Consider the following 115,343-nt stretch of genomic DNA (forward strand, 5'->3'; position numbering starts at 1 on the left):
TGTTTGCTTTTGCGGCCTACCCTTGGACCGAACCCGCCACCCCGCCGCCGCCCTTCGCCTATCATCACTATTCCATCGGCCGCCACCGGCCCGCTCGGAGCGCGCGCTTGTTCGTACACGTCGATAATCGCAAGCGGAACCAATGGCAATGGGCCACCGTGCTTATCGTCAGCGTGTGCGTGCTTTGCTTCGTCTTGCTTGCATTGATGCCGAATCAGCAGCGATTGGTCGCGTTGCAGGAATGGGGCACCGTCCCGGCGAATATCTTCGATGCGCATGAGCCGATCTGGCCGCAGCTGACGGATCCATCGCTGTTGCGACTGTTTACCGCCTTGTTCATCCACGTTACCTGGCTGCATCTGCTCAGCAACCTGTTGTTCCTGATGATCTTCGGCTTGCCGGGCGAGCGGGCGCTGGGTTCGCTGCGCTTCCTGTTGCTGTTCGTGGCCGGCGGCATCGTCGCGAACCTGATCGGCGCCGTGTCGCTGGCAGGGGTGCGCCTGCCCATCATTGGCTGCAGCGGTGCGGTGTCGGCGGTGGTGGGCACCTACTTTGCGTTGTTTCCGCGCGCACGCCTGGGCCTGGTGCTGCCGCTGGGCCTTTACCTTGAATTCGTGCGGGTGCCGGCATTCCTGCTGATCGGCATCTGGGTGCTGTTGCAATTGCTCTTCAGCTACGCCGGCCCAAGTTACGGCGCCTACGTGTGGTGGGCGCACATCGGCGGTTTCGTGTTCGGCCTGGTGTTCGCCCTGGTTTCACGCGATGCGATCGCGAGGCGCCTGCGGCACTGAGCGTCAGCGATGGCGGGCGCTGCGTGACAGTCCATGATGGCGTGCGAACCGCTGCAGGAAACCCCGGGCAATGGGGGTGGCGGCCACTTCGCGGTAGCTGCTGTGCGGATCGGATCCTTCGCGCTGCATGTCGGCACGTTTGCGCAGGATGTAGGCGCGCATCACATCGGCGCTGAATTCGGGATGGAACTGTGCGCTGAGCGCATACGGCCCGTAGCGCAGCAACTGGTGCGGGTCGCGCGCCGAACGAGCCAGCACCAGTGCTCCCGGAGGAGCCTCCAGCACGCTCTGCTCGTGCGTGGTATGGGCGCGGAAGCTCGCCGGCAAAGATGCAGCGAGCGCATCGCTGGCGGCAGTCTCCAGCTTCTCGATGGCATGCGTGCCGATTTCGCGGCCGCCGGGCAGGTAGTCCACCCGGCCGCCCAGCGCATGCGCCATCAGTTGATGGCCGTAGCACACGCCGAACAGCGGCAATTCCGCGTCCATGGCATTGCGGATCCATCCGGCCGTGCGTTCGCTCCATGCGGCGCGCTGGGTGACCATCGCCGCCGAGCCGGTAATCAACGCACCGGCAACCGTGCCGGGCGGCGGCAAGCTATCGCCAGCTTCCACGTCGACGACATGCAATCGTTGCTCCGGCAACTGCGCTCCCAGCCGGAACCAGTGCGGGAAATCGCCGTGACGGGCGCGGATGGCATCCGGTGCGCGACCGGTGCGAATGATGAGGATGGGCTTCATTCGGAATGATCGGGGATTTTGTCGTCGGGCATTTCGATGGGCGGCAACACGGCCAGCACTTCCTGCACCGTGGTAAGTCCGCGCGCCACCTGTTCGGCGGCGGACAGGCGCAGTGGACGCATGCCTTCGGACAAGGCGGTACTGCCGAAGGTGCCCAATTCCAACTGTGCCGAGATCAGCCCGCGCAGGCGCGGCGAGATCGGCATCATTTCATAGATGCCGGTGCGGCCCATGAAGCCGGTATTGCGGCATTCGAGGCAGCCGACCGGCGCATACACTTTTTCCGGCAGGGGCAGCTGCCAGCCGTGGGTGAGTGCGTTCCACTCGTGCGCGTCCTGGTTGGCTTCCCGCTTGCAGTAGGGGCACAGGGTGCGCACCAGTCGCTGCGCCACCACGCCGGTGAGCGTGGACTGGATCAGGTAGTGCGGCACGCCGAGGTCGAGCAGGCGGGTCACCGCGCTGGGTGCGTCGTTGGTGTGCAGGGTGGAAAGCACCAGATGGCCGGTGAGCGACGCCTGCACCGCCATCTGCGCGGTTTCCAGGTCGCGGATCTCGCCGACCATGATGATGTCGGGGTCCTGTCGCAGCAGGGTGCGGACGCCCGCGGCGAAATCCAGGTCGATCGAGGGCTGCACCTGCATCTGGTTGAATTCGGGGGAGACCATTTCGATGGGGTCCTCCACCGTGCACACGTTCATCGCCGGCGTGGCCAGGTGCTTGAGCGTGGAGTACAGCGTGGTGGTCTTGCCCGAGCCGGTGGGGCCGGTCACCAGCACGATGCCGTGCGGCCGTTCCACCATGTGCCGCCATTGCGTCGCCTCGCGCTCGGAGAAGCCGAGCTGGGCGAAGTCCTTCACCACCAGGTCGGGATCGAAGATGCGCATCACCATCTTCTCGCCGAACGCGGTGGGCATGCTGGAGACGCGCAACTCCACTTCGCGGCCGGTGGACGAGCGGGTCTTGATGCGGCCATCCTGCGGACGGCGCTTCTCGGCCACATCCATGCGCGCAAGGATCTTGATGCGTGCGGTCACCGCGGTCATCACCGGCGGCGGCAACTCGAACACCTTGTGCATCACGCCATCGATGCGGAAGCGCATCTGCCCGGCATCACGCCGCGGCTCCAGGTGGATGTCCGAGGCGCGCTGTTCGAAGGCGTACTGCAGCAACCAGTCGACGATGTGCACCACGTGGCGGTCGTCGGCGCCCACCTCGCCACTCTTGCCCAGTTCGACGAGTTGCTCGAAGTTGAGGATGGCCGAAGTGTCGTGACCGCCGCTGGCCTTCGCATCCTGCGCCAGCTGGATCGAGCGCTGGACGCCGTAGAACTCCTGCAGGTAGCGGTTGATGTCCAGCGGGCTGCACACCACGCGGTGCACGTCCCGGCGCAGCATGTGCGCAAGGTCCTTGGCCCAGGCGTCGTCGAACGGTTCGGCGGTGGCGAAGGTCACTTCGCCCGGTGCCATCGCCACCGGCAAAATGCGATGCCGCTGCGCGTAGCCGTGGCTCACCACCTGCGTGACGGCGGCCACGTTGACCTTCATCGGGTCGATCTTGAGGTAGGGCAGCCCGGCGTGCCCGGCCAGCCATTCGACGAGATTCTCCAGGCTCAGCGGGCGACCGGGGTCACGCTGGTTCGGCAGCTTGGCATTGGCGATCACCACCAGCGGATGCAGCTCGACCGCGCTGCGGCCGGAGCGCGAGCCCAGGCGCACCTGCTTGGCGTCCTCGGCGTTCACGTAACCATCCACCACCAGCGCGGCGAGCAGCTCGTCCAGTTCCAGTCGGCCGCGACGGCCGAGCAGGGTTGCGATTTGCGGTGATGCAGCCATCCGGATGACTCCCCCGTGGCGTCGCGCACGGCGGAAAACCAGTGCGCAAGCGTGCTGCGGCTATACTAACCCGCTTTACCAAAGCCCACGGAAAGCCATGTCCGCGCGCACCTTCCAGGATGTGATCCAGACCCTCAACCGCTACTGGGCGGCGCAGGGATGCGTCTTGCTGCAGCCGCTCGACACCGAGGTCGGCGCCGGCACTTTTCATCCCGCCACCTTCCTGCGCTCGCTCGGTCCCGAGCCCTGGTCGGCGGCCTACGTGCAGCCATCGCGCCGTCCCACCGACGGCCGCTACGGCGAGAATCCCAACCGGCTGCAGCATTACTACCAGTACCAGGTGGTGATGAAGCCGAACCCGGAGAACATCCTCGAGCTGTACATCGGCTCGCTGAAGGAACTCGGCCTCGATCCGCTGGTGCACGACCTGCGCTTCGTCGAGGACAACTGGGAATCGCCCACGCTGGGCGCATGGGGCCTGGGCTGGGAAGTCTGGCTCAATGGCATGGAAGTCACCCAGTTCACCTACTTCCAGCAGGCCGGCGGCCTGGAATGCCGGCCGGTGACGGGCGAGATCACCTACGGTCTCGAGCGCCTGGCGATGTACCTGCAGAACGTGGACAACGTGTACGACCTGGTTTGGACCGAAGGCCCGCACGGCAAGGTCACCTACGGCGACGTGTTCCACCAGAACGAAGTCGAGCAGAGCACCTACAACTTCGAGCATGCGAACGTGCCGGAACTGTTCCGCTGGTTCGACGTGTGCGAGGCCACCGCCAACCAGCTGATCGCCGCCAACCTGCCGTTGCCGGCCTACGAGCAGGTGATGAAGGCCAGCCATACCTTCAACCTGCTCGACGCACGCCGCGCGATCAGCGTCACCGAACGCCAGCGTTATATCCTGCGCGTGCGCACCCTGGCGCGCAGCGTGGCCGAGACCTATGTGGCGCAGCGCGAGAAGCTCGGTTTTCCGGGCCTGAAGAAGCACACCAAGGAGCAGGCCGCATGAGCGCCGCCAAGTCGCTGCTGATCGAACTGGGCACCGAGGAATTGCCGCCGAAGGCGCTGGACGAACTGTCCGTCGCGTTCGCACGAGGCATCTGCGACGGGCTGGCCAGGCGCGGCATCGAGGCCGCGCTGGACAAGGCGAAGGCGTATTGCTCGCCGCGGCGCCTGGCCGTGCATGTCCCGCATGTGAGCGCGGTGCAGCCGGAGCAGGCGGTCGAGCGCCGCGGTCCGGCGGTCAATGCCGCTTTGGATGCGCAGGGCCAGCCCTCCAAGGCGCTCACCGGCTTCGCGCAGTCCTGTGGCGTCACCGTGGAGCAATTGGAAAAGCTCGAAACCGACAAGGGCGCGTGGTTCGTGTTCCGAGCGGTCAAGCCGGGCCAGTCGCTTGCGTCGTTGCTGCCGGAAATCGTGGACGAAGCGCTCAAGGGCCTGCCGATCCCGCGCCCCATGCGCTGGGCTGACCACGACTACGCCTTCGTGCGCCCCGCGCATTGGCTGGTGATGCTGCACGGCGCGGACATCATCGACGGCGCGGTGCTCGGCCTGGCCGGCGGGCGCCAGTCGCGCGGCCACCGCTTCATGCACCCGCATCCGGTGCACGTGGCCGACGCCGATGGCTGGCTCGATGCGATGCGCAGCGCCAAGGTGCTGGCCGATCCCGCCGAACGCCGCCAGCGCGTACGCGACGAGGTGGCGCGTGCGGCGAAGGAAACCGGTGGCGTGCCACGACTCGACGAAGCCTTGCTCGACGAGATCGCCAACCTCACCGAGTGGCCGGTGGCGATCGCCTGCGACTTCGAACGCAGCTTCCTCGCCGTGCCGCAGGAAGCCCTGGTCACCACCATGGAGACCAACCAGAAGTTCGTGCCGGTGTTCGACGCGGACGACAAGCTCACCGGGCATTTCATCGGCATCGCCAACATCGAGTCGAAGCAGCCCGCGGAAATACGCAAGGGCTACGAGCGCGTGATCCGCCCGCGCTTCGCCGATGCGAAGTTCTTCTGGGACGAGGACCTGAAGACGCCGCTGGCGAGCTACCAGGAGCAACTCAAGAGCGTCACCTACCAGCAGGCGCTGGGCAGCCTGTGGGACAAGAGCGTGCGCGTGGCCGAACTGGCGCGCGTGATCGCCGGTCGCGTCGGCGTCGATGCCGGTGCCGCCACGCGAGCGGCAAGCCTGGCCAAGTGCGACTTGCTTACCCGCATGGTCGGCGAGTTCCCCGAACTGCAGGGCGTGATGGGCCGCTACTACGCCAGCCACGACGGCGAGCCGGTCGACGTGGCGATGGCGTTGGACAGTTATTACCAGCCGCGCTTCGCGCGTGATGGCATCGCCGCCGACAAGGTGGGCCAGGTGCTGGCCGTGGCTGAGCGCCTCGACACGCTGGCCGGCATCTTCGCCGTGGGCATGAAGCCCAGTGGCAACAAGGATCCATTCGCCTTGCGCCGCGCTGCGCTGGGCCTGGCGCGCACCCTGATCGAAGGCAGGCTGGAGATCGACCTGCGCGCCGCATTCGTCGAGGCGCTGGAGTTGTTGCCCGAAGCCGCCTTCGCGGCCGGCACGAAGCCCGGCAAGGACGGCAAGCCGCCCGTCATCGACGTCGGCCAGCGCCGTGCCGTGCTGGCCAGGGAATTGGTTGACTTCGTACTGGACCGCTTGCGTGGCTACTACGCGGAACAGGGCTGCCTGTCCGAAGCCTACGAGGCCGTGCTCGCGGTACAGCCGGAAACGCTGCCCGATTTCGGTCGCCGCCTGCATGCCGTGGTCGAGTTCAGCCGCTTGCCGGAAGCAGCCAGCCTCGCCGCCGCGAACAAGCGCGTGGCGAACATCCTGCGCAAGCAGGCCGAGGAAGGCGGCGCGCCGGCACCAGCCCACGAGGTCGACCCCGCGCATTTCGAGAACGACGCCGAACGTTCGCTGGCCGATGCACTGGCCGCCGCGGGCAGGGAAACCGCCGAGCCGCTGCAGCGTGGCGACTACACCAGCGTGCTGAAGCGGCTCGCGCAGCTGCAGGCGCCGGTGGACGCCTTCTTCGAGCAGGTGCTGGTGAACGCCGAAAACCCGGCGGTACGCCGCAACCGCCTCGCCCTGCTGGGGCGGCTCAAGGCCGCGTTCGGCGCGGTGGCCGACATCGCGTTGCTGCGCGAGTGACTCTTGCGGCCATTCCTGGCCGTTGGAATCAATCGGATCAACCGGCGGTCACCCATTGCTGCCGTACCCCTCGAACAAAAACGCGGCGCCCTTCGGGGGCGCCGCGTTTTGTTTGAATCGCGAGTCGGAGGGCTCAGGCGATTTGTGGTGCCTTGGCCTGGCGGATGCGCTCGGACAGCTGGCGGTTGAACTTCAGCATGGCGGTGGCGTTCACGCTGGAGCCGTCGCTGCCCAGGATCTCGTAGAGATTGCTGAGCATGTCGGTGTTGTCGGCCAGCGTCATCGGGCTGTTTGCCAGTTCCAGCTCCGATTGCAGGATCTGCATGGCGGTATTCAACCGGCGCGGATCCACCGCAGCGACTTCGGCGCCAGCCTGGATGCTGCTATGGCCGCCGATACGGCCGCGGGCACGGTGCGTAACGGTTTCCGAGCTGTACTGGGCATCGTCGTTGCCGGCGGTGCTCGGGTCGATCTGCAGGGCGCCCTCGCCCGCGACCAGCCACACCAGCGAGATGCCCAGCGTGCGGGCCATGGTCACGCAGCGGGCGCGGGAAGGGTCGGTGTTGCCGTCGCGCCAACTGCGCACGACGCCTTCGGAGAAGCCGCACATACGTGCGATCTCGGTGGCGCTACCCACGCGCTGGATCAGCAACTTGATGCGGTCGGCGAAAGTCGACTGGAGCGGGTCGTGAGGGAGTTTCTGCGTGCTCATGGCGATTGACCGTCTACGGGGCTGGGCTGGGGAGTTGTCGCAAGATCATGTGCATCTGCGCCGAAACGGCCGGATCCTGTGGGCAACGCCAGTATCGGATCAGGCTGCTTTCGCGCTGCTTTCCCGAGACTGACAGGGCCCTTGGCGACGCCATGTCGAGACCGTGGTTCTGCAACGAAACCTTACGCACGGCAGGCTAACGCCATCAAAAAGTTCCGGTTGACACGAACCTGCGCTCGTTTTGCCTGCGTTCACGTAAATTTGCGGGTGGATCCGCTTGACTTTCCCGTAACCCGGGTTTTCGGCTATTCTGGAAACTTCCCCCGCGACGAAACCAGGGCGCAAGTGCCGCCGGTTTCCGTGCACGACCCCAATCCAGAATTACGAGGCTTACCCAATGCGCAAGATGGTTTTGTCGATGATGTCGATGGCCGTGCTGGCCTTGGCCGGTTGCGGCTCGTCGGCCCCGTCGCCGACGGAAGATGGCACGGCCGGCGCCAGTTCGGCGGCATCCGCCAACACCGCCAGCTCGGTGAGCGGCACCATCACGGTTCGCGGTGCGATCCAGCCGTCGCCGAATGCGCAGCTGGTGATCAACCTGATGGACGTTTCGCCCTCCGCGGCCGGTTCGGCGCCGGTGGCCAGCAAGACGGTGGCTTCGGGTGCCACCTTCCCGTATTCGTTCCAGCTGGACTTCAAGCCCGGTGACATCAAGTCGGGCGACATGTACGTGGTGAAGGCGACCCTCACCGACGGTGCGCGTCATTACTCCATGCCCATCCAGGCGCCGGTGCTCACCCAGGGCAACAAGAACACGGCCTCGATCGAGCTGCTGGCAGAGCAGACGCCCGCCGAGAAGGACCTGGCCGACTTCAACACGCTGATCAAGCAGATCGGCGGCATGAAGGTGAGCAGCGGCACCAAGCTTGAAGACAACGCTTCGCGCGGCTGGCAGGTGTTCCGCCAGGACGGCGAAGTGAAAGTGATCCGCGAGCTGGTGGATTACGGCGACAAGGGCTTCACCAGCACCGATTTTGCCTACAAGAACGGCGCGCCGTGGGTGGCCGCGCAGCAGAAGAAGGCGAACAAGGATGCCGCGGCCAGCTCGATCACGCGCGCCAGCTGGACCGAGAATGGCATGCTGGTGCTGCACGAGCAGCAGGTCGGCGACAAGACCGGCGACCTGGACTCCGACAGCGCCAACAGCCTGCGCCAGCAGGCCTTGGCGATCTACAACCTCGCCGGTGGCAACAAGAAGAAGTAACCGGCCTGCGAAGCCCGGGTACGAAAAAGCCGAACCGCGAGGTTCGGCTTTTTCGTTTTGGCTGACCCGTGCGTCCGTCCCTGGATGCGGAAGCCAGGCGGCCATCCATGGCCTGCCTGCCGCTGGCGTCAGAAGTTGTACTTCAGGCCCAGGTTGAGGCTGTTGTACTTCTGGCTGTTGTCGCTGAAGTGGCCGCTGTAGCCCACCCAGCCGCTGAGCTGCTGGCTGAACTGCGCGGACAGGCCGAGGTCGGCGGAGCCCCAGTTCTTGTCGGGCGTGAAGCCGGGCAGCGCGAAGTTGCCGTTCATGCTGTTGAGGCCGGCGGTGATGTCGCGTGCATCCGCCTTGCTGTCGTTGTTCCAGCCGATGTCGGCGTAAGGCGTCAGCACGATGCCGCCGGCCTGCCAATTGCCCTGCACACGCCAGCCCAGCGTGCCGATCAGCGCATTGCGCTGCTGGCGACCGAACCACATGGCGGTGCTGTCGTTGCCGTCCTCGCTGTAGCCGTCGACCTTGATCGATTCCCACTCGATGTTCGCGTAGGGGCCGGTACGCAGGCTGCCGACATCGAACCACCAGCCGCCGGTCAGGCCGCCGCCGAGGTGCGAGCCGTCCGCCTTGCCGGTTTCGCCGCGCGAAGCGGCGCCGATCTGGATGCGACGATCGATGTCGCTGAAATTGGACTGGCCGAAGTTCAGGTAGCCGCCGACATAGCCACCGCCCTGATGGTAGGTGAGGTAGCCCAGGCCGCTGATGTCCTGCAACTGGTAGCCGCCGCCACCGGCGAAGTCGGCATTGCTCTGGCCCACGCCCAGCGCGATGCCGGCCGAGAGGTTGTCGTTGATGCGCGCATCGGCGCCCAGCGTGAGGTTGACGTCGTTGCTGGTGGTCTTCGGCGAGTTGCTTTGCGCGTCGTAGCTCTGGTGCGCGTAGTTGACGTTGACGAAGGCGCGGGTGGCGCCGCCGTTGCTGTCGGCCAGCATCTCGTTGCGGATCGTGCTGGTCTGCTGCGTGGCGCTGGCCAGTGCGGTTTCACCCAGCAGCGAAATCTGGCCGGGAGCGTTGAGTTCGGACAACACCACCTGCGACAGCATCTCGTGCGCCGCGGTGGTGGGGTGCACGCCGTCGGCGAACAGATAGCTCTGGTCGGTGCCGGCCGCGTAGGTGTATGGAGCGCCCGAACCCGCCGGGCCGCACTGCACCGAACTGGAGCCGACGCCGCAGGCCGGCGTGGTGACGTTGCTGAACCCGTAGAGCGACGGGTTGGCGACCACTTCGTTGATCAGCGCGTAGGTGTTGACCGGGATGATGCCCTTGCCCAGCTGGCCCAGGCCGCTGTTGAGCGTGCTGTTGAAGATCACGCTGAGCCCGGTCAGCTGCGCCGCCGCCGTGGCGCCTTGTTCGGTGCCATCGGGCGTCACGCCGATGTTCGGCAGGTTGAATACCACCAGGTTCTTCACGCCGGCGGCCTGCAGCTCGCCGATCAGCTTCACTTCCTGCTGGGCGGCGGCGCCGATCGCGGCCTGCGCCTGGTCGGCGGTCATGAAGCTGGAGACGCCTGCCGCGGCGAGCACCTGCTGGCTCACGGCGGTGGTCACCTGCTGGGTGATGGTCGGCGTCAGCGCCTGGATCTGCGCGGCGGTGTAGCCGGCCTGTTCCAGCTGGGCGATCTGCGCGGCCACGTTCTGCTGGATCAGGGCCTGCGCGGTGGCGGCGGCCCCGGCCGAGGTGGCGGCATAGAAGATGTCGTTCGCGCCACCCCAGATCGTGTACAGGGCATGCGGATCGACGCTGCCGGCCGCGAGGTAGGTGTTCACCTGGCTCGTGATCGTCGGGACGGCCGCTGGCGTACCGGGCGAGTTGGTGAGGATGCCGGCGCCGCCCCAGGCGTAGTCGGTGCCGCCCGCGAGCGATGGCCCCAGCGTGTAGCCGAGGTCGCCGGCGAGGTCCTGCACGGCCACGTGGCCCGGATTGGTGGTGAACTCCATCGGCGGCTGCAGCGATGGATTGCTCGCCAGCGAAATGTTGCCGGCGTCGCTCAAGCTGTCGCCGAACACGACGACCTTGCTGAAATCGGTGGCGCCGGCGGCGGTGCTGAAGAGCAGGGCGGTGGCGATGGCGCCGACCAGGTGACGGGTACGAAGCATGGAAACACTCCCCATGGCCGGGATGGCCTTGTTAGCAGGACGTTACGGTACGGCATCCCATACGGAACCGCATGCTGCAGCGCATCGCTGCGGCAAGCGGTTCCGTATGTCGGGATTTCAGCGCTTGATCGCGCGCGCCAGTGCGTCGGCGAAGGCGCTGTTGGCCGGGGCCGGCGCTGGCTTGGGCACGGCGCCGGGACGCGGACCGCGGCCGTCGCGCTGGCCGGGGCGGGCATCGCCGGCGGCGGGTTTGCCGCGCGCCTGGCCCGGCTCGTCGTCGAGGCGCATCGACAGGCCGATGCGCTGGCGCGGGATATCCACCTCCATCACCTTCACCTTGACGATATCGCCGGCCTTCACCGCGTCGCGCGGGTCCTTCACGAAGGTGTGCGACAGCGCGGAGACGTGCACGAGGCCGTCCTGGTGCACGCCGATGTCCACAAATGCGCCGAACGCAGCGACGTTGGTGACGCGGCCTTCGAGGATCATGCCGGGACGCAGGTCCTTCACGTCCTCCACGCCCTCGGCGAAGCTGGGCGCGACGAACTCGGGGCGCGGGTCGCGGCCGGGCTTTTCCAGTTCCTTGAGGATGTCGCGCACCGTGGGCACGCCGAACTTCTCGTCGGTGAACTGCTCGGGCTTGAGGCCGCGCAGGAAGCCGGTGTCGCCGATGATGTTGCGCACCTCGCGGCCGCACTGGGCGATGATGCGCTCCACCACCGGATAGGCTTCCGGGTGCACCGCGCTGGCATCCAGCGGGTTGTCGCCGTTGGGCACGCGCAGGAAGCCGGCGCATTGCTCGAATGCCTTGTCGCCCAGGCGCGGCACCTTGAGCAGCGCCCTGCGGTTGGCGAAGGCGCCGTTGGCGTCGCGATGCTTCACCACGTTCTCGGCCACGCTGGCGGAGAGGCCGGCCACGCGCGCCAGCAGCGCGGCGGAGGCGGTGTTCACGTCCACACCCACCGCGTTCACGCAGTCCTCGACCCTGGCGTCGAGCGCGCGTGCCAGCTTCACCTGGTTGACGTCGTGCTGGTACTGGCCCACGCCGATCGCCTTGGGCTCGATCTTCACCAGCTCGGCCAGCGGATCCTGCAGGCGGCGCGCGATGGAGACGGCGCCGCGCAGACTCACGTCCAGCTCGGGGAATTCCTTCGCGGCGGTTTCCGAGGCGGAATACACCGATGCGCCGGCCTCGCTCACCACGACCTTCGACAGCTTGTGTTCCGCGTGCGTTCTGGCCAGGCCCTTGATGAGCTCGCCGGCCAGCTTGTCGGTCTCGCGCGAAGCGGTGCCGTTGCCGATGGCGATGAGATCCACGTCGTGCCTCTGGCACAGGCGCGCCAGCGCGGCCAGCGATTCGTTCCACTGGCGGCGCGGTTCGTGCGGATAGATGGTGTCGGTGGCCAGCAGCTTGCCGGTGGGATCGACCACGGCCACCTTGCAGCCGGTGCGGATGCCGGGGTCGAGGCCGAGCACGGTCCTGGCGCCGGCCGGCGCGGCCAGCATCAGGTCCTTGAGGTTGTCGCCGAACACGCGGATGGCCTCGTCCTCGGCGCCTTCGCGCACACGGCCGAACAGGTCCAGCGTGAGGTGCAGGTGCAGCTTCACGCGCCAGGTCAGGCGCACCGTCTCGCGCAGCCAGGCGTCGGCGGCGCGGCCACGATCGTGGATGCCGGCGTGCGCGGCCACGCGGCCTTCGCCCTCGGCGTGGCCCTGCTCGGCATCCAGCGCGGGTTGCAGGTCGAGTTCGATGATGCCTTCGTTGCGCGCGCGCATCAGTGCCAGCAGGCGATGCGAGGGGATCCTGGCGATGGCTTCGACGTGGTCGAAGTAGTCGCGGAACTTCGCGCCTTCGCTCTCCTTGCCTTCCACCACTTTCGCGCGGATCTGGCCCTTGTCCCACAGCCAGTCGCGCAGCTCGCCCACGAGATGCGCATCCTCGGCGATGGACTCCATCAGGATCGCGCGGGCGCCATCGAGCGCGGCGCGCACGTCGGCCACGCCCTTGTCGGCATCCACGAACTGCTCCGCGATGACTTCGGGCGGCAGCGTGGGATCGTTGCGCAGACTGCTCGCCAGCGGCTCCAGCCCTGCCTCGCGTGCGATCTGCGCCTTGGTGCGGCGCTTGGGCTTGTAGGGAAGATAAAGGTCTTCCAGCGTGGCCTTGGTTTCGGCGGCGAGGATGTCGGCCTTCAGTGCATCGCTGAGCTTGCCCTGCTCCTCGACGCTGGCGAGGATCGCGGCGCGGCGTTCCTCCAGCTCGCGCAAGTAGCGCAGGCGCTCCTCCAGCGTGCGCAACTGGGTGTCGTCGAGGCCGCCGGTGACTTCCTTGCGGTAGCGCGCGATGAACGGCACGGTGGCGCCGCCGTCGAGCAGTTCCACCGCCGCGCGCACCTGCTCGGTCTTGGCGGCGATGTCCTGGGCAATGCGTTGTTCGATGCTGGGCATGGGGTGGAGCACGTCCTTCGTGTGGAGCAGGCCGCCGATGATAGCAAGCGGGCTACACGGCCTCGGAAAAGAAAGCGGCACCGGAGCGGACTCCGGTGCCGCCTTTGTGGATCAGCGGATCAGGCGTTGAACGAACCGCCGTTGCCAGCCGGCGCGGTGGATGTGTCCTTGAACTCGCTGGCGCGGCCGTTGAGCACCAAGGCTTTTGCCGCCATGTCATGCCAGCCTTGCTTGCGCGCAGTCCATGCAGTGGCGATGTAGGAGAAGAAGGGGATGAGTCCAATGAAGGGTATCTGGACTGCGTTTAGCAGCCTGACTGCATTGCGGATTGCGCAACGTGCAAAACCGGGTGCGTGTCCCTCCATGTCCGTGACACGGATTCCAAGCGCCAATTTTCCAAGGGTTGCTTGCCACTTCGAGCCTTCGAGCAAGACGTAATAAGTGAATCCAATGGCCATGACGATTATGCCGGGCACAAGCGTGGTGTTCTTCAGTGCTGCCGACGCAGCTTTCATGGCTTCTGGTGCGGGGCCGCTCTGCATCAAGGTCATAAAATGCATGAAAGCGTCAATCACACCTGTCTTCGCGTAGATGATGGTGCTTGGAACAAGCAGGACCAGAAAGTCGATTATCCAGGCAGCAAACCGCTTCCAGAAGCCGGCGTAGTCCTCCAATGCTGCTGCCGTGGTCTGCGGTAGCGATTGCAGTGGAGCGGCAGATGTCGAAAAGGAATTATCTGTTGCCACTGCCGCATCATGTATCGCATCGGGATAAAGCACCGACAGCGGTTGCCAGTCGGCCAACCCTTCGCGCCACGCGAGGTCGCTGCCGCTGACCTGCCCGTTGCGCAGCCACGCGCGCACGTCCTCTTCCTTGTACGGGCCGTGGCGTTCGCCGTTGCGTCCGATCCAGATTTCCATTGCATGCACTCCCCGGTGGTGAATGCGGCGATGATGCCATGCCGTTTGCGGAATGTGGGTTGGAACTGTAGGCGCACCCTGTGCGCGATTGCTCTTGGCTCCGATCAAGCACCAGAGCCATCGCGCACAGGGTGCGCCTACGCGGCGTGGCGTTTCAGATGCACCAGGAGCAGCGAGATCGCGGCGGGAGTGACACCGCTGATGCGCGCGGCCTGGCCGAGGGTCGCGGGCTGCGTGCGCTTGAGCTTGAGCAGCACTTCGGCAGAGAGGCCGCGCACGGTGTCGTAGTCGAAGCCGGCGGGGATCGCGGTCCGCTCGTGGCGGCGCTGGCGCTCGATTTCCTCGCGCTGGCGCTCCAGGTAGCCCGCGTACTTGGCCTGCACTTCGACCTGCGCGGCAACGCCCCCGTCCGTCACGGCCGGACCGAGTCCGGAAACGGTGGTGAGCCTGGCGTAGTCGAGTTCGGGGCGGCGCAGCAGGTCCAGCGCATTCGTTTCGCGGCTCACTGCGATGCCGAGCTGGCGTTCGATCGCCACGCCCAGCGTGTTGCTCGGCGCGGCCCACAGTGCGGCGAGGCGCTGCGTCTCGCGCTCCACCGCCTCGCGCTTGGCGCGCAGCGCGTCGAAGCGCGGCTGCGGTACCACGCCCAGCGCGTGGCCCTGTTCGGTGAGGCGCAGGTCGGCGTTGTCCTCGCGCAGGTACAGCCGGTATTCGGCGCGCGAGGTGAACATGCGGTAGGGCTCGATGGTGCCGTTGCTGGTGAGGTCGTCCACCAGCACGCCTAGGTAGGCCTCGTCGCGGCGCGGATACCACGGCGCCTTGCCTTGCACCGCCAGTGCGGCGTTGAGCCCGGCCAGCAGGCCTTGCGCGGCGGCTTCCTCGTAGCCGGTGGTGCCGTTGATCTGGCCGGCGAAATACAGGCCGGGGATTGCCTTGGTCTCCAGCCACGGATTGAGTCCGCGCGGATCGAAATAGTCGTATTCGATGGCGTAGCCGGGCCGGGTGATGTGCGCGTGCTCGAAGCCCTTGATCGACTGCACCAGCGCCAGCTGCACGTCGAACGGCAGCGAGGTGGAGATGCCGTTGGGGTAGATCTCGAAGGTATCCAGTCCCTCCGGCTCGATGAAGATCTGGTGCGAGCCCTTCTCGGCGAAGCGCACCACCTTGTCCTCGATGGAGGGGCAGTAGCGCGGACCCACGCCCTCGATCTGGCCGGTGTAGAGCGGCGAGCGGTCCAGCGCGCCGCGGATCAACTCGTGCGTTCGTTCGGTGGTGTGGGTGATCCAGCAACTGACCTGGCGCGGATGATCGTCGCGCGAGCCGAGATAGGAGAAGACGGGCGCCGGGTCGTCGCCGCGCTGTTCCTCCAGCCCGCTGAAATCGATGCTGCGGCGGTCGATGCGTGGCGGGGTGCCGGTCTTCAGCCGGTCGGCCGCCAGCGGCAGTTCGCGCAGCCGGCTGGCCAGCGTGCTGGCCGGCGGGTCGCCGGCGCGGCCACCGGCGTACTGTGCGGGGCCGATATGGATCTTGCCGGCGAGGAAAGTGCCCGCCGTGAGCACAATCGACCTTGCACGGAAGGAAACGCCCATTTGCGTCACCACGCCCACGGCGCGGCCATCCTCCACGATCAGGTCGTCCACCGCCTGCTGGAACAGGTCGAGATCGGGCTGGCTTTCCACGATGTGACGAATCGCGGCACGGTACAGCGCGCGGTCGGCCTGGCAGCGGGTGGCGCGCACCGCCGGACCCTTGGAGGCGTTGAGCGTGCGCCATTGGATGCCGGCCAGGTCCGCCGCGTGCGCCATGGCGCCGCCCAGCGCATCGATCTCCTTCACCAGGTGGCCCTTGCCGATGCCGCCGATGGCCGGGTTGCAGCTCATCGCGCCCACGGTTTCGATGCTGTGGCTGAGCAGCAGGGTGCGTGCGCCGGTGCGTGCGGCCGCCAGCGCGGCCTCGGTGCCGGCGTGGCCGCCGCCGATCACGATCACGTCATAGCGGGTGGGATGAAGCATGATGCGCAAGGCTCTGAAAGCAGAGGGGCTTATGGTACCGCGCAGGACGGGTCACGGCTTGGCATGCAACCTGCTTTGATCACGTCGCACTTTCATGGGCACCGGCTGCGCGGTTCGCGCGCCGGGACCGGGCGGACAGGGGCCTGGTCGCGTGCCGTGAAAGGAAGCCAGACGGCGCCCCTCGGGGCGCCGTCGTTTTTTTGCGTGCCGGGAAAAGCGAAACCCCGCATGGAAGCGGGGTTTCATCGTTTAGATCTGGCGCCCGGCGGTCTCAGGAACAGGGGGAATCCAGGATGACCGTATTGCCGGGCGCCAGAAACCTTGCAACTCGTAACCGTCTGGCTGTCTTGTCGTCAGACCGTGGGTCGATGATCACCGCAAGAAGGTGAACCCGTGGTGACTGCAGCGCAACTTTCTGCCGAGGCAGGACAGCTGCTGACGCGTTGCGTCAGTTTCATGCAGCCCCCGGAAGCGCAATGTGATTGCCATCACATTTTGGCACGGCCAATGCATTGCTCCTGGCAACAAAAACCGGGAGAGCAGCCATGGGCATGAACATCGACTTCGAGAAGTTCTTTCCGCATCACGACCTGCTGATCGAGATCGGCCGCATCGAGATGGCAATGGAAACCCTGGACGAGCGCGCCGAAAGCGAGCGCGTGATGTTGAAGCCGCGGCTGGAGTCGCGCATGGTGCGCCTGCGCACCGCGCTGAAGAGCCTGCCGGTGTGAACTGAAACCTGCCTCACGCGGAAGTGCGCACCTTGCGTGCGGTTTCCTCGGCACTTCCACGCGAAAGAAACGGCGGCCCTGGCCGCCGTTTCCGTTTTCAGCCCTTGAGCATGTTGCCCACGATCTCGGCGAGGTTGCGCGAGAGCGTGCCGCGGGCCGCCAGCGAAGCCAGCGCGGCATGGGCTGCCTCGCGGCGCCGAGGCTCCAGCCGCTGCCAGCCGTTGAACGCGGTGGCGAGGCGGGCCGCGATCTGCGGGTTCAGCGCATCCAGTGCCAGCAGGCGTTCGGCGTACAGCCGGTAGCCCGCGCCATCGGCGCGGTGGAAGCCGGAGGGGTTGCCGTTGGCCCAGGTGCCCAGCAGGGCGCGGGCGCGGTTCGGGTTCTTCAGGGTGAAGGCGGGGTCGGCCTCCAGCGCCTGCACCCGCGCCAGCGCGCCAGCGCCGGGCAACTGGGCCTGCAGGGCGAACCACTTGTCCAATGCCAGCGGGTCGTTTGCGTAGCGCTCGCGGTAGTGCGCGAGCGGCTCGGCGCTACGCGCGGCGTCGTGGCGGGCCAGCACGCCGAGTGCGGCAAGGCGGTCGGTCATGCTCGGCGCATCGCGGTATTGCGCGGCGGCATGCTGGCAGGCGGTGGCGGGCGCCAGCAGGGCCAGCAGTTGCAGCACGCGCTGTTTCAGGCTGCGGTGGCCCTGGCTGATGGCGTCGATGCCTGCCGTGGATTGGGCGGCCAGCGCGCGATAGCGCGTCTCCAGCTTGTCGACGCCGATGCGCGCGGCCAGGCGCTGCTGCAATTGCTGGCGCAGCGCGTGGATGCGCGCCGGGTCGACCACCGGCTCGCGTTCCGCCAGCTCGATCTCGCCCGGTGGGACAAGCAGGTCGGCCAGCAGGGCGGCATCGAGCCGCGCATCGTCGAACAGGGCGGCCAGCGCGTCGCACCAGGCATCCACGGCGCCGTTGTCGGCGCCGTCGCGCAACGCGTCGCAGGCGCGCAGGGCGAGCTGCTGGCCGGCCTCCCAGCGGTTGAAACCGTCGGGATCGTGGCCCAGCAGCAGGGCGAGTTCGGCGGGCGTGTAGTCGCATTCGAGCACCGCAGGCGCGGAGAAGCCGCGCAGCAGGGAGGGCACCGGGCGCTCGGCCACGTCGTGGAACACGAAGCGCTGTTCAGCGTGGTCGAGCACCACCACCAGCTCGGTTTCGCCGTTGGCCACCTGACCGTCCAGATGCAAGGGCAGCATGCGGCCGTCGGCATCAAACAGCGCCAGCTTCACCGGGATCGGCAGTAGCTGTTTGAGTGGCTGCTGGTGGCTGGCGGGCGTGTGTTGCGACAGCGTGAGCGCGTACTCGCGCCGCGCGGCGTCGTATTCGCCGCGGGCCTTCAGCCGCGGCGTGCCGGACTGGCCGTACCACGCAAGGTAGGGCGTGAGGTCGGCGTGGTTGGCTTCGCCCAGCGCGGCGAGGAAATCCTCGATGGTGGCGGCGCGGCCGTCGTTGCGGCTGAAGTACAGGTCGGTGCCGCGGCGGAAGCCTTCCGCGCCCAGCTTGCCGGCCAGCATGCGCACCAGCTCGGCGCCCTTCTCGTACACGGTGGCGGTGTAGAAGTTGTTGATCTCGCGGTATTCGGCGGGACGCACCGGATGCGCCAGCGGGCCGGCGTCCTCGGGGAACTGCGCGCGGCGCAGCAGGGCCACGTCCTCGATGCGCTTCAGCGGCGCCGAGTTCATGTCGGCGGAGAAGCATTGCTCGCGATACACGGTGAAGCCTTCCTTGAGGCTCAACTGGAACCAGTCGCGGCAGGTGACGCGGTTGCCGCTCCAGTTGTGGAAATACTCGTGAGCGACCACCGCTTCCACGCGGCGGTATTCGTCGTCCGTGCTGGAGTCGGCATCGGCCAGCAGGCACTTGGTGTTGAAGATGTTGAGGCCCTTGTTCTCCATCGCGCCCATGTTGAAATCGTGCGTGGCGACGACGTGGAAGACATCGAGGTCGTAGTTGCGGCCGTAGGCCTGTTCGTCCCAGCGCATCGAGCGCACCAGGGCGTCCATCGCGTAGTGGCAGCAGTCGATGGCGTCGGCCTCGGCCCAGATCTTCAGCTGCACGTCGCGGCCGTCGGCGGTGCGGTAATCCTGTTCGATCTTTTCCAGCCGGCCGGCGACCAGCGCGAACAGATAGGCAGGCTTCGGGTGCGGGTCGACGAAGCGTGCCCAATGGCGGCCGCCGTCGAGTTCGCCGGCACCATCGGGATTGCCGCCGGCCAGCAGCACCGGGAAGCGCGCGCGGTCGGCGCGCAGGGTCACGACATAGATCGCCTGCACATCGGGGCGGTCAGGGAAGAAGGTGATGTGGCGGAAGCCCTGCGCCTCGCACTGGGTGAGCAGGAAGCCCGTCTCGGCGGGGCCGGAGAGGTACAGGCCTTCCAGCGCGGTGTTCGCGGCGGGATGCACGCGCACGCGCGTTTCCAGCACGCTGCCGTCGCGTGCGCCGCGCACTTCGAGGCCGCCGTCGACCAGGCGCCAGGTGTCGGGCGCCAGCGGCTGGCCATCGAGCGAGATGGAGAGCAGCTCGAGGTCTTCGCCGTCGAGCCGCAACGGTTCGTCCTGCGCGGGATCGCGGCGCAGCAGCAGCCTGGCGCCCACCTCGGTGGTGGCTATGCCCAGCTCGAAATCCAGTTCCACGCGCTCCACGCGCCAGGCAGGTGCGCGGTAATCGGCAAGGCGGATTGGCAGGCTGGCGGCGTCGGGTCGTGCGTTCATGCGGGCAGGGGAATCGGGTGCGGGGGACAGATCAGGCTAACATGGGGAATCTTGTCCCCGCCTTTCAACCGGAGCTTGCAATGACGCGTTTCCGTGCCGTCGAGGCCATGCTGGGCACGCAGCCCGTGGTGCAACTGGAAGATGTCGAAGGCGGCCGTCGCGTGCGTATCGCGCGACTCGGCGCGGCGTTGTTGAACTTCGAGGCGAACGAGGACGGCAACTGGTTCGACTACGCCGATGGCTACCGAGACGACGCGGAAATCGTTGCGCGCTCCGGTTCGCGCTTCGCGATCATGGTGCCTTTCGGCGGCCGCATCGCCGATGCGCGCTACGACTTCGACGGCCAGGCGCAGGACCTGCAGCCTGGCGTGGTGGGCGAGGCGCGCGCCAGTCGCCATGGCTTCGTGCGCGGCACCACGTTCGATCTCGCCGCGCTTGCCGCGGACGGCCAGGGGGCGCGGGCGACGCTGGCCACCGGCGTGATCCGTCCGCAGCCGGGCTATCCGCATTCGATCGACCTGGCGGTGACGTTCGCTCTGGACGCCGCCGGCCTCACGCTGGAGGTCGCGATGCGCAACGTGGGCGACAGCGCGGCGCCATGCTTCTTCGGCTGGCATCCGTATTTCCGGCTGGCCGATGCGCTGGTGGATGGCTGGGAAATGCAGATCCCCGGCGAAGGCCTGATCCGCACCGGCGCCGACCTGATCGCGTTGCCCGGAGCCGCCGCCTATGTGGCGCTGGATGATGCACCGGCAATGGATTTCCGCGAGCTGCGCGTGATCGGCGACCAGATCCTCGACCAGAGCTACAACGAATTGCAGCCCGATGCCGACGGGCGTATCCGCACCCACCTGCGCGACCCGGCCAGCGGCCGCGCGCTGGTGGTCTGGCAGGAGCACGGGCTGATGCACGCCTTCACCTCCGACACGATCAGCCGCGACGTGCGCCGCGCCATCGCGCTGGAGCCGATGGAGTGCATGGCGAACGCGTTCAACCGAGCCGAATGCGCGGATGCGGTCCGTCTGCTGCCGGGCGCGGAGCGTCGCTACCGCTGCGGCGTGGAGCTCGTGCAGGCATGAACGCGCTGCCCGATATCGATGCCATCCGCGACGCCGCCGCGCGCATCGCGCCGCACGCGGTGGTGACCCCGGTGTTGCGCAGCGCGGTGCTGGATGCGCTGGCCGGCGCCGAACTCCACTTCAAGTGCGAGAACCTGCAGCGCGGCGGCGCATTCAAGTTCCGCGGCGCGTGCAACGCGGTATGGTCGCTGGCGGACGAAGAGGCCGCGCGCGGCGTGGTCACGCACTCCTCCGGCAACCACGGCAACGCGCTGGCACTGGCCGCCGTAACGCGTGGCATCCAGGCGCACGTGGTGGTGCCCGAAGGCGCGGTACAGGCCAAGCTGGACGCCATCGCGCGCGCCGGCGGCACATTGCATCGCTGCGCGCCCACGCAAGCTGCGCGCGAGGCGATGTGTGCCGAGGTGCAGGCGCAGACGGGCGCCGCGCTGGTGCATCCCTATGCGGATGCGCGGGTGATGGCGGGACAGGGCACCATCGCGCTGGAACTGCTGCGGCAGGCGCCGCAACTCGATGCGCTGATCACGCCCGTTGGCGGCGGTGGCCTGGCCGCTGGCGTGGCGATTGCCGCGCATGCGCTCAGGCCGGAGCTGGCGCTGTTCGCCGCCGAACCGGCCGGCGCCGACGATGCAGCGCGCTCGCTGGCCGCGGGTGCGCGCATCGGCAGCATGGCGCCGGACACGGTGTGCGACGGCCTGCGTGCGCTGATGGGCGAACCGAATTTCGACGCCCTGCGTACGCATCGCGTGGAAGTCGTCACGGTGAGCGATGTGGAAACCGTCGCCGCGATGCGCCTGCTGTGGGGCGAGCTGAAACAGGTGGTGGAAGTGTCCAGCGCCACCGTGCTGGCGGCGATACTCAAGCAGCCGCGGCATTTCGCCGGCAAGCGCATCGGCATGGTGCTCACCGGCGGCAACGTCGATCTCGACGCGTTGCCGTGGTGACGTTCCGCTTCCCGTAGGAGCGCCCCTGTGCGCGATGGCCTTGTGCTCCGATCGAAGCGTCAGAGCTTTCGCGCACAGGGTGCGCTCCTACAGGCTTACGCGGCGGCGGATTCCTCGGCGGTTGCCGCGACGTCGGGCTGGGTGGCGCCACCCGGCAGGTGATGCGCCAGCGCATGCAAGTCGAGCTGGGCTACCGGGACCGGGCGCAGGGTCACCGGATCGAACGCCACCTCGCCCGGCCGCCAGCCTTCCCGCTGGAACACCGTGCAGAGGAAACGCTTCGTCGAATGCCAGTGCAGGCCGAGCAGGCCGTAATTGTTGTCCGCGTCCACCATCGGATCGCCCACGCCGGTGGGGCGCGGCGGCTCGCCGTACAGCGCGGTGCCGAAGATGACGTCCCAGATCGATAGCACCTGGCCGAAGTTGCAGTTGTGCAGCTTGGGACGCTCGGGATCGACCAGCATGTGGTGCAGCCGGTGGAACTTCGGATCGACCAGCAGCCGTTCGAACACGCGTCCGAATCCGAACCGCGTGTTGGTGTGCGAGAAGTTCTGCACCAGCTCGCCCAGCAGCATCAGCCACGCGAATTCGTCGGGGTCCACGCCCATCGCCAGGCCGACCACGGCGAGGATCATCGACTGGATGAAGCCGTCGATCAGGTTGCCGCGGTCGTTGGTCCAGCAACTCATCTGCCGCGTGCTGTGATGCATGCTGTGCAGCGCCCACCACCACGGCAGCGCGTGCTGGGTGCGGTGCATCCAGTAGTACACGAAGTCGTAGACCACGTAGTACGCGCCGAACAGCAGGTAGGGATGGCCGTTGAACCATGGCACCAGGGTGGTCAGCGCCAGCGGCGAGCCGGTACTGGAGATGTCCGTGCCGCCGCCGCCGAGCAGGTTGCTGAACGGCATCAGGATCAGATAGGTGAACAGCGGGAAGATGCCCACCAGCATCATCACCGTGTAGTTGCGGTCCACCAGGGTGAGCTTGCGGTCGGTCCATTGCTCGGCCGGGAAGAAGGTTTCCAGCGGCCGGAACAGGACGCCGATGATGCTGATCTGCAGCACGGCGATCAGCAACGAGGCGGCGATGTCGCGCGGGTCGCCGGACAGCTTGCCCAGGTGCAGCAGGTCGAGTGCTGGCGCCACCGCATGGCTGCTCAGCCAGTCGACGAGGCGGGACCACAATTCAGGTAGCGAGAACATCGGCAATTTCGCGGGGAATGGCAGCGCGCATGATACCGCCGCGGTTTCGGCATCGCGCTGAATGCCGCCGCGCGAATTTGCGGGGTCGTGCCTCGCATAGGAGCACCTTGTGCGCGATGGCCTTTGCTCTGATCAGTCATCAAAGCCATCGCGCACAGGGTGCGCTCCTACCGGCGTCGCAGGCGCACGCCGCTCACCGCGCAGAGGCCCAGCAGCACGAAGCCGATGCCGACCCATTCCATCGGCCTGGGCTCCTCGCGCAGGATTCCCCACGCCAGCAGCACGCCCACGATGGGCACGCCGAGGCTGCTCACGCTGGCCAGCGTGGTGGGCAGCCGGCGCAGCACGATGGACCACAGCCACCACGCCAGGCTGGACGCCATCATCACGCTGTACGCCAGCCCGGCGATGAAGGCGCCACTCCATGCGATGGGCCGCTGCGGCACCGCCAGCGCCACGATGCCCAGCGCCACGCCGCCGGCCAGCATCTGCCACGCGGTCAGGTTGAGCGCGGACACCGCATGCAGCCGGAACAGCCGCTTGCTCAGCACCGTGCCCGTGGCCCAGGCCGCGCCGCCCGCGACGGCCAGCAGCGTGCTCGCCGCGTTGCCCAGGCCGCGCCACGGTTCGATGATGCAGACGAGGCCCAGCGCGGCCAGCGCCAGGCCCAGCCAGTGCCGTCCCGTGGGCCGTTCGCGCAGGATCAGCCACGCCAGCAGCACGGCCCAGAACGGCATGGTGTAGGCCAGCAACGCCACATGGCCCGCGCCACCGCTCACCAGCGCCCATTGCTCCAGTCCCTGGAACGCGGCGGTCTGGCACAGGCCGATCAGGAGGGTGGGCAGCAGCGGTGGCGGCTTCAGCGGCTGGCGGGCCAGCATCAGCGCGGCGAACAGCACCGTGGCGCCCAGCAGGTAGCGCATTGCCGCGAAATCGAACGGCCCTGCGAACGCCAGCACCTGCTTCATCACCACCCAGCTGTAGGCCCACAGCAGGATCGTGGCGAGCAGCGCCAGCACTGCGCCGCGTTGCGGGGCGGGTTGGTCGGACATGGGCGGAGCCGCGCGGGAAAGGCGCGAGTGTATTGCCTACGGCTGCCGGCCGGCGTTCACTGTGCGCTTCGCGCCGAGCGCGCCCCGCCGGGACCACCGCATGCAACGTTGCCACTGGGCATCTGCCGACGACGCGCCGATGTGCGCCTACCACGACACCGAATGGGGCGTGCCGCTGCACGACGACAACCGGTTGTTCGAGTTCCTCTGCCTGGAGGGCGCGCAGGCCGGGCTGTCCTGGCGCACCGTGCTGCTCAAGCGCGACAACTACCGCAAGGCCTTCCACGGTTTCGACATCGCCCGCGTGGCGGCGATGAAGGATCGCGAGCTGGAAAAGCTGCTGCTCGACCCCGGCATCATCCGCAACCGGCTCAAGGTGGCGTCGGTGCGCGACAACGCCATCGCCGCGCAGAAGGTGATCGCCGAATCCGGCAGCCTCGATGCGTACCTGTGGTCGTTCGTGGACGGCAAGCCGTTGCTCAATCGCTGGAAGGACAGGAGCGAAGTGCCGGCCAGCACGCCGCTCTCCGACCGCATGAGCAAGGCGCTGAAGAAGCGCGGCTTCCGCTTTGTCGGCACCACCATCTGCTACTCGCTGATGCAGGCGACGGGGATGATCAACGACCACCTCGTCGGGTGCTTCCGGCACAAGGCCTGCACCGTCGATCAGCGCTAGGCCGGCATCACCGCTACGGCAGGGTATTGGCCCAGTCGAAGCGTTCGAGCAGGCCGGCGTACTCGCGATCCAGCGGCGCCTGCAGCGTCATCGCCGCGCCGCTCACCGGGTGCCTGAAGTCCAGCTTCCACGCATGCAGCAGCATGCGGTGGCAGGCGAAGTGCTGCTTGTAGAGGCGGTTGTGGTCGCTGCGGCCGTGCTGGCAATCGCCGATCACCGGGTGGTGGATGTGGGCGAGGTGCTTGCGGATCTGGCGGAAGCGGCCGCTTTCCGGTTCGGCCAGCAGCAGGGCATAGCGTTGTTGCGGGTAGCGGCCGAGTGCTATCGGCACTTCGACGGTGGCGAGGCCGCGATAGTGCGTGCGCGCCTCGCGGCGCGGGCCGGTTTCGCGCGCGCCGGGCAGCGCGTAGTCGATCACGCCTTCGGTTGGTTCGGGCCAGCCGCGCACCACGACCAGGTACTGCTTGCGCACGTCGCGGCCCATGAACTGTTCGCCCAGCGCGGCGGCGACTTCGCTGGAGCGCGCCACCAGCAGCACGCCGCTGGTGGCGCGATCGAGCCGGTGTGCGAGGTACACGTTGCCGCCGACCTGTTCGCGCAGCACGTCCACCAGGTACTGCTCGGCGTCGTTCACCATCGCGGAGCGATGCACGGGCAGGCCCGCGGGCTTGTTCACCGCGATGAAGGCGTCGTCCTGGTGGAGGATTTCGATGGGGGTCATGGTGGGGGGGGCAATGGGGTAGGAGCGGCTTCAGCCGCGATGGCCAAATGTCGAATCGCGGCTGAGGCCACTCCTGCGCCGACCCTATCGGTGTTTGCGCGACCAGCCGAAGACGAACGCTGCGAGCCCGGCCGCGCCCATGCCCAGCGGCAGCCAGGCGCCGTGTTGCGGCGCCAGCGCCCACAACAGGGTGGCGCAGAGGATCAGCGTGGCGCCGAACGCGCTGCACGCGATCATCCGCAGCAGCCGGCGCAGGAGATGGCGCTGGTGGCTGAGCGTGTCCACGTCGGCGAGCAGTCGGTGCTCGCCCTGGGCGATGCGTTCCAGCGAGTCGCGCACCAGTTCGGGCAGCTGCGGCGCGAGGTGGAACCACTCGGGCAGCCGCCTGCGCACTTCGCGCAAGGTGCGCAGCGGGCTGTAGCGTTCGCGCAGGATGCGCTTCAGCACCGGATGCGCCACCGCCCAGATGTCGATCCCGGGATCGAGCATGCGGCCCACGCCCTCGATGTTGAGCAGGGTCTTCTGCAGCAGGATCAGCTGCGGCTGCAGGGTCAGCTCGAAGCGGCGTGCGGTCTGGAACAGCTTCACCACCAGCTCGGCCAGCGAGATCTGCGACAGCGGGCGGGTGAAGTAGGGCTCGCACACCGTGCGCACGGCCGCTTCCAGCTCGTCCAGTCGCACGGTGGACGGCATCCAGCCGGCGTCCACGTGCAGCTTGGCGATGCGCGCGTAGTCGCGCTCGAACAGCGCGATGAAGTTCTGCGCCAGCCAGTACTGGTCGGCCTCGGGCAGCGAACCCATGATGCCGAAGTCCAGCGCGATGAAGCGCGGCTCGCTGGGGCGCGCGGGATCCACCCAGATGTTGCCGGGGTGGGCGTCGGCGTGGAAGAAGTTGTCGCGGAACACCTGCTCGTAGAACACCCGCACGCCCTTGGCGGCCAGCGCCTTGCGGTCGATGCCGGCGGCATCGATCGCGGCGATGTCGTCGCTGCTGATGCCGTGCACGCGTTCCAGCGTGAGCACGCGTTGCGCGGTCAGGTCCCAGTGCACCTCGGGCACGTACAGGTCGACGCCGCTGGCGAAGTTGCGCCGCAGCAGGCTGGCGCTGGCGCCTTCGCGCTGCAGGTCCAGCTCGTTCTCCAGCATCTTCTCGACTTCGGCCACCACGTCCAGCGGGCGGATCTTGTCGGCGCTGGGATGCCAGCGGTTTGCCAGCGCACCCAGCGACTGCAGCAGCTTCACGTCGCGCGCGATCTGCGCGTCGATGCCGGGGCGCAGCACCTTCACCACCACGGCGCGGCCGTCGGACAGGGTGGCGGCGTGCACCTGGGCGATGGAGGCGGAAGCCAGCGGCGTTTCGTCGAAATGGGCGTACAGGCGGCTGACCGGTGCCTTCAGCTCGCGCTCGACGATGGCGCGTGCCGCGCTGCCGGGGAAGGGCGGCACCTGGTCCTGCAGCAGCGCCAGCTCGTCGGCGATGTCCTCGGGCACGAGGTCGCGGCGGGTGGACAGCACCTGGCCGGCCTTGACGAAGATCGGCCCCAGCTCGGTGAGCGCGAGGCGCAACCGTGCACCGCGCGGCAGTTCGCGCACGTCCACGGCGGGACGGCCCAGCAGCGGGCGCACCAGCTTCAGCGGACGGAACAGGTGGGCGGCGTCCACCAGCTCGTCGAGCCGGTAGCGCAGCAGCACGGCGGCGACGCGCAGCAGGCGTGGAACGACGGCCAGCGAGGTCACGCGGATGTTCCTTTCAGGCGCGCGGCCAGCCGGGCGAGGCGTGCCTCCAGCCGATCGCTGCGCTCGCGCAGGCTGTCCACGCCGTCGAGGAAGGCCTCCGCCTCGCCGGGCGCCAGTGCGAGGCGCGACTCGTCGCGCAGCCACGCGGCGCCGTCCTCGGTGAGGTGGCTGGCGGTTTCCTTCGCGTGCGCCAGCGCCTTGCGCACGGCGCGCGCCAGCGGCACGCCGAGCACGTCGCCGAAGCTGCGCGCGAAGGCTTCCTCGAAATCGGGGGCAAACTGCGAGGCAAGCTTCTCCAGGCGGCGCGCCAGATCGGCGTCACCGGCGATCTCCACCTTGCCTGGCGCCACGCCATCGTCGCCGCGGCGCAGTGCCATTGCCAGCAGGCTGCCGGGCGTGGCGGCCACGCGCAGCGTGCTGGCCGCGGCCTCGCTTTCGTCCGGCGGGCCGACCTTGAGACGATCGCCTTCCACGGTCACGGCCAAGGCCAGCTCCGGCCCGCGCAGGTGCAGCAGCACGCGGCGGCCGTTGAGGGCTGCCAGCTTCTGCTGCGTATCGGGGTCGAGCGACAGCGCGTGGCTGAGCGCGGTTTCCAGCGCGCGTCCGGCCAGCTTGCGCAGTGGCGTGGGCAGCCAGGCGTTGGGTGTGGGAGAGGTCATCCGTCGATTGTAGCGGCGCGACCGCCGCCTGTAGGCGCACCCTGTGCGCGATGGCTCTGGTGCTTGATCGAAGCGGGAGCCATCGCGCACAGGGTGCGCTCCTATGCGAGCGCGCCGTCAAAGCCGAGTTGCCGCCATGCCTCGTACACCGCGACGGCCACGGTATTGGACAGGTTGAGGCTGCGGCTGTCCGGCTGCATCGGCAGGCGCAGGCGCTGCGCCTCGGGGAGGGCGTCCAGCACCTCGCCCGGCAGTCCGGCGGTTTCGCAGCCGAACAGCAGCGCGTCGCCGTCGGCATAGCGGGCATCGACGTGGCGCACGCGGCCGCGCGTGGTGAAGGCGAACACGCGCGGCTGGCCGATGCTGGCGAGGCAATCGTCGAGGCTGTCGTGCACCGCCACGCGGGCGTACTCGTGGTAATCCAGCCCGGCGCGGCGCAGGCGTGCGTCGTCGAGCTCGAAACCCAGCGGGCGGACCAGGTGCAGCGCGGCGCCGGTGTTGGCACACAGCCGGATGGCGTTGCCGGTGTTCGGCGGAATCTCGGGGCGGAACAGGATGACGTGCAGCATCCGGTGATTATCGCGTGCGCATGGCTGCGCAGGCGAGCTGGCGATGCGATCAGCCGCGCGGCAGCGGGCAGGTCGTGGCCGTCGTGGCGCAGGCGGCGCTCGTGGTCGCCAGCGCGTGGTTGGCGGCCGGGCGTGCGATCAGCATCGAACCCAGCACCGAAGCGCAGACCAGCAGGCAGGCGGCGAACAGGCCGCCGAGCATCAGGGTTTCGTGTTTCATGGCGTTATTCCTTCAATCGCGATGTGGAGAGGTTCAGCCCGGCAGGCGCGGGCAGATCACGCCGTCGGCCGGCAGTGCACATTGCGCGGGGCTGGCCAGCAGGCCGTTGGCGACGTTGCCGCCGGTGGCCAGTCCGACCGATGCGGGGAGCGGCTTCAGCATCGTGCCCAGCACCAGTACGCAAACCAGCAGGCAGGCGACGAACAGGCTGCTCAACATCAGGTTCTCGTATTTCATGGCATGTCTCCGATTGGGGTGGTTGTCCTTGTGCGATGTAGGGAGAGCAATCCGCGTGCCAAGCCGAGAAGTGCTTGCAAGTTATTGAGAAAACTTGATTTTCATGAATGGCTTGGTGCCCGGGTCGCTTGTCCGCGGACAGTCGGACAGGCAAACCGGACAGCCGGCCGCAGGCGTGCCTTTGGTCATCTGGCAAGAATTTGCGACCTCCCGTAGGCTGGTCCGACACCCAACCCGAAAGGAGCACCACGATGGGAAGCAAGCCCCTGGCCGCGCTGATCGCGGGCCTGTTGAGCGCCTCGGCCGGCCTCGCGCCGAACGTCGCGATGGCCGCCGCGCAAACCGCGCCGGCCACGCAGCAGGTTCCGGACATCGCCTACACCCGTTTCACCCTGCCGAACGGCCTCACCGTGATCGTGCACGAGGACCACAAGGCGCCGGTGGTGGCGGTGAGCATCTGGTACCACATCGGTTCGGCCGACGAGCCGAAGGGCAAGACCGGCTTCGCCCATCTGTTCGAGCACCTGATGTTCTCGGGTTCGGAGCACCACAAGGGCACCTACTTCCAGCCGTTCGAACTGGCTGGCGCCACCGACATGAACGGCACCACCTGGTTCGACCGCACCAACTATTTCGAGACCGTGCCGACCACCGCGCTGGACATGGCGTTGTGGATGGAATCCGACCGCATGGGCCACCTGCTCGACGCGATCGGCCAGAAGGAACTCGACACCCAGCGCGGCGTGGTGCAGAACGAGAAGCGCCAGGGCGAGAACCGCCCCTATGGCCGCGTGGACGAGAACATCCTCGCCGAGACCTATCCCGCCAACCATCCCTACCAGCACGACACCATCGGCTCGATGGCCGACTTGAACGCGGCCTCGCTGGACGACGTGAAGGGCTGGTTCCACGCCAACTACGGCGCCGCCAACACCACCCTGGTGCTGGCCGGCGACATCACGCTGGCCGAGGCGCGCGCGAAGGCGCTGAAGTATTTCGGCGACATCCCCGCCGGCCAGCCGGTGGCGCACCAGCAGCCGTGGATCACCCCGCTGGCCAAGTCCACCCGCGGCGTGCAGCACGACCACGTGGCGCAGCCACGCATCTACCGCACCTGGGTGGTGCCGCAGCTCGGCAGCGACGCGGCGATCCAGCTCGACCTCGCCAGCACCGTGCTGGGCGGCGGCAAGACTTCGCGGCTGTACCAGCGGCTGGTCTACCAGGACAAGCTGGTGGACGACGTCTCCGCCGGCATCGCGCCGTTCGCGCTGGCCAGCCAGTTCCAGATCCAGGCCGACGTGAAGCAGGGCGTTGATCCGGCCAGGGTGGAAGCGGCCATCGACGCGGTGCTCAAGGACTTCCTCGCCAACGGCCCCACCGCCGACGAACTCGACCGCGCCAGGATCGGCAACCGCGCGCAGTTCATCCGCGGGCTGGAGAAGGTGGGCGGCTTCGGCGGCAAGGCGGTGATCCTCGCCGAGGGCCAGGTCTATCGCGGCGATCCCGGTGCCTACAGGCATGACCTCGAACGTGCCGATGCGGCCACGCCGGCCAGCGTCAAGGCCGCGTCCGACGAGTGGCTCAGCAAGGGCGACTACCAGCTCACCGTGCTGCCTGCCGGCAAGGGTTTCGACCCGGCCGCCGAGGACGCGGCGGTGAAGCCGCTGGGCGATGCCGCCGGCAAGCCGCAGCCCAGGCTGCCGGCCGCGCATGCCTATAGCGTGACCAGGAGCGACGTGGACCGCGCCAAGGGCGTGCCGCAGGTCGATTCGTTCCCGTCGTTGAGCTTCCCGAAGCTCGAGCGCGGCAAGCTGAGCAACGGCATCGAAGTGGTGCTCGCCCAGCGCCACGCCATTCCGGTGACGCAGGTGCAACTGCTGTTCGACGCCGGCTACGCCGCCGACCAGGGCGGCAAGCTCGGCACGGCAAGCTTCGCCTCGCGCCTGATGAACGAGAGCACCACCAGGATGGATTCGGTCGCCGTGGCCGAAGCGCGCCAGCGCCTCGGCGCGATCACCAGCGTTGGTTGCGGCCTGGACAGCTGCAGCGCCTCGCTCAACGCGCTCAACGACCAGCTCAAGCCCTCGCTGGCGCTGTTCGCCGACATCGTGCGCGATCCCGCGTTCAATGCCGCCGACATCGACCGCGTGCGCGGCCAGTGGCTGGCCGACATCGCGCAGGAGAAGACCCAGCCCACCGGCCTCGCGCTGCGCACCCTGCCGCCGCTGCTGTACGGCGCCAACCACGCCTACGGCATCCCGTTCACCGGCAGCGGCACCGAGGCCAGCATCGAGTCGCTCACCGCGGACGACCTGCGCACGTTCCAGCACGACTGGCTGCGCCCGGACAACGTGAAGATCCTCGTGGCCGGCGACACCACGCTGGACAAGATCATTCCCGAACTGAACGCCGCCTTCGGCGACTGGAAGGCGCCGGCCGGCGCGGTGCCGCACAAGAACATCGCGCAGGTGGCCGCGCAATCCAGGCCGCGCGTGTTCCTGATCAACCGTTCCGATGCGCCGCAGTCGCTGATCATGGCCGGCCTGCTCGCACCGTCCACGCGTGCGCCGGACAACCTCGCCGTGCAGGTGGCGAACGGCGCCTTCGGCGGCACCTTCACCTCGCGCCTCAACATGAACCTGCGCGAGGACAAGCGCTGGGCCTACGGCGCGCAGAGCTTCCTGATGGACGCCCAGGGCCAGCGCCCGATGCTGTTCTACGCGCCGGTGCAGACCGACAAGACCGCGCCGTCGGCCGAGGAGGTGCTGAAGGAGGCGCGTGCCGTGATCGGCGACCGGCCGCTGACCGACGCCGAGATCGCCAAGATCAAGGACAGCCGCATCCGCGCCTTGCCGGGCAGCTACGAGACCACCTCCGCGGTGCTCGGCGCGCTGGACGGCATCGTCGAGTACGGTCGCCCCGACGATTACGTGCAGACGCTGAAGCCGCGGCTGGAAGCCATCACGCAGGCCGACGCCGAGGCCGCGATCAAGGAGATCGTGCAGCCTGCGGCGATGACCTGGGTGATCGTGGGCGACCTCAAGCAGATCGAGGCGCCGGTGCGCGCACTGAACCTCGGCGACGTGCAGGTGCTCGACGCCGACGGCAAGCCGGTATCGAAGTAGCGGTTCCCCGTCGTTCCGGCCTGCGCCGGGACGACGGGCTGGAGACGGTGCGCATTCGGCCACCGGGTGCGGCCTGGCGGGCGGAGCAGGCGCCCATACAGGCGCGATCCAGCCTCGCGCGCTAGCATGAGAGGCCGGGCGGCATGCCGCCCGGCCTTTCTTCATCCCGACATCGGAGTCGACCCATGCGCAAGACCGTGTTGCTGATCGTTCCCACGCTGCTGCTCGGCGCCTGCACCTGGGGCATCAACCCCACGCCGGCCTCGCAGAACGTGCGCACGGCGTGGAACGGCGACGTTTCCGGCTGCCACGACCTCGGCAAGATCACGGTCTCGGTGATGGACCACGTCGGTCCGGTGGACCGCAACGACATCAAGGTGCGCGACGAACTGCAGGTGATGGCGCGCAACGAGGCCGCCACCATGCATGCGGACACCATCAAGCCGCTGGCCGATCCCAGCGATGGTTCGCAGCCCTGGGGGGCCTACCAGTGCGGCACGCGCGTCCCGCAGCCCGGTGCCGCGCCGGGGCAGTCCCAGCCGCCGGCCAACGGTGGCGCGCAGACCTTCCCGGTCAAGGGCAACTGAGTTACGACCAGTTGCACCAGGAAAGCAACGAAGGGCGCCGATGGCGCCCTTCGCATTTGTGGGCATTGGCGTCCTGCCCGCATCGGGGTGCTTGCAGGTCGCCCGTTCGGGGCATAAAATTCATTTCCATATATTTCATATATGAAATACAAACAAAGACAATAAAACGCGCCCAGCCATGAGCAGCTTCGCCCCCACCGAACAGCGCCTTGCCGTCACCTGCCGGCGCCAGCCCGCGTTCCCGCGCGAGCCGGCGGTGCTGGTGCGGCTGGTGAAGCACCTGCACAAGCGGGTGCACGACGCCGCCAACGCCACGCTCAAGCCGTGGGGCATCAGCCACCCGGAGTACAACATCCTGATGATGCTGTACGGCACCGAGGGCTATGCGCTGAATCCATCGCAGCTGGCCGAGGCGGCGGGCGAGAAGTCGGCCAACATCACGCGGCTTGCAGACAGCCTGTGCGACAAGGGGCTGATCGAGCGCACCGCCAGCGACGAGGACCGGCGCAAGGTCAGCCTGAGCCTGAGCCGCGCGGGACTGGCGATGATCGACGAGTTCATGCCATCGGTCTGCGCGCTGCTGGAACGCCAGACCGCCGGCATGAAACCCGCCGAGACGGCGCAGCTGGAGCGCCTGCTGAAGAAGTTCCTCAACCAGTTGGAGCAGGACTGAGCGATGACAGGGGCATCGACCATCCCGGAACCTTCGCTGCGCCGCTGGCCCACGCTGGCGGAGCTGTTCGCGGGCGAGGGGCGTACCTGGCTGTTCGTGGCCAAGACCCTGCTCGCGGTCTACCTGGCCGCCTGGCTGGCGATGTGGCTGCGGCTGGAGGCACCGTCCACCGCGATGATCACGGTGGGCATCGTGATGCATCCGCAGAGCGGCATGGTGCTGGCCAAGAGCTTCTACCGCGCGATCGGCACGCTGTGCGGCAGCACGTTCGGGCTGGCTCTGCTGTGCGCCTTCCCGCAGCAGCGCGAACTGTTCCTGCCCTGCCTGTCGCTGTGGCTGGCGCTGTGCGCCGGCGGCGCCACGCTGTACCGCAACTTCATGTCCTACGGTTTCGTGCTGGCCGGCTACACCGCGGCGATCGTGGCGTTGCCGGCAACGGCCAATCCGCTCGGCGTGTTCGATTCCGCATTGATGCGCGTGAGCGAAGTGATGCTGGGCATCGTGGTGTCCGCCGTGGTCAGCGACCTGGTGTTGCCGGACCGGCTTCGGCTGGTACTGCGGCAGAGCGCGCGCGCGCATTTCGCCAACTTCATCGACTTCGTGCGCGGCTCGACCGGCGGCAGCATCCCGCGCGCGGCGATGGAGCAGGCGCACCTGCGCTTCGTGCGCGCGGCGGTCCAGCTGGAGGACATGCGCGCCTCGGTGATCTTCGAGGACCCGGAAATCCGCGCGCGCAGCACGCGCATGCGCCTGCTCAACCAGCACAACATGGCGGCGGCGACCAGCTTCCAGTCGCTGCACCACCTGATCAACCGCTTGCAGCGCGAAGGCCGTGCCGCCGAGGCCGACGCGCTGATCGCGCTGTACCGGCCGATCGGCGCGGCGCTGGAAACGGCACCTGCCGAGCTGCACGACCCCGCGGTGCTGGCGCCGCGCCTGCGCGAATGCGCGCGGCAGCTGCCGGCGCTGGAGGCGTCGCTGCGCGCGGGCCTGCAGCCGGGCCACGCGCAACTGGCGTTCGACACCGGCGCCACCTTGCTGAAGCGCTTCCTCGACGAGTTGTGCGGTTACGTCGAAGTGGAGCTGGCGCTGCGCGCGCACGTGCAGCGCGGCGCCGTGGAGCGTGTGCATTTCCGCCGCGGCCACGACGCCACCGGCGCCGCGGTGGCGGTGCTGCGCACCTTCCTCACCATGAGCGTGCTGAGCGTGTTCTGGATCGCCAGCGGCTGGCCGTATGGCTCCAGCGCGATGCTGCTGGCCACCATCTTCAGTGGCCTGCTCGCGGCGACGCCGAACCCGCTGGCCTCCGCGTTCAACATGCTGATCGGCTTTGCCGCGGGCTCGGTGGCCGGCCTGTTGGCGACGTTCTGGCTGCTGCCAGGCAGCGACGGTTTCATGATGCTGATCGCGGCGAGCCTGCCGTTGCTGCTGATCGGGCCGTGGCTCAGCGCACACCCCGGCACCGCCAATATCGGCAGCGGCTACGCGCTGGCCATCATCTCCATCCTCGCCTTGAAGAATTCGATGGTGTACGACTTCGCCACCGCGTTGAACGAAACCGTCGCGCAGCTCGCGGGCGTGGGCTTGGCCGCGGCGGCCTTCGTGTTCGTGCCGCGCGTCACCGGCAGCGGCTGGCAGCGTCGCCGGCAGTTCCGCCGCTTGCGCGAGCAGGTGGTGGAAGCCGCCACCGCGCCGCTGGATGGCCTGTCGTGGCGCTTCGAAAGCGCCAGCCGCGACCTGTTCCACCAGGTGATCACGCATACCCGCCCGGGCAGCCGCCAGTCGCGCGCCTTGCTGAGCTGGGCGCTGGCAGTGCAGGAGAGCGGGCGCGCGCTGATCGAGTTGCGCGAGCAGTTGCGTGTCGGCGACGTGCCGGCGGCGGCGCGCGCGGCGGCCGAGCATGCGGTGCAGGCCGTGGCGCAGCTGTACCAGCAGCCGGACGAAGCGCGCCGGCAGCACGCCGAGGATGAGGTGCGTGCCGCGATCGAAACCTGCGCCGACGCCCCGGCGCTGCGCCCGCACCTGTACCAGTTGCTGGGCGCCTTGCGCGACGACGAATCGCCGCTGGCCGCCGCCACGGCCAATGAGGAACCGACCCATGCCCCATGAGCTTTCCATCGGCGGCGTGCTGGTGCCCGGCCTGCTGCCGATCTTCCTGGTCTGCCTGCCGCTGATGCTGCTGGTGGACGCGTTGATCGGCCGCTATGGCCTGCATCGCTACGTGTGGCATCCGCCGCTGTTCCGCCTTGCCCTGTTTGCCTGCCTGTTCGCCGCGGGCGGACTGCTGTTTTTACGTTGAGACCGTCATGAACAAGACTTCGATCTTGCGCTTCCTGATCACCGCTTTCGTGGTGCTGGTCGCCTTCCTGCTCGGCCACCTGTTGTGGTCGCACTACCTGTATTCGCCGTGGACGCGCGATGGCCGCGTGCGCGCCGACGTGGTGAAGGTGGCGCCGGACGTGGCCGGCCTGGTCACCGAGCTGCACGTGGACGACAACCAGTTCGTGCACCGCGGCGACGTGCTGCTGGTGATCGACCCCTCGCGCTATCAACTCGCATTGGCGCAGGCCCGCGCCAACCTCGGCGCCGCCGGCGCCGGCGTGCATGCTGCCGAGGCGAACATCGCCGCGGCCACCGCCGCCGTGGCCGCGCGCAAGACGGACTACGCGATGTACCAGGCGCAGGCCAAGCGGCGCATGCAGGTGCCCGCGGGCAGCGTGGTGTCCAGCGAGACGCGCGACAATTCGATCGCCACCGCCGAGGCCGCGGAAGCGGCATGGCACCAGGCCGAAGCCGCGCTGAAGCAGGCGCAGGCGGCGCACGACCAAGCGCTGTCGGCGCAGGCGCAGGCCCAGGTGGCGGTGCAGAACGCCGAGCTCAACCTCGAACGCACGCAGGTGCGCGCACCGGTGGACGGCTATGCCACCAACGTGCAGGTGCGCGTGGGCGACTTCGCCAATGCGGGCGCGCAGCAGCTCGCATTGGTCGACAGCCACAGCTACTACATCTACGGCTATTTCGAGGAAACCAAGCTGCCGCAAGTGCGCATGGGTGACCCGGTGGACGTGCGCCTGATGGCCGGTGGCATCCAGCTCAAGGGCCGCATCGACAGCATCGCGCGCGGCATCGCCGACCGCGACAACCCCGGCAGTCCGGACCAGCTTCCCGACGTGAACCCCGTCTTCAACTGGGTGCGCCTCGCGCAGCGGATCCCGGTGCGCATCCGCATCGACCCCGCGCAGATGCCCAAGGGCAGCGTGCTGGTGGCCGGCATGACCGCGACCATCACCGTGCATCCGCGTGACGACGACCGTAGCGCGCAGCAGGCGCAGCCATGACGTGTGCGCTGCGAACGCTTGCCCTCGCGGCGTCGATGCTGGCGCTGGCCGCGTGTGCTTCCACCCGCGGACTGCACCCCAGCGGCCACGAGATTGCGCCGGACGGCCTGCAGGCGCGGCAAAGCCTCGCCGGCGTGCAGGTGAGTCCGGCCGCGTGGCCGCAGCAGGACTGGTGGCATTCGCTGGGCGACGCACAGCTCGACGCGCTGATCGATGAAGCGCTGCGCGACAACCCCGGCCTCGCCGTCGCCGATGCGCGAGCGCAACTGGCGCAGTCCGAAGCGCAGGCGCTGGACGCCGCGCGCGATCCCAACGTGGAAGCCAGCTACGCCGCCACCGGCGCACGGCTTTCCGAGAAGGAAGTCGGCCTGGTGCTGCCGGAGGTCGTCGGCACGTTCGCGTGGATGCAGAGCGCGGGAGTGGATTTCTCCTGGAACGTCGACCTGTGGGGCGGCCAGCGCGCCGCGTGGGAAGCCGCGCTGGGCCGCAGCCGCGCCGCGGAAGTGGATCGCCGCACCGCGCGCATCCAGCTCTCGGCAAACGTGGCGCTGGCCTGGATCCAGTTGCGCCAGGCCTTCGTGTTGCGCGACATCGCGCAGCGCGACGTCGAGCGTGCGGATCGCATCGCCGCGCTCACCCATACCCTGGTCGCCAGCGGCATGGGCCTGCCCGACAACCTGCTGCAGGCGCGCGCCGAGGCAGGCACCGCGCACCAGCACCTGACCGCCGCCGAGGCGCAGATCGACAGTGCGCGCATCACGCTCGCCGTGCTGCTCGGCAAGGGGCCGGACCGTGGCCTGCAGATCGCCGCGCCCAGCGAGTTCAAGCCGGTGTCGCTGGCGGTGCCGCCCGACCTCACCGCCAACCTGCTGGGTCGTCGCCCCGACCTGGTCGCCGCGCGCTGGCGCGTGGAAGCCGCCGCGCAGGACATCAAGGCGGCCAAGGCGCAGTTCATGCCCAACCTCAACATCAGCGCAATGGCTGGTTTCCTCGCGCTGGGCGACAACGTGCCCTTGTTCCAGCTGCCCGCGCGCACCTACAGCGTCGGCCCCGCGCTGTCGCTGCCGCTGTTCGACGGCAAGCGCCTGCGCGCCGGCCTCAACGCGCACGATGCGCTGTACGACGAGACGGTGGCCAACTACAACCAGACGCTGGTGCGCGCGGTGAACCAGGTGGCCGACCTGCTCAGCCTGTCGCGTGCCGTGCAGAGCCAACTGCAGACGCAGCAGGACGTGCTGCACAACGCGCAACGCGCCTACGACAACGCGCAGATCGGCTACCAGGCCGGGCTGGGCACGGAGTTGAACACCCTGGTCGCGCGCCACGTGCTGCTCGTGGCCGAACAGAACCAGGCGGTGCTGCAGAGCCGCCAGGCCGAGTTGGCCGTGCGCATGGTCGAGGCGCTGGGCGGCGGCTTCAAGGATGAGGCATTACCGGCAACGGGCGCCCGACAATAGGCGCCATGCAGCGCAGCTGCCGGACCGGTTCGCCACGATCCATCGAAGGACGTGTCGCCGACGACGCGGCACGGCGCCCTGGATCGCTGGCTCGCCGCGGTGGCCGCTGCGCACATGCGGCGGCACGTGGTGGATCGCCTGTAAGGTTTTCGCGGCGGTCACGGACTAGGGAAGGGTCGTCATCACGCCACGAGGCCACTGCCATGTCCGCCATCCCCGAACGCCTGCCCGCCACTGCCGTACTACCTGCGAGTCTCGGCTTGCGCTAGTGCCTCGATGGCCTGCGCCTGTGGCGACGCGTGCCGCTCAGGCTGTTCCTGCTGTGCTTCGCGCAGCTGCTGGTGGAAACCCTCCTGCAGTTGATCCCGTGGGTCGGCGTGACGTTGTCGAAACTGGCGGTGCCGGTGCTGCTGATGGGCATCCTGCTGGGGCTGGACGAACAGGCGCGGGGCGGGCGCCTGCGCTGGTCCAGTCTGCTGGACGGCCTGCGCCATCGCCCGTTCATGCCGGTGCTGGCGCTGGCGGCGCTGTGGGGCCTGGGCGTGTTTGCGGTGCAGCAGGCCGTGGCATGGCTGGTGTACGGTTGGCCGGCGGTGGATGCGGCGTGGCTGGGGCATGCCATGGCCCATCGCGAGCTGATGACGGCGACGTTCGAACGGGTGTTGCTGGTGCCCGGGGTGGTGCCGGCCATCCTGCTGATGCTGGCGCCATGCCTGTTCCTGTTCGACGGGCAGTCACCGTGGCGGGCGGTTTGCAACAGCGTGCGGATGGCGTGCCGCCATGCCGCGCCGTTCGGGGTGTTCCTGCTGGTGAACCTGGGTGTGTTCCTGCTGATGCTGGCGAAGTCCTGGACGTTCGCGCTGCTGTTGTTCCTTTCGCCGTGGTCGATGGCGTGCAGCTACGCGGTATGGCGCGACCTGTGCCGGGCGGAAGGCTGAGACGGAATGCGCGAGGGGGAATTCGCCGCGTTGCTGCACGGGCATGCGGGGCTGCTGTCGCGCATCGCGGCAAGCTACGAAGCCGATCCCTCGTTGCGCGACGACCTGCTGCAGGACATCGCGCTGGCGCTCTGGAAGGCGCTGCCGGCATGGCGGGGCGAGGCGGCGTTGAAGACCTTCGTGGCGCGCGTGGCGCACAACCGCGGCGCCAGCCACGTGATCGGCCGCACGCGGCGGCCGGCGGCGCAAGGACTGGATGATGACCTCGCCGATCCGGCTCACGGCCCGGAATCGCACGCGCAGCTCGAACAGAAACGCCTGCGCCTGCAGGACGCGGTGCGCGCCCTGCCGCTGACGCTGCGGCAGGCGGTGACACTGGCGCTGGAAGGTTTCAGCCAGCAGGAGATCGCACTGGCGCTGGGCATCAGCGCCAACAACGTGGCGGTGCGCCTGAACCGGGCGCGCAAGGCGTTGAAGGACGCACTGGGAGAATCGGCATGAATCCAAGCGATGACTGGGTGCGCTGGGGCGACCATTGGCAGCGGCAACCCACGGTCGATGCGGACCGGCTGCGCCGCCGGGTGCAGCGCAAGCGGCGGCAGATGCAGGTGGTGCTTGGCTTCGAGTGCTGTGCCGCGCTGTTCGCCATCGGCCAGGTATTGCACCTGCTGCTCGACCCGGGCCTCGGCTTGCGCTGGAAGGTCTGGGCCGGTCTGGCATTGTTGCTGGTGGCGGCGTCGGTGTACCTGTCGTTGCGCGTGCGTCGCGGCACCTGGCAGGCGACGGCCGATGGCATGCCCGAGCTGTTGCGGCTGACCGCAGCGCGCGCGCGCGCGGGCATCCGGTTGGCGTGGCTGAACATCGCCAGCATTCCGCTGCTGATCGCGTTCACGCTACTGGTGGCAGCGCCCTGGCTGGTGCCATCGCGCTGGCGGCACGATCCAGCACTTGAACATTTGCTGCTACTTCAAGTGGAGATCAACGGTGTCGTCCTCGTGCCGTTGCTGGTGTTCTTCGTCGTCTACATCCGGCGGCAGCGACGGCGCCTGCGTCACGTGGAGGCCCTGCTGCGGGATTACGCGGAGTGACGTGGCGGATAATCTGGCCAGGGCATGAAGGCAAGCCTGGCTGCTTTCATGGCCTGCCTTTGCGTATCCTCTGATCCATGAACATGCTGATCAACGCGCCGCGGCGCATCGCGCGCCGCCTCGTCTCGCCGCTGCGCCCGAAATCGCGGGCGTGGCTGCAGGCGTTGCCGGGTTTTGCCGTACCCGCGGACGCCATCGGGGCCCTGCACGGGCCGCAGGCCTTGCATCAGGCGCTGCTGGCGCAGATCGCGCAGGCCACGCGGCGCATCGTGATCGTGGCGCTCTACCTGCAGGACGACGACGCGGGCCGTGAGGTGATGGATGCGCTCTACGCGGCGCGTGCGCGGCAGCCCGGGCTGGAGGTCGACGTCTACGTGGACTGGCATCGCGCCCAGCGCGGCCTGATCGGCAAGCAGAAAAGCCCGGGCAACGCGGCGATGTACCGCGACCTCGCGCAGCGCCACGGCGGCGGCGTGCGCGTGTGGGGCGTGCCGGTGCAGAACCGCGAACTGTTCGGCGTGCTGCACCTCAAGGGCTTCGTGTTCGACGACACCGTGCTGTACAGCGGCGCCAGCCTCAACGACGTCTACCTGGCGAAGCACGGGCGCTACCGGCTCGACCGCTGCCATCGCATCCGCGATGCGGCACTCGCCGACAGCATGGCGGCCTTCGTGCAACGGCAGTTCCGCGACAGCGAGGCGGTGCGCCGGCTCGACCTGCCCGACCCACCGCCCACGCGTGCCCTGCTGCCGTCGATCCGCGCGTTCCGCCAGCACCTGCAGCAGGCGAGTTATGTGGTGCCGGTGCCGGTATTGGCGGATGGCGCGGTGGCCGTCACGCCGCTGAAGGGCTTCGGCCGTGCCGACAACGCGCTCAATGACACCATGCTCGCCTTGCTGCGCGGCGCGCGGCGCAGCATCGTGCTGCTCACGCCGTACTTCAACCTGCCGGGGCCGGTGCGCGCGGCGATCGGGCAGGCGCTGCGGCGCGGTTGCACGGTCGAGATCATGGTGGGCGACAAGACCGCCAACGATTTCTACATGCCGCCCACGCAGCCGTTCCGCACCATCGGCCTGCTGCCCTACCTCTACGAGAACAACCTGCGCCGCTTCGCGCGCACGCATGCGCGCCAGCTCGCCAGCGGCCAGTTGAACCTGTGGCTGTGGCGCGACGGCGACAACAGCTACCACCTCAAGGGCCTGTTCGTGGACGACGACTGCGCCCTGCTCACCGGCCACAACCTCAACCCGCGTGCCTGGGCGCTGGATCTCGAAAACGGCCTGCTGCTGCGCGATCCCACGCACCGCCTGCATGCGATGCACGAAGCGGAGTGGGCGGCCTTGCGTCAGCACGCCACGCGATTGGCTGATTATCACGCACTGGAAAGTGCACGCAGCTATCCGCCGGAAGTGCGGCGCCTGCTGCGGCGGCTGAGTCGGGTGCGGCTGGATCGGCTGGTGAACCGCCTGCTCTGAACCGAGCGCTCAGCGGCGCCGCGAACCGCGCAGGCTGTCGATGGAGAAGCTGGCCATCTCGCCGCCGCCGGCCATGCGCCGCGATTGCCCCGGCGGCGGACCCCAGGCGTGCGCGGTGACCACTTCCCAGGTGGCGGGAATGCGGCCGTCCACGCGCATCGCCTCGTAGGCGGCGAGCATGGCGCGGTAATGCGACTTGCCGGTGAGGTGGCGTTCGCGTGCGGCGTCGGCGTGGGTGGCGCCCAGTCCGCGCAGTTCCTCCAGCAGCTTGCGCGGTTCGCTGTAGGTGAGCGTGTAACGCTCCACGTCCAGCACCGGGTCGCGCAGGCCGGCGTTGAGCATCGCGTTGCCGATGTCGTGCATGTCGAGGAAGCGGCTGACGTGGGAATGGCCGTCCGCCGCCGCCCAGGCCGCGCGCAGTTCCTTCAGCGTGTCGGGGCCGAAGGTGGTGAAGGCGAGCAGGCCGCCGGGCTTGAGCACGCGCGCGCATTCGCCGAACAGCGCGGCGAGGTCGGTGATCCACTGGAAGCACAGGTTGGAGTGCAGCAGATCCACGCTGTGGTCGGGGAAGGGCAGCGCGGTGGCCTCGGCGCAGACGCGGCGGAACGGCTTGAGCCAGCCGCTGTGCGCCTTGGCCGCGCGCAGCATCGGCAGTGCGAGGTCGACCGCGATCACCTCGGCCTTGGCGTAGCGCTGCTTCAGCAGCGCGCTGCCGCGGCCGGTGCCGGCGCCCACGTCGAGCACGCGTGCGGGCGTTTCCAGATAGAAGTCCAGGCGCTCCAGCAGCGACTGCTGCACTTCGCGCTGCAGCGCATCGTGCTGCTCGTAGCTGCGCGCGGCGCGGCCGAAGTTGCGGCGGATGCGTTCGCGGTCGAGGTGGAAGTCACTCATTGGGGCTGCACTCATGGGAGCCGCACTCACGGAAGCTGTCCAGCAAGGGCTGCAGCGCCTGCGCCACTTCGCCGGCGTAGGAGAAGAACGGCGCGTGGCCGGCGTGTTCAATCTGCACGAAGCGGCCATGCGCCTGCCGTGCCGACCACTCCATTGCCTGTGGCGGCACCAGCCGGTCGCGGCGGCCGGCGATCCACACGCTGGGCTGGCGCAGCTCGGGCAGGCGCGCACGCAGGTCGCGGGTTTCCAGGATGCGGATGCCTTCCTGCAGCACGCGCAGGTCCGGCTCACCGCGTGCGAAGGCCAGTTCGCGCAGATGGCGCAGCTCGCCGCGCGGATCGGCGCTGCCCATCGCCTCCAGCGCGAGGAAGCGCTCGATGGTGGCGTGGTAGTCGGTTTCAAGATCCAGTGCGAGCTGACGCACCAGCGTGGCGTCGCCGCCCCACGGCCAGCTTTCGTCACGCGTGAACTTCGGCGTGGCGCAGATCATCGCAAGGCCGCGCACGTGTTGCGGCTGCTCCAGTGCGCCGGTGAGCGCAATCAATCCACCCAGCGACCAGCCCAGCCAGATTGCCGGCGGCGTGGCCTGCGCGATCGTGGCGGCGCAAGCGGAAGGCTCCAGCGGCAGCTGCGATTCGCGCGAGCGGCCGTGGCCGGGCAGGTCCACCACATGCATCGTGCAGCGATCCGCCAGCGCGTCGACCAGTGGCTCCAGCACGCCGCCGTGCATCGCCCAGCCGTGCAGCAGTACCAGGGGGACCGGGCCGCTGCCGAGCTTTTCGATATGCAGGTTCATACCCCGCCCCAATGGGGTGAAGCGCCTTTTGCGTTCGCCTCCTCTCCCCTCCGGGGAGAGGATTGAGGTGAGGGGCGGGTGCTCGCGGGAGAGCTGCTCGGAGCCGGCCTTGATGTGGGTTCATCGCAAGAGCCTTCCCTCTTCCCCGACCCCTCTCCCGCTTGCGGGAGAGGGGAGACGGTTGCAGGGAGTAGATCGGCGCCCACCGCCCCGCGCCCGTCGAACACGAAGCAGTCGCCCTGCCAGTGCGCGCCGTCGGTGAGTTCCAGGTACTTGAGTATCCCGCCTTCGAGCTGGTGCACGTGCTCGATGCCCAGCTCCTGCATATGCAGTGCGGCCTTCTCGCAGCGGATGCCGCCGGTGCAGTACGACACCACGGTCTTGCCCGCGTAGCGCGCGCGGTCGGCGGCGATAGCTCCGGGGAAGGCGGTGAAGCTGGCGAGGCGGTAGTCCACGGCCTGCGTGAACTTGCCCACCGCGGTTTCGTAATCGTTGCGCGTGTCCAGCATCAGCACTTCGCGGCCGTCGTCGTCGCGGCCCTGGTCCAGCCAGCGCTTCAGCGTGGATGCGTCCACCGCCGGCGCGCGGCCACCCTCGGGGCGGATCGCCGGCTGGCGCATGGTGATGATTTCCTTCTTCAGCCGCACGCGCAGGCGGCCGAACGGCACCTCGCCGGACAGGGATTCCTTCGCTTCCAGTCCGGCGAAGCGCGGGTCGCTGCGCAACCACGCCATGAACGTATCCACCGCCTCGCGCTGGCCGGCGAGGAACAGGTTGATGCCCTCGGGCGCGAGCAGCACGGTGCCCTTCAACGCCAGCGCGGCGGCGCGTTCGAGCACGCGTTCGCGCAGCGCGGGCAGGTCGTCCAGCGCGACGAAGCGGTAGGCGGAGAGGTTGACGATGTTCATGCGGAAAAGGCGGCGAAACGACCCGCCATTATACGGGGCCGCCCGTGGCGACCGGTTTCGGCAGCGTGGCCAGCGCATCCAGCAACTGGTCGATGTGCTCGTCCTCGTGCGCCGCCGAGAGCGTGATGCGTAGCCGCGCCTGGCCCTGCGGCACCGTGGGCGGGCGGATCGCGGTGACCAGCACGCCACGTTGTTCCAGCGCCAGCGCGGCCTCCAGCGCGGCCTGCGCATCGCCCAGCAGCAACGGCTGGATCGCGCTGGGCGAGACCATCAGCGGCAGGCCGAGCTGCGCGGCGCCGACGCGGAAGCGGGCGATCAGCGACTGCAATTTTTCGCGGCGCCAGCTGTCGTTGCGTGCGATCTCCACGGCGGCACAGGTCGCCGCGGCCAGCGCGGGCGCCATCGCGGTGGTGTAGACATACGGCCGCGCGAACTGCAGCAGGCCGTCGATCAGCGCGGCGGAACCGGCCACGAAGGCGCCGCTGCAGCCCAATGCCTTGCCCAAGGTGGCCATCAGCACCGGCACATCGTTCTGGCCGAGGCCGGCGGCACGCACACTGCCCGCACCATCCGCGCCCAGCACGCCGAGACCGTGCGCGTCGTCCACCATCAGCGTGGCGTGTTCGCGCGTGCACAGTGCGGCGAGCGCGGCGAGTGGCGCCACGTCGCCGTCCATGCTGAACACGCCATCGGTGGCGAGCAGGGCGGCGGCTTGTGGGCGGCTGCGCAACTGGCGCGCGGCGGCTTCCACGTCGGCATGCGGGTAGCGCTTCAGTTCGGCGCCGGCGAGTTGCGCGCCATCCAGCAGGCAGGCGTGGTTGAGCTTGTCCTGCACGCATACGTCGTCGCGCGCGAGCAGCGCTTGCATCGCGCCGAGGTTGGCCATGTAGCCGGTGGAGAACAGCAGCGCACGCTCGCGCCCGGTCCATTCGGCCAGCGCCTCTTCCAGTTGCGCGTGCTCGCGGCGATGGCCGCAGATCAGGTGCGCCGAACCGCTGCCCACGCCCTCGTCATCCGCCGTGCGCTTCAGTGCGGCGATCAGTTGCGGATGTTGCGCAAGACCCAAGTAGTCGTTGCTGCAAAAGCCGAGCAGGCGTCGGCCCCCGCTTTCCAGCCACGGTCCTTCCACATGCTCGATGGTGCGCAGGCGACGGCGAAGGCCGGCGTGTTCGCGTTCGGACGCCTGGATGGCCAGGCGGTGGAGAAGGTCGGGGCGGGACGAGCCGGTCATGGACAAAAAGCGACCCCTCCCCAACCCTCCCCTGCAAGCAGGGGAGGGGGATTGGCGCGCAGAATTGCTTCAGGCCGCGGCACTGCACCCGCACCCATGCCCGCAGCCTACCGGCGCGGCTTCCATGATGTCCGCATGCACCGTGCCCGCTTCCTCCACGACTTCCATCGCGTGCAGGTCGAGGCGGCGGAACAGCGCGCGGTCGTGCTCGGTGTCGGGGTTGCCGGTGGTGAGCAGCTTCTCGCCGTAGAAGATCGAGCCGGCGCCGGCGTGGAAGCACAGCGCCTGCACCGCGTCATCCATCTGCTGGCGACCGGCGGAGAGACGCACGATGGACAGCGGCATCAGGATGCGCGCCACCGCGATGGTGCGCACGAACTCGAACGGATCGAGCTTTTCCGCATTGCCCAGTGGCGTGCCCGGCACAGGGACCAGCTGGTTGATCGGCACCGAATGCGGATGCTCGGGCAGGTTGGCCAGCGCCTGCAGCAGGCCGGCGCGCTGCGCGCGCGTCTCGCCCATGCCGACGATGCCGCCGCAGCAGGTCTTCAGGCCGGCATCGCGCACCTGTTCCAGCGTCTGCAGGCGATCCTGGTATTCGCGGGTGTGGATGATCTCGCCGTAGAACTCCGGCGCGGTGTCGATGTTGTGGTTGTAGTAGTCGAGGCCGGCGTCCTTGAGCTGCTGCGCGTGGCCGTCGCCGAGCAGGCCCAGGGTGGCGCAGGTTTCCAGGCCCAGGTCCTTCACTGCGCGCACGATCTCGGCGACCTTGGGGATGTCGCGGTCCTTCGGCCCGCGCCACGCCGCGCCCATGCAGAAGCGGCTGGCGCCGGCGGCCTTGGCGGCCCTGGCGCGCGCCAGCACGTCGTCGACCTCCATCAGCTTCTGCGCCGCGACGCCGGTGTCGTAGCGCGCCGCCTGCGGGCAGTAGGCGCAGTCCTCGGGGCAGCCGCCGGTCTTGATCGAGAGCAGGGTGGACACCTGCACCGCGTTCGCGTCGTGGTGCGTGCGGTGCACGGTGTGCGCGCGATGCAGCAGTTCGTTGAACGGCAGCGCGAACAGCGCGGCGACTTCGTCGCGGCTCCAGTCGTGGCGGATCAGGGCTTCGGGCATGGGGAGGCTCCGTGGCAGAGGCCGCGAAGTGTGGGCGGCCCGCCGATGGGCGTCAACCGTTCGCCTGGGTATCGAGGTTGACGAGGGCTGCGGCTACCATCGCCTCATCCGGCGAGGAAAGCATGGTGATGATTCGCAAGGACGCATGGCTCCAACCGTGGCGAGGGTTGCAGCGCTGGCTGTTGCCGCTGCACTGCCTGCTCTGCGGCGCCCGCGGCGAGCGCGGCATGGACCTGTGCACGGCCTGCGCCGCGGAACTTCCGCGCAACCGCTGTTGCTGCGCGCGTTGCGCCCTGCCATTGCCCGTGCCTGCCGCGCTGTGCGGCGAATGCCAGCGCCACGCGCCGCCGTGGGACGCGGCGTGGGCGCCGTTCCGCTACGGCTGGCCGCTGGACCGGCTGGAGTCGCGCTTCAAGTTCGGCCGCGACCTCGCCGCCGGCCGCGCGTTGGCCACGCTGTGGCAACGCGAGGACATGCCGCTGCCGAAGCCCGGGCTGCTGTTGCCGGTGCCGCTGCATCGCGCGCGCCTGCGCCGGCGCGGCTACAACCAGGCGCTGGAACTGGCCAGGCCGCTGGCGCGCCAGCTCGCCGTGCCGCTGCGCCACGACGTGCTGCTGCGCAGCCGCGGCACCGCGGCGCAGACCGAACTCGATGCCGTCGCCCGCCGCCGCAACGTGCGCGGCGCCTTCGCCGTGCGCCACGGCATCGCGTTGCCCGTGCACGTGGCGGTCCTCGACGACGTGATGACCACCGGCGCCACCCTGGCCGAATGCGCGCGCGTGCTGAAGCGCGCCGGCGTGCAGCGGGTGGATGTGTGGGCGCTGGCGCGGGCACCGTCGCCACGCGGTTGACCGCGGCTTTCCGGAGGCCGCCGTCGCTGGCGGTTTCGAGCGGTCAATGCGGCGCGGGCGGGAGTCGCCGTCGATGATGACGGCAAGGCACGCCGTGGCGGCCGCGTCTCCGTGGGCATCCCGATCGCCTGCGGAAAGCCGGATGCCTGTTCCGGGCAGCTAGTATGTGGAAGACGGGGGCCAATGATGGAGGGTGTTCATCATGTCGCTGTGTGACTGCATCCGCAGGACGGTGTTCGTGGCGTCGCTGGGGCTTGGCCTGTCCACGCCGGTGCTGGCGTCGTCGCCGACGTCACCGACGCCGGCCGAGATCGCGCAGGCAAAGTCCGTCTTCGCGGATGCGCAGCACGTCTCTGCGAGGGACGCCGGCCGCCTGTGGGGCATGCCGCTCTACGGCCGGATGCTGCTGGTGATCCCCGCCACGCGGGCGGTCATCGCCAACCAGCCGGATCCGCAGCACCTGCTCCAGCCCGAGGACGGGGTCTATGTCGGCAGGCTGCCCGAGGACGTGGTCCTTTCCGACGCCCCCACGGAATGGGAAGGCGTGCGCTGGACCCAGCTGCGCTTGCCGATGCTGCCCCGGGACGCAGGCGCGCGCTCGATAACGCTGGCGCACGAGATGTTCCATCGCATCCAGCCGGAGCTTCACCTGGCGGCGAACGCCACGGCCAACCCGCAGCTCGATACGGAGCAGGGGCGGCTGTGGTTGCAGCTGGAGTGGCGCGCGCTGGCCGCCGCCCTGATCGAATCGGGCCCGGCGCAGACGCAGGCCATCCGCGACGCGCTGGCTTTCCGCAGCCGTCGCCACGCGCTGTTCCCCGGCTCGGCGGCGACGGAGGCCGCCATGGATATCGTGGAGGGCACGGCGCAGTACACCGGCATCGCGGCTGCGGAGCCGGATGCCGCGGCGGCGCGCTGGTACACGGCAGCCGACCTGGTCCACCCCGACACCGGGGTTTCCTTCTTGCGCATTTCCGCCTTCATGTCGGGACCGGCCTATGGCCTGCTGCTGGACGAACGCCTGCCCGGGTGGCGCAAGGCGCTGGACGAGCATGCCGACCTTGGCGCGATGCTGGCATCGACGCTGCACGACGAAGCGCAGGAGTCGGCCGACTCGCGTGCAGCGGGGTACGGTGCGAGCGGGTTGCGCGTGGAGCTGGCCGATCGCGCCGCCCGCGAACAAGCCATGCAGGCGCAATACCGTGCTTCGCTGGTCGATGGACCCACGCTCTCGCTGACTGCGCTGGGGCGCTTCAGTTTCAATCCCAGCACCGCCGTGGCGCTGGGTGCGGACGGCATCGTCTACCTCACGTTCCACGCCATCGCACGCTGGGGCACCCTGGACGTGAAAGCGGGCGGAGTACTGGTGTCGCCGGACTTCAGCCATGCCGCGCTGCCTGTCCCGACGGCGATCAAGGGCCCGCATCTCGAAGGCAACGGCTGGACCCTCGACCTGGCGCCGGGCTGGTCCGCCGTGCCGGCAGCGAAGTCCGGGAACTACGTGCTGACGCAGCAGACCCGCTGATCGCCACCGCCAATCCGGCGCCTGCTCACTTCACCGCCAGCGCCAGCGCGATGCCGATCCACACCGCCAGTCCCCACCAGTTGTTGTGGCGGAAGGCGGCGAGGCAGGGGCCGCGTTCGCGCTTGCGGATCAGCCACAGCTGGTAGGCGAACAGGCCGGTCGCCACCAGCAGGCTCAGCCAGTACGGCCAACCCAGCTGCGCGCGCTGGCCCACGAACAGCATCGCCAGCAGCAGGGTGGCCATCAGCACGCCGAGGATGGGCAGGTCGGCGTCGCCGAACAGGATCGCGGTGGATTTCGCGCCGGCCTTGAGGTCGTCCTCGCGGTCCACCATCGCGTACTCGGTGTCGTACACCACCGACCACAGGATGTTGGCGATGAACAGCAGCCAGCCCAGTGGCGGCACCGTACCCGCCACCGCCGCGAACGCCATCGGTATCGACCAGCCGAACGCCGCGCCCAGCACCACCTGCGGCAGGGAGGTCCAGCGCTTGGTGAAGGGGTAGAGCGCGGCCAGCGCCGCGCCGACGAAGGAGAGTTCGATGGTGAGCTTGTTGGTGAACAGCACCAGCACGAAGGCGAACGCCAGCAACGCGCCGAACACCACCAGCGCCTCGCGCGGCGTCACCCGGCCGCTGGCGATCGGCCGCCCCGCGGTGCGTTCCACCTGCGGGTCCAGCTTGCGGTCGGCGAAATCGTTGATCGCGCAACCCGCCGCGCGCATCGCGAACACGCCCAGGGTGAAGATCGCCAGCGGTTTCAGCGGTGGCCAGTCGCCCGCCGCCAGCCACAGCGCCCACCACGTCGGCCACAGCAGCAGCAGCGCGCCGATCGGCCGGTCCATGCGGGTCAGCACCAGGTAGTCGCGCAGCTTTTCCCGATGCCGTGCCGGCAGCTTGCGCAGCAGCCAGTCCAGCACCCCGTTGGCACGCGTGGAGCTGTCGGCAGGGCGCACGGGGGCAACCGGCGCCTTCGCGGTGCGTGGCGAAGGCGAGGGGGCCGGTTTGCGCCGCTGGCGTTTGCGTGGGGTGGAGGCCATCGGGCAAGTTTAGCGTGGCCTGTGCCGGGTCATGCCGTGACGGCTTGCGCAAAGCTTGCGGTGGGCGTCGTGTGTGGGAAGATCGCGGCTCGACATGCGTGCCGCCCGGACAGTGCTGCATGGTGTCCGCTTCATCTCTCCGCATCCGGCATCCACCACTCGAAGGCAGGTTATGTTGGCAACGATCTCCGTAGTCGTGGTGCTGCTGGTGGCCATGCTGCACGGCTATTTCCTGGTGCTGGAAATGTTCCTGTGGGACAAGCCGGCCGGGTTGCGGGCCTTCGGCCAGTCGAAGGAGCGGGCGGCGGCCACCAAGGTGCTCGCCGCAAACCAGGGCCTGTACAACGGTTTCATCGCCGCGGGGTTGCTGTGGGGCGTGATCCAGGGCGCGGCGGGCTACGAGTTCAAGTTGTACTTCCTGTCGTGCGTCGTCGTCGCGGGCGTCTATGGCGCCGTGACGGCGAGCCGCAGGATCCTCTACGTGCAGGCGCTGCCCGGCCTGCTTGGGCTGTTGCTGGTGCTTTTCTCGCGCTGAGCGGCGGCAGGCGACACGACCCGATCCAGGCTGAGGTTTCCCGCGCATGGCCACCGACAGCGGCTTCATCGAATACGTGGGCGAGCAGGTCGCGCTCGGCGACCGGTTCACACACAAGAAGATGTTCGGCGAGTACGCGCTGTACGTCGACGGCAAGGTGGTCGCCTTCGCCTGCGACAACAGCCTGTTCGTGAAGCCTTCCGCGGCGGCGTCGACGCTGGCGCCGAAGTTGCCGCAGCGCCCACCGTATCCCGGCGCCAAGGACTATCCGGTGGCCGACGAGCTGCTGGATGATTCGGACGCGATCCGCCGCCTGCTGCTCGAAACCGCGGCGCTGATGCCGGTGCCGAAACCCCGGAAACCGGTGGCGGCAGGCAAGCGCGGCAAATAGCCTGCGCGCGACTCGCCTTGCGCTGAGGCCGGCGAATGTCCTTACCGCACCAGCGCGGGAGCGGGTGCATGTTGCCGCCCGACCAGCGAGTCGGGCCGGATCGCCTGCAGCAAACTCGATCCGGCTTCCGCGAGGCAACCGTCGTTGTGGATGACGATGCTGTCTGGCGGAGCCGGATAGGCATCCAGTCGCGCGATGCGCGCGGCGATCCCGGCTTCCGATTCGCGTCCACGCGCGGCGAGGCGGCGGGCGATCGTCTCGGGTCTTGCGGTGATCAACACGGGGCGCAAGGCGGGAAAGCGCTCGCATGCCAGCGCCAACGCGCCGCGCGAGCCATTCACCAGCACATCGGCGCCGTGCGCCAGCCAGTGCCCCACTTCGCTGCCGATGCCGTAATGCAGGCCGTGCGCTTCCCAAGTCAGTGCGAACAGGCCGCGCTGCTCGCGCGCGTGGAACTCGGCCATGCTCAGCGCGACATGGTTCTCGCCGCCGGCATGCGCGGGCCGGGTGATGTAGCGGTGCGCGCACAGCACGCCCAGCGGCACGCCGTGTTCGCGCACCCACGCCAGCACGCTGTCCTTGCCCACGCCGGACGGTCCCATCACGTAATACAGGCAGCCCGCGCTCATGCCGCCGCTCCCGCGCCGAACGGAATCCGTTCGAGCGACTCGAACGGCTGGCCGGGCGCTGGTTCCCGGCAGATGACCAACGCATCGATGCGCGCGACCGGTCGGTCGGCCAGCCTTGGCGCGAACCATGCGCGCATCGCGTGTGTCTCGGTGTCGCTGGCCGGCGCGGATACCGTCATGTGGAAGCGGTAGCGATCGAGTACGTAGGGATAGCCGTACTGGCGGAACAGCGCGAGCTCCGCGGCGTCGAGATGCGGCACGCGCCGCTGCCAGCTGGCCTCGCTGTTCGGCGCGCGCAGCGGGTTGAGGCGGCGCACGCAGTGTTCGGCCAGGCGATGGACGTCTTGTTCGTCGCCACACGGCCGCAGCGCGAGAAAGCCCGCGAGGCTGTCCAGTTGCATGGGGAGTTCGATGACGCTGGCGTGTCGCGCGATATCGGCGACTTCGCGGCGCAGCTCGTCGTAGCCGGCCGCCTCGGCCAGCGCGAACGGCGCGCACAGCGTGGCGTGCCAGCCGTAGCGGCGCACGTTGGCGGTCAAGGTGCGCCAACGCTCCGGCGCGATGCCCGCGATGTGTCTGGCGGACAGCCATTCGCGCCCGAGGAGGTCCAGCCCGCTGCCCGCGGGCGGGCAGAAATACACGGCATAACGCATCAGTGGCCCGCCATCAGCACGAGTTGCACCCAGTCGCCGGAGAAGCGCGTGATGCCGTATTGCACCGGCATGCCGCGCGTGTCGACGTTGATCGATTGCACGTGGAGCACGGGCCGGCTTGCCGGCTGCTTCATCAGGCGCGCGGTGTTGGCGTCGGGCAGGCGTGCGGAAACCCGGGTGTGCTTGCGCTCGTAGTCGGCCACGCCGAATTCGGCCAGCGCGCGGGTGACCGAGCGCAGCCGGCGGTACACGGCGGGGAAGTCGGGAAAGCGTGCGACGGGGAAGTAGGCGGTGCTGTAGTCGACGACATGGCCGTCGGCATGGTCCAGCGTCTCGATGCGGTAGACGTATTCGTGGCGGCCCAGGCCCAGTGCCTGCGCGACCTTCGGCGGCGCGATCTCGCGCGCTTCCTCCAGGAATTCCATGTCGGCTTCGACATTGAGGTTGCGCATGTTCTGCGCGAAGCGCGTGCGGCGGCTGATGAGGTAATCCATCGTCTGCTCCTGCACGAAGCTGCCGCGCCCCTGTTCGGTGCGCACCAGGTTGCGTTCCTCCAGCGCGGCGATGGCGCGGCGCACGGTGTGGCGGTTGACGTCGAAGCGCGCGGCCAGCTCCTGCGCCGACGGCAGTTGCGCGCCCTGGCGCGGCTGCCCCTTGAGGATCTCCGACGCGAGGATGCCGCTGATCTGGCTCCACAGCGCGACGCCACGTCCGCGTTCGATTTCGCTCATACCACGTCCTCAACCTGTCTATTCACCGTCATGGCAACGGCACGCTGGCCTGCTGCAATGGCTCACAAGGGGCGCCGTGCAGGCGCCGCTGCCTGTCTAGATAACTAGACATTTGTGACAAGCCGAGGAACACCCGATGGACACCTCCCCCCACCTGGCGCGCCCGCACTGGATGTCGCTGCTGGCGCAGGCCGATCCGGCCGAGCTGGTGCAGGCGATGGGCGCCTTCGCGCCGCCGGCCGACACCGCGTGGCTGCGTCCGGCGCAGACCGGCCTGTACATGTTGCGCGGCCGGGTCGGCGGCACCGGCCCGCAGTTCAATTTCGGCGAGATCACCGTCACCCGCTGCAGCGTGCAGGCCGGCGGCCACATCGGCCATGCCTGGGTGCGCGGCAGCGATACGCGCCACGCCGAGCTGGCGGCGCTGGCCGATGCGATGCTGCAGGATGCCGACAGGCATGCGTCGCTGCGCATGCAGGTGGTCGAACCGCTGCGCCGTGCGCTGGACCGTCGTCGCGACGAGGCCAGCCGCAAGGCCGCCGCGAGCAAGGTGGAGTTCTTCACCGTGGTGCGGGGCGAATGATGCTGGCCGCCTTTGCCGATCCCGTGTTCGACAGCCAGCGCAGCTTCCGCGAGTTGCTGCAGGCGATGGCGCGCCCCGCCATGCCGCGCCCGTTGCCGGTGTTGCCGCCCGCGCCCGCGCCGGTCGCGCCGGCCGCGATGGCGATCATGCTGACGCTTTGCGATGCGACCACGGCCGTCTGGCTGCAGCAGCCGGAAGACGAGGCGATCCGCCACCTGCGTTTCCATGCCGGCCTGAAGCTGGCAGACCGGCCGCAGGATGCCGACTTCGCGCTGGTCACCGATCCCGCGTCGATGCCGCCGCTGGATGCGTTCGCGCGCGGCGACATGCGCTATCCGGATCGCTCCGCCAGCCTGATCATCCAGGTCGCGGCGATAAATCCCGCACCCGTAGACGGGGCGCATGAGTTCGCCGGCCCGGGCATCCGCGAAACCGAAACCGTCGCCATCGACGGCTTGCCTGCCGACTTCTGGCAGCAGCGTGCCGCACTCGCCGCGCTGCTTCCGCTCGGCATCGACCTGTTCTTCGTCGCCGGGCAGCAGGTGCTGGCCCTGCCGCGCACGACGCGCCTGCTGGAGGGCTGAATGTACGTTGCCGTGAAAGGCGGCGAGCAGGCGATCGCCCGCTCGCTGGAACTGCTGGCCGAGGCGCGCCGCGGCGACGCCGCCGTGCCCGAACTGGAACTCGCGCAGATCCGCGGGCAACTGCGCCTGGGCGTGGCGCGCGTGATGCAGGAGGGCTCGCTGTACGACGAGGAGCTGGCCGCGCTGGCGATCCGCCAGGCCGCCGGCGACATGCTGGAAGCGATCTTCCTGCTGCGCGCCTATCGCACCACCCTGCCGCGCTTCGGCTACACGCTGCCGCTGGACACCACCGCGATGCGCGTACGCCGTCGCGTCTCGGGCACCTTCAAGGACATTCCGGGCGGGCAGGTGCTGGGTCCCACCTACGACTACACGCAGCGCCTGCTGGATTTCGATACCGCGGTCGCAGCAGAGGTGGCGCCGGCCGATGTGCCGTTGCCGTCGGACATGCCGCGCGTGCTGGACCTGCTGGATGCGGAGGCGCTGATCGAGCGGATCGAACCGGGCAGCGATCCGGAACCGGTCGACCTCACCCGCGAACCGCTGATGTTCCCGGCCGACCGCGCGACCCGCCTGCAGAACCTGTCGCGCGGCGACGAAGGCTTCCTGCTCGGCATGGCGTATTCGACCCAGCGCGGCTATGCCGAAAGCCATCCGTTCGCGGGCGAGATCCGCATGGGCGAAGTGGATGTGGTGATTTGTCCGGAAGAGCTGGGCTTCGTCATCGAGATCGGCAGCATCGTGCTGACCGAATGCCAGATGATCAACCAGTTCCACGGCGGCAACGGCGTGCCGCCGCAGTTCACCCGCGGCTACGGCCTGACCATGGGCGAAGGCGAGCGCAAGGCGATGGCCATGGCGCTGGTGGATCGCGCGTTGCGCTGCGACGAGCTCGCCGAGCCGAACCATGCGCCCGCGCAGAACCAAGAGTTCGTGCTGTCGCATTCGGACAGCGTGGAAGCCTCCGGTTTCGTGCAGCACCTGAAGCTGCCGCATTACGTGGATTTCCAGGCGGAGCTGTCGCTGCTGCGCACGCTCGCGGCACAGCATGCGCGACACGCTCCTCCCCCTGCGCCGCAGGGGGAGGCTGGGAGGGGGTGCTCTGGCTCTGAAGGCACCTCATTGCAAGATGGCTTGACCCCTCCCCAACCCTCCCCTGCTTCACAGGGGAGGGAGCCGACCGAGGTGTGCGGAACATGACCTACAACTTTGCCTTCCTCGACGAAGACACCAAGCGCATGTTGCGCCGCGCGCTGCTGAAGGCCGTGGCGATTCCCGGCTACCAGGTGCCGTTCGGCAGCCGCGAGATGCCCTTGCCGTACGGCTGGGGCACCGGTGGCATCCAGGTCACCGCGGCCCTGCTCGGGCCCGACGACGTGCTGAAGGTGATCGACCAGGGCGCGGACGACACCACCAATGCGGTGAACATCCGCCGCTTCTTCCACCGCGTCGCGGGCGTGGCCACCACCGAGCACACGGCAGAGGCCACCCTGATCCAGACCCGCCACCGCATTCCTGAAACATCGCTACGCGAAGATCAGATCCTTGTATTCCAGGTGCCCGAGCCCGAGCCGTTGCGCACCTTGGAACCGCGCGAAGCCGAGACGCGCACCCTGCACGCACTGGCCGACTATGGATTGATGCACGTGAAGTTGTACGAGGACATTGCCCAGTACGGACACATCGCCACCAGCTACGACTATCCCGTGCTGGTCGACGGGCGCTTCCTCACTTCGCCGTCGCCGATCCCGAAGTTCGACAACCCCAAGCTCGACCGTTCGCCGGCGCTGATGCTGTTCGGCGCCGGACGCGAGAAGCGGCTGTACGCGATCCCGCCGTACACGCGCGTGGAAAGCCTGGCCTTCGACGACCATCCGTTCGAGATCCAGCGCTGGGAGCATCGCTGCGAGCTGTGCGGCTCCGGCGAAAGCTATCTGGACGAGGTCGTCGTGGACGATCGCGGCACGCGCATGTTCGTCTGCTCGGATACCGATTTCTGCAGCGGTCGCCGCACGGAGGCGCAAGCATGAGCGCGCTGCTGCAAGTACGCGGGCTGGGCCGCCATTACGGCCAGCGCATCGGTTGCGAGGACGTGAGCTTCGACCTGCATCCGGGCGAGCTGCTGTGCATCGTGGGCGAATCGGGTTCCGGCAAGTCGACCCTGCTCAACACGGTGGCCGCGCAACAGGCGCCGTCTGCCGGCTCGGCGTGCTATCGCCAGCGCAGCGGCGGCTGGCTCGAGCTGGGCGCGCTGGGCGAAGCCGACCGCCGCCGCCTGGCGCGCGAGGAGTGGGGTTTCGTCACGCAGAATCCGCGCGATGGCCTGCGCCTCAACGTGAGCGCCGGCGCCAATGTCGCCGAACGCCTGATGGCGCTGGGCATGCGCAACTACGCCCAGTTGCGCGACATCGCGCGGGGCTGGCTGGAGCGGGTGGAGATCGATCCTGCGCGCATCGACGACGCGCCGACCAGCTTTTCCGGCGGCATGCAGCAGCGCCTGCAGATCGCGCGCACCCTGGTGACGCAACCGCGATTGGTGTTCATGGACGAGCCCACCGCCGGTCTCGACGTCTCGGTGCAGGCGCGCATCCTCGACCTGCTGCGCCGGCTGGTGAACGAACTCGGCCTGGCCGCGGTGATGGTGACGCACGACCTGGCCGTGGCCCGCCTGCTCGCCGCCCGCACCCTGGTGATGCAGGGCGGGCGCGTGGTCGAAACCGGGCTCACCGACCAGATCCTCGACGACCCGCAACATCCCTACACGCAACTGCTCGTTTCCTCGGTGCTGACCACATGACCGCTGACCTGATGCTCGAACTGCGCGACATTGGCAAGTCGTTCGAACTGCACCACCAGCACGGCGCGCGCCTGGACGTGCTGCGCGGGCTGGACCTGCGCCTGCACGCGGGCGAATGCGTGGTGCTGTCCGGCCCCTCCGGCGCGGGCAAGAGCACGCTGCTGCGCGTGATCTACGCCAACTACCGCTTGAGCTTCGGCGCGGTGCACCTGCGCCACGCCGGGCGCTGGCTCGACCTGGCCAGGGCCACGCCGCACGAGGTGCTGGAGGTGCGCCGCCACACGCTCGGCTACGTCAGCCAGTTCCTGCGCGTGATCCCGCGCGTGCCTGCGCTGGACATCGTCGCCGAGCCGCTGCTGCAGGCGGGCATGGGCGAAGGGGAGGCGCGTCGTCGCGCCGGCGACCTGCTGCACCGACTGAACGTGCCGGAGCGCCTGTGGCTGCTGCCGCCGGGCACCTTTTCCGGTGGCGAACAGCAACGCGTGAACATCGCGCGCGGCTTGATCGTGCGCCGCCCGATCCTGCTGCTGGACGAACCCACCGCGTCGCTGGATGCCGCGAACCGCGATGTGGTGGCGCAACTGCTCGCCGAAGCACGTGCCGACGGTTCGGCGGTGCTCGGCATCTTCCACGACGAAGACATGCGCGACCGCGTTGCCACGCGCCTGTTCCCGATGCAGGCGCTTGAAGCTGCCTGATCCCCTTTGAACCCGCAGACCCTGGCGTCGAGACCACCATGAACGATTTAGCTTTGACCAATGCGCGCATCGTGCTCGACGATGGCGTCATCCACGGCACCCTGATCGCCCGCAACGGCATGATCCGGCTGGTGGAGGAAGGATCGACGCAGGCGCCGGGCGCCATCGACTGCGAAGGCGATTACGTCATCCCGGGCTTGATCGAGCTGCACACCGACAATCTCGAAAAACACCTGATGCCGCGCGCCGGCGTGTTGTGGCCCTCGATCCCCGCCGTGCTGACGCATGACGCCCAGGTGGTCGCCGCCGGCATCACCACGGTATTCGACGCGCTGTCGGTGGGCGACGTGGAAGAGGAAAGCGTGCGCATCGATACCTTGCGCAGCACCTACGACGCCATCCTCGATGGCCAGTCCAGCGGCGCATTGCGCGCCGACCACTGGATCCACCTGCGTTGCGAGCTGGCCTATCCGCGCCTGCTGGAAACGCTGGAACCGCTGATGGACCACGGCAGCGTGCGGTTGGTCTCGCTGATGGACCACACCCCGGGCCAGCGCCAGTACCGCGACCTCGCGCAATACCGCAAGTACTACAGCAAGAACCACATGAGCTGGACCGAAGACGAGTTCGCCGAGGTGGTGAAGCGCCGCACCGAACAGCAGGCGCAATACAGCGCCCGGCATGAAAGCGCCGTGCTGGCCATGGCCCACGGCCGCGACGTGGTGCTGGCCAGCCACGACGACACCGATGCGCGGCAGGTGGAACACGCACAACGCATCGGCGTGACGATCTCCGAATTCCCGACCACGCAGGAAGCCGCCGACGCGGCGCATGCGCATGGGCTCACCACGATCATGGGTGCGCCGAACGTCGTGCGCGGCGGCTCGCACTCGGGCAACGTCGCGGCGCTGGAGCTGGCGCGCACCCACCGCCTGGACATGCTGTCGTCCGACTACGTCCCGGCCAGCCTGCTGCACGGCGCCTTCCTGCTGCATGCGCAGGCCGGCTGGTCGATGCCCAGGGCGATGGCGACGGTGAGCCGCAATCCGGCGAAGGCGCTGGGTTTCGACGACCGCGGCTCGCTGAAGGCCGGCATGCGCGCCGATGTGGTGCGCATGCGCGAGGTGGCTGGCCTGCCGATCGTGCGTAATGTCTGGGTGGGCGGGCAGCGCGCGTTCTGAGCTTGTTCCATCGCTTGCCTTGCAGGCGGCGGCATGACGGCAAGCTGCAATGGGCATCGTGGAAAGCAGGGGTCAAACCCTGCTTTTTCATTTTCGATCGCCGCGTCCGCAGGTGCCGCCGTTGCACGACAACGGCGGATCGTTGGCCCGCGCGAACGGCCGCGCGAAACCCATCGCGTCGCGCAATTTCATGCGCGTTTCCGCGCGAAATGCATGCCCTGTTCGCGCGCGCGAAAGATCTCCCGAAGCCGCGCGCATCCGCGGCGCAATGCACACCGGCAAAGACGATAGACAGCCGACGAACTTGGCTAGGCCAAGTCACAGGCGTTTCATCGCCGCTCCCTAGCCTTCCCCGGGTTGCAGCATCAGGCCTTTGTGCCGGCACTTTTCCGTTAATACACCCTTGAGGGGGATGCCATCTTGAAGATCAATCCAATCACCTGCGCGGTACTGGCCGCGCTCGCGGTAAGTCGCGTGTCCCATGCCGACACCACCACGCCGCCGGCTCCGGCGGCCCAGCCCGCCGCGGCGGTCACCCAACCGTCGCAGCCGACGCCGTCCGCCAACTCCGGCGCGGCCAACACGCCCAGCACGGCCAACGCAGCCACGCTCGGCACGGTCAACGTGACCGCGCAGCACACCGTGCAGGACATCCAGCAGGTGCCGATCACGATCCAGGCCTTCACCGGCGCCACGCTGCAGCAGCTGAACGTCCAGGATTTCCAGGACATCATCAAGTACCTGCCCAACGTGACCTTCGCGACGAACGGTCCGGGCCAGGGCAACATCTACATGCGCGGCCTCAGCACCGGCTTCCTCGGCAACCAGTCCAGCGCATCGATCGCGCCGTTCCCGAACGTCGCGGTGTACCTCGACGACCAGTCGATGCAGTTCCCGGCGCGCAACCTCGACATCTACATGGTCGACATGGAGCGCCTCGAGGTGCTCGAAGGTCCGCAGGGCACGCTGTTCGGCGGTGGCGCCGAGGCGGGCGCCGTGCGCTACATCACCAACAAGCCCGACCTCGACAAGGTCAGCGGCAGCGCCGAGGCCAGCGCCGGTGCCACCGCCGGTGGCGGCCCGAACAATTCCGCCAACGCGGTGCTGAACTTCCCGATCATCCCCGGCACGCTGGCCGTGCGCGGCGTGATCTACAACGACCACCAGGGCGGCTACATCGACAACGTGCTGAGCACGTTCACGCGCCAGCCCACCGATGGCGGCGGCGCGATGGCGCCTTACGTGGCCGCCGGCAGCGCCGCGGGCACCAACAATTATTCCGTGGCGCAGAACAACTGGAACCCGGTCGACTACCAGGGCGCACGCCTGTCCGCGCTGTGGAAGATCAACGACGACTGGAACTTCCTGATCGCCGAGAGCTACCAGAACCTGGACGCGAACGGCCAGTCCTCGACCTACCCGGTCGGCACGGATGGCCAGAAGCTCGGCACCGACCAGATCACCTCGTTCGTGCCGGCCTGGAACAACGACCACTTCACCAACACCTCGTGGACCTTGAACGGCCAGGTCGGCGACCTCTCGCTGGTGTACACCGGCGGCTACACCAACCGCCGCATCAGCGAGCAGCAGGATTACACCAACTACTCGCGCAGCGCGGGCGGCATGTACTACCAGTGCACCGGCACCTCGGCCGGCCTGTCCAGCGCCGGCAAGCCGATCTGCTATTCGCCAGTCGGTTACTGGAATGACCACGTCAACAGCACGCACCAGAGCCACGAGCTGCGCCTGATGACACCGGAAGACGGTCGCCTGCGCGCCATCGGCGGCCTGTACTACGAAGATTTCAACATCGACGACCACATGGACTTCAACTACAAGACGATCCCGTCTTGTACGCCCGCGAACCTCGCCGCGGCGCTGGCCGGTGGCTATCCCTGCGTGGCCGATGCGGAATCCTCACCGGGCGTGGTGATGCCCGACAACACCGCGTTCGGTGAAGTCGAGCACCGCGGCTACAAGCAGGAAGCGGTGTTCGGCTCGGTGTCGTACGACATCGTCCCGGACGTGCTGACCGTGACCGCCGGCACGCGCTACTACCACTATTCCGAATGGCAGACCGGCACGGAGTTCTACACCACTACCGCGCAGGTGAACGTGCCCAACGGTACCTACGTGGGCAACGACTCGGTGATGAACTACCACCAGGACTACCACGGCTTCAAGAGCCGCGCGAACCTGCTGTGGAACATCACGCCGGACATGATGCTGTACTACACCTTCTCGCAGGGCTTCCGCCCTGGCGGCTTCAACCGCACCACCTCCGATGTGGCCAAGCTCGACGGCGTGGCGCAGTACAAGAAGCCGACCAGCTACGCGCCCGACACGTTGACCAACAACGAGATCGGCTTCAAGTCCACGTTCTTCGACGACCGCCTGCTGCTCAACGCCTCGATCTACGACATGCGTTGGGACAACGTGCAGATGCAGTTCTTCAACCCGTTGGTGCTGGGCAACACCACCTTCGCGGTCAACGGGCCGAACTACAAGGTGGACGGCGGCGAGCTGCAGTTCCAGGCGCGCATCACCGACGGCCTGTCGCTGATGGGCTCGGCGTCGCTCAACCACGCCAAGCAGACCAACTCGCCCTGCCTGGTCGACAACATCCCGGGCTCCGCCGCCTACAACTCGTGCATCGTCGAGACCGGTGCAGTGGGCGCGGTGTCGTCGTTCGCCAACCCGTTCGGCGAAGTCGGCAGCGTGCCGGCCTTCTCGCCGCGCTCGCAGTACAACCTGCGCCTGCGCTACGACTGGACGCTGGTGGACAACTACAAGGCGTTCTGGCAGGTCGGCGCCAGCCACATGGGTTCGATGTACAACCAGCCGGCCACCTATCCGAGCGGCGACGGCGTGACCGACATCACCACGGTGGAGCTGCGCTACCTGCAGGCCGCCTACACCACTTACGACGCGTCGATCGGCGTGGCCAAGGACAACTGGAACATGTCGATCTTCGGCACCAACCTCGGCAACAGCCACGCCAGCACGTTCACCTCGTCGGCCGAATTCATCGAGTCGCAGGTGCCGATCCATCCGCGCGTGATCGGCTTGAAGGTGGGCTTCAAGTTCTGACCTGCTTGTCTCCCCGGGCAGGACAGTAGAATTGGGATGGGCGCAAGCCCATCCCGTTTTTTCGAGATCGTATCCGTGATGAATGCCAAGGCAGCCGATCCGCTCGCGACGCCGGTGGAACACGCGATCCGGCGCGCGCAGCAGCTGCAATCGGAAGGCCGCCACGAGCAAGCCTTGCAGGCGGCCGAAGCGCTTGCCGCTGAGATGCCTGAGCATCGCGACGTGCTCTACCTCATCGCCAGGAGCCAGCGTTACCTCGGCATGACCGATGCCGCGCTGCAGACGCTGGCACGGATGGAACAGTGGCACCCCCATTTCAGCCGCCTGCACGAGGAGCGCGGCCACTGCCATGTCGTCAAGCGCGATGCGCCGCGCGCGATCGACGCCCTGCTGCGTGCGGTCAACACCAACCCCGCGCTGCCTTCGAGCTGGAACCTGCTCGAAGGCCTGTACCGCATGACCGGCGACGCCGCCAATGCCGCGACCGCCGCGGCGCATGTCGCCACGCTCAAGAAGCTGGCGCCGGAAGTGGTGCGCGCCACCAGCCTGTTCTCGGATGGCGACCTGGAGCCCGCCGAGCACACCATCCGTCCCTACCTGCTGCGGGTCGGCAATGACGTGGAAGGCATGCGCCTGCTCGCGCGCATCGGCCTGGCTCGCGACGTGCTGGACGACGCCGAGTTGCTGCTCGAAGCCGTGCTCAAGCTGGCGCCCGACTACCACATGGCGCGCTTCGATTACGCGCAGGTGCTGTTCGCGCGGCACCTGTACCAGCGCGCCTGCGCGGAGGCGGAAAAGTTGCTTGCGATCGATCCGCAACATCTCGACTACCGTGCACTCTACGCCAGCGCCAGCGTGGGCCTTGGCGAACACGAACGCGCCATCGCCTTGTATCGCGAACTCCTGCGCGACATGCCGGACGCGGCCGACCTGCACCTGTCGCTCGCGCATGCGCTGAAGACGCAAGGGCGGCAGGCCGAGGCCATCGAGGCCTACCGCGCCGCCACGGCGGCGCGCGCCGACTTCGGCGATGCGTACTGGAGCCTCGCCAACCTCAAGACCTATCGTTTTTCGGACGACGAGATCGCGCGCATGCAAGCCGGGGAAGCATCGCCGGCCACATCGCTCGCCGACCGCTATCACCTGTGCTTTGCGCTGGGCAAGGCGCTCGAAGACCGCGGCGACTTCACAGTATCGTGGCAGCACTACGAACGCGGCAATGCGCTCAAGCGTTCCGAGAGCCGCTACCGCCCGGAGATTTTCGAGACAAACACGCGCAGGCAGATCGAGGTCTGCACGCGCGAATTATTTGCCAGCCGCGCGGGTGCCGGCGATGCCAGCGCGGAGCCCATCTTCATCGTCGGCCTGCCACGTGCCGGCTCCACGCTGATCGAACAGATCCTCGCCTCGCATTCGCAGGTCGAGGGCACGCAGGAGCTGGGTGACATCCCGCGCATCGCGCTCGACCTGCAGGGCCGCGATCCCGATCTCGACGACCCACGCTATCCCGGCGTGCTGGCCGAGCTGCCGCCCGACGAATTCCGCCGGCTGGGTGCGAAGTACCTGCGCGACACGCGCGTCTACCGCAGCGGCAAGCCGTATTTCATCGACAAGATGCCGAACAACTTCCGACACCTCGGCCTGATCCACCTGATGCTGCCCAACGCGAAGATCATCGACGCGCGGCGCGAGCCGATGGCCTGCTGCTTCAGCAACTTCAAGCAGCTGTTCGCCAGCGGCCAGGAGTTCACCTATGGCATCGGTGACATCGCACGCTACTACCGCACCTACCTCGAGCTGATGCGGCACTGGGACGAGGTGCTGCCGGGTCGCGTGCTGCGCGTGCATCACGAGGACGTGGTGGACGACCTGGAAGGCAGCGTGCGCTGCATCCTGGATTTCTGCGGCCTGCCGTTCGAACCGGGCTGCCTGGAGTTCCACAGGACCGCGCGCAGCGTGCGCACGGCCAGTTCCGAACAGGTACGCCGCCCGATCTTCCGCGACGGCATCGACCAGTGGACGAACTACGCCGCCGAGCTGGCACCGCTCAGGGAGATGCTTGGCGATGCGCTGCTGCGCTATCGCGAGTGATCGCCGCTACTGCGGTCCGCGCCAGTCTTGCCGGCAGTGACTTTTCCCTTCTCCCGTCGGGAGAAGGTGGCCCAGAGGGCCGGATGAGGGTTCGGGCGAAGCGAGGCATCACAGCCATCTCGAAACTTGCAGTCCGCTCCAAGCCCGAACCCTCACCCCAACCCCTCTCCCGTCGGGAGAGGGGCTTCAAGCCACTGAGCCCTGCCGCCCATCCGGTTGCTGGATGATGGTCGGGACAGGCGAGCGTTTCCGGTTTTCCTTGCAGGTACTTCAAGCCACCGCCGGCAACGCAATCGGCGCGCGCGCGCGTCGCGCCTTCTCGTGGAAGTAGAGCGCCGACACCAGCGTGATCAACATGCCGATGCCCGACAGTGTCATCACCGTGTCGGCGTAGAACGAGGCCCACGAAAGGTGCATGCCGCCGAATTCCTTCACCAGGATCACCAGCACGCTGCCCATGTAGCCGCCGCTGTCGGCGATGTACATCATGAAGCCCACGTTGCCGGTGACGCGGAACGTCGCCAGCATGCGTTCGAAGAACGTGGCGTTGTACGGCACGTAGGCCAGGTAAAGCCCGAAGCCGCTGAAGCCGACCCAGCCCACCGGATCGATCATGCCGTGGCGATGCAGCCAGGTCGAAAAGACCGCGATGGCGAAGCCGCCGAAGATCAGCGCATGGTTGAGCATCAGCGCCCTGAGGTTGTCGCGCACGGCCATGGTGAAGGCGGTGATGATCAGCACGGCGATGGCGATCGGCACTTCCGTCTCGGTGAACACCGACGCATCGCCGCCGCGGCCGAGGTCGGCCCAGATCTCCGCTGCGAAGTTGTCGCGGAAATCGCGCGTCACCGTCAGCGCCACGTAGGCCATCACGATCATCGCGATGCCGGGCAGGAAGCGCGCAAGGAACGCGCGCCGCGCCGTCGCGTCCATCGGGATGCGCACGCTGCGCGCCGCGACGTCGGCGGCATCGGGCGCGGGCAGGTGTTCGAGTACCCACGTGGCCAGGCAAAGCGGCGCGACGAACACGGCGCCGGTGGCGAACGGCATCCAGAATTCGCTGACGTGCCAATCCACCATCAGCCACGTACCCACCGATTTCACCACGCCCGATCCGACGATGAAGCTGGCGCACATGCACGCGCCCATCAGCTCCGTGCCGCGGCGGCCTTCCAGGTAGCCGAAGATCACACCCCACACCATGCCCAGCGGCAGGCCGTTGAGGAACAGGAAGGGGATGTTCCAGGGCGCAGGAACCAGCGCGAAGGCGAGCAGGGCGATCCACGAGAAGCCGATCAAGCCTGCCAGCGTGCGTGCGCGGCGCTGGCGCTGGATTTCCGCGATCCAGGTGATGCCGCGCACCTTGCTGAGCATGTAGCCCATCACCTGTGCGATCACCAGCCACACCTTGTAATCCACGCCAGCGACGTGCATGCCTTCGAACGTGGCCGCCGTGAACGGTTTGCGGAAGGCGTACATCGACGCATACGCCAGGAACGCGGCGCTGCCCGCGACCAGGTTGATCGTCATGGGATGACGGCGAATGCGCGACAAGAACGACACGAGAGCCACCCGAGGCCAGCCGATCCGGCAATCCGGAAAGGTTGGCGGTCCCGGGTTACAGTCGCGTGGCGGTGGCTAGCCGCCCGGGCGGCATGGTCTAGGTCGCGATTTCTTGCAGCAGTGGAGTGGTGGATGGATGGCCGCGGGCGGATCGCACACACATCTTCAATGTGCATGGCAGATGACGGCATGCTGCCAAGCAGCGAATTGGGGCGCGCCGTGCCATGCCATGGTCACGTGGACGCAAGCGGAGTTTCACAAAGCCTGACCAGCATGACGACCCTTCGCCGCCATGCTTGCGCCAGGGCGGTCCGCGATGGACCGCATGGGGAGCTTCGGGTTGCGCCCGGACGCGAGCATGCATGACCGTTTCCACCGGGCATCCGCCGCCGGCTCCGTGCCGCGCGGCGGATGTCCATTCGCCTGCCGAGATCGCCGATGAAGCGTTGCCTGTTGCCACTCGCCCTCCTGCTGTCGCTGAGCGCCTGCCACCCGCAAGCCACGCAAAGCCATGTCGTCGTCAGCGGCGTGGTCGGCGGCGCGGTGCCGGTGGCCGGGGTGCCGGTCACGGCCACCGATCATGCGGGCCACCGCACGGTATCTGGCGTGACGGATGCGCAGGGCCGCTTCTCGTTCGTCCTCGATGGCGTTGGCCCCTTCGTGCTGACCGCGCCATCCGGCGACGACGATGGTGCCCCGGCGATTTTGTCCACGGCCTTCGCGCCCGCGGCGGGGCAGGCATCGGCGGTGGCGAACCTCGATCCGGTCAGCACGCTGCAAGCCCAACGTGCGCTGGGCGCAGTGCTGGATGGAGCGCCGGATGCGGCGCAGATGGCCGGCCTCGATGCTGCGCGCATCACCAACGCGGCCAAGGATGTCGCCGGCGTGCTCGCGCCGCTGTATGCGGCATTCCATGTGCCGGCCGATGCGGCGAACGGTCGGGCAGGCGACGCGTCGTTCCATGCCGATGCCGGCAATCCAAGGACTGCGCTGTTCTCGGTTGTCCACTTCGACCTGCGCCATGGCACCGTCAGCGTGGGCAGCGATGCCGACCGCGCCGTCGTTTCCATTCCCGCGCAAGGTACGCCGTCCGCGGCGGTGCCGGCGCGCGCGGCGGCTTCGGCGCTGGCCCTCGCGCAGGGCCCGACCAGCACGCCGATCCAGCACGTCATCGTGGTGATCGGGGAGAACCAGACTTTTGATGGCCTGTTCGGCGGCTACGCGCCGGCGGCCGGGCAAACGGTGAAGAACCTGCTGTCCGAAGGCATCATCAAGGCCGACGGCACGCCCGGGCCGAATTTCGCATTGGCCGCGCAGAGCAAGGGCGCGCCGGTGCAGGCCTACACCCTGCAACCCGAGCGCGCGGGCAGCTACGCCACTTTGCCGCAGCCACTGCAGATCGGTGAAATGAATCCGGTCACCTTCGAGAACGCCGCCGGCACGCCGGACACGCGCTTCCCCGCCGACCTGCCCAACGGCCCGTTCCAGATCACCCGCTACGTGCCGTACCGCGACGCCGGCAAGGACGGCCTTGCGGCGACGGTGGTGACCGGCGACCCGGTGCACCGCTTCTTCCAGATGTGGCAGCAGACCGGCGGCGACAACGCCAGGTTGGACATGTTCACCTGGGTGGCGGCGAACACCGGCATGGGCGGCGACACCAAGGGCGTGAGCCCGGCCAACCCGTCGCAGGGCGGCGAGCTGATGGGCTTCATGAACATGTCCGCCGGCGACGCGCCGCTGTTCGATGCGCTGGCGCGGGACTATGCGCTGGGCGACAACTACCACCAGTCCATCATGGGCGGCACCGGCGCCAATTTCTTCGCCATCGCCACCGCCGACGTGCCGTTCTTCAACCAGGACGGCCAGCTCGCCGTGCCGCCGGCCAACCAGATCGAGAACCCCGATCCGATGCCGGGCACGCCGAACTTCTATACGCGCGACGGCTACTCGGGCGGCTCCTACGTCGACTGTTCCGATCCGAAGCAGCCGGGCGTGGCCGCCATCCGCGCCTTCCTCGACGCGCGGCACATCCCCAGCAAGTGCACGCCCGGCGCCTACTACCTGGTGAACAACTACAACCCCGGCTACGACATGGATGGTCGCCCGGAACCGATCGGCCCGGACAACTACACCTATCCGCCGCAGACCGTGCCGACCATCGCCGAGGCGCTGGCGAAGCACGGCGTGAGCTGGAAGTGGTACACCGGTGCGCGTGACGCAGCAGACGTCGCCGCACAGGCGGCCGCGTGGCACATGCCGGTCGCGAAGGCGCAGATGCTCCAGTACAACAACATCGGCGATCCGCTGGTGGCCTCCGCGAAGGTGATGGGCGATCCCGCGCTGAAGTCCGGCCTCGCCGGCCTCGCCACGCTCGACAGCGACCTCGCGCACCACACGCTGCCGGCGGTGTCCTTCGTGGTGCCGATGGGCTTCGACAGCGGCCACCCCGGCTATTCGGCGCCGGCCAGCTATGAGGCCTTCGTCAAGGACCTGCTGGCCAAGGTGCAAGCCGACCCGGCACTGTGGGCGCATACCGCAATCCTGGTCACCACCGACGAGGGCGGCGGCCATTTCGACACCGGCTACATCCAGACGCTGGACTTCTTCGGCGACGGCCCGCGCATCGCGATGCTGGCAGTCTCGCCGTATGCGCGCAAAGGCGTGGTCGACCATGCGTACGGCGATCACGCCTCGATCCTGAAGTTCATCGAGCGCAACTGGCGCCTGCCGCCGCTGTCGCCACGCAGCCGCGACAACCTGCCGGACCCGGTGACCACGGCCGCCCATCCATACCGGCCGACCAACGGCCCGGCAGTCAGTGATCTGATGTCGATGTTCCAGTTCTGAGCGGTCGCCACGCCGGTGACTGCACGGTAGCGAAGCGATGCGTTTTCCGCGGATGGCAGGTCATCGAAACAGGGTGCTGGTCGTCGCGACCGTGCTGATGGCGGCCGGCGGCCTTGGCGGCGCATGGCCAGCGGCACGCGCCGACGGACAAGCTGCCGCGACGGCGCCCGCGCCCGTGGCGACCGATGCCGCGATCGACGCGGCGGTGCGCCAGTGGGTGCGCTATCCGCAGCTGCCGGCCGCGTTGAGTCCACGCGCGGCGCTGGGCAAGGCGCTGTTCTTCGACACCGCGTTGTCCGCCTCGGGCCGGATGTCCTGCGCCAGCTGCCACGATCCTGCGCATGCCTATGGCCCGCCGAACGGATTGGCCGTGCAATCCGGCGGTCCGGACCTGCATCGCGCCGGCACGCGCGCGGTGCCTTCGTTGCGCTATCTGGACAACACGCCGCTGTTCAGCCGGCACTTCTACACGCCCGGCTCCGAGGATGCCGAATACGAAGGGCCGACCGGCGGCTTCAACCGCGACGGCGCGGCGGCCTCGCGCCAGCAGCAGGCCGCGGTGCCGCTGCTCAGTGCAGACGAGATGGCCAATGCATCGCCCGCAGTGGTGGTGGCGTCGGTGCGCGATGGTGCGTTGGCGCGCCGGTTCGAACAGGTCTTCGGCGCGGGCGTGTTCCGGGATGCGAAGCAGGCGTTCGTCGACATCGGCGCGGCACTGGAAGCTTTCCAGGCCGAAGACCCGAGCTTCCATCCCTACACCAGCAAGTTCGACGCGGTGGTGTCGGGCCATGCGCGCTTCACTCCCCAGGAGCTGCGCGGCTACGCGCTGTTCAACGATCCGAAGAAAGGCAATTGCGCGGCCTGCCACATCGACGTGCCGGGGCCGGGCGGCCGGCCGGCAGTGTTCACCGACTACGCCTACGAGGCGCTGGGCGCGCCGCGCAATCCGGACATTCCAGCCAACCGCGACCCGCGCTACTACGACCTTGGCTTGTGCGGCCCCAAGCGACAGGACCTCGCCGGGCAGGCGCAGTACTGCGGCATGTTCAAGACACCGACCCTGCGCAACGTCGCCACGCGCCAGGTGTTCTTCCACAACGGCTACTTCCACACGCTGGACGCGATGATGCATTTCTACGTCGAGCGCGACACCGACCCGCGCAAGTGGTATCCGGTGGTCGGCGGCAAAGTGCGGAAGTTCGATGACCTGCCGCCCCGCTACCGCGCCAACGTCGACCACAGCGATGCGCCGATGGATCGCGCACCGGGCGACAAACCCGCGCTCGATGCGCTGGAAATTGACGACATCATCGCTTTCCTCGGCACACTGGATGATGGCTATACGGCCAAGGCTGGCGGGGCGCCATAAGGAAGCAGTCGCCTTCGCGCAGGTGCCGTTCTACGATGCGCTTCCATCGCAACGACAGGCGGCGCAGCCATGCTGCAATACGCATTCAAGGTCATCATTTCGGCCCTCGTCATCGTGGCTGTGTCCGAGCTTGGAAAGCGCAGTTCGTTCTGGGGCGCGCTGCTCACGTCGCTGCCGCTGACGTCGCTGATGGCGTTCATCTGGATCTGGCGCGATACAGGCAATGCCGAAGCCATCGCGTCGCTGTCGCACGGCATCTTCTGGATGGTGATCGCCGCGCTGCCGCTGTTCCTGATACTGCCGGCCCTGCTCAGGAACGGGGTGTCGTTCTGGCCGGCACTGGGGCTTTCGTGCCTCGTCACTGTCGGCGTGTATTTCGCGCTGACGTGGGTGCTTGGGCGCTTCGGCGTACGCATCTGAAAATTCCGGACACTGCGGGGAGCCGACATGCCCAGATCCCTCGATCACATTGCCCTGGTGGTGCGCGATCCCGCGCGCAGCGCACAGTTGTTTGCGCAGGTGTTCGACGACGCGCGGGTGCAGTCCGGCGAGGGTGATCACGACACCCTGATTTGGCTGGGTGGTGTGTGTCTGGTGCTGGCGCGTGGCGAGCCGCCGGCAACGCGCAACGGCGACCACATCGCCTTTGCGGTGAGCAAGGTCGAGCAGCTGGCCTGCGCCGAGCGGTTGCGCGAGGCGGGTATCGAATGCCTGATGGCTCGCGGCGACAGCGCGCTGTATTTCGACGATTACGACAACCACGTATTCGAGCTGGACGTGATCGAAGGCGGTTGATGCCGCGTCATCGGTCCGGCCAGCAAATAGTGGGTAACGGTGTCCTTCGACTTCGCTTCGCTACGCTCAGGACGAACGGCAGGTGCATCGCCATGCCTGTTTGTGCAGGCATGGCGTCAAAAACTGGATTGTTGCTGCGGTCAGGCCGACGTTTCGTCGGTGTGGGTTGCACCAAGCCGGCTCAGATCGCGCACCGCGCCGTTCGCCGCGTTCGAAGCCATCGCCGCATAAGCCTGCAAGGCCACGGAGACGGGTCGCACGCGATTGACGGGCTTCCACGCTGCGCGGCCACGCGCCTGCATCGCGGCGCGGCGCGTGGCGAGGGTTTCCTCCGGCAGGTCGAGGCGGATGCCGCGGTTGGGGATGTCGATGGCGATGGGGTCGCCGTCTTCGACCAGCGCGATCAGACCGCCTTCGGCGGCTTCCGGCGAGACGTGGCCGATGGACAGGCCCGAGGTGCCGCCGGAGAAGCGGCCGTCGGTGATCAGTGCGCAGGCTTTGCCCAGACCCTTCGATTTCAGGTAACTGGTGGGGTAGAGCATCTCCTGCATGCCGGGGCCGCCGCGCGGGCCTTCGTAGCGGATCACCACCACGTCGCCGGCCTTCACCTTGTTGCCGAGGATGCCGCTCACGGCGGCTTCCTGGCTTTCATACACCTTGGCGGTGCCGTGGAAGACGAGGATGGATTCGTCCACGCCCGCGGTCTTTACGATGCAGCCTTCCGGTGCGAGGTTGCCGAACAGCACGGCGAGGCCGCCGTCCTTGCTGAAGGGGTGTTCGGCGGAGCGGATCACGCCGCGCTCGCGGTCGGTGTCCAGCGTTTCCCAGCGCGCGGCCTGGCTGAAGGCGGTCTGCGTGGGCACGTTGCCGGGGGCGGCGCGGTAGAAGTGGTGGGTGGCTTCGTCGTTGCTGCGTTGCACGTCCCATTGCGCCAGCGCATCGCCCATGGTGGGTGCGTGCACGGTGGGGCGGCTGGCGTCGATCAGGCCTGCGCGGTCGAGTTCGCCGAGGATGCCCATGATGCCGCCCGCGCGATGCACGTCCTCCATGTGCACATCGCTCTTGGCGGGCGCCACCTTGCACAGGCAGGGTACGCGGCGCGAGAGGCGGTCGATGTCGGCCATGCCGAAATCCACGCCGCCTTCGCGAGCGGCGGCCAGCAGGTGCAGCACGGTGTTGGTGGAGCCACCCATGGCGATGTCCAGGCTCATCGCGTTCTCGAATGCGGCGCGGTCGGCGATGCTGCGCGGCAGGACGCTGGTGTCATCCTGTTCATACCAGCGGCGTGCGAGCTCGACGACGACATGGCCGGCACGGCGGAACAATTGCTCGCGGTCGGCGTGTGTGGCCAGCACCGAACCGTTGCCGGGCAGCGCCAGGCCCAGCGCCTCGGTGAGGCAGTTCATCGAGTTGGCGGTGAACATGCCGGAACAGGAGCCGCAGGTGGGGCAGGCCGAGCGTTCCATCGTCGCCACTTCGGTGTCGCTGTAGCTGTCGTCGGCGGCGGCGACCATCGCGTCGATCAGGTCCAGTGCCTTCTTCTGGCCCTTCACCAGTGCCTTGCCCGATTCCATCGGTCCGCCGGAGACGAATACCGCGGGGATGTTGAGGCGCATCGCGGCCATCAGCATGCCGGGCGTGATCTTGTCGCAGTTGGAGATGCACACCAGCGCGTCGGCGCAGTGCGCGTTGGCCATGTATTCCACGCTGTCGGCGATCAGCTCGCGCGACGGCAGCGAATACAGCATGCCGCCGTGGCCCATGGCGATGCCGTCGTCCACCGCGATGGTGTTGAACTCCTTGGCCACACCGCCCGCGGCCTCGATCTCGCGCGCCACGAGTTGGCCGAGGTCCTTCAGGTGCACGTGGCCGGGCACGAACTGCGTGAAGCTGTTGGCCACCGCGATGATCGGCTTGCCGAAGTCCCCGTCCTTCATGCCGGTGGCGCGCCACAGGCTGCGCGCGCCGGCCATGTTGCGGCCGTGGGTGGTGGTGCGGGAACGGTAGGCAGGCATGGGGTTTCGTGCTCCGTGGATCGGTGTGGATGGCGTGGTGTCAGCTGCGCAGCAGCAGGCGGTAGGCGGCGTTGTCGCTTTCGTCGCAGTGCGGGTAGCCGAGCGATTCGAGGAAGCGTTGCAGCGCGGCTTGTTCGTCGGCCGGTGCCTGGATGCCGACAAGGATGCGGCCCTGGTCGGCGCCGTGGTTGCGGTAGTGGAACAGGCTGATGTTCCAGTCCGGGTGCAACTGCGCGAGGAAGTCGGGCAGCGCGCCGGGGCGCTCGGGAAAGTCGAAGCGGTACAGGCGCTCATCCTGCGCCAGTGGTGAGCGGCCGCCCACCATGTGGCGCAGGTGCAGCTTGGCCAGCTCGTCGTCGCTGAGGTCGAGCACGGCGAAACCCTGCGCGCGGAACGCGGCGACCACGGCGGCGCGCTCATTGCGGCTGGCGGTCTGCACGCCCACGAAGATGTGCGCTTGCCGCGCGTCGCCGATGCGGTAGTTGAACTCGGTGATGCTGCGCCGGCCCAGCGCGTCGCAGAAGCGGCGGAAGCTGCCGCGCTCCTCGGGAATCGTCACCGCGAACAGTGCCTCGCGCTGCTCGCCGACCTCGGCGCGCTCGGCGACGAAGCGCAGCCGCTCGAAGTTCATGTTCGCACCGGAGACGATCGCCACCAGCGTGGCGTCGCGCAGCGCGTGGGTGGCGGCATATTGCTTCAACCCGGCCAGCGCCAGCGCGCCGGAGGGTTCGGGCACGCTGCGGGTTTCCTGGTAGACGTCGCGGATCGCGGCGCAGATCGCGTCGCCATCCACGCGCAGCATCGCGTCCACGTGGCGGCGGCAAAGTTCGAAGGTGAGCGCGCCCACCTGCTTCACGGCGGTACCGTCGGCGAACAGGCCTACCTCGGGCAACACCTCGCGCGCATCGCTTTCCAGCGAACGCGCCATCGCGTCGGAATCCGCGGCTTGCACGCCGATTACCTTGGTCTGCGGCGACAGCGTCTTGATGTAGCTGGCGATGCCGGCCAGCAGGCCGCCGCCGCCCACCGGCACGAACACCGCATCCGGCGGCGTAGGCAACTGGCGCAGCAGCTCCATGCCCACGGTGGCCTGGCCGGCGATCACGTCGAGGTCGTCGAAGGGATGCACGAACACCAGGCCGCGCTCGGCTTCGATACATGCCGCGGCGGCTTGTGCGTCGCTGTAGGAGTCGCCGGTGAGCAGCACTTCCACGAACTTGCCGCCGAAGCGGCGCACCGCGTCCACCTTCACCTGCGGCGCGGTCACCGGCATCACGATCAGCGCGCGGATGCCCAGTTTCGCCGCGGCCAGCGCCACGCCCTGTGCATGGTTGCCGGCGGAGGCGGCGATCACGCCGTTCGCGCGTTCGGCCGCACTCAGCGCGGCCATCTTGTTGTAGGCACCGCGCAGCTTGAACGAGAACACCGGCTGCAGGTCCTCGCGCTTCAACAGCACGCGGTTGACCAGGCGCGCGGACAGCAGCGTGGCGTCTTCCAGTGGCGTTTCGCGCGCCACCTCGTACACCCGCGCAGCCAGCGTGCGACGCAGCAGGTCGAGGTCGGCAGGCGTGTCGTCGGACGACTGTGCGCGCTTGGCGAGTTGCATCGTCATGCAGGCGTGGCGGCCAGCCTGCTGCCGTCGTGGCCGCCCACCAGCGACAGGCTGTTGGCGTCCAGCACGTCCACCAGCTTGCGCACCTGGCGCAGGATCTGCTGCAGCGTGCCTTCGTCGCCGTGCAGCACCAGGGTGAGCTGCGACACCGCGGGGTCGTGCGTGGCCGCCACCGTGAGCGTGTCGATGTTGACGTGGCGCGCGGCGAACAGTCCCGCCACGCGCACCAGCGCGCCGGATTCGTTCTGCAGCAGGATGGAGAGGGTGTGTTTCATGGCATTGCTCCGCAAGACAGACCGCGAACCTTCAAGAGTGGAATCCATCTTCACGAAGGGAGAAGGAAGAGCCTCAGAACATCGACGTCGAGGGAACCTCGATGGTTTCGACAGGCGCCGCCCCACGCGAAGCAATGAAATCCCCGGTGATCATCTGCGCGTAGGTCGCGCCTGGCCCCACCATCGGATACACGCCGGCGTCGGGGTCGATCACCACCTCCAGGAAGGCCGGGCCGTCGAAGGCGAGGAAGTCGGCGATGGTGGATTCCAGTTGCGCCTTGTCGTCGAGGCGTTGCGCCCACTCGAAGCCGTCGGCCTGCGCGGCGAGCACGAAGTTCTTCTTGTGCAGGCTCTTGTCGGAGGCGGAGAAGCGGCCCTTGAAGAATAGTTTCTGCCACTGCCGCACCATGCCGTCGCCGCTGTTGTTGAGCACCACGATCTTCAGCGGCAGGCCGTAGGTGGTGACGGTTTCCATCTCGCCGAGGTTCATGCGGATGCTGGCGTCGCCGTCGATGTCGATCACCAGCGCGTCGGGCCGCGCGAACTGCGCGCCGATCGCTGCGGGCAGACCGAAGCCCATCGTGCCCATCGAGCCGGAGGTGAGCCAATGGCGCGGCTCGCGGAAATCGAAGTACTGCGCGGCCCACATCTGGTGCTGGCCCACGCCGGTGCTGACGATGGCGCGGCCCTGGGTGATGCGGTTGATCGCCTCGATCACCGCATAGGGCTGGATCAGCGCGCTGTCGCGGTCGTAGTTCATCGCGTGGTCGCGCTTCAGTGCGGCGACGTGCGCATGCCATTCCGCGAGTTGTGGTTGCAGGCCGCGTGCGCGGCCCCAGGCGGTGAGCCGTTCCAGCGCGGGAACCAGCTGGCCCATGTGGTGCCAGTCCACCGCCTTCACCTTGGCGATCTCGGCGGGGTCGATGTCGATCTGCGCGATGAACTTCGCGCGCGGCGCGAACTTGTCGGGCACGCCCGCGACGCGGTCGTCGAAGCGCGCGCCGAGCGTGAACACGAAGTCGCAGTCTTCCACCGCGTAGTTGGCGAAGGCGGTGCCGTGCATGCCCAGCATGTGCAGCGCCAGCGGCGCCGTGCTGTCGCAGGCGCCCAGGCCCATCAGCGTGGTGGTGACGGGCAGGCCGAAGGTATCGGCGAATTCGCGCAGCGCTGGCGCTGCTTCCGCCGCGATCACGCCACCGCCGGCATAGATCAGCGGGCGCCTGGCCTGCATCAGCGCATCGAAGAAGGCGGCGCAGGCGGCATCGTCCAGTCGTGCGCTCTCGACGGTGCGCAGGCGTGCGCGGTAGCCGGGGATGGGCAGGCGGCAGGCGCCGTCGAAGTGCAGCGCGGCGTTCTGCACGTCCTTCGGCACGTCCACCACCACCGGGCCGGGGCGGCCGCTGCGCGCGATCTCGAACGCGGTGCGCAGGGTGGCTTCCAGTTGCGCGACATCGGTGACCAGGAACACGTGCTTGGCGCACGCGCTCATGATGTTGCTCACCGGTGCTTCCTGGAATGCGTCGGTGCCCAGCGCGGGCGTGGCCACCTGGCCGCAGACCACCACCATCGGCGTGGAATCGGCCATCGCGTCGCGCACCGGCGTCACCGTGTTGGTGGCACCGGGGCCGGAAGTGACGATGGCCACGCCCACCTTGCCGGAGGCACGCGCGTAGCCCGCCGCCATGAAACCCGCGCCCTGCTCGTTGGCCGGCACGATCAGCGGCATAGTCTCGCGGCCGTCGGCGGTGGCGTGCTCGGCGTTGTAGCGGAACACCGCGTCGTACACCGGCAGGATGGCACCGCCGGAATAGCCGAACAGCACGTCCGCGCCTTCGTCGGCCAGTACCTGCACGATCGCCTCCGCGCCGGTCATGGCGTGGCCGGCGAGCGGGTGCTGGTCGATGGTGGGGGCCGCGTGGGCGGTCTGCGCTGAAGTGGTCACGTCGGGTTCCTGGTGGATGGGCGGATTTCTCCTCCCCCTGCTTGCAGGGGGAGGCCGGGAGGGGGTGCTCTTCAGTCGATGGAAAAGCCAGCAGCACCCCACCCCAACCCTCCCCTGCAAGCAGGGGAGGGAGACAAATCAATTGCGGATCAGGTCGCGCTCGACCGCGGGATGCACCGGCACGCCGAAGGTGGCGATGATCTGCAGGTCCTGCTCCAGCGTGGAGAAGCGCTCCCAGGCGATGCCGTTCACGTCGGTGCTGCTGCTGAAGCCCTGCGCGCTGTCGTCCTCGAAGCCGAGCTGGCAGATCTGGCCGGCCTTCTCGGGCTGCTGGCGGATCGAGAAGTTGAGGATGTCCGTGCGCCACATGGCGTAGACGCCGTAGACCAGGGCCTGCGGCGGCTGGCCGAGGCGTTTGCTGTAGTCGGCGATGGAGGCGTCCAGGTCGGCGACGGCCAGTGCGATGTGGAAGCGTTTCATGACGTACCTCGTTCTACTGTCTGGTGGTGCTCTGTACGGGTGGTTGCCTTGCCTCCTCCCCTGCGCAGCAGGGGAGGGTTGGGGAGGGGGCTTCGATCCCGAAATCAAAAGCTCCACCCCCTCCCGACCTCCCCCTGCTTCGCAGGGGGAGGAGCAAGGCGTTTCTCAACCGGCCTTCTTCAGCGCCTCGGCCGGCTTGGCGGTGTCGGGATGCAGCCACGGCATGCGCGCGCGCAGCTTGTGGCCCACCACCTCGATCGGATGCTCGAGGTCGGCCTGCTTGAACTTCTTGTAGTTCGGCAGGCCGGCCTCGTATTCGGCGATCCAGTTCTTCGCGAAGGTGCCGTCCTGGATGTCCTTCAGCACGCCCTTCATGCGCTCCTTGGTGGCCGCGTCGACGATGCGCGGGCCGCTGACGTAGTCGCCGTACTGCGCGGTCTCGGAGATGAACTCCAGCATGCGGGTGATGCCGCCTTCGTAGAACAGGTCGACGATCAGTTTCAGTTCGTGCAGCACTTCGTAGTAGGCGATCTCCGGCTGGTAGCCGGCTTCCACCAGGGTCTCGAAACCGGCCTGCACCAGCGACGAGGCGCCGCCGCACAGCACGGCCTGCTCGCCGAACAGGTCCGTTTCGGTCTCTTCTTTGAAGTCGGTCTTGATCAGCATGGCGCGGCCGCCGCCGATGCCGTTGGCATAGGCGTGCGCCTTGGCCTCGGCCTGGCCGGAGACGTCCTGGTGCACCGCCCAGATGCTGGGCACGCCGCGGCCGCGCTCGTACTCGGTGCGCACCAGCGCGCCGGGGCCCTTGGGCGCGACCAGGATCACGTCGATGTCGTCGCGCGGCGCGATGCGCTTGAAGTGCACGTTGAAGCCGTGCGCGAACAGCAGCGCGGCGCCGACCTTGATGTTCGGCTCGATGCTCTCCTTGTAGAGCTTCGCCTGCACCATGTCGGGGGTGAGCACGGCGACCAGGTCGGCACCCTTTACCGCCTCGCCCGGCTCGGCCACGGTGAAGCCTTCAGCGCGCGCCTTCTCCCACGAGGGACCGCCCTTGCGCACGCCGACCACGACGTCGAGGCCGGAGTCGCGCAGGTTGAGGGCGTGGGCGCGGCCCTGGCTGCCGTAGCCGAGGACGGCGATGCGGGCCTTGGCCAGCGTGTCGTTGGTGGTGCTGTTGCTCATGCGGTAACTCCTTCGTTGACGGCGATGCGTGCGTGTGTGGTTGGGGCGAAGCGGGTGTCGGTTGCCTCCCCCGTGCGCGTGGCGGCGCCGGGTCGGGGGTGACGGCGGGACTTGGCCGGGGAGTAGGCAGTCGTCGTCTTGGGCGCCGCGCGCGGCGCACAGGGGAGGGCAAGGGTGGCGCGGGCGCGAACGCCTTCGCCGTGGAAACGGGAGCGCGCGCTCAGCCGCATGCGCGTGCTCCGTCGAAGTCGCTGCGATGGGTGGCGGCATGCTCCGCCAGCGCCTTGAGCACGGCGTCGCGCACTTCGGCGGTGCTGGCGTTGCCGCCGATGTCGCGGGTGTGCGGGCCGTGCTGCAGCACGTGGTCGACGGCGGCCTCCACCGCCTGCGCTTCCGCGTCCAGCTGCAGCGAATGGCGCAGCAGCAGGGCGACGGAGAGGATGGTGCCGACCGGATTCGCCACGCCCTTGCCCGCGATGTCGGGGGCGGAGCCGTGGATGGGTTCGTACAGGCCTGTCCTGAGCGCAGTCGAAGGGCCGTTCGTATCACCCAGCGAGGCGGAGGGCAGCAGGCCCAGCGAACCGGCGAGCGCGGCAGCCTCGTCGGTGAGGATGTCGCCGAACAGGTTCTCGGTGACCACCACGTCGTAGCTGGCCGGGCGCGTCAGCAGCAGCATGGCCATCGAATCGACCAGCTGGTGCTCCAGCGTCACGTCCGGATACTCGGCGGCGACGCGGGTGACGGTGCGCCGCCACAGCCGCGAGGTTTCCAGCACGTTGGCCTTGTCCACCGAGGTGACGTGGCGGCGGCGCGCGCGCGCCAGCTCGAAGGCGCGGCGGGTGACGCGCTCGACCTCGGCCTCGGTGTACCTGCACTCGTCGGTGGCGTAGTCGGCGCCCTTGGTCTTCGCGCCGAAGTACGCGCCGCCGGTCAGCTCGCGCAGGAACAGCACGTCGACGTCCTTGAGCTTCCCGTTCTTCAGCGGCGACAGGTCGGCCAGCGCGGGGTGTACGGTGAGCGGGCGCAGGTTGGCGTACACGCCCAGCGCGGCACGCAGGGCCAGCAGGCCCTGTTCCGGGCGCACCGGCGCGTTCGGGTCCGACCACTTCGGGCCGCCCACCGCGCCCAGCAGCACCGCGTCGGCGGCCTTGCAGGCATCCAGCGCAGCGGCGGGCAGCGGCTCGCCGGTGGCGTCGATGGCGGCGCCGCCGATCAGCTGTTCGTCGAACGCGAACTCGTGCCCGTAGTGCGCGGCCACCGCTTCGAGCACGGCCACCGCCGCGGCGGTGACCTCGGGGCCTACGCCGTCGCCGGGAAGGGTGACGATGTTCGCTTTCATGCTGCTTGCTCCTGTTCTTCGTAATGGGCGATCAACTTCTCGTTTTGCAGCAGGTAACCCAGCTGATCCACGCCGTTGAGCAGGCAATGGCGCGCGAAGGGTTCCAGCACGAAGCTGATGCGGCCGCCGTCGGGCAGCGCGATGTACTGGCCCTGCACGTCGATGCTCAGCTCGATGCCGGGGTTCGCCAGCAGCCACTCGTGCTCGGCGGCGGAAACCACGATGGCCAGCAGGCCGTTCTTCAGCGCGTTGTTGCGGAAGATGTCCGCGATCTCGCTGCACAGCACCGCCTGGATGCCGTAGTCCAGCAGCGCCCACGGCGCGTGCTCGCGCGAGGAACCGCAGCCGAAGTTGCGCCCGGCCACGACGATGGCGCAGCCCTTGGCTTCCGGCTGGTTGAGCGGGAAGGCCGGGTTGTCGCTGCCGTCCGGCAGGTAGCGCCAGTCGTTGAAGCACAGCTTGCCCAGGCCCGTGCGCGTGGTGGTGGTGAGGAAGCGCGCGGGGATGATGCGGTCGGTGTCGATGTTCTCGTCCGCCATCACGGCGGTGCGCGAATGGATGCGGGTGACGGGCTGCATTAATGAAATTCCTCGCTGGTTGCGTTCGCTTCCTCTCCCCTTTGGGGAGAGGATTGAGGAGAGGGGCGGGTGCTCGCGGTGGCGTGCATCGAAGCGCGCCTTGATGTTGGCCTTCCGCCAGCGCGGCCCCTCACCCCAACCCTCTCCCCGCAGGGGAGAGGGAGAAATGCGTGCGCATTCATGCGGCCACCTCGGTCATGTACTCGCGCGGGTCGGCGATCGCGCCGGCCACCGCGGAGGCCGCTGCAGTGGCGGGGCTGGCCAGCACGGTGCGCGCGCCCTTGCCCTGGCGGCCTTCGAAGTTGCGGTTGGAAGTGGAGACGACCAGCTGCCCGGGCTGCGCCAGGTCGCCGTTCATCGCGATGCACATCGAGCAGCCCGGGATGCGCCATTCGGCGCCGGCAGCGCGGAACACCTCGTGCAGGCCTTCCGCTTCGGCATCGCGGCGCACGGCTTCGGAGCCGGGCACCACCAGCATGCGCACGCCATCGGCGACGCGGCGGCCGCGCAGCACGCCGGCGGCTTCGCGCAGGTCGGACAGGCGCGAGTTGGTGCAGCTGCCGACGAACACCACGTCCACCTTGGAGCCCTGCATGGGCTGGCCGGCGCGGCTCTGCATGTAGTCCAGCGCGCGCTGCTCGACGGCATTGCGCGCGGCGGGCACCGGCGCGTCCATCGCGATGGCCATGCCGGGGTGGGTGCCGTAGGTGACGGTGGGCTTGATCGTGCCGGCGTCGATGCGCACTTCGCGGTCGTACTGCGCGCCGTCGTCGGTCTTCAGCGTGCGCCAGTGCGCCACCGCGCGGTCCCACGCCTCGCCCTGCGGCACGCGCGGGCGGCCCTTGAGCCAGGCGAAGGTGGTTTCGTCCGGCGCGATCAGGCCCGCGCGCGCGCCGGCTTCGATTGACATGTTGCACACCGTCATGCGCTCTTCCATCGACAGCTTTTCGATGGCCGCGCCGCGGTATTCGATGACGTGGCCGGTGCCGCCGTCCACGCCGATGTGGCCGATGATGTGCAGGATCAGGTCCTTCGCGCCCACGCCCTTCGGCAGCTCGCCGTCGACGTGGATCGCCAGCGTCTTCGGCTTGCGCTGCAACAGGCATTGCGTGGCCATCACGTGGCCGACTTCGGTGGTGCCGATGCCGAAGGCCAATGCGCCGAACGCACCGTGCGTGGAGGTGTGGCTGTCGCCGCAGACGATGGTGTTGCCCGGCTGGGTGGCGCCCAGCTCGGGGCCGATCACGTGCACGATGCCGCGCTCGCTGCTGTCCCAGCCGTGCAGCTCGACGCCGAACTCGCGGCAGTTCTCTTCCAGCTGCGCGACCTGCGCCTTGGCCTCGGCGTTGGCGTAGGGGCGCTCGCCGTCGGGGCCGGCGGGCAGGGTGGGCGTGGAGTGGTCCAGCGTGGCCAGCGTGCGGTCGGTGCGACGCAGCTTCAGGCCGCGCGAGCGCAGTTCGTCGAAGGCCTGCGGCGAGGTGACTTCGTGCACCAGGTGCAGGTCGATGTAGATGATCGCCGGGGTGTCGGCGGTTTCGGGGGCGACCACATGGGCGTCCCAGATTTTTTCAAAGAGAGTCTTTGCACTCATGCTGCGGCTTCCTGTTTCTCAACCATTTCCAGCCAGCCCCACTTGTCGTGGGTGCGGCCATCGAACAGACCGAAGAACGCCTCGCGCAGCGCGCGCGTCACCGGGCCGGGCTGGCCGTTGCCCACGGCCTTGCGGTCCACCGAACGCACGGGCGTGATCTCGGCGGCGGTGCCGGTCATGAACATTTCGTCGGCGGTGTACAGCGCCTCGCGCGGCAGTTCGCGTTCTTCCGCCTCGATGCCCAGCTCGGCGGCCAGCGTGAGCACGCTGTCGCGGGTGATGCCGGCGAGGATGCCGGCGCTGGAGGGCGGCGTGACCAGCTTGCCGCGCTTCACCAGGAACAGGTTCTCGCCGGCGCCTTCGCTGAGCAGGCCGTTGTGGCCCAGCGCGATGCCTTCGTCGTAGCCGCCGCGGCGCGCCTCCAGCCCGATCAGTTGGCTGCTGAGGTAGTTGCCGCCGGCCTTGGCCCAGCTCGGGATGGTGTTGGGCGCGGGGCGGTTCCACGAGGACACGCACACGTCCGCGCCGCGTTCGGCGGCGTCGCCGAGATAGGCGCCCCAGGCCATCGCCATGATCGCCACCTCCACCGGCGCGCCGTCGCGCGGCAACACGCCCAGGCCGCCGGCGCCGCGGAACACGATGGGCCGCACGTAGGCGGACTGCATGCCGTTGGCGCGGATCACCTCGTGGCAGGCCGCGTCGATCTCGGCTTCGCTGTAGCCGACGTCGATCTCGTACACCTTGGCCGATTCGAACAGTCGGCGCGTGTGGTCGGCGAGGCGGAAGTAGGCCGGGCCGTTCGGCGTGGCGTACACGCGCTCGCCTTCGAACACCGAGGAGCCGTAATGCAGCGCGTGCGTGCTGACGTGGACGTTGGCTTCGGCCCAGGGCTTGATGCGGCCGTTGTGCCAGAGGAAGGCGGTATGGCTCATGGATGGTTCTCCTTTTGCGCGCTTCCATTCGCGCGAAGATCAAAAGGCGGCCTTCCATGGCCGCACTCTTCAATAGACTCTTCGGGCCGGCTCTGCGCGGCCTGCCGTTCGATGCGGTTGACGATGGCCAGCGCGGCCTGCGCGGCGGCTTCGACGATGTCGGTGCTGACGCCGTGGCCGCGCCAGTCGCGCTCGCCGTGGCGTGCGGTGAGCTGGGCTTGGCCCTGGGCGTCGCCGCCCGCGCTCACCGCGCGTACCTGGAATTCGGTGACGTCCAGCGTGTTGCCGGTGGCGCGTTCGATCGCGCGCAGCACCGCGTCCACCGGGCCGTCGCCGATCGCCGCTTCGCCGGTTTCGCGACCGTCGTCGTGGCGCAGCTTCACCGAGGCCGAGGCGCTGCCGCCCAGGTGCGTGTTGCTGCTCAGCTGCACCAGTCGCCATGGACCCAGCGCTTCCGGGTCCTGGCCCAGCGCGATGGCTTCCAGGTCCTCGTCGTGGATCTCGCGCTTCTTGTCGGCCAGGGTCTTGAAGCGCGCGAAGATCACGTCCATCGCGGCCTCGTCGGGGTCATGTCCCAACACCTGCAGGCGCTGGCGCAGCGCGGCGCGGCCCGAGTGCTTGCCCAATACCAGCTTGGTCTCGGCAATGCCCACGTCCTGCGGCCGCATGATTTCGTAGGTGCCGCGGTGCTTGAGCATGCCGTGCTGGTGGATGCCCGACTCGTGCGCGAAGGCGTTGGCGCCCACGATGGCCTTGTTGCGCTGCACGTTCTGGCCGGTCAGTTCGCTGAGCAGGCGCGAGGCGGGGTAGAGCTTGCGGGTGTCGATGCGCGTGTCGGTGCCGAACCAGGTGCCGCGCACCTTCATCGCCATCACGATTTCTTCCAGCGCCGCGTTGCCCGCGCGCTCGCCAATGCCGTTGATGGTGCATTCCACCTGGCGCGCGCCCGCGCTCACGGCGGCGAGGCTGTTGGCCACACCCAGGCCCAGGTCGTTGTGGCAGTGGCTGGAGAACACCACGTGCTGGCCGCGCTTCACGTTGGCGATCAGCCAGGCGAAGCGCTCGGCGATTTCCGTCGGCGTCATGTAGCCCACGGTGTCCGGCGCGTTCAGCGTGGTGGCGCCCGCGGCGGCGGCGGCGTCGAACACCTCGACCAGGAACTCCGGCTCGGTGCGCATCGCGTCCTCGGCCGAGAATTCCACCTCGTGCGCCAGCTGCATGGCGCGTTCCACCGCGGTGACGGCGGTGTCCAGCACCTGCTGCTTGCTCATGTTGAGCTTGTGCTCGCGGTGCAGCGGGCTGGTGGAGAGGAACACGTGGATGCGCGAGCGCCGCGCCGATTCCAGCGCGCGGCCGGCGCTGTCGATGTCGCCCGGCACGCAGCGTGCCAGCGCGCAGGCGGTGGTTTGCGTGAGCATGCCGGCGATTTGTGCGACTGCAGCGAAATCGTCCGGCGAAGCCTGCGGGAAACCCGCCTCGAGCACGTCCACGCCCAGCGCCTCCAGCATCTGCGCCATGCGCAGCTTGGCGCGCCGGTCCATCGAGAAGCCGGGCGTCTGCTCGCCGTCGCGCAGGGTGGTGTCGAAGATGCGCACGTGCTCGGCGGCTACGTCGCCGATCTCGCTCTGCGGGTCGTTCTGCTGGGTTTCCATCGCTGGCTCCGCTGTGTGGGTGCGGCGCCGAGGGCAACAAAAAACCCCGCTCCATTTCTGGTGCGGGGTTCTTCGGGTGTTTTCAGGTTCTTTCTAGCTACCTGGACACATGCCCTCAGCCCGCACCTCCGTTGGTAATAAGGAGTACGAGTACAAGGGCAAGAAGGAGCGTGCCGCGAAGCCGCAGCAGGCCGGCGACCGTCGGAGGACGGTTCAGGGCGGCGGTGCTGCGGTGGCTGTTGCGCTGCGACATGTCATCGACCGTACGCTTGCCCATCCGGCATGTCAACACTTTTTTCATGACGATTTTTCAGAAGCGACCGGAGGCGTGGTTTGGACGTATGGATGGATAGCCGTCCATACGCCAGCGTCTTGATGGATTGGGGCGGGTGTCGCGGGCGTGCATGAAAGCGTTTTCTTGTCCGGCGTCGATTCCGCCTGGCATGCAGCGGTGCACGGCAGTTTCCGGACATGAAAGATGCTGCGTCGCGAAAAAGCATCATCCAAGGCATTTGTCGGTGTTTTTCGCGATATATGGCTGGTTGGTCGAATTTGCTTCCGTTCTGCAGCAAAGGTGCCGCAAGCATTTGCTTTACAAGCTTCCATGAAAACGTTTACGTTCGCCCTGCGCTCGCGTCCGGGAGGCGCGAATTCGGCGGGGAGGCATGCAAGTGACGGCAACGATCAAGGACGTGGCACGCGAAGCCAAGGTCTCCGTGGCCTCGGTATCGCGCGCCCTGAATGGCTCGGGCGGCGTGACGCCTGCAACCGAACAGCGCATCCGCGAGGCGGCCACGCGCCTGCGCTACGTGCCGCACGGGGCTGCCCGCAGCCTGATCACCAAGCGCACGCATACCGTGGGCGCGCTGATGCCCGACCTGCACGGCGAATTCTTCTCGGAGCTGATCCGCGGCATCGACCTGGAAGCGCGCTCGCACGGCCTGCACCTGCTGGTCTCCAGTTCGCACGACGGCGTGGACGATGCGGCGGCGGCGCTGCGCGCCATGCAGGGCCGGGTGGACGGCATCGTGATCCTCTCCTCGCCGCGCGTCGATGCGGCCTTCCTCGACGCCAACCTGCCCGAGGGCCTGCCCACCGTGCTGCTCAACAGCGGCGTGAAGGGCACCGCCCACGCCGTGTTGAACATCGACAACTTCGCGGGCACCTACGCGATGGTGCGCCACCTGGCCGGCCTCGGGCACAAGCGCATCGCCCTGGTCAGCGGGCCGAAGGACAACTTCGACGCGCAGCAGCGCGAGGCGGGCTTCCGCGCCGCGATGGCCGAGCTCGCGCCGAACGAGCCGTTGCGCGTGGTGGCCGGCGATTTCAGCGAGCAGTCCGGCTATCAGGCGGGTCTGGAGCTGCTGGCGCTGAAGACGCGTCCCCAGGCCGTGTTCGCCGCCAACGACATGATGGCCGTGGGCTGCCTGCAGGCCTTCAAGGAAGCCGGTGTCGAGGTGCCGGGCGAGATCGCCCTGGCCGGCTTCGACGACATCCCGATCGCGCGCTACGTCACGCCGTCGCTGAGCACGGTGCGCGTGCGCATCGCGGACCTGGGCAAGAACGCCATGGATCTGCTGGCCGACCTGATGGATCGCCCGGGAGTGTCGGCCGCCTCTGTACACACGCTCGGCTGCGACATCGTCGTGCGCGAATCCTGCGGGGCCCAGCGCGGCGCAGCCGCAGGTGCCACAACCAAGAAGACGCAACGCAAACCGGTTCGATAAAAGACCTTCGGAGGGGAGTTACATGAGCAGTCGCAAGATCTTCAACATCAGGCAACGCCTGCTGCCGGCCGCCGTGGTCGCGGCGATGGCCGCTTCGGCGCCGGGCATCGTGATGGCGCAGTCGGCCAATGCGACCTTGCGCGGCAAGGGCCCGGCCAACGCCACCGTGACGGCCAAGAACGTGGCCACCGGCGCGGTGCGCGTCACGCAGACCGGCAAGGACGGCGCCTACGCGCTGGTGGGCCTGCCGCCGGGCACCTACACCGTGGATGCCGGCGCCGGCACGCAGCGTACCGTCACGCTCAGCGTGGCCTCGGTGGGCACGCTGGATTTCAGCGGCCCGGGCACCGCCACCACGGCTTCCGCGGCGAATGCGACCACGCTGGGCGCGGTCAACGTGCAGGGCACGGCGCTGGAGGAAGTGAAGACCTCCGAAGTCGGCACCACCATTTCGGTGCAGCAGATCGCCAACCTGCCGCAGATCACGCGCAACTTCCTCGAGTTCGCGGACATCGTGCCCGGCATGATGTTCCAGACCGAGAACGGCAAGACCTCGATCCACGCCGGCGCGCAGCCGGACGGCAACATGAACGTGTTCATCGACGGCGTGGGCCAGAAGAACTACGTGCACGGCGGCGCGATGGCCGGCCAGGCCGGCCCCAACCACGACGGCGACGTGGGCAACCCGTTCCCGCAGCTGGCGATCGGCGAGTACAAGGTCATCACCTCGAACTACAAGGCCGAGTTCGACCAGATCTCCTCGGCGGCGATCGTGGCCGAAACGCAGTCGGGCACCAACGAGTTCCACGGCGAGGCCTACGAGACGTTCAACAGCAGCAACTGGCGCGCGGAGACGCCGGCCGAGGAATACGCGGGCAAGAAGACCAACGGCACGCAGCACGAATACGGCGGCTCGTTCGGCGGCCCCATCATCCAGGACAAGCTGCATTTCTTCGTGGCCTACGAAGGCAAGTCGTTCGCCACGCCGACCACCACCACCGGCTCCACGAACACCTACGACAACATCCCGCAGAACAACTTCCTGCCGGACAGCGCGAAGGCGCAGCTCGGGCCGACCTCGATGCCGTTCAAGGAGAACCTCTGGTTCGGCAAGCTGGACTACGAGCCGACGACCCGCGACCGCTTCGAGCTGAGCACCTCGCTGCGCACGGAAAACCAGATCTACGGCGCAGGCGACACCACGGCGGCGTCGGCGCTCTACAAGTACCAGAACAAGGACAAGCACGTCGACGCGCGTTGGCAGCACAGCGCCGACTCGTGGTTCAACGAGTTCACGTGGAACTACCAGAACACGCTGGACCAGCCGTCCCCGCTGACCGATTCGCCCGCCACCACCTATTTCTGGAACAGCCCGGCCCCGGCCGGCGCGGTGCTGACGATCAACGGCCAGGATCCGCGCCAGTATTTCTCGGCGCGCCAGATCGGCAACACCCTGCAGGACAACCTCACCTTCAACGACATCGACTGGCACGGCGACCACGTGATCAAGATGGGCGTGAAGTACTCGCAGGTGACCTTGAGCGACCGCGACAGCTCCACCTCGGCGGACTATTTCTACAACGTCGGCCCCGACGGCACGGAAACCACGCCGTATGAAGTGGTGTTCGGCAAATTGAACAACGGCCTGCCGTTGACGGCCGTCTCGCACAACAAGCAGTTCGGTGCCTACATCCAGGACGATTGGGACGTGACCGACAAGCTGCAGCTGAACCTCGGCGTGCGCTGGGATTACGAGCGCACGCCCGAGTGGCTCAACTTCCACACGCCGCAGTCGGTGCTCGACGCGCTTTACGCGCCGACCTACCAGTTCAACGGCCAGACCATCAACAACTCCTACGCGCAGTCGCTGGCGATGGGCGGCGTCAACGTCGCCAACTACATCAGCACGGGCAGCAACCGCAAGGCGCAGAAGGGTGAAATCCAGCCGCGCCTCGGTTTCTCGTATGACCTGAATGGCGACGAGGAGCACGTGATCTTCGGCGGCGTCGGCCGCGCCTACGACCGCAACCTGTTCGGCCTGCTCTCGCTGGAGAACACCAAGAACGCGTTGTCCGAGCCGCAGGTCTATTTCGAGAGCCCGTCGGGCGCCAGCAACGGCAGCGCCAACGGCGGCGGCGTGCAGTGCCTGCCGGGCGCGGCCAACGGCACCACCTGCTTCGTGTGGGACCCGAAGTACTACAACGCGGCCAACCTGCAAGGGCTGGGCAGCGGCGTCGGCGAAGTCGACATGGTCAACAACAACCTCAAGTCGCCGTACTCCGACCAGTTCAGCCTCGGCATGCGCAACAAGCTGGGCGACTGGAACATCACCACCACGTTCCAGCGCATCAACCAGTACGACACCGTGGTCGGCTGGCTGGGCAACCGCTATCCCAACGGCCAGTTCTACCAGAACGGCACGCAGTGGGGCAGCCCCGGCGTGCCGGGCATCGGCGGCCTGATCCTGTGGGACAACGGCGGCACCACGTACAACAGCTCGTTCCTCGTGTCCGCCGAAAAGCCCTATACCGACGAAAGCGGCTGGGGCATGACCATCGCCTACACCTACACGCACGCGACGGAAAACCATCCGTACCAGGATCCGTCCTACGCGTTCGACCTGCCGCGTCCCTACCTCTACCCGTTCACCACTTCCAGCGTTGCGCCGAAGCATCGCCTGGTGGTCAGCGGCACGTACAAGGGGCCGTGGGACATCATGCTGGGCGCGAAGTTGATCCTGTCCACGCCGATCCCGAGCAACACCATCTGCGGTGTCGCCGACTACGGCACCGACGAGTGCGGCGCGCAGATGGTGGATGGGCAGTGGGCCAACGCATGGCCGGTGACGGGCGTGCCGAGTGGCGGTGGCCACTTCCTTTTCGGTGGGCCGATCTTCGGCTACCGCGAGGTCGATCTGCAGGCCACCAAGAACGTCGACCTCGGCCATGGCTTCACCCTGCAGGTGCGTGCCGATGCGCTCAACGTGTTCAATTTCCACAACTACGCCGATGTGGTCGGTGCGTACGGCAGCAATGGCCAGTACGCGCCGTACTACAACACCGTCGGCAACATCTACGGCGTGCCGCGCACGTTCAAGCTGACGGCCGACGTCAAGTTCTGATCGGCCGATCGGTAGCTGTCTCCCCAGCGCATGGCCCAGGGCATCGGGTCATGCGTTTTTCTTCGGCGGCCACGCGTTGCGCGTGGTCGTCACTAACATGAGTCACCTTCCTGCCGGGCCCTGCATGCCATGAACGATCACATTCGAACCGTGCTCATCGTTGGTGGCGGCACCGCCGGCTGGATGGCGGCCGCGGCGTTCGCCAAGACGCTCGGCAGCGACTGCGCGATACGCCTGGTCGAGTCCGAGGAGATCGGCACGGTCGGCGTGGGCGAGGCCACGGTGCCGCACCTTTCCTATTTCAACCGTTTCCTGGAGATCGACGAGGCGGAGTTCGTCCGCCAGACCCAGGGCACGTTCAAGCTCGGCATCCAGTTCAACGACTGGGGCAAGCCGGGCGATTCGTACATCCACGGTTTCGGCAGCATCGGCCACGACATCGCCATGCAGCCGTTCCACCAGTTGTGGCTGCGCGCGCACAAGCTGGGGCTGGCGGGCGACATCGGCGATTACTCGATCAACACGCTGGCCGCGCCGCGCGGCCGGTTCATGGCTTCGCCCAGGGACGCGCCGCCGTCGTCGCCGCTGGCGAACATCGCCTATGCCTACCACTTCGATGCGGGCCGCTACGCCCGCCATCTGCGCGGCTATGCCGAAAGCCGCGGCGTGCGCCGCACCGAAGGCAAGATCGCCCAGGTGCTGCTGCGTCCCGACGACGGCTTCGTGGAGGCCGTGCAGCTGGAAAGCGGCGAGCGCATCGAGGCCGAGCTGTTCATCGACTGCTCCGGCTTCCGCGGCCTGCTGATCGAGCAGGCGCTGCACACCGGCTACGAGGAATGGACGCAGTGGCTGCCCTGCGACCGCGCGCTGGCGGTGGCGTGCGAGAAGGTGGGGCCGCCCACGCCGTATACCCGCTGCACCGCGCGCGATGCGGGCTGGCAGTGGCGCATCCCGTTGCAGCACCGCACGGGCAACGGCTACGTCTATGCCAGCCAGCACATCAGCGACGACGAGGCCGCCGCCACCCTGCTGGCGAACCTGGACGGCAAGGCATTGGGCGATCCGCGCCCGCTGCGCTTCGTCACCGGGCGGCGCAGGCAGGCGTGGAACCGCAACGTGGTGTCGCTGGGCCTGGCCAGCGGCTTCATGGAGCCGCTGGAATCCACCAGCATCTACATGATCCAGTCGGGCATCATGCGGCTGTTGAGCCTGATGCCGCGCCGCGATTTCAGCCCGGTGCTGCGCGACCGCTACAACGCGCAGGTCGCGGTGGAGTCCGAGCGCATCCGCGATTTCCTGATACTGCATTACAAGGCCACGCAGCGCGACGGCAGCGCGTTCTGGCGACAGTGCCGCGACATGCCGATACCCGCCGCGCTGCAGGACACCATCGACCTGTTCCGCGACACCGGCAGCTTCTTCCGCGAGGGTTTCGAGGAAATGTTCGGCCTGGTCAGCTGGGTGCAGGTGATGATCGGGCAGGGCATCATGCCCGCGCGTTGCCATCCGCTGGCGGAGCAGATGCCGGAAGCCGATCTCCGCCAGTTCATGCAAGGCGTGCGTCAGGTGCTGGAAAGCTGCGTGGACGCCATGCCGCCCCACGAGGCTTTCATCGCGCGGCATTGCGCGGCGGCGATGGCCGCTTGAGTCCTACTGTCGCGAGGCCTGCCATGGTTCCGTCCCGCTGGCTTTTCGTTGCCGTCGCCTTCGTGGCGTCCGCCATGGGCGGCATGGCGCAGGCGGCGCCGGACGGGCCGGTGGCCCCGCCGCAGCCCGATACCCTGACCTACCAGAAGCTGGAACACGGGCAGCGCGCCTTCATCGACGACCTGGAGCGCCGCACCTTCGACTGGTTCTGGGAAAGCGCCGACCCGTACACGGGACTGGTGCCGGACTCGTGGCCGAACCACACGTTTTCCTCCATCGCCGCCATCGGTTTCGGCCTGACGGCGTACGGCATCGGTGTCGAGCGCGGCTATGTCACGCGCGGGCAGGCGGCGCAGCGCACCCTGGCCACGCTGCGCTTCCTCGCCGCCGCGCCGCAGGGCGGCGGCGAGGACGACAGCGCCGGTTACCACGGTTTCTTCTACCACTTCCTGGACATGCAGACGGGCCGCCGCTACGGGCGCGGGGTGGAGCTGTCCAGCGTGGACACCACGCTGATGATGGGCGGCGTGCTGTTCGCGCAAGGCTATTACGACCGCGACACGCCGCAGGAACGGGAAATCCGCCGGCTTGCCGACCAGCTCTACCGCGCCGTGGACTGGCCGTGGATGCAGGCGCGCAAGCCGCTGCTCAGCATGGGCTGGACGCCGGGCGGCCGGTTCATCGACGCCGACTGGAAAGGCTACGACGAGGGCAAGCTGGTCTATCTCCTCGCGCTGGGCTCGCCCACCCATCCGGTGGATGCGGACGCGTGGGCCGCGTGGTGCGCGACCTACCCGAAGCAGTGGGGCAGGTTCCAGGGCTACACCTTCCTCAACTTCGCGCCGCTGTTCGGCCACCAGTACAGCGAGGCCTGGGTGGACTTCCGCGGCATCCGCGATGCGTGGGGCCGCGCGCACGGGCTGGACTACGCGCAGAACGGCCGGCTGGCCACGTATGCGCAGCGCGCCTACGCCATCGCCAATCCCGGCCACTGGACAGGTTACGGCGCCGACGTGTGGGGCCTGACCGCCAGCGACGGCCCGGGCGACGTCACCGAGAACTCGCCGCAGGGCGTGCGCCGCTTCAGCAGCTACATGGCGCGCGGCGCGGGGCTGGACGACGTCACCGACGACGGCACCGTCGCACCCGCCGCGGCCGGCGGCTCCATCGCGTTCGCGCCGTCCATCGTGGTGCCCGCGCTGATGGCGATGAAGCAGCGTTACGGCCGCTACATCTACAACCGCTACGGCTTCGTCGACGCCTTCAACCCCAGCTTCCACGGCACGCCGGAATACGGCCATGCCTATCCCGGCTTCGGCTGGGCCGACAACCAGCAGTTGGGCATCGACCAGGGGCCGATCCTGCTGATGATCGAGAACTGGCGCAGCGGCCTGGTATGGAACGTGATGAAGAAGAACCCGTACATCCGCCGCGGCCTGCAGCGTGCAGGCTTCACCGGCGGCTGGCTGGAACGCGCCGACGCCGGGTCGGCAACCACGGCGCCGCCCTGAGGAAAGACATGCATCGCCTGCTGACCACCATCGCCATCGCCTGTGCCGCCACCTTGTCCCTGCCGGCGCGGGCGGCCGCGCCGCAGCAGACCGTCCGCATCGATGCCGCGGCCAGGGCCACGCCGTTCCCGCATTTCTGGGAGCAGATGTTCGGCTCCGGCCGTGCCGCGCTCAGCCTGCGCGAGGACTACCGCGACGACCTGCGCGCGGTGAAGCGCGTCACCGCATTCCGCTACGTGCGCTTCCACGGCATCCTCGACGACGAGAACGGCGTGTACGGCGAGGACGAGCACGGCGAACCGGTCTACAACTTCACCATGGTGGACCGCATCTACGACGGCCTGTTGCGCAACGGCGTGCGGCCGGTGGTGGAGATCGGCTTCATGCCGAAGAAGCTGGCGGCCAACCCCGACGCGCTGCACGCGTTCTGGTACAAGCCCAACGTGTCGCCGCCCAAGGACTACGACCGCTGGGACGGCCTGATGCGCGCCCTTGCGCAGCACCTGGTGCAGCGCTACGGCATCGACGAAGTCGCGACGTGGTACTTCGAGGTGTGGAACGAGCCGAACATCGACTTCTGGGGCGGCGTCCCGCGCCAGGCCTCGTACTTCGAGCTGTACGACCACACCGCGCGTGCCTTGAAGTCGGTCGATGCGCGCCTGCGCGTGGGCGGCCCGGCCACCGCGGCCGCCTCGTGGGTCGGCGACTTCCTGGCGCACGCGGCGAAGGAGCACGTGCCGGTGGATTTCGTCTCCTCGCACGGCTACGCGGACGACACCGCGGAGAACCTCTTCCACAGCGACGCGCCGGTGCCGGAGGACGACCGCGTGTGCCGCGCCATCGGCAAGGTGCGCGGCGAGATCGCCGCCTCGCCGCTGCCGCACCTGCCCCTGTTCTGGACCGAATGGAACGTTCCCGGTCGCGACCAGCTGCGCGACACCACCTACGTGGGTCCGGCGCTGGCGAACACGGTGCGCGAATGCGACGGGCTGGTGGACATGATGTCGTTCTGGACCTTCTCCGACGTGTTCGAGGAAGGCGGCCCCAGCCCCGAGCCATTCAACGGCCAGTTCGGCCTGCGCGCCAGCGGCGGCATCGACAAGCCCAGCTATTACGACTTCGCGCTGCTGCACCAGCTGGGCGACGAGCGGCTGGCGAACCGTTCCGGCGACGTGATCGTCACGCGCAGGAAGGACGGCAGCCTGGCCATCGCGGCCTGGAACCTGGTCGATCCCGGGACGCATGGCGGCCCGCGCACGCTGCGCCTGGCATTCGACCACGTGCCCGCGGACGCCAGTGTCACGGTGCAGCGCGTGGACGACGGGCACGGCAACGTGTTGCCGGTCTACGCCAGGCTGGGCAGCCCGCGCTACCCGACGATGGCGCAGGTGGCGCAGATGAACGCCGCCACGGCGTTGCCGCCGCCGGCGCAGGAGCGCCTCGACCACGGCGTGCTGACGCTGGAGCTGGAGCCGGACGCACTGGTGTTGGTGACCGTGGCCGGGCACTGAGCATGGCGTGCCGCGGACATGCCGCCGCAACGATGCGCCCGCCCGCACGGGCGCATCGCCACGGCGGCGCGCGGCGACAGGAACCGGGCATGGGCGCATGGCGTGGCGGATTGCGGCAGTGGCTGCGCGCGGCGGCGGTCCTCGCCGCGCTCTGCCTTGCCGGCTGCGCGCGCGGGCACGACGACACCCTGGTGTTCTGGACGTTCGGCCCCGAAGGCGAGGCAGTCGCCGGGCTGCTGCCGGATTTCGAGCGCGCGCATCCGGACATCCATGTCGAGGTGCAGCAGCTGCCGCTGAGCGCGGCGCACCAGAAGCTGCTCACCGCGATCGCCGGCGGCACCACGCCGGACATGGCGCAACTCGGCAACACCTGGCTGCCGGAGATGGTGGCGCTGCACGCGTTGGCGCCCCTGCAGCGGGACGTCGCCGCTTCGAGGGCGGTGGCGCCGCCGGACTACTTCGCCAGCATCTGGGCGACCAACGTCAGCGGCGGTCAGCTGTACGGCATCCCGTGGTACGTGGACACGCGCCTGCTGTTCTATCGCCGCGACCTGCTGCAGCAGGCCGGCTTCGATGCGCCGCCGCGCGACTGGGCCGAATGGCGGCGCATGCTGGCTGCGCTCAGCCATCCCGCGCGCAAGGTGTACGGCATCCTGCTGCCGACCAACGAATACGAGCAGTTGCTGTCGCTGGCGCTGCAGCAACCCGATCCGCTGCTGCGCGACGACGACAGCCGCGGCAATTTCGAAAGCGCGGGTTTCAGGCGTGCCCTGGCGTTCTACGTGGACACCTTCCGCCTGCAGCAGGCGCCGGTGGTCACCAACGTGGAAGTGGCCAACCCGTGGGCGGAGTTCGGCAATGGCGTCTATGCGTTCTATCTGTCGGGGCCGTGGAACGTGGGCGAGTTCCGCAAGCGCCTGCCGGCTAGCGAGCAGGGCGACTGGGCCACCGCGCCGCTGCCCGGGCCGGACGGACCCGGCGCCGGCCTTGCGGGTGGCGCCAGCCTCGTGGTGTTCCGCGCATCGAAGCACCGTCGCGCCGCCTGGGCGCTGGTCGAATACCTGTCGCAGCCGCAGGTGCAGCAGCGCTTCTACCGGCTCACCGGCGACATGCCGCCGCGGCGAAGCAGCTGGGACAGCCCGCTGTTGCAGAATGACGCGGCCATGCATGCCTTCCGCGACCAGCTCGAGCGCGTGAAACCCACGCCGGCCATACCCGAGTGGGAGCGCATCGCGGTGATGATGCAGCAGGTCGCCGCGCGCGCCGTGGCGGGCGAGCTGTCGGTGGACCAGGCCGCCGTGGAAATGGACCGCCGGGCCGACCTCATCCTGGCCAAGCGGCGCGCGCTGCTCCACGACGCGGAGGCAAAGCGATGAGCTTGCGGATCGCGCTCACGCTTTCTCCCTCCCCTGCGCGCAGGGGAGGGCCGGGGTGGGGTCGCTCTCCACGCGGCAGTGATATTGGGCTCAACACGGAGCAATGCGCATGAAGGCGTCACGTGTTGCCTGGCTGTTCCTCGCGCCGGCATTGCTGGTGCTTGCCGTGTTCTTCCTGTTGCCTGTGCTGGGCGCGCTCGCGCTGAGCTTCACCGACTACGACCTCTACGCCCTGGCCGACCTGCACAACCTGCGCTTCGTGGCGCTGGGCAACTACTGGGCGCTGCTGCACCGGCCGCAGTTCTGGGCGGCGCTGGGACACACGTTCTATTTCGTCGCGGTGGGCGTGCCGCTGTCGCTGGCCGCCTCGCTGGGCGCAGCGCTGCTGCTGCATTCGCCGCTGGCGCGCTGCAAGGCGTTCTTCCGCGCCGCGCTGTTCGCGCCGGTAGTGACCACCGCGGTGGCGACGGCGGTGGTGTGGCGCTACCTGTTCAACACCAAGTACGGCTGGGCCAATCACCTGCTCGGCATGCTCGGGCTCCACCCGGTGGACTGGCTTGGCGACCCGCACTGGGCGATGCCCACGATCATCCTGTTCGCGGTGTGGAAGAACTTCGGCTACAACATGATCATCCTGCTCGCCGGCCTGCAGGCGGTCCCCGCCGAGCTGTACGAGGCGGCGCGCATCGACGGCGCCTCGGCCTGGCGGCAGTTCCGCCACATCACCCTGCCGATGCTGGGACCGACCCTGCTGATGGTGGCCATCCTCACCGTGTCGGGCTATTTCCAGTTGTTCGCCGAGCCCTACGTGATGACCGAGGGCGGTCCGCTGGAGAGCACCACCAGCGTGCTGTACCTGATGTACGAGGACGGCTTCCAGTGGTGGAACCTCGGCGTCGCCACGGCGGAGGCTTTCGTGCTGTTCCTGGTGATGTTCGCGGTGACCGCGGCGATGCTGCGCCTGTCGCGGCGGGGCGAGGCGGCATGAATCCGCGGCTGGCGAAGGCGCTGGTCAACGGCCTGCTGCTGGGCGGCGCGGCGGTGGCGCTGTTCCCGCTGCTGTGGATGCTCGCGGTGTCGTTCATGCCGGCCGGCACGTCCAACGCGCTGCCGCCGCCGCTGTGGCCGGCGCATCCCGTGCTGGACAACTACCGGCAACTGTTCGAGCACGCCGGCATCGGGCGCTACCTGCTCAACAGCCTGCTGATCTCCGGCGGGATCGCCTTGCTGTCGCTGGCCTTCAACCTGCTGGCGGGCTACGCCTTCGCCAAGCTGCGCTTCGCGGGGCGCGAACAGCTGTTCCGCGTGCTGCTGGGCCTGCTGGTGGTGCCGGCGCAGGTGGCGATGCTGCCGCTGTTCCTGCTGTTCAAGTACGCCGGCCTGGTGGACAGCTACGCGGGCGTGATGCTGCCGGGCATGGCCTCGGTGCTGGGCATCTTCCTGGTGCGCCAGTACGCGCGCGGCCTGCCCGACGAATTGCTGGAGGCGGCGCGCATCGACGGCGCCGGCGAGCTGCACATCTTCCTGCGCATCGTGCTGCCCCTGCTGCGCCCGGTGGTGGCGACGCTGGCGGTCCTCACCTTCCTCACCGCGTGGAACGACTTCATGTGGCCGCTGATCGAGCTGACCGGGCAGGGCCACTACACCTTGCCGCTGGGGCTGGCCACGATGGCGCGCGAGCACACCGAAGGCACCGAGCAGATGATGGCCGGCTCGGTGCTCACCGTGCTGCCGGTGCTGGCATTGTTCCTTTCCATGCAGCGGCATTACCTCGATGGCCTGCTGCTGGGCAGCGTGAAGGGGTGAACACGGGCATGTACCTGCGAGGATTCTCCATGATGCGTGATGCAAGGCTGCGCGGCCGCATGCTGGCGGTGCTGATGTGCGGGTTGTCGGGTGCGTGCTTGTGCGGGACATCCGCCGCCGCACCGTCGAAGGCGACCTTCGATACCGCGCCGGCGCACGCGGCGCTGCAGCGCCTGCTGCCCGCGCAGCAGCAGGCACAGTTCACCCTCGTCGCGCTGGATCGCGGGCAGGGCGCGGACCGTTTCGAGATCCGCGGCACGCCGGGGCACATCGAGGTGGCGGGCACTTCGCCCGCGGTCATCCTGGCCGGCGTGGAAACCTACCTGGAGCAGGTGGCGCACGTGGCCATCGGCTGGCCGGGCGACAGCCTGTCGCGCCTGCCGGCCATGCTGCCGGCGCCGCCGGCGCCCATCGTGCGCCGCGCCGCCGTGCCGGATCGCTATGCGCTGAACGACACCGACGACGGCTACGCCAACGCCTACCTGGCCTGGTCGGCGTGGGAGCGCAAGATCGACCTGCTGGCGCTGCACGGCATCGACGAAGTGTTCATGCCGGTCGGCACGGAAGAGGTCTACCGCAGCACCTTCCGGGATTTCGGCTACAGCGATGCCGAGATGCGCGCGTGGATTCCCGCCACCGCGCACCAGCCGTGGTGGCTGCTGCAGAACATGTCGGAATTCGACGCGCCCTTGTCGCCGCAGCAGTACGCACGGCGCGTGGCGCTGGCGCGGAAGATCGTGGCGCGCCTGCGCGAGCTGGGCATGACGCCGGTGTTCCCCGGCTGGTTCGGCACGGTGCCGCCGGATTTCGCGGCGAAGCATCGCGGTGCGGACGTGGTGCCGCAGGGCACGTGGGCGGGCTTCACGCGGCCGGACTGGCTCGATCCGCGCGATCCGCTCTACGCGAAGGTCGCGGCGGACTTCTACCGCCGCCAGCATGCGCTGTTCGGCGACAGCACGATGTACAAGATGGACCTGCTGCACGAAGGCGGCAGCGCCGGCAACGTGCCGGTGGCGGATGCCGCGCGTGGCGTGATGGACGCTTTGCTGGCCGCGCATCCGGAGGCGCGCTGGGTGCTGCTGGGCTGGCAGCACAATCCGTTGCCGGCGGTGCTCGACGCGGTGGACCACCGGCATCTGCTGATCGTCGACGGGCTGTCGGACCGCTACGACGGGCTGGACCGCGAGCGGGACTGGCACGGCGTGCCGTATGCCTTCGGCAGCATCCCCAACTTCGGCGGCCACAGCACGCTGGGCGCGAACGCGGGCGTGTGGCTCCAGCGCTTCGCCGCATGGCGCGACAAGCCCGGCAGCCAGTTGCGCGGCATCGCGTGGATGCCCGAGGCCAGCGGCATCGATCCCGCGGCATTCGCCCTGTTCGCCGCGCTGGCCTGGGAGCCGCTGCCGCACGACGAAGCCGCCTGGTTCAAGGCGTATGCCGACAGCCGCTACGGCGGCGTCGACGCGCATGCCGAGGCCGCCTGGCGCATCCTCGGCGAGACGGCCTACGCCATGCCCGCGGACGGCGACTCGGAACCGCAGGACGGCTTGTTCGGCGCGCGTCCCGCGCAGGACGTGGCGACGGCGGCGACCTGGTCGCCGAAGGCGATGCGCTACGACGCGCGGCATTTCGACCAGGCCGTCTGCGAGCTGCTGCAGGTGGCGCCCGCGCTGCGCGACACCGGCGCCTGGCGCCACGACGCGGTGGACGTGGCGCGGCAGACGATGGACAACCACGCCCGCCTGCTGTTGCCGCGGATCAAGGCGGCCTGGGAGGCGAGGGACGCCGCACGCCTGCACGCCCTGTCCGCCGAATGGTTGGACGACATGGCGCTGCTCGACCGCCTGCTCGCCAGCGATCCGGCGTCCCTGCTCGGCAACTGGCTGGCGCCGGCGCGAGCGGAAGCGGGCAACGATGCCGAGGCGGCGCAGTTCGAGTACGACCAGCGCACGCTCGTCACCATCTGGGGCGATCGCGGCGGCGCGGATCGCGGCGGGCTGCACGATTACGCGAACCGCGAACTGTCGGGCCTGGTGAGCGGCCTGTATGCGCCGCGCTGGCGGCGCTTCTTCGAGTCGCTGGGGCAATCGCTGGCGACGGGCAAGCCGCCGGAAAGAATCGACTGGTACGCGATGGAGCATGCGTGGGCGGTTTCGCGCAAGGCGGAGCCGACCGTGCCGCAGGGCGATCCGTGGCAACTCGCGTCCGAGGTGGCGCGGCGGCTGGGAGTCTGCAAGCCGTGAGCAGGCGCGCAACCGCTTCAGCCGATGCGCGCTCCATTGCCCGGATCGAAGAAGTGCAGGCGTGGCGTGGCGATGCCGAGGCGCACGGTTTCGCCGGGTGCGCAGGCGATGCCCGGCGGTGTGCGCGCGACCAGGGGCAGGTCGCCGTGGCGCAGGTTGAGGAAGACTTCGTTGCCCACCGGTTCCAGCACTTCCAGCCGCGCCTCCAGCGCGGCACCGGAGGCATCGGTCGCGAGCGGGTGCAGATCCTCCGGGCGCAGGCCGAGGATCACCTCGCGCCCGCGCCACGCGGCGAGCGCGTCCATCTGCGGCGGCGTGCCGAGCCGTATCGTGCCGCCCGCCGTGGCCAGTGCGAGGCCGTCGTCCGCATGCAGGGTGCCGCGCAGCAGGTTCATCGCGGGGCTGCCGAGGAAGCCGGCCACGAACAGGTTGGCGGGGCGCTCGTAGAGCTTCATCGGCGTGTCGATCTGCTGGATCGCGCCCTGGTCGAACACCACGATGCGCTGGCCCAGCGTCATCGCCTCGACCTGGTCGTGGGTGACATAGACCGTGGTGGTGCCGAAGCGGCGGTGCAGCCGCGCGATCTCCACGCGCATCGACAGGCGCAGCCGCGCATCGAGGTTGGACAGCGGCTCGTCGAGCAGGAACACCGCGGGCTGGCGCACCATCGCGCGGCCCAGCGCCACGCGCTGGCGCTGGCCGCCGGACAGCGCGGCGGGGCGCGCGTCCAGCCGCTGTTCCAGTTCCAGCAGGCGGGCGACTTCGTCCACGCGCCGCGCGATTTCCGCGCGCGGCGTGCCGCGCAGGCGCAGGCCGAAGCCGAGGTTCTCGGCCACCGTCATGTGCGGGTAGAGCGCGTAGTTCTGGAACACCATCGCGATGTCGCGGTCCTTCGGCGCCACCTCGTTCACCACGCGGCCGCCGATGCGCAGCGTGCCGGCGCTGATGGCCTCCAGCCCCGCGATCATGCGCAGCAGGGTGGTCTTGCCGCAGCCGGAGGGGCCGACCAGCACCAGCAGCTCGCCGTCGGCGATGTCGAAGCTGGCGCCGGCCACGCCGACGTGCCCGTTGGGATAGACCTTGCGCACGTTGTCGAGACTGACGGTGGCCATCGGCGTTGCGTGCTCTCTGCTGGTTGTCGCGGCGTGGCGGTCGGTGTCGCGGAAAAGGGCGTGCATCCCGGGACGGCGTTCGGCTATTCTCGGGATGTAAACGGTTACATCAAGCCGCAGTGCGGCATTCGAGAGTTTCGGAATCCATGACTTCACGCTACCGCTTTCCGGACGGGTTCCTCTGGGGCGCGGCCACTTCCGCCTATCAGATCGAAGGTTCGCCGCTGGCGGACGGCGCCGGCCCCAGCATCTGGCAGCGCTTCGCGCACACGCCCGGGATGATGGCGAACGGCGACCACGGCAACGTGGCCTGCGACCACTACCGCCGCTACAGGGACGACGTGCAGCTGATGCGCGCGCTGGGCCTGCAGAGCTACCGCTTCAGCGTGAACTGGGCGCGCGTGCTGCCCGGGGGTGCCGGGCGCGTCAATCCGAAGGGGCTGGACTTCTATTCGCGGCTGGTCGACGAGCTGCTGGAGAACGGCATCACGCCGAACGTCACGCTGTTCCACTGGGACCTGCCGGCGGCGCTGGACGACCGCGGCGGCTGGCTCAACCGCGACAGTGCGCACTGGTTCGCCGAATACGCCACGACGATGTTCAAGGCGCTGGACGACCGCGTACCGTACTGGAGCACGCTCAACGAACCGTGGGTGGTGGTCGACGGCGGCTACCTGCATGGCACGCTGGCGCCCGGCCACCGCAGCCCGTTCGAGGCGCCGATCGCCGCGCACAACCTGATGCGCGCCAGCGGCGCGGGCATCCAGGCCTACCGCGCGCACGGCAGGCACGAGATCGGCGTGGTGTTCAACATCGAGCCCAAGTATCCGTATTCCGACAGCGCGGAAGACCTCGCCGCCACGCGCCGCGCCAACGCCTACATGAACCAGCAGTTCGCCGACCCGGCGCTGCTCGGCAGCTACCCCGCCGAGCTGGCGGAGGTCTATGGCGAGGCCTGGCCGGATTTCCCGGCGGACGATTTCCAGCTGACCAGGCAGCCGGTCGATTTCGTCGGCCTCAACTACTACACGCGCGCCGTGGTGCGGCACGACGCCCACGCCTTCCCGCTGCGCGCCGCGCCGGTGCCGCAGCCGCAGCACACGCGCACCGAGACCGGCTGGGAAGTCTACGCGCAGGGCCTGGTCGACATGCTCACCGGCTTCCGCCAGCGCTACGGCGACATCCCGCTCTACATCACCGAGAACGGCTCCGCCTTCTACGATCCGCCGACGGTGGAGGGCGAAGTGCTGGAGGATCCGCTGCGCACGGATTACCTGCGCAAGCACCTCATGGCCGCGCATCGCGCGATCGAGGCCGGCGTGAACCTCAAGGGGTATTACGCGTGGTCGCTGATGGACAACCTGGAGTGGTCGCTGGGCTTCGCCAAGCGCTTCGGCCTGTACCACGTCGATTTCGCCACGCAGAAGCGCACGCCCAAGGCCACCGGGAAGCTCTACGCGCGGGTGATCGCGAGCCACGGCGAAGCGCTGGACGAATCCTGAAAAACCGAATCATGCGCAAGGGCGCAGGGGAGATGAAATGAACAACACGAGGACGATGCCGCGGCGGGCCGCACTGGGCCTGCTGGCCGCGGGACTGCTCGCGCTGGGTGCAACGCAGGCCGCGCCTGCCGCCGGCGACGACGTGCGGATCAAGGTCGACGCGAAGGCGCAGGGCACGCCGTTCCCGCACTACTGGGAACAGATGTTCGGCTCCGGTCGCGCCGCGCTGGCGCTGCGCGACGACTACCGCAAGGACCTGGTCGCGGTGAAACAGGCCACCGGCTTCGGGTACGTGCGCTTCCACGGCATCTTCGACGAGGACGTCGGCCTGTTCCAGCTCGGCAAGAACGGCCAGCCGTTCTACAACGCCGCCGACAAGTCGGACAAGGGCAGCGAGCCGGTCTACAACTTCTCCTACGTGGACCAGATCTACGACGGCCTGCTGGAGCGCGGCGTGCGGCCCTACGTGGAATTGAGCTTCATGCCGGACGACATGAGTGCCGATCCCAAGGCGATCCTGGACATGTGGTATCGCCCCAACATTGCGCCTCCGAAGGACTACGCGCTGTGGGACGGCATGATCCGCGCTTTTGCACAGCACCTGATCGCGCGCTACGGCATCGATGAAGTGTCGCAGTGGTACTTCGAGGTGTGGAACGAGCCCAACATCGGATTCTGGGCCGGCAACCCCAAGATGGCCACCTACTACACGCTGTACGACCACACCGCGCGCGCGCTGAAGTCGGTGAGCCCGCGCCTGCGCGTGGGCGGCCCGGCCACCGCGCAGGCCGCGGAGGTCGCCGGCTTCCTCAAGCACGTGCATGACGCCAACGTGCCGGTGGATTTCGTCAGCACCCACGTCTACGGCGACGACACCGCCGACAACGTGTTCCACACCAGCGAGAACATCCCGCGCAAGGACATGGTGTGCCGCGCGGTGGACAAGGTGCACAAGGAGGTGCTGGCCTCGCCGTACCCGAAGCTGCCCTTCATCATGAGCGAGTTCAACGCTTCCTACGCCAACCTGCCCAACGTCACCGACTCGGTGTACATGGGCCCGTGGCTGGCCAACACCATCCGCGCCTGCGCCGGCAAGGTGGACGCGATGAGCTACTGGTCGTTCTCCGACGTGTTCGAGGAAGGCGGCGTGGTGCGCACGCCGTTCTACGGCGGCTTCGGCCTGATCGCCGAGGACAACATCCGCAAGCCGGCCTACAACGCCTTCGCGATGCTGCACCGGCTGGGCGACGTGCAGCTGCCATCGTCCTCCGACTCCGCGCTGGTCACCCGCCGTGCCGACGGTACCCTGGCGCTGGCCCTGTGGAACTACGCGCCGCCGGTGGGCGACACCGCCGATTACACCGTCGGCCAGCCGAAGGGTGACGTGAAGCATTTCGAGGTCGACCTGTCCTCGTTGCCGCCGGGCGCCGCGGCGACCGTGTGGCGCCTGGATGAAACGCATGGCAACGTCATCGCCACGTTCGACCGGATGGGGCGCCCGGCCTTCCCCTCGCGCGAGCAGATCCGGCAGTTGCGCGAAGCTGGCCAGATGGCCGCGCCCGAGCAGGTCGCGCTGCACGGCGGCAAGCTCGTCCTCGACATCCCGCCGCAGGGCCTGGTGGTGGTCGAGGTGCATTGAGCACTCATGCTTTCGAGCCCCTCTCCCGCTTGCGGGCACGCGGGGAGGCGCCATGGATGGCGCCGGCTTTGAGGAGCGAGGAGAGGGGTTGGGGAGAGGGGCTCTTGCTTGTGCTGGGTTGTCGCAAGTTTCAAAGCGGTTTCGTGCGCCTGTCGGCGCCCGAGTTACTTTTCTCTTGAGTGGCCAAGAGAAAAGTAACCAAAAGAGAAGGCCACCCCGATGCGGCGCTCTCCGGGCATCCTGCCCTCCGAGTCCGTGAGGCGTGGCCGGGCTTTTCGGCCGGGCTCCTGCCCGGTCGAAAAGGCGTTGCCATCCGTGGCAACGCCCGCTGCGCGGCCTGATCGTCCACGCCTCACCGCCGCATAGGGGCCCCGAAGGGCAGCGCGCTCCTGCGCGCAGAAGCAACAGCCAGAGCTACAGCTACAGCTAGAGTTAGAGCTAGAGCTAGAGCTAGAGCTAGAGCTAGAGCGGACCGTCCTGACGGTGGGGTCAATTCCGCTCGCGCAGCCACTGCTTCAACGCTTCATCATCCGCTGCCATCGGCTCCGCGCTGGCCGAACGCTGCAGCATCGCCGCCAGCGCGGGCGGGACAGCGACGGCATGGCCGACCAGCGGTTCCACCACCTGCTCGAACTTCGCCGGATGCGCGGTGGCGACCACGGCCCACGGCCGGTCGTCGCTCCGTTCGCGCAGGCGGTCGAGCAGGTGCAGGGCGGTGGCGGTGTGCGGGCAGAACGTTTCGCCGTGTTCACTCGCATGCAGGGCGATGGTGCGGCGGATGGTGGCGTCGTCCACGCTCTCCGCATGCAGCGTGTGGCGCAGCGCCGCGTCGTCGCCGAAGGTCCAGTGCAGGCGCTCGAAGTTGCTGGGCGCGCCCACGTCCATCGCATTGGCCAGCGTGGCGATCGCTTCGCGCGGCGCGTAATCGTGGCCGGCGAAGAACTCGGGCAGGGTGGCGTTGGCATTGCAGGCCAGCCGGACCTCGCCCAACGGCAGGCCCATCGCACGCACCCACAGGCAGGCCATCGCGTTGCCGAGGTTGCCGGTGGGCACGAGGAAGTCCAGCGGCTCGCCGCGTTCGCGCCAGAAACCGAGCGCCGTGTGCGCGTAGTAGCTCATTTGCGGCAGCAGGCGGCCGAGGCTGATGCTGTTGGCGGAGCTGAGCGGCACGGCGCGTTGCAGCTCCGCGTCGTTCAGCGCGGCCTTCACCATGCGCTGGCAATCGTCGAAGCGCCCCGCCACGCGCAGCGCCTGCACGTTGCCGCCGAAGCAGCCCAGCTGGTGCGCCTGCCGCGGCGAGACCAGGCCATCGGGATACAGGATCGCCACGCGCACGCCCGGCTGGCGATGGAATGCCGCGCCCACCGCCGCGCCGGTGTCGCCCGAGGTGGCGACCAGGATGGTGAGCGGCCGGTCGTCCGCACGCGGCAGCCGGCGCAGGCAGGCGGCGAGGAAGCGCGCGCCCACGTCCTTGAACGCCGCCGTGGGGCCGTGGAACAACTCCAGCATCTGCGCGTCGCGGTACGGCAGCGGGCGCAGCGGCACCGCGAAATCCAGCGCCTCGGCGCAGATCGCCGGGAGTTCGCTGGCCAGCGCATCCCCCGCGAAGAACGGCGCGAGCAGGGTGGCGGCGGTGTCGGCCAGTGAGCCGCGTGGATCGAAGTCGGAAGGATCCAGCGTCGGCAAACGCTCCGGCACGTAGAGGCCGCCATCCGGCGCGAGGCCGGCGGCGATGGCTCCGCTCAATGTGGCGGCAGGCGCGTGCTTGCGCGTGCTGAGGTAGCGCAACGAATGACTCATGAGCCGCTCCCCGCATGCACAAGATTGTTGGCCTCGGTCCCCGGGTGCGGCGTGGCGTGGCGGCGGCGGTCGTGTCGCGGAGTGTTGTTCCAATGTCCCTGGAACAGCAGGCGTGCAATTCCGGCGTATCGAACCGGGCCATTCCTCCTGGTTGCTTCCTTGTTGCTTGCGAAGGCGCTGTAGCCAAAGCCCCTCTCCCCCGACCCCTCTCCTCGCTCCTCAAAGCCGGCGCCATCCATGGCGCCTCCCCGCGTGCCCGCAAGCGGGAGAGGGGAGTGTGGCATGCGGCTCATGCGGCCACCTCGCCATCGACCAGGCACGCCGCGGGTCCATCGATGGGCGCGACGAACACGTCGCTCTCCAGGCCCGTTTCGGCAAACGCCGCCCGCATCGCGACCGAGGCCGCCTCTGCCTCCGCACGATGCTCGAACCAGCCGAACACGCTGGGCCCGCCCCCGGAGATGCTCGCCCCCAGCGCGCGATGGTCGAGCGCTGCCTGCTTCACGCGGCCGAAGTTCGGCACCAGCGGCGCCCGCCGCGGTTCCACCAGCATGTCCTTCAGGCCATCGCGCACCAGCGCCGCGTCGCCACGGAAACAACCGGCGAGCAGCAACGAGAGGTTCGCGCTCTGCGCCACGAATTCGCCCAGCGCGTAGTGCCCCGCCAGCGCGGCGCGCGCCTTGCGCGTCTCCAGCACGAAGTGCGGATGCACCAGCGCGCAATGCCAGCCGGCCGGCACCGGGATGCGCAGCACGCGGTCGTGTGTGGCCAGCGCCAGGCCGCCGAGCAGTTGCGGCCCCACGTTGTCGCCGTGGCGGCCGCCGCTGGCCGCCGCCTCGCCGTCCATCGCGAAGCCGTACAGCGCCTCGTGCGGCAGCGGCTGCTCCAGCAACGCGTTCGCCGCCACCAGCGCGGCCACGCAGGAGGCGGCCGAGCCGGCCATGCCCGAACCCAGCGCGATGCCCTTGTGCAGCACCACTTCGAAGCCGTGGCGCAGGCCCAGCGCCTTGCGCAGCGCGAGCAGGGCGACGCCGGCGGTGTTGCGCTGCGCGTCCAGCGGCAGGTCCTGGGTGGTGCCGTGGATCGCCGCGATGCGCACGACGGGTTCGTCGATGCGGCGCACCTCGGCGCGGTCGCCGGCGCCGGCCATGCTATGGCCGAGGATGTCGAAGCCCACGCCGACGTTGCCGACGCAGGCGGGCGCGAACGCGACGGCGCGGACACGGCGGGGAGCGGGGCGGGACGACGAGGTCTTCATGGGTTCCTGCAACAGGGTAGGGGCGTTCATGCGCGCGGCTCCAGCGATTCGGCGATCCGCAGCAGGTCGGCGAACACGCCGGCCGCGGTCACTTCCGGCCCGGCGCCGGGTCCTTGCACGAGCATGGGATTGTCGCAGTAACGGCGCGTGCGGAACTGCACCACGTTGTCGGTGAGCCGTGTGTGCGCGAACGGGTGCGCCACGGGCAGCACCGCCAGCCGCACGCTGGCGCGACCTTTGCGGTCGAGGCTGGCGACGTGGCGCAGCACGCCGCCGCGGGTGTGCGCCTCGGCGAGCCTAGCGGCCATCGGCGCGTCGAGTTCGTGCAGGCGCTGCATGAACTCGTCCGCGGGCAACCCGGCCAGCGCGGGCGGCACCAGGCTCTCCACCGCCACCTGTTCCAGCGACAGCGGCCAGCCGGCCTCGCGCGCGAGGATCACCAGCTTGCGCGCCACGTCGAGGCCGGACAGGTCCTCGCGCGGATCGGGCTCGGTGTAGCCCAGCGCATGCGCCTCGCGCACCAGCGCGGAAAACGGCTGCTGGCCGTCGTGGCGGTTGCACAGCCAGGCCAGCGTGCCGGAGAACATGCCTTCCACCGCCAGCAGTTCGTCGCCGGTGTCGAGCAGGTCGCGCAGGGTCTGCACCACCGGCAGGCCGGCGCAGACGGTGGCCTCGTAGTGGAAGCGCGCGCCGTCGGCGCAGGCGGCGCGGATCGCGCGCCAGCGTTCCAGCGGTCCGCTGCCGGCCAGTTTGTTCGGCGTCACCACGTGCAGCCCGGCGGCCAGCCAGCGCGGATAGTGCGCGGCCACCGCTTCGCTGGCGCTGCAGTCGACCAGCAGGGCGTGCCGATCACCCATGCCGTGCACGTGCGCGGCGAAGACGTCGAGGTCGCTGGGGCGCCAGGTCTGCGCACCGGCATGGCGGGCGTTGAGCTCGGCGTCGTCGCAATCCAGCCACATGCGCTGGCGGGCCACCACGCCGCAGAGTTTCAGGTCCAGCGCGTGGTCCCGCGACAGCCGCGGCTGCGCCGTGCGCAGCTGGTCCAGCAGTGCGCCGCCGACCCGGCCGGGGCCGATCAGGCCCACCGCCAGCGTGCGCCGGCGCGCGGTTCGCGCGGGCAGCGCGAAGGCGCGCGGCGGCAGGTTCGGATGTTTGGCGAGCGGCGAAGCGCAGATGTTCACAGTGACCTCCGGTGGAGGTCCCGTCTCGCTAGGCGGTGTCGGTCGCGCCGGCCCGCCTCTTCGAGGGCGGGACCGTTGCGTAAAGGGTTACTCGCGCACGGACACCCACCCGGAACCGGTGGTACCGGTACCGGTGGTAATAATCGTGGCGATGGCGGTTGCGGCGATGCCGCCCGCGGCCAGCAGCGTCCGTCCGGCGTTGACCGGGGTCGGGAGCATGCGTGCTGGTGCGAAGGATGGCGACATGGATCCGAGCCTAGATGGGCGCTTGCGCGGATGTCAACAGGTTTTTTGGAATAAGCATGGGCGGCCGTATGGACGTCCAGACGGCCACTTGGTTTACGAGTTCGCGAACGCCCATGCGGTTGGTCGCCTGGATCGATGGTGCGTGGCGAGCGTGCCGGCATGCCGGTCGGCACCATGCCACCGGTCGGATGTGATCCCTCCCGGATGGCCTGATTGGCGTCGGGTCCCGGTCGCGCAATGTCTGTCTCCCTCCCCTGCGTGCAGGGGAGGGCTGGGGTGGGGTCAGGCTCTTGCGAAAGCCATCCATGAGCGTCTTGCGCAAGGTTTCACCCCCTCCCAGCCTCCCCCTGCAAGCAAGGGGAGGAGCAAATCGGCTCACGGCTGGACTCGACGCCAATCAGGCCCGGATGGCGGCTGCCGGCCGTCGTTGCCCGCATCCGGGGTGGTCAGTGGAGCTGGCCCCGGTACATTTCCTCGATGCGGGAAATGGGCGTCTTCGGGCCCAGGATCAGGCGCAACGCCTCTTCCAGTACCGGGTCCCTGCCGGCACGGATGGCCGCAATGGTCGGTTCGACAACGACGTCCGGAACGATGCCGACGCGCTGGGTAGGCCGCCGGTCGGGATAAAACACGCCAACGCCGCTGATGATCGTGAACAAGCCGCCGGGCAACTCGACCCGCGATGCGTTGCCGTCGGCTCCCGCCGTCGTGCTGCCCACGACCAGCGCCCCGGGGGCGGCGCGGAATGCCATGGCGGTGTACTCGGCCTGGCTTTGCGTCACTTCATCCACCAGGATCACGACTTTGCCGCGGTAATGGGGAGCCTTGGGTTCGAGTACCAGCGGCGGCGCCCAGTGGAACGCACCCGGGTTGGACAAGTCGCCCGCGGTGAAGCGCGCGAACGGTGTCGGCCGGTCGACCAGCAGCGAGCCCAGTGCGAAAACCATGAATTCCGACGGATAGTTCCTGGCGTCGATGATCATGCCCGCGGTGCCCGCCGCCTGCCTGACGTAGTCGCCCGCCTGGCGCGCACTTGCCGACGACAATTTCAGATAGGCGACCTCGGGCGACAACAGCCGGAATGCGGGGCCGGGCAGATCGTGGAACGCAATGGGGAGGTAGTCGCCCATGGCAAGATGGTCTTTCGGCAAGGGCACGCGCGCGACTTCGAGACTCAACGCATGGTCGTCCCTGCGGACCGCCAGGCCGACCTCGCCGCAGGGGCCGCGGGTCATGTAGGTCGCGATGTCGCGCAAGCGTGCAGCCTCGTTGGAACCCGCGTAGTAAGGCGCCCATTCCCTGACCAGGGCTGGTATGGGCCGGCCGCCCAGTTTCGTGATCACGTCGCCGGTCTGCAGTGCCGATGGGTTCGGCGGTGCGCCGTCGACGGCCGTTACCACGGCCTGTTGCTGCACGAAGCGCAGGCTCACGGGCAGGTGGCAATGGCCGGCTGGCGGCCTTGTGTCCAGGGAGCTTCGCAGGCTGGCATGGGTGTCGTGGACCCTGGCAATGAGCGCCATCGCTTGAAGCTGGTAGCCGGTGCTGTCCCTGGCCAGCACAAGCCTCGGGATGAACGTTGCCAGGACCTTGTCCCAGTCTTCGCCGATCACGTCCCGGTCGGGATACCAGTATTCGATGATGTTCCAGTAACGGAACAGCGCAAGGAGCTGGAAGCCGGAATCGGGAAAGGGGATGTGGTCGTATGACGGTTCGTGCCCGAAGACCGGATAGCCGACCTTCGGCGCCAACGTGACGTAGAACTGCGTGCCGACCTGCCGCTGATCGCGGATCCACTGCAGTTTTCGACTCAACGTTTCCCCCAGGAGCCGGGCGTCGGCAATCCAGTCCAGGTCCGGGGAGGATTGAAGGTCGTGCGGGTCCAGGTGCGCGCACGGACTGCAGCGGGGCACCGGTCCCAGAGCGTCGATCCACTTGACCAGCGCGGCATTGGCGCTGGCGCGGTCGGGCGCCCGAAGGATCGCGGGCAACACCCGGAACAGCGCGTAGTCCCATTGCAGTCGGCCGGAGGTGACCGTGGGGTCGTAGTACTTGAGGAAGCCCCAGACCTTGCCCAGCGTCACCAGGTTTTCAATCTGCGTCCCGTCGAGTCCGTGGATCGCGATACCGGAGCCGTTGTCGAACCGGTGGTCCGTGGCGATGGCCAGCTTCGGCGGATTGCGTCCGGCCGTCTCCGCGCCATCCGCCGCCGCGGCCTGGGGAATGTCGTGCCCGCCACTCGGCGATGGCCGGGGTGGTGACAGCTGCGCGATGGCGACAGCCGGCAGCGCCACCATGGCGGCAACCGCCACGCATCTGAAGAATGAGCCCGATCGGCTCGCCATTCCGTGCAGGGCAACTTTGGCCGCCATCGAATCTCCACCTTGCGCGGCCCTTGCGGGAGATGGCCAGGAGACGTCCGCGTCAGTGGAAAAGCATAACTGCTGTCATGCCTGCACGAGGCGGATGGTCCGCTTCAGGCGCCTGTCCGATGCCGCCTCGTAATTCCCCCACAAGCTCTCCAAGCCGGGCAAGGTGCCTTTCGGTTCCGATCCTTGGACCGATCGGCCAGGCCGCCGGCACGGCCATGGCCGATCGGCCTGGGTGGCCGGCTTCATCGATGTGCCCATGCGTGCCGGCGGGACGGGCAGGGCGTCAGCGCGACAGGTCGATGGCGTAGATGGCCGTGCCGTCGCCGTTGTCCTTGACCTGGCGGATACCCTCGATGCCGTCCGCCCGCGCCACGTCCTGCCTGTCGGCGGCCGAGCCGAAAGTGACCGGGCCGGCTGTCTTCAGCGGTGCGAAGCGCCACGAGCCGGCGGGCAGGTCGTGCGCGGTGATCTCGCGGTGCTGCGCCAGCCAGCGCGCCACGATCTCGCGCGTGCCGTCTGGCGCGGCCAGCACGATGCTGCTGCCGTCCAGTCCGGGGAAGTGCCCGCCGCCGCTGGCGCGGTAGTTGTTGGTCACCACGATGAAGGGCTGGCCGGGCTGGACCGGCTTGCCGTCGAAAGTGAGCGAGGTGATGCGCTGGCCTTCCGGTTTGGACACGTCGATCACGTACTGGATGCCGCCCTGGATCTGGTCGAAATTGAAGCCGGGGTAGCGGGTGTTGATGAGCGGCTGCACGTCGGTCTTCGCGGGGTCGATGCGGTTGAAGCGTTCGGCGGACTGCTCCAGCCACGCCTTCACGCCGGCGCCGTCGGTCTTCACCGCGGCAAGCGTATTCGGGTAGAAGTAGAGGTCCGCCGCGCTGCGCAGGGTGAGCGGGCCGGGCGCCACGTCGGTGTAGTCGTCCGGGCCGCCGAAACCGGTGCGGAACGCGGCGGCGGCGGAAAGCACCGGCACGTCCGCGAGTTCCGGATGCAGGCGCGGCAGCTCCGTGCGCACGTAGTCGCGCTGCGCGGCGTTGACCACGGCCAGCGCGCTCATGTCGCCCTCGTCGGCGAAGTAGCTGGAAAGACGCACGTCGCTGTGGCCGATCGGCGTGTTCACGTAGGCCACCGCGGCCTGCTGCGCCTGCGCCACCAGCGGCGCGATGGCGGGATCGGCCGCCACGCAACTGGCGTTGTCGCCGGCCTTGGCGCAGATCGGTCGCACCTCGCTGTGCGTCTTGTCCTTGTCGATGCTCCAGCGGCCGCCCTGGTAATCCAGCGCCAGCGCGACCACGCCCAGGTCCTTGCCGAAGAAGCCGCCCATCACCGCCGGCTTGCCGCGCACGAAGCCGTGCACGTCGTCCACGTCCTGCATGTGCGCGAAGTGCGGGCCGGGGAATTCGGTGTGCGAGTGGCCGAGCAGCAGCACGTCGATGCCGGGCACGCCGGCGAGGTGCCAGCCGGCGTTTTCCGTCGCCGGCGTGTACGGCGCGGTGTCGAGGCCGCCGTGCACCAGCGCCACCACCAGGTCGGGATGCTGCGCCTCGATCTGCGGCAGGTATTTCTTCGCTGCCTCCACCACGCCGTCCACCGTGACCTTGCCCTCGAGGTTGCGCTTGTCCCACTCCATGATCGGCGGCGGCGTGAAGCCGATGATCGCCACGCGCAGCGGCACGCTTTCGGTCTTGCCGCCAGGCAGCGTCACGGCGATGTCCTTGGTCAGCATCGTCCACGGCTGGAAGATAGTCTTGCCGTCGCGCGCGCTGTCCACGTTGGCCAGCACCAGCGGGAAATGCGGGCCGTCGCAACGTGCGCGCGTGCCGCCGTCCACGTCCATCGGCTTGCCGGTGACCTGCGAGAGGAAACCCAGCCCGTAGTTGAATTCGTGGTTGCCGATGGTGCCGCCGTCGTAGCCCACCGCGTCCATCGCGCGGTAGACCGCCAGTTCCTGGTTGCAGGCCATCTTCTGCACCTGCGCCTGCCAGTCGGCCAGCACCGTGCCCTGGATGGTGTCGCCGCTGTCGAACAGGAAGTGGTTCGGGAACTGCTTGCGCGCCTCGGCGATCAGCGTGGCCGTGCGCTCGAAACCCAGCGTCGGATCGGCCTTCTGCTTGTAGTAGTCGTAGCCGAGGACGTTGGAGTGGATGTCGGTGGTTTCCAGGATCGCCACCGTGGCGCGCGTGCCGTCGGGCAGGGTGGTGGCCTGCAGCGGTTGCAGGGCGCCGGCGGCGAACAGGGCGGTGGCGAGCAGGGTGGGCGTGGCGCGGCGTGGGGACATGGCGGGATCGAGCAGTTGCATGGACCCGCCAAGCTAGCAGATCGATATGACGGGCGCGCCCCCGCGTCGGCATCACGCGTGCTTTGCCGCCCGCGCGGGAAATCGCGACAATGCCGCGTTAGCTCGCGCCATTCCCCTTGCCGCCAGAGAGTCCGCCGACCATGTCCGACACGCCCAAGATCATCTACACCCTCACCGACGAAGCGCCGTACCTCGCCACCGCGTCGCTGCTGCCCATCGTCGAGGCGTTCACCGCCACCGCGGGCATCGCGGTGGAGACGCGCGACATCTCGCTGGCCGGGCGCATCCTGGCGCAGTTCCCGGACCGCCTGCAGGACGGGCAGAAGATCGGCGACCATCTCGCCGAGCTGGGCAAGCTCGCCACCACGCCGGACGCGAACATCATCAAGCTGCCGAACATCAGTGCCTCGGTGCCGCAGCTGAAGGCCGCGATCAAGGAGCTGCAGGCGCAGGGCTATGCGCTGCCGGATTACCCGGACACGCCCGCCAACGACGCCGAGAAGGACGCCAAGGCGCGCTACGACAAGGTGAAGGGCAGCGCGGTGAACCCGGTGCTGCGCGAAGGCAATTCCGACCGCCGCGCGCCGCTCTCGGTGAAGAACTACGCGCGCAAGCATCCGCACAAGATGGGCGCGTGGAGCAAGGATTCGCAGACCCACGTGTCGCACATGGACGGCGGCGATTTCTACGGCAGCGAGCAGTCCGTGGTGGTGGACGCGCCGGCCGCGGTGAAGATCGAGTGGTTCGGCAAGGACGGCTCCAGCAAGGTGCTGAAGGAGAAGGTCGCGCTGAAGGCCGGCGAGATCCTCGATGCGTCGGTGATGAGCCGCAAGGCGCTGGCCGCGTTCATCGACGCGCAGATCGCCGACGCCAAGGCGCAGGGCGTGCTGTTCTCGGTGCACCTCAAGGCCACCATGATGAAGGTCTCCGACCCGATCATGTTCGGCGTGGTGGTGGACGAGTTCTACAAGGACGTGATCGCGAAGCATGCCGACGTGCTGAAGCAGGCCGGCTTCGACGCCAACAACGGCATCGGAGATTTGTACGCGCGCCTCGGCAGCCTGCCGGCGGAGACGCAGGCGGCGATCAAGGCCGACATCGCGGCCGAATACGCGCAGCGCCCGGCGCTGGCGATGGTGAATTCCGACAAGGGCATCACCAACCTGCACGTGCCCAGCGACGTCATCATCGACGCCTCGATGCCGGCGATGATCCGCGACTCGGGCAAGATGTGGAATGCCGAAGGCAAGCAGCAGGACTGCAAGGCGATCATCCCCGACCGCAGCTACGCGGGCGTGTACGCGGCCACCATCGCCGACTGCAAGGCGCACGGTGCGTTCGATCCGGCGACCATGGGCAGCGTGCCCAACGTGGGCCTGATGGCGCAGGCCGCCGAGGAATACGGCTCGCACGACAAGACCTTCCAGATCGCCGCCGACGGCGTGGTGAAGGTGACCGACGAGGCCGGCAAGGTGCTGCTGGAACAGCCGGTGGAAGCCGGTGACATCTGGCGCGCCTGCCAGACCAAGGACGCGCCGGTGCAGGACTGGGTGAAGCTGGCGGTGAGCCGCGCGCGCCTGTCGAACACCCCGGCGGTGTTCTGGCTCGATCCGCAGCGCGCGCACGACCGCGAGATCATCAGGAAGGTGGAGCGCTACCTCAAGGACCACGACACCAGCGGCCTCGACATCCGCATCCTCGATCCGGTGGCGGCGACCAAGTTCTCGCTGGAGCGCATCCGCCAGGGCCAGGACACCATCTCGGTCACCGGCAACGTGCTGCGCGACTACCTCACCGACCTGTTCCCGATCATGGAGCTGGGCACCAGCGCCAAGATGCTTTCCATCGTGCCGCTGATGGCCGGCGGCGGCCTGTTCGAGACCGGCGCCGGCGGCTCCGCGCCCAAGCACGTGCAGCAGTTCCTCGAGGAGGACTACCTGCGCTGGGATTCGCTGGGCGAGTTCCTGGCCCTGCAGGCCTCGCTGGAGTTCGTGGGCGACAAGACCGGCGACGCGCGCGTGAAGGTGCTGGCGAAGACGCTGGACGAAGCCAACGGCAAGATCCTCGACAACAACAAGTCGCCCGCCCGCAAGGTCGGCGAGCTGGACAACCGCGGCAGCCACTACTACCTCGCGCTGTACTGGGCGCAGGCCCTCGCCGCGCAGGATGACGATGCCGGCCTCAAGGCGAAGTTCGTGCCGCTGGCCAAGGCGCTGGCCGACAACGAGGCCACCATCGTCGGCGAGTTGAACGGCGCCCAGGGCAAGCCCGTCGACATTCAGGGCTACTACCACCCCGACATGACGCGAGTGAGCAAGGCCATGCGCCCCAGCGCCACGTTCAATGCGGCGCTGGACGGGTTGAAGTGAGGCTTGCCAGTCGATGATGTGATGCAAAACGGGGCGCTTTGCGCCCCGTTTTGTTTTATGGGTAGAACACATGCGTCGTGTGCATTGATTTACCACGACATGATTTGTTTTGCCAGGCCGGGTGTCGGCTCAACCTTGAACTGGTAGGGCTGAAAGCTGCAAACGTGTTGCGATCCAGTAGGAGTCAGTTCGACAACACCCGTCAGCCCCTTGTTGGATGTATTGCCATCGTTGAGCGGCTCGGCATACGTGACGAAATAGATGTGGCCGGCATAGGTAATGAGTCTGCCGCCACTAGGAGACGTCAGGGTGGCTCCATTCAGTTGGCTGACTCCGGTGATGGCTTTGATCAACTGTTTGTTCGCATTGTCAGTCAGGTCGGCGACACCATGTGCATTCAAGATGACTGGGAATGTGGCGTCATCGGTGCTGCCGCATCCCCCGCCAGAGTCGTAGTGGAACCTCATTAGCCCGACATCGAGCGGCTTTCCTTCGTTGCGCAGATCAGCCTGTGATGTGCCGGACAGTTCAAATGTACCTATTTCTTCTTTCGGCAGAAGCGCAGTCTTATTGGCTGCCGCTTGCACGGGAATGGCCGTTGTTTGGTTGGCAACAACCGCGTGGCATATCGGATTGGCGCTGCCTGATAGGTCACGCGGCCTCGGTGTGTAGATTTGGGTTGCAGTGCAAAGGGTATTTCGCTGTCCGTCCTTGCTCAAGGATTCAAGGGAAAATGTCCCTTCGTTGCCAGAGCCATATTCGACCTGCAAAACGAGAGGATGCCCAAGCACCTGCACGAGTCTTTGACCATCGGCAAATGTGTTATCGGCGGTGGTTCGAGTTACCAAGCC

At 68.3% G+C, this 115,343-nt stretch carries 94 protein-coding genes (1 of these 94 running past the window's edge); 48 read left to right on the plus strand and 46 right to left on the minus strand.

The genetic code is table 11. The features are described from left to right. The first annotated feature begins 107 nt into the window (after positions 1-107). The gene (locus IHE47_RS07210; protein ID WP_192105215.1) at positions 108-791 is read left to right on the plus strand and encodes a rhomboid family intramembrane serine protease; all 684 of its coding nucleotides are present in this window, start codon (positions 108-110) and stop codon (positions 789-791) included. Between the two features lie 3 nt (positions 792-794). Here the strand turns inward: IHE47_RS07210 and IHE47_RS07215 are convergent, their stop codons facing one another. Both IHE47_RS07215 and IHE47_RS07220 read right to left on the minus strand, forming a co-directional pair. After that, positions 795-1,529, minus strand: coding sequence for a glutamine amidotransferase (locus IHE47_RS07215; RefSeq protein WP_192105216.1), 735 nt, complete (start codon positions 1,527-1,529; stop codon positions 795-797). Then, the gene (locus IHE47_RS07220; RefSeq protein WP_192105217.1) at positions 1,526-3,361 is read right to left on the minus strand and encodes a GspE/PulE family protein; all 1,836 of its coding nucleotides are present in this window, start codon (positions 3,359-3,361) and stop codon (positions 1,526-1,528) included. The genes IHE47_RS07215 and IHE47_RS07220 overlap by 4 nt, the downstream gene beginning before the upstream one ends. 97 nt (positions 3,362-3,458) lie before the next feature. Between IHE47_RS07220 and glyQ the strand changes: the two genes are divergently transcribed. Both glyQ and glyS read left to right on the plus strand, forming a co-directional pair. Then, entirely contained in the window at positions 3,459-4,370 is a 912-nt protein-coding gene (gene glyQ, locus IHE47_RS07225) for a glycine--tRNA ligase subunit alpha (protein WP_192105218.1), read from the plus strand. Further along, a complete protein-coding gene (gene glyS, locus IHE47_RS07230) occupies positions 4,367-6,520 on the plus strand; it encodes a glycine--tRNA ligase subunit beta (protein WP_192105219.1) in 2,154 nt (717 codons plus the stop codon). The genes glyQ and glyS overlap by 4 nt, the downstream gene beginning before the upstream one ends. Before the next feature lie 133 nt (positions 6,521-6,653). Here the strand turns inward: glyS and IHE47_RS07235 are convergent, their stop codons facing one another. Then, on the minus strand, positions 6,654-7,232 hold the full coding sequence (locus IHE47_RS07235; protein WP_192105220.1) for a helix-turn-helix transcriptional regulator: 579 nt from the start codon (positions 7,230-7,232) through the stop codon (positions 6,654-6,656). Between the two features lie 397 nt (positions 7,233-7,629). Between IHE47_RS07235 and IHE47_RS07240 the strand changes: the two genes are divergently transcribed. Next, on the plus strand, positions 7,630-8,496 hold the full coding sequence (locus tag IHE47_RS07240; RefSeq protein WP_192105221.1) for a YbaY family lipoprotein: 867 nt from the start codon (positions 7,630-7,632) through the stop codon (positions 8,494-8,496). Positions 8,497-8,624: 128 nt separating this feature from the next. On the opposite strand, the gene IHE47_RS07245 is transcribed toward IHE47_RS07240, so the two are convergent. From IHE47_RS07245 to mnmG, 4 genes are all read right to left on the minus strand, one after another. Next, complete coding sequence (locus tag IHE47_RS07245) at positions 8,625-10,643, minus strand: autotransporter domain-containing protein (protein WP_192105222.1); 2,019 nt, start codon at positions 10,641-10,643, stop codon at positions 8,625-8,627. A gap of 117 nt (positions 10,644-10,760) precedes the next feature. Beyond that, positions 10,761-13,091, minus strand: a complete 2,331-nt coding sequence (locus IHE47_RS07250; RefSeq protein WP_192105223.1) for a Tex family protein — start codon at positions 13,089-13,091, stop codon at positions 10,761-10,763. A gap of 119 nt (positions 13,092-13,210) precedes the next feature. Continuing rightward, positions 13,211-14,011 carry an RDD family protein gene (locus IHE47_RS07255; RefSeq protein ID WP_192105224.1) on the minus strand — a complete coding sequence of 267 codons (801 nt, stop codon included), beginning with the start codon at positions 14,009-14,011 and terminating at the stop codon, positions 13,211-13,213. A 137-nt stretch (positions 14,012-14,148) separates the two neighbouring features. After that, on the minus strand, positions 14,149-16,023 hold the full coding sequence (gene mnmG / locus IHE47_RS07260) for a tRNA uridine-5-carboxymethylaminomethyl(34) synthesis enzyme MnmG (protein WP_192105225.1): 1,875 nt from the start codon (positions 16,021-16,023) through the stop codon (positions 14,149-14,151). Between the two features lie 545 nt (positions 16,024-16,568). On the opposite strand from mnmG, the gene IHE47_RS07265 reads away from it, so the two are divergent. Next, the gene (locus IHE47_RS07265; protein WP_192105226.1) at positions 16,569-16,754 is read left to right on the plus strand and encodes a hypothetical protein; all 186 of its coding nucleotides are present in this window, start codon (positions 16,569-16,571) and stop codon (positions 16,752-16,754) included. A 97-nt stretch (positions 16,755-16,851) separates the two neighbouring features. Here IHE47_RS07265 and pepN read toward each other — a convergent pair whose 3' ends face one another. Further along, the gene (pepN, locus tag IHE47_RS07270) at positions 16,852-19,503 is read right to left on the minus strand and encodes an aminopeptidase N (protein ID WP_192105227.1); all 2,652 of its coding nucleotides are present in this window, start codon (positions 19,501-19,503) and stop codon (positions 16,852-16,854) included. Positions 19,504-19,583: 80 nt separating this feature from the next. Between pepN and IHE47_RS07275 the strand changes: the two genes are divergently transcribed. Both IHE47_RS07275 and IHE47_RS07280 read left to right on the plus strand, forming a co-directional pair. Continuing rightward, the gene (locus IHE47_RS07275; RefSeq protein WP_192105228.1) at positions 19,584-20,582 is read left to right on the plus strand and encodes an aldose epimerase; all 999 of its coding nucleotides are present in this window, start codon (positions 19,584-19,586) and stop codon (positions 20,580-20,582) included. Continuing rightward, entirely contained in the window at positions 20,579-21,526 is a 948-nt protein-coding gene (locus IHE47_RS07280; RefSeq protein ID WP_192105229.1) for a pyridoxal-phosphate dependent enzyme, read from the plus strand. The genes IHE47_RS07275 and IHE47_RS07280 overlap by 4 nt, the downstream gene beginning before the upstream one ends. A 95-nt stretch (positions 21,527-21,621) precedes the next feature. On the opposite strand, the gene IHE47_RS07285 is transcribed toward IHE47_RS07280, so the two are convergent. Both IHE47_RS07285 and IHE47_RS07290 read right to left on the minus strand, forming a co-directional pair. Beyond that, the gene (locus IHE47_RS07285; protein ID WP_192105230.1) at positions 21,622-22,731 is read right to left on the minus strand and encodes a sterol desaturase family protein; all 1,110 of its coding nucleotides are present in this window, start codon (positions 22,729-22,731) and stop codon (positions 21,622-21,624) included. 167 nt (positions 22,732-22,898) lie between these two features. After that, the gene (locus tag IHE47_RS07290) at positions 22,899-23,783 is read right to left on the minus strand and encodes a DMT family transporter (protein WP_192105231.1); all 885 of its coding nucleotides are present in this window, start codon (positions 23,781-23,783) and stop codon (positions 22,899-22,901) included. Between the two features lie 100 nt (positions 23,784-23,883). Here IHE47_RS07290 and IHE47_RS07295 point away from each other — a divergent pair, with 100 nt between their 5' ends. After that, entirely contained in the window at positions 23,884-24,459 is a 576-nt protein-coding gene (locus tag IHE47_RS07295) for a DNA-3-methyladenine glycosylase I (RefSeq protein WP_192105232.1), read from the plus strand. A 13-nt stretch (positions 24,460-24,472) separates the two neighbouring features. On the opposite strand, the gene IHE47_RS07300 is transcribed toward IHE47_RS07295, so the two are convergent. From IHE47_RS07300 to IHE47_RS07325, 6 genes are all read right to left on the minus strand, one after another. Further along, the gene (locus IHE47_RS07300) at positions 24,473-25,180 is read right to left on the minus strand and encodes a pseudouridine synthase (protein WP_192105233.1); all 708 of its coding nucleotides are present in this window, start codon (positions 25,178-25,180) and stop codon (positions 24,473-24,475) included. An 84-nt stretch (positions 25,181-25,264) separates the two neighbouring features. Continuing rightward, complete coding sequence (gene ubiB / locus IHE47_RS07305; protein ID WP_192105234.1) at positions 25,265-26,917, minus strand: ubiquinone biosynthesis regulatory protein kinase UbiB; 1,653 nt, start codon at positions 26,915-26,917, stop codon at positions 25,265-25,267. Next, positions 26,914-27,576: an SCP2 sterol-binding domain-containing protein gene (locus IHE47_RS07310; protein ID WP_192105235.1), complete on the minus strand. Its 663-nt coding sequence runs from the start codon at positions 27,574-27,576 to the stop codon at positions 26,914-26,916. Before IHE47_RS07310 ends, ubiB begins: the two co-directional genes overlap by 4 nt. Before the next feature lie 101 nt (positions 27,577-27,677). Then, a complete protein-coding gene (trmL, locus tag IHE47_RS07315) occupies positions 27,678-28,145 on the minus strand; it encodes a tRNA (uridine(34)/cytosine(34)/5-carboxymethylaminomethyluridine(34)-2'-O)-methyltransferase TrmL (protein WP_192105236.1) in 468 nt (155 codons plus the stop codon). A gap of 49 nt (positions 28,146-28,194) precedes the next feature. Further along, complete coding sequence (locus IHE47_RS07320; RefSeq protein ID WP_192105237.1) at positions 28,195-28,365, minus strand: hypothetical protein; 171 nt, start codon at positions 28,363-28,365, stop codon at positions 28,195-28,197. A gap of 33 nt (positions 28,366-28,398) precedes the next feature. Next, a complete protein-coding gene (locus IHE47_RS07325; RefSeq protein ID WP_192105238.1) occupies positions 28,399-28,602 on the minus strand; it encodes a hypothetical protein in 204 nt (67 codons plus the stop codon). A gap of 251 nt (positions 28,603-28,853) precedes the next feature. Here IHE47_RS07325 and IHE47_RS07330 point away from each other — a divergent pair, with 251 nt between their 5' ends. From IHE47_RS07330 to pssA, 11 genes are all read left to right on the plus strand, one after another. Further along, positions 28,854-31,727 (plus strand): pitrilysin family protein, encoded by a 2,874-nt coding sequence (locus tag IHE47_RS07330; protein WP_192105239.1) that lies wholly within the window; start codon positions 28,854-28,856, stop codon positions 31,725-31,727. Between the two features lie 185 nt (positions 31,728-31,912). Continuing rightward, entirely contained in the window at positions 31,913-32,314 is a 402-nt protein-coding gene (locus IHE47_RS07335) for a DUF4156 domain-containing protein (protein ID WP_192105240.1), read from the plus strand. Between the two features lie 178 nt (positions 32,315-32,492). Continuing rightward, positions 32,493-32,987: a MarR family transcriptional regulator gene (locus IHE47_RS07340; RefSeq protein WP_192105241.1), complete on the plus strand. Its 495-nt coding sequence runs from the start codon at positions 32,493-32,495 to the stop codon at positions 32,985-32,987. Positions 32,988-32,990: 3 nt separating this feature from the next. Continuing rightward, entirely contained in the window at positions 32,991-35,096 is a 2,106-nt protein-coding gene (locus IHE47_RS07345) for an FUSC family protein (protein WP_192105242.1), read from the plus strand. Then, a complete protein-coding gene (locus IHE47_RS07350; RefSeq protein WP_192105243.1) occupies positions 35,086-35,286 on the plus strand; it encodes a DUF1656 domain-containing protein in 201 nt (66 codons plus the stop codon). Before IHE47_RS07345 ends, IHE47_RS07350 begins: the two co-directional genes overlap by 11 nt. A 7-nt stretch (positions 35,287-35,293) precedes the next feature. After that, entirely contained in the window at positions 35,294-36,325 is a 1,032-nt protein-coding gene (locus tag IHE47_RS07355) for an HlyD family secretion protein (RefSeq protein WP_192105244.1), read from the plus strand. Next, a complete protein-coding gene (locus tag IHE47_RS07360) occupies positions 36,322-37,782 on the plus strand; it encodes an efflux transporter outer membrane subunit (protein ID WP_192105245.1) in 1,461 nt (486 codons plus the stop codon). Before IHE47_RS07355 ends, IHE47_RS07360 begins: the two co-directional genes overlap by 4 nt. A gap of 299 nt (positions 37,783-38,081) precedes the next feature. After that, positions 38,082-38,720, plus strand: coding sequence for a hypothetical protein (locus IHE47_RS07365; RefSeq protein WP_192105246.1), 639 nt, complete (start codon positions 38,082-38,084; stop codon positions 38,718-38,720). Between the two features lie 6 nt (positions 38,721-38,726). After that, on the plus strand, positions 38,727-39,221 hold the full coding sequence (locus tag IHE47_RS07370) for a sigma-70 family RNA polymerase sigma factor (protein WP_192105247.1): 495 nt from the start codon (positions 38,727-38,729) through the stop codon (positions 39,219-39,221). Continuing rightward, positions 39,218-39,808 (plus strand): hypothetical protein, encoded by a 591-nt coding sequence (locus tag IHE47_RS07375; RefSeq protein ID WP_192105248.1) that lies wholly within the window; start codon positions 39,218-39,220, stop codon positions 39,806-39,808. Before IHE47_RS07370 ends, IHE47_RS07375 begins: the two co-directional genes overlap by 4 nt. 77 nt (positions 39,809-39,885) lie before the next feature. Then, entirely contained in the window at positions 39,886-41,283 is a 1,398-nt protein-coding gene (gene pssA / locus IHE47_RS07380; protein ID WP_192105249.1) for a CDP-diacylglycerol--serine O-phosphatidyltransferase, read from the plus strand. A 9-nt stretch (positions 41,284-41,292) separates the two neighbouring features. Here the strand turns inward: pssA and bioC are convergent, their stop codons facing one another. The 5 genes from bioC to bioB all read right to left on the minus strand — a co-directional run bounded on the left by bioC (position 41,293) and on the right by bioB (position 46,222). After that, positions 41,293-42,174, minus strand: a complete 882-nt coding sequence (gene bioC / locus IHE47_RS07385) for a malonyl-ACP O-methyltransferase BioC (RefSeq protein WP_192105250.1) — start codon at positions 42,172-42,174, stop codon at positions 41,293-41,295. After that, complete coding sequence (bioH, locus tag IHE47_RS07390; RefSeq protein WP_192105251.1) at positions 42,167-42,970, minus strand: pimeloyl-ACP methyl ester esterase BioH; 804 nt, start codon at positions 42,968-42,970, stop codon at positions 42,167-42,169. The genes bioC and bioH overlap by 8 nt, the downstream gene beginning before the upstream one ends. After that, the gene (locus tag IHE47_RS07395) at positions 42,967-43,878 is read right to left on the minus strand and encodes a sulfurtransferase (protein ID WP_192105252.1); all 912 of its coding nucleotides are present in this window, start codon (positions 43,876-43,878) and stop codon (positions 42,967-42,969) included. The genes bioH and IHE47_RS07395 overlap by 4 nt, the downstream gene beginning before the upstream one ends. Positions 43,879-43,906: 28 nt before the next feature. Continuing rightward, the gene (gene bioF, locus IHE47_RS07400) at positions 43,907-45,109 is read right to left on the minus strand and encodes an 8-amino-7-oxononanoate synthase (protein WP_192105253.1); all 1,203 of its coding nucleotides are present in this window, start codon (positions 45,107-45,109) and stop codon (positions 43,907-43,909) included. A gap of 69 nt (positions 45,110-45,178) precedes the next feature. After that, positions 45,179-46,222 carry a biotin synthase BioB gene (gene bioB, locus IHE47_RS07405; RefSeq protein WP_192105254.1) on the minus strand — a complete coding sequence of 348 codons (1,044 nt, stop codon included), beginning with the start codon at positions 46,220-46,222 and terminating at the stop codon, positions 45,179-45,181. 128 nt (positions 46,223-46,350) lie between these two features. Here bioB and IHE47_RS07410 point away from each other — a divergent pair, with 128 nt between their 5' ends. Then, positions 46,351-47,073, plus strand: a complete 723-nt coding sequence (locus IHE47_RS07410) for a ComF family protein (protein ID WP_192105255.1) — start codon at positions 46,351-46,353, stop codon at positions 47,071-47,073. A 202-nt stretch (positions 47,074-47,275) separates the two neighbouring features. Beyond that, on the plus strand, positions 47,276-48,598 hold the full coding sequence (locus IHE47_RS07415; RefSeq protein WP_192105256.1) for a hypothetical protein: 1,323 nt from the start codon (positions 47,276-47,278) through the stop codon (positions 48,596-48,598). A 25-nt stretch (positions 48,599-48,623) separates the two neighbouring features. Here IHE47_RS07415 and ubiA read toward each other — a convergent pair whose 3' ends face one another. After that, positions 48,624-49,553 (minus strand): 4-hydroxybenzoate octaprenyltransferase, encoded by a 930-nt coding sequence (ubiA, locus tag IHE47_RS07420; RefSeq protein ID WP_343227454.1) that lies wholly within the window; start codon positions 49,551-49,553, stop codon positions 48,624-48,626. A gap of 259 nt (positions 49,554-49,812) precedes the next feature. Here ubiA and IHE47_RS07425 point away from each other — a divergent pair, with 259 nt between their 5' ends. Next, positions 49,813-50,172: a DUF1304 domain-containing protein gene (locus IHE47_RS07425; protein WP_255523486.1), complete on the plus strand. Its 360-nt coding sequence runs from the start codon at positions 49,813-49,815 to the stop codon at positions 50,170-50,172. Between the two features lie 46 nt (positions 50,173-50,218). After that, a complete protein-coding gene (locus IHE47_RS07430; protein WP_192105259.1) occupies positions 50,219-50,563 on the plus strand; it encodes a TfoX/Sxy family protein in 345 nt (114 codons plus the stop codon). A 41-nt stretch (positions 50,564-50,604) separates the two neighbouring features. Here the strand turns inward: IHE47_RS07430 and phnN are convergent, their stop codons facing one another. Genes phnN through phnF form a run of 3 tightly spaced genes read right to left on the minus strand, consistent with a single transcriptional unit; the run spans position 50,605 to position 52,576 of the window. Further along, entirely contained in the window at positions 50,605-51,192 is a 588-nt protein-coding gene (gene phnN / locus IHE47_RS07435; RefSeq protein ID WP_192105260.1) for a phosphonate metabolism protein/1,5-bisphosphokinase (PRPP-forming) PhnN, read from the minus strand. After that, positions 51,189-51,845: a DUF1045 domain-containing protein gene (locus IHE47_RS07440; protein ID WP_192105261.1), complete on the minus strand. Its 657-nt coding sequence runs from the start codon at positions 51,843-51,845 to the stop codon at positions 51,189-51,191. Before IHE47_RS07440 ends, phnN begins: the two co-directional genes overlap by 4 nt. Next, positions 51,845-52,576 (minus strand): phosphonate metabolism transcriptional regulator PhnF, encoded by a 732-nt coding sequence (gene phnF / locus IHE47_RS07445; protein WP_192105262.1) that lies wholly within the window; start codon positions 52,574-52,576, stop codon positions 51,845-51,847. The genes IHE47_RS07440 and phnF overlap by 1 nt, the downstream gene beginning before the upstream one ends. 136 nt (positions 52,577-52,712) lie before the next feature. Here phnF and phnG point away from each other — a divergent pair, with 136 nt between their 5' ends. The 9 genes from phnG (at position 52,713) to IHE47_RS07490 (ending at position 63,600) form a co-directional block, all read left to right on the plus strand. After that, a complete protein-coding gene (gene phnG, locus IHE47_RS07450; RefSeq protein ID WP_192105263.1) occupies positions 52,713-53,159 on the plus strand; it encodes a phosphonate C-P lyase system protein PhnG in 447 nt (148 codons plus the stop codon). Then, positions 53,159-53,743: a phosphonate C-P lyase system protein PhnH gene (phnH, locus tag IHE47_RS07455; protein WP_225561691.1), complete on the plus strand. Its 585-nt coding sequence runs from the start codon at positions 53,159-53,161 to the stop codon at positions 53,741-53,743. The genes phnG and phnH overlap by 1 nt, the downstream gene beginning before the upstream one ends. Then, the gene (locus IHE47_RS07460) at positions 53,744-54,943 is read left to right on the plus strand and encodes a carbon-phosphorus lyase complex subunit PhnI (protein WP_192105265.1); all 1,200 of its coding nucleotides are present in this window, start codon (positions 53,744-53,746) and stop codon (positions 54,941-54,943) included. It abuts the gene before it with no gap. Beyond that, a complete protein-coding gene (locus IHE47_RS07465) occupies positions 54,940-55,773 on the plus strand; it encodes an alpha-D-ribose 1-methylphosphonate 5-phosphate C-P-lyase PhnJ (RefSeq protein ID WP_225561692.1) in 834 nt (277 codons plus the stop codon). The genes IHE47_RS07460 and IHE47_RS07465 overlap by 4 nt, the downstream gene beginning before the upstream one ends. Further along, positions 55,770-56,540, plus strand: coding sequence for a phosphonate C-P lyase system protein PhnK (phnK, locus tag IHE47_RS07470; RefSeq protein WP_192105267.1), 771 nt, complete (start codon positions 55,770-55,772; stop codon positions 56,538-56,540). The genes IHE47_RS07465 and phnK overlap by 4 nt, the downstream gene beginning before the upstream one ends. Beyond that, complete coding sequence (phnL, locus tag IHE47_RS07475; RefSeq protein WP_192105268.1) at positions 56,537-57,238, plus strand: phosphonate C-P lyase system protein PhnL; 702 nt, start codon at positions 56,537-56,539, stop codon at positions 57,236-57,238. Before phnK ends, phnL begins: the two co-directional genes overlap by 4 nt. A 38-nt stretch (positions 57,239-57,276) precedes the next feature. Beyond that, positions 57,277-58,419 (plus strand): alpha-D-ribose 1-methylphosphonate 5-triphosphate diphosphatase, encoded by a 1,143-nt coding sequence (locus IHE47_RS07480; protein WP_192105269.1) that lies wholly within the window; start codon positions 57,277-57,279, stop codon positions 58,417-58,419. Positions 58,420-58,839: 420 nt separating this feature from the next. Continuing rightward, positions 58,840-61,509, plus strand: coding sequence for a TonB-dependent receptor (locus IHE47_RS07485; protein ID WP_192105270.1), 2,670 nt, complete (start codon positions 58,840-58,842; stop codon positions 61,507-61,509). A gap of 78 nt (positions 61,510-61,587) precedes the next feature. Beyond that, positions 61,588-63,600, plus strand: a complete 2,013-nt coding sequence (locus IHE47_RS07490) for a tetratricopeptide repeat-containing sulfotransferase family protein (RefSeq protein ID WP_192105271.1) — start codon at positions 61,588-61,590, stop codon at positions 63,598-63,600. Positions 63,601-63,870: 270 nt separating this feature from the next. Here IHE47_RS07490 and IHE47_RS07495 read toward each other — a convergent pair whose 3' ends face one another. After that, positions 63,871-65,130, minus strand: a complete 1,260-nt coding sequence (locus IHE47_RS07495; protein ID WP_192105272.1) for a DUF5690 family protein — start codon at positions 65,128-65,130, stop codon at positions 63,871-63,873. 471 nt (positions 65,131-65,601) lie between these two features. Between IHE47_RS07495 and IHE47_RS07500 the strand changes: the two genes are divergently transcribed. The 4 genes from IHE47_RS07500 to IHE47_RS07515 all read left to right on the plus strand — a co-directional run bounded on the left by IHE47_RS07500 (position 65,602) and on the right by IHE47_RS07515 (position 70,177). Further along, positions 65,602-68,013, plus strand: coding sequence for an alkaline phosphatase family protein (locus tag IHE47_RS07500; protein ID WP_192105273.1), 2,412 nt, complete (start codon positions 65,602-65,604; stop codon positions 68,011-68,013). Positions 68,014-68,086: 73 nt separating this feature from the next. After that, positions 68,087-69,382 carry a cytochrome c peroxidase gene (locus IHE47_RS07505; RefSeq protein ID WP_343227455.1) on the plus strand — a complete coding sequence of 432 codons (1,296 nt, stop codon included), beginning with the start codon at positions 68,087-68,089 and terminating at the stop codon, positions 69,380-69,382. A 69-nt stretch (positions 69,383-69,451) separates the two neighbouring features. Next, the gene (locus IHE47_RS07510) at positions 69,452-69,802 is read left to right on the plus strand and encodes a DUF3147 family protein (RefSeq protein WP_192105274.1); all 351 of its coding nucleotides are present in this window, start codon (positions 69,452-69,454) and stop codon (positions 69,800-69,802) included. 27 nt (positions 69,803-69,829) lie between these two features. Continuing rightward, on the plus strand, positions 69,830-70,177 hold the full coding sequence (locus IHE47_RS07515) for a VOC family protein (RefSeq protein WP_192105275.1): 348 nt from the start codon (positions 69,830-69,832) through the stop codon (positions 70,175-70,177). Positions 70,178-70,317: 140 nt separating this feature from the next. Here IHE47_RS07515 and ilvD read toward each other — a convergent pair whose 3' ends face one another. The 12 genes from ilvD to IHE47_RS07575 form a co-directional block, all read right to left on the minus strand. Next, complete coding sequence (gene ilvD / locus IHE47_RS07520) at positions 70,318-72,192, minus strand: dihydroxy-acid dehydratase (RefSeq protein ID WP_192105276.1); 1,875 nt, start codon at positions 72,190-72,192, stop codon at positions 70,318-70,320. A gap of 40 nt (positions 72,193-72,232) precedes the next feature. After that, a complete protein-coding gene (ilvA, locus tag IHE47_RS07525; protein ID WP_192105277.1) occupies positions 72,233-73,804 on the minus strand; it encodes a threonine ammonia-lyase, biosynthetic in 1,572 nt (523 codons plus the stop codon). Next, entirely contained in the window at positions 73,801-74,079 is a 279-nt protein-coding gene (gene ilvN / locus IHE47_RS07530) for an acetolactate synthase small subunit (RefSeq protein ID WP_192105278.1), read from the minus strand. Before ilvN ends, ilvA begins: the two co-directional genes overlap by 4 nt. 73 nt (positions 74,080-74,152) lie before the next feature. Beyond that, entirely contained in the window at positions 74,153-75,952 is a 1,800-nt protein-coding gene (gene ilvB, locus IHE47_RS07535; protein ID WP_192105450.1) for a biosynthetic-type acetolactate synthase large subunit, read from the minus strand. Between the two features lie 207 nt (positions 75,953-76,159). Beyond that, entirely contained in the window at positions 76,160-76,501 is a 342-nt protein-coding gene (locus tag IHE47_RS07540) for a hypothetical protein (protein ID WP_192105279.1), read from the minus strand. A 165-nt stretch (positions 76,502-76,666) separates the two neighbouring features. After that, positions 76,667-77,683 carry a ketol-acid reductoisomerase gene (gene ilvC / locus IHE47_RS07545; RefSeq protein WP_192105280.1) on the minus strand — a complete coding sequence of 339 codons (1,017 nt, stop codon included), beginning with the start codon at positions 77,681-77,683 and terminating at the stop codon, positions 76,667-76,669. Between the two features lie 220 nt (positions 77,684-77,903). Continuing rightward, a complete protein-coding gene (gene leuB / locus IHE47_RS07550) occupies positions 77,904-79,022 on the minus strand; it encodes a 3-isopropylmalate dehydrogenase (protein ID WP_192105281.1) in 1,119 nt (372 codons plus the stop codon). Beyond that, positions 79,019-79,600, minus strand: coding sequence for a 3-isopropylmalate dehydratase small subunit (gene leuD / locus IHE47_RS07555; protein WP_192105282.1), 582 nt, complete (start codon positions 79,598-79,600; stop codon positions 79,019-79,021). Before leuD ends, leuB begins: the two co-directional genes overlap by 4 nt. Positions 79,601-79,778: 178 nt before the next feature. Continuing rightward, on the minus strand, positions 79,779-81,191 hold the full coding sequence (gene leuC, locus IHE47_RS07560) for a 3-isopropylmalate dehydratase large subunit (RefSeq protein WP_192105283.1): 1,413 nt from the start codon (positions 81,189-81,191) through the stop codon (positions 79,779-79,781). Next, a complete protein-coding gene (locus IHE47_RS07565) occupies positions 81,188-82,123 on the minus strand; it encodes a branched-chain amino acid transaminase (RefSeq protein WP_192105284.1) in 936 nt (311 codons plus the stop codon). The genes leuC and IHE47_RS07565 overlap by 4 nt, the downstream gene beginning before the upstream one ends. Then, positions 82,120-83,775: a 2-isopropylmalate synthase gene (locus IHE47_RS07570; RefSeq protein WP_192105285.1), complete on the minus strand. Its 1,656-nt coding sequence runs from the start codon at positions 83,773-83,775 to the stop codon at positions 82,120-82,122. The genes IHE47_RS07565 and IHE47_RS07570 overlap by 4 nt, the downstream gene beginning before the upstream one ends. 115 nt (positions 83,776-83,890) lie before the next feature. Further along, a complete protein-coding gene (locus tag IHE47_RS07575) occupies positions 83,891-84,076 on the minus strand; it encodes a hypothetical protein (protein WP_192105286.1) in 186 nt (61 codons plus the stop codon). A gap of 364 nt (positions 84,077-84,440) precedes the next feature. Between IHE47_RS07575 and IHE47_RS07580 the strand changes: the two genes are divergently transcribed. From IHE47_RS07580 to IHE47_RS07620, 9 genes are all read left to right on the plus strand, one after another. Next, a complete protein-coding gene (locus tag IHE47_RS07580; RefSeq protein ID WP_192105287.1) occupies positions 84,441-85,502 on the plus strand; it encodes a LacI family DNA-binding transcriptional regulator in 1,062 nt (353 codons plus the stop codon). Between the two features lie 22 nt (positions 85,503-85,524). Beyond that, complete coding sequence (locus IHE47_RS07585) at positions 85,525-88,623, plus strand: TonB-dependent receptor (RefSeq protein WP_192105288.1); 3,099 nt, start codon at positions 85,525-85,527, stop codon at positions 88,621-88,623. Positions 88,624-88,752: 129 nt separating this feature from the next. Then, complete coding sequence (locus IHE47_RS07590; RefSeq protein ID WP_192105289.1) at positions 88,753-90,270, plus strand: tryptophan halogenase family protein; 1,518 nt, start codon at positions 88,753-88,755, stop codon at positions 90,268-90,270. Between the two features lie 23 nt (positions 90,271-90,293). Continuing rightward, positions 90,294-91,781 carry a glucoamylase family protein gene (locus tag IHE47_RS07595; protein WP_192105290.1) on the plus strand — a complete coding sequence of 496 codons (1,488 nt, stop codon included), beginning with the start codon at positions 90,294-90,296 and terminating at the stop codon, positions 91,779-91,781. 8 nt (positions 91,782-91,789) lie between these two features. Then, complete coding sequence (locus tag IHE47_RS07600) at positions 91,790-93,292, plus strand: glycosyl hydrolase family 39 (protein WP_192105291.1); 1,503 nt, start codon at positions 91,790-91,792, stop codon at positions 93,290-93,292. Positions 93,293-93,381: 89 nt separating this feature from the next. Next, positions 93,382-94,668 (plus strand): sugar ABC transporter substrate-binding protein, encoded by a 1,287-nt coding sequence (locus tag IHE47_RS07605; protein ID WP_192105292.1) that lies wholly within the window; start codon positions 93,382-93,384, stop codon positions 94,666-94,668. A 109-nt stretch (positions 94,669-94,777) separates the two neighbouring features. Then, positions 94,778-95,656, plus strand: coding sequence for a sugar ABC transporter permease (locus IHE47_RS07610; protein ID WP_192105293.1), 879 nt, complete (start codon positions 94,778-94,780; stop codon positions 95,654-95,656). Beyond that, positions 95,653-96,474, plus strand: coding sequence for a carbohydrate ABC transporter permease (locus IHE47_RS07615; RefSeq protein ID WP_192105294.1), 822 nt, complete (start codon positions 95,653-95,655; stop codon positions 96,472-96,474). Before IHE47_RS07610 ends, IHE47_RS07615 begins: the two co-directional genes overlap by 4 nt. 29 nt (positions 96,475-96,503) lie before the next feature. After that, positions 96,504-98,717, plus strand: coding sequence for an alpha-N-acetylglucosaminidase (locus tag IHE47_RS07620; RefSeq protein WP_225561693.1), 2,214 nt, complete (start codon positions 96,504-96,506; stop codon positions 98,715-98,717). A gap of 17 nt (positions 98,718-98,734) precedes the next feature. Here the strand turns inward: IHE47_RS07620 and ugpC are convergent, their stop codons facing one another. After that, a complete protein-coding gene (ugpC, locus tag IHE47_RS07625) occupies positions 98,735-99,829 on the minus strand; it encodes a sn-glycerol-3-phosphate ABC transporter ATP-binding protein UgpC (protein ID WP_192105295.1) in 1,095 nt (364 codons plus the stop codon). A 146-nt stretch (positions 99,830-99,975) separates the two neighbouring features. Between ugpC and IHE47_RS07630 the strand changes: the two genes are divergently transcribed. Together IHE47_RS07630 and IHE47_RS07635 are read left to right on the plus strand one after the other, a co-directional pair. Beyond that, entirely contained in the window at positions 99,976-101,331 is a 1,356-nt protein-coding gene (locus IHE47_RS07630; RefSeq protein ID WP_192105296.1) for a GH1 family beta-glucosidase, read from the plus strand. A 37-nt stretch (positions 101,332-101,368) separates the two neighbouring features. Next, positions 101,369-102,970 carry a glycosyl hydrolase family 39 gene (locus IHE47_RS07635; protein WP_192105297.1) on the plus strand — a complete coding sequence of 534 codons (1,602 nt, stop codon included), beginning with the start codon at positions 101,369-101,371 and terminating at the stop codon, positions 102,968-102,970. A 489-nt stretch (positions 102,971-103,459) separates the two neighbouring features. Here IHE47_RS07635 and thrC read toward each other — a convergent pair whose 3' ends face one another. The 6 genes from thrC to IHE47_RS07665 form a co-directional block, all read right to left on the minus strand. Next, positions 103,460-104,770: a threonine synthase gene (gene thrC / locus IHE47_RS07640; protein ID WP_192105298.1), complete on the minus strand. Its 1,311-nt coding sequence runs from the start codon at positions 104,768-104,770 to the stop codon at positions 103,460-103,462. 289 nt (positions 104,771-105,059) lie between these two features. Beyond that, positions 105,060-106,058 carry a homoserine kinase gene (locus tag IHE47_RS07645; RefSeq protein ID WP_192105299.1) on the minus strand — a complete coding sequence of 333 codons (999 nt, stop codon included), beginning with the start codon at positions 106,056-106,058 and terminating at the stop codon, positions 105,060-105,062. Next, complete coding sequence (locus IHE47_RS07650) at positions 106,055-107,209, minus strand: homoserine dehydrogenase (protein WP_192105300.1); 1,155 nt, start codon at positions 107,207-107,209, stop codon at positions 106,055-106,057. Before IHE47_RS07650 ends, IHE47_RS07645 begins: the two co-directional genes overlap by 4 nt. A gap of 87 nt (positions 107,210-107,296) precedes the next feature. Beyond that, the gene (locus IHE47_RS07655; protein ID WP_192105301.1) at positions 107,297-107,455 is read right to left on the minus strand and encodes a hypothetical protein; all 159 of its coding nucleotides are present in this window, start codon (positions 107,453-107,455) and stop codon (positions 107,297-107,299) included. Between the two features lie 446 nt (positions 107,456-107,901). Further along, the gene (locus IHE47_RS07660; protein WP_192105302.1) at positions 107,902-109,749 is read right to left on the minus strand and encodes a S41 family peptidase; all 1,848 of its coding nucleotides are present in this window, start codon (positions 109,747-109,749) and stop codon (positions 107,902-107,904) included. 358 nt (positions 109,750-110,107) lie between these two features. Continuing rightward, on the minus strand, positions 110,108-112,102 hold the full coding sequence (locus IHE47_RS07665; RefSeq protein ID WP_192105303.1) for a bifunctional 2',3'-cyclic-nucleotide 2'-phosphodiesterase/3'-nucleotidase: 1,995 nt from the start codon (positions 112,100-112,102) through the stop codon (positions 110,108-110,110). A 161-nt stretch (positions 112,103-112,263) separates the two neighbouring features. Between IHE47_RS07665 and IHE47_RS07670 the strand changes: the two genes are divergently transcribed. Then, positions 112,264-114,492, plus strand: a complete 2,229-nt coding sequence (locus IHE47_RS07670) for an NADP-dependent isocitrate dehydrogenase (protein ID WP_192105304.1) — start codon at positions 112,264-112,266, stop codon at positions 114,490-114,492. An 89-nt stretch (positions 114,493-114,581) separates the two neighbouring features. Here the strand turns inward: IHE47_RS07670 and IHE47_RS07675 are convergent, their stop codons facing one another. Beyond that, positions 114,582-115,343, minus strand: partial view of a hypothetical protein gene (locus tag IHE47_RS07675; RefSeq protein WP_192105305.1) — the 3' portion only. 729 nt of this gene lie beyond the right edge of the window; 762 of the gene's 1,491 nt are visible here — the last part of the coding sequence; the start codon falls outside the window, past its right edge; the stop codon is at positions 114,582-114,584.

The sequence above is a fragment of the Rhodanobacter sp. DHB23 genome (assembly GCF_014842975.1).
Classification (GTDB): Bacteria; Pseudomonadota; Gammaproteobacteria; order Xanthomonadales; family Rhodanobacteraceae; genus Rhodanobacter_A.

Bases quoted from the DNA above. Each gene is read 5' to 3' on its own strand.
- IHE47_RS07575 (WP_192105286.1), bottom strand. From the start codon at position 84,076: ATGAAAAAAGTGTTGACATGCCGGATGGGCAAGCGTACGGTCGATGAC.
- ilvA (WP_192105277.1), bottom strand. From the start codon at position 73,804: ATGACGATGCAACTCGCCAAGCGCGCACAGTCGTCCGACGACACGCCT.
- IHE47_RS07635 (WP_192105297.1), top strand. From the start codon at position 101,369: ATGAACAACACGAGGACGATGCCGCGGCGGGCCGCACTGGGCCTGCTG.
- IHE47_RS07590 (WP_192105289.1), top strand. From the start codon at position 88,753: ATGAACGATCACATTCGAACCGTGCTCATCGTTGGTGGCGGCACCGCC.
- IHE47_RS07295 (WP_192105232.1), top strand. From the start codon at position 23,884: ATGCAACGTTGCCACTGGGCATCTGCCGACGACGCGCCGATGTGCGCC.
- IHE47_RS07595 (WP_192105290.1), top strand. From the start codon at position 90,294: ATGGTTCCGTCCCGCTGGCTTTTCGTTGCCGTCGCCTTCGTGGCGTCC.
- thrC (WP_192105298.1), bottom strand. From the start codon at position 104,770: ATGAGTCATTCGTTGCGCTACCTCAGCACGCGCAAGCACGCGCCTGCC.
- bioF (WP_192105253.1), bottom strand. From the start codon at position 45,109: ATGACCGGCTCGTCCCGCCCCGACCTTCTCCACCGCCTGGCCATCCAG.
- IHE47_RS07415 (WP_192105256.1), top strand. From the start codon at position 47,276: ATGTCGCTGTGTGACTGCATCCGCAGGACGGTGTTCGTGGCGTCGCTG.
- IHE47_RS07290 (WP_192105231.1), bottom strand. From the start codon at position 23,783: ATGTCCGACCAACCCGCCCCGCAACGCGGCGCAGTGCTGGCGCTGCTC.
- IHE47_RS07330 (WP_192105239.1), top strand. From the start codon at position 28,854: ATGGGAAGCAAGCCCCTGGCCGCGCTGATCGCGGGCCTGTTGAGCGCC.
- IHE47_RS07220 (WP_192105217.1), bottom strand. From the start codon at position 3,361: ATGGCTGCATCACCGCAAATCGCAACCCTGCTCGGCCGTCGCGGCCGA.
- ugpC (WP_192105295.1), bottom strand. From the start codon at position 99,829: ATGGCCACCGTCAGTCTCGACAACGTGCGCAAGGTCTATCCCAACGGG.
- IHE47_RS07335 (WP_192105240.1), top strand. From the start codon at position 31,913: ATGCGCAAGACCGTGTTGCTGATCGTTCCCACGCTGCTGCTCGGCGCC.
- IHE47_RS07355 (WP_192105244.1), top strand. From the start codon at position 35,294: ATGAACAAGACTTCGATCTTGCGCTTCCTGATCACCGCTTTCGTGGTG.
- phnG (WP_192105263.1), top strand. From the start codon at position 52,713: ATGGACACCTCCCCCCACCTGGCGCGCCCGCACTGGATGTCGCTGCTG.
- pssA (WP_192105249.1), top strand. From the start codon at position 39,886: ATGAACATGCTGATCAACGCGCCGCGGCGCATCGCGCGCCGCCTCGTC.
- phnH (WP_225561691.1), top strand. From the start codon at position 53,159: ATGCTGGCCGCCTTTGCCGATCCCGTGTTCGACAGCCAGCGCAGCTTC.
- IHE47_RS07610 (WP_192105293.1), top strand. From the start codon at position 94,778: ATGAAGGCGTCACGTGTTGCCTGGCTGTTCCTCGCGCCGGCATTGCTG.
- IHE47_RS07480 (WP_192105269.1), top strand. From the start codon at position 57,277: ATGAACGATTTAGCTTTGACCAATGCGCGCATCGTGCTCGACGATGGC.
- IHE47_RS07350 (WP_192105243.1), top strand. From the start codon at position 35,086: ATGCCCCATGAGCTTTCCATCGGCGGCGTGCTGGTGCCCGGCCTGCTG.
- IHE47_RS07430 (WP_192105259.1), top strand. From the start codon at position 50,219: ATGGCCACCGACAGCGGCTTCATCGAATACGTGGGCGAGCAGGTCGCG.
- IHE47_RS07495 (WP_192105272.1), bottom strand. From the start codon at position 65,130: ATGACGATCAACCTGGTCGCGGGCAGCGCCGCGTTCCTGGCGTATGCG.
- ilvD (WP_192105276.1), bottom strand. From the start codon at position 72,192: ATGCCTGCCTACCGTTCCCGCACCACCACCCACGGCCGCAACATGGCC.
- IHE47_RS07645 (WP_192105299.1), bottom strand. From the start codon at position 106,058: ATGAACGCCCCTACCCTGTTGCAGGAACCCATGAAGACCTCGTCGTCC.
- IHE47_RS07580 (WP_192105287.1), top strand. From the start codon at position 84,441: ATGCAAGTGACGGCAACGATCAAGGACGTGGCACGCGAAGCCAAGGTC.
- IHE47_RS07510 (WP_192105274.1), top strand. From the start codon at position 69,452: ATGCTGCAATACGCATTCAAGGTCATCATTTCGGCCCTCGTCATCGTG.
- IHE47_RS07215 (WP_192105216.1), bottom strand. From the start codon at position 1,529: ATGAAGCCCATCCTCATCATTCGCACCGGTCGCGCACCGGATGCCATC.
- IHE47_RS07360 (WP_192105245.1), top strand. From the start codon at position 36,322: ATGACGTGTGCGCTGCGAACGCTTGCCCTCGCGGCGTCGATGCTGGCG.
- bioB (WP_192105254.1), bottom strand. From the start codon at position 46,222: ATGCCCGAAGCCCTGATCCGCCACGACTGGAGCCGCGACGAAGTCGCC.
- IHE47_RS07630 (WP_192105296.1), top strand. From the start codon at position 99,976: ATGACTTCACGCTACCGCTTTCCGGACGGGTTCCTCTGGGGCGCGGCC.
- leuD (WP_192105282.1), bottom strand. From the start codon at position 79,600: ATGCAGCCCGTCACCCGCATCCATTCGCGCACCGCCGTGATGGCGGAC.
- IHE47_RS07605 (WP_192105292.1), top strand. From the start codon at position 93,382: ATGGGCGCATGGCGTGGCGGATTGCGGCAGTGGCTGCGCGCGGCGGCG.
- IHE47_RS07540 (WP_192105279.1), bottom strand. From the start codon at position 76,501: ATGAAACGCTTCCACATCGCACTGGCCGTCGCCGACCTGGACGCCTCC.
- IHE47_RS07665 (WP_192105303.1), bottom strand. From the start codon at position 112,102: ATGTCCCCACGCCGCGCCACGCCCACCCTGCTCGCCACCGCCCTGTTC.
- ilvN (WP_192105278.1), bottom strand. From the start codon at position 74,079: ATGAAACACACCCTCTCCATCCTGCTGCAGAACGAATCCGGCGCGCTG.
- leuC (WP_192105283.1), bottom strand. From the start codon at position 81,191: ATGAGTGCAAAGACTCTCTTTGAAAAAATCTGGGACGCCCATGTGGTC.
- IHE47_RS07375 (WP_192105248.1), top strand. From the start codon at position 39,218: ATGAATCCAAGCGATGACTGGGTGCGCTGGGGCGACCATTGGCAGCGG.
- IHE47_RS07465 (WP_225561692.1), top strand. From the start codon at position 54,940: ATGACCTACAACTTTGCCTTCCTCGACGAAGACACCAAGCGCATGTTG.
- bioC (WP_192105250.1), bottom strand. From the start codon at position 42,174: ATGAGTGACTTCCACCTCGACCGCGAACGCATCCGCCGCAACTTCGGC.
- phnL (WP_192105268.1), top strand. From the start codon at position 56,537: ATGACCGCTGACCTGATGCTCGAACTGCGCGACATTGGCAAGTCGTTC.
- glyQ (WP_192105218.1), top strand. From the start codon at position 3,459: ATGTCCGCGCGCACCTTCCAGGATGTGATCCAGACCCTCAACCGCTAC.
- phnN (WP_192105260.1), bottom strand. From the start codon at position 51,192: ATGAGCGCGGGCTGCCTGTATTACGTGATGGGACCGTCCGGCGTGGGC.
- ilvC (WP_192105280.1), bottom strand. From the start codon at position 77,683: ATGAGCAACAGCACCACCAACGACACGCTGGCCAAGGCCCGCATCGCC.
- IHE47_RS07285 (WP_192105230.1), bottom strand. From the start codon at position 22,731: ATGTTCTCGCTACCTGAATTGTGGTCCCGCCTCGTCGACTGGCTGAGC.
- IHE47_RS07345 (WP_192105242.1), top strand. From the start codon at position 32,991: ATGACAGGGGCATCGACCATCCCGGAACCTTCGCTGCGCCGCTGGCCC.
- IHE47_RS07280 (WP_192105229.1), top strand. From the start codon at position 20,579: ATGAACGCGCTGCCCGATATCGATGCCATCCGCGACGCCGCCGCGCGC.
- phnF (WP_192105262.1), bottom strand. From the start codon at position 52,576: ATGAGCGAAATCGAACGCGGACGTGGCGTCGCGCTGTGGAGCCAGATC.
- IHE47_RS07275 (WP_192105228.1), top strand. From the start codon at position 19,584: ATGACGCGTTTCCGTGCCGTCGAGGCCATGCTGGGCACGCAGCCCGTG.
- bioH (WP_192105251.1), bottom strand. From the start codon at position 42,970: ATGAACCTGCATATCGAAAAGCTCGGCAGCGGCCCGGTCCCCCTGGTA.
- IHE47_RS07585 (WP_192105288.1), top strand. From the start codon at position 85,525: ATGAGCAGTCGCAAGATCTTCAACATCAGGCAACGCCTGCTGCCGGCC.
- IHE47_RS07300 (WP_192105233.1), bottom strand. From the start codon at position 25,180: ATGACCCCCATCGAAATCCTCCACCAGGACGACGCCTTCATCGCGGTG.
- glyS (WP_192105219.1), top strand. From the start codon at position 4,367: ATGAGCGCCGCCAAGTCGCTGCTGATCGAACTGGGCACCGAGGAATTG.
- IHE47_RS07265 (WP_192105226.1), top strand. From the start codon at position 16,569: ATGGGCATGAACATCGACTTCGAGAAGTTCTTTCCGCATCACGACCTG.
- IHE47_RS07410 (WP_192105255.1), top strand. From the start codon at position 46,351: ATGATTCGCAAGGACGCATGGCTCCAACCGTGGCGAGGGTTGCAGCGC.
- IHE47_RS07460 (WP_192105265.1), top strand. From the start codon at position 53,744: ATGTACGTTGCCGTGAAAGGCGGCGAGCAGGCGATCGCCCGCTCGCTG.
- IHE47_RS07395 (WP_192105252.1), bottom strand. From the start codon at position 43,878: ATGAACATCGTCAACCTCTCCGCCTACCGCTTCGTCGCGCTGGACGAC.
- IHE47_RS07320 (WP_192105237.1), bottom strand. From the start codon at position 28,365: ATGAAACACGAAACCCTGATGCTCGGCGGCCTGTTCGCCGCCTGCCTG.
- ilvB (WP_192105450.1), bottom strand. From the start codon at position 75,952: ATGACCGGCGCGGAGGCGATCGTGCAGGTACTGGCCGACGAAGGCGCG.
- IHE47_RS07660 (WP_192105302.1), bottom strand. From the start codon at position 109,749: ATGGTGGCGCTGCCGGCTGTCGCCATCGCGCAGCTGTCACCACCCCGG.
- IHE47_RS07340 (WP_192105241.1), top strand. From the start codon at position 32,493: ATGAGCAGCTTCGCCCCCACCGAACAGCGCCTTGCCGTCACCTGCCGG.
- phnK (WP_192105267.1), top strand. From the start codon at position 55,770: ATGAGCGCGCTGCTGCAAGTACGCGGGCTGGGCCGCCATTACGGCCAG.
- trmL (WP_192105236.1), bottom strand. From the start codon at position 28,145: ATGCTGCACGTCATCCTGTTCCGCCCCGAGATTCCGCCGAACACCGGC.
- IHE47_RS07255 (WP_192105224.1), bottom strand. From the start codon at position 14,011: ATGGAAATCTGGATCGGACGCAACGGCGAACGCCACGGCCCGTACAAG.
- IHE47_RS07240 (WP_192105221.1), top strand. From the start codon at position 7,630: ATGCGCAAGATGGTTTTGTCGATGATGTCGATGGCCGTGCTGGCCTTG.
- mnmG (WP_192105225.1), bottom strand. From the start codon at position 16,023: ATGCTTCATCCCACCCGCTATGACGTGATCGTGATCGGCGGCGGCCAC.
- IHE47_RS07565 (WP_192105284.1), bottom strand. From the start codon at position 82,123: ATGAGCCATACCGCCTTCCTCTGGCACAACGGCCGCATCAAGCCCTGG.
- IHE47_RS07245 (WP_192105222.1), bottom strand. From the start codon at position 10,643: ATGCTTCGTACCCGTCACCTGGTCGGCGCCATCGCCACCGCCCTGCTC.
- IHE47_RS07655 (WP_192105301.1), bottom strand. From the start codon at position 107,455: ATGTCGCCATCCTTCGCACCAGCACGCATGCTCCCGACCCCGGTCAAC.
- IHE47_RS07310 (WP_192105235.1), bottom strand. From the start codon at position 27,576: ATGACCTCTCCCACACCCAACGCCTGGCTGCCCACGCCACTGCGCAAG.
- pepN (WP_192105227.1), bottom strand. From the start codon at position 19,503: ATGAACGCACGACCCGACGCCGCCAGCCTGCCAATCCGCCTTGCCGAT.
- IHE47_RS07670 (WP_192105304.1), top strand. From the start codon at position 112,264: ATGTCCGACACGCCCAAGATCATCTACACCCTCACCGACGAAGCGCCG.
- leuB (WP_192105281.1), bottom strand. From the start codon at position 79,022: ATGAAAGCGAACATCGTCACCCTTCCCGGCGACGGCGTAGGCCCCGAG.
- IHE47_RS07235 (WP_192105220.1), bottom strand. From the start codon at position 7,232: ATGAGCACGCAGAAACTCCCTCACGACCCGCTCCAGTCGACTTTCGCC.
- IHE47_RS07570 (WP_192105285.1), bottom strand. From the start codon at position 83,775: ATGGAAACCCAGCAGAACGACCCGCAGAGCGAGATCGGCGACGTAGCC.
- IHE47_RS07515 (WP_192105275.1), top strand. From the start codon at position 69,830: ATGCCCAGATCCCTCGATCACATTGCCCTGGTGGTGCGCGATCCCGCG.
- IHE47_RS07600 (WP_192105291.1), top strand. From the start codon at position 91,790: ATGCATCGCCTGCTGACCACCATCGCCATCGCCTGTGCCGCCACCTTG.
- IHE47_RS07325 (WP_192105238.1), bottom strand. From the start codon at position 28,602: ATGAAATACGAGAACCTGATGTTGAGCAGCCTGTTCGTCGCCTGCCTG.
- IHE47_RS07370 (WP_192105247.1), top strand. From the start codon at position 38,727: ATGCGCGAGGGGGAATTCGCCGCGTTGCTGCACGGGCATGCGGGGCTG.
- IHE47_RS07490 (WP_192105271.1), top strand. From the start codon at position 61,588: ATGAATGCCAAGGCAGCCGATCCGCTCGCGACGCCGGTGGAACACGCG.
- IHE47_RS07250 (WP_192105223.1), bottom strand. From the start codon at position 13,091: ATGCCCAGCATCGAACAACGCATTGCCCAGGACATCGCCGCCAAGACC.
- IHE47_RS07500 (WP_192105273.1), top strand. From the start codon at position 65,602: ATGAAGCGTTGCCTGTTGCCACTCGCCCTCCTGCTGTCGCTGAGCGCC.
- IHE47_RS07440 (WP_192105261.1), bottom strand. From the start codon at position 51,845: ATGCGTTATGCCGTGTATTTCTGCCCGCCCGCGGGCAGCGGGCTGGAC.
- IHE47_RS07615 (WP_192105294.1), top strand. From the start codon at position 95,653: ATGAATCCGCGGCTGGCGAAGGCGCTGGTCAACGGCCTGCTGCTGGGC.
- IHE47_RS07620 (WP_225561693.1), top strand. From the start codon at position 96,504: ATGATGCGTGATGCAAGGCTGCGCGGCCGCATGCTGGCGGTGCTGATG.